We start from the raw sequence: 112912 nt of genomic DNA, 5'->3' as shown, positions 1-112912 counted from the left end.
CGCGACGTCGAGTCCATCCCCGAAGGTCCGGCAACAGACCAGAAAGATACGAACGGCGTACCGCAAGAATAATCGACCCGTCCTATTCACCGCCGATAGCCGTCGACCGCCGCACGGCTCTCGATACTTGTTGAACAGGCCCGATTTCGGGCTCTTTTAATCATCCCCGATCGGGGAACTGTCTGTTGCATCCCCTTCAAATCTTGGGGACGACATGACTTCTTCTCACCAGAAACCGGAGGCGATCCAACGCGGCGCGCGAATGCTCCGCACCGCGCTCGGCCCGGCCATCGCACGCTTTCTGGAAGACCCCGCCGTCGTCGAGGTGATGCTGAACCCTGACGGGCGCATCTGGATCGACCGGCTCTCCGAAGGACTGTCCGACACCGGCGAAATCCTGTCGCCCGCCGACGGTGAGCGCATCGTGCGCCTGGTCGCCCATCATGTCGGCGCGGAGGTTCACGCCCGAAGCCCGCGCGTCTCGGCCGAGCTGCCCGAAACCGGCGAGCGGTTCGAGGGCCTGCTTCCTCCCGTCGTCGCGTCACCAGCCTTCGCCATCCGCAAACCCGCCGTCGCCGTCTTCACGCTCGACGACTATGTGGCCGCCGGAATCATGCGCGCCGATCAGGCCGTGACGCTGCGCGAAGCCGTCGCAGCGCGCGCCAACATCCTCGTCGCGGGCGGCACCTCCACCGGCAAGACCACGCTGACCAACGCGCTGCTCGCCGAAGTGGCGAAGACCGCCGATCGCGTCGTCATCATCGAGGATACGCGCGAGCTGCAATGCCGCGCGGAAAACCTCGTCTCGCTGCGAACGAAAGATGGCGTGGCGACGCTCTCCGATCTCGTCCGCTCGTCGCTGCGCCTGCGCCCTGATCGCATCCCGATCGGCGAGGTGCGCGGCGCCGAAGCGCTCGACCTCCTCAAAGCCTGGGGCACCGGCCATCCCGGCGGCGTCGGCACCATCCATGCCGGAACCGGCATCGGGGCGCTGCGCCGGCTCGAACAGCTCATCCAGGAAGCCGTCGTCACGGTCTCGCGCGCGCTGATCGCGGAGACCATCGACCTTGTTGCCGTCCTCTCCGGCCGCGGGTCCGCGCGACGGCTCGTCGAACTCGCCCGTGTCGAAGGGCTCGGCCCGGACGGCGACTACCGCATCACGCACCCCAGCCCTTTGGCCACCCTCACCAGCACAGGAGAACCCTCATGATCCGCGCCACCACGCGCGTGCGTCGCACGATCGCGACCGCCGCCACCTTCGCCTACGTCAATCTCATCCTCGTTCCGGCTGCCCATGCCTCCGGCTCATCCATGCCGTGGGAAGCGCCGCTTCAGAAAATCCTTCAGTCGATCGAGGGACCTGTCGCCAAGATCGTCGCGGTCATCATCATCATCGCGACGGGCCTGGCGCTCGCCTTCGGTGACACGTCGGGCGGCTTCCGCAAGCTGATCCAGATCGTGTTCGGCCTGTCGATCGCCTTCGCGGCGTCGAGCTTCTTCCTGTCGTTCTTCTCGTTCGGCGGCGGGGCGCTCGTCTGATGGCGGTCGCGTTCGAGCAACTGGACGTGCCGGGCTTCACCGTCCCGGTTCACCGCGCGCTGACCGAGCACATCCTGCTCGGCGGCGCGCCGCGCTCCATCGCGATCCTCAACGGGACGCTGGCCGGGGCCGTGGGCCTCGGCCTGCGCCTCTGGTTGGTCGGCCTGCTCATCTGGGCCGTCGGCCATTTCGCGGCGGTCTGGGCGGCCAAGCGCGATCCGCTCTTCGTGGAGGTCGGGCGCCGGCATCTGCGCATTCCCGGTCATCTCGCGGTCTGAAGGAGGCGCAAGCAATGATGAACCTCGCCGAATATCGCCGCACCGCCAGCCGCCTTGCCGACTATCTGCCCTGGGTCGCGCTCGCAGCCGAAGGCGTCGTGCTCAACAAGGACGGCAGCTTCCAGCGCACGGCGCGCTTTCGCGGTCCCGATCTCGACAGCGCCGTCGCCGCCGAGTTGGTCGCCGTCGCCGGCCGCATCAACAACGCCTTCCGCCGTCTCGGCTCCGGCTGGTCGATCTTCGTCGAGGCGCAGCGCCATGAGGCCGCGACCTATCCCGACAGCATCCTTCCCGACCCGGCGTCCGGCCTGGTCGACGCCGAGCGCAAGGCCGATTTCGAGGAAGCCGGCGCGCATTTCGTGTCGGGCTACTATCTGACCTTCCTCTATCTGCCCCCGGCAGAGGAAGCCGCCCGCGCCGAGACCTGGCTTTACGAGGGCCGCGAGCGCACCGGCGTCGATCCGCAAGAGATCCTGCGCAGCTTCGCCGATCGGACCGATCGCGTGCTGGCGCTGCTCGATGGCTTCATGCCGGAATGCGCCTGGCTCGATGACAGCGAAACACTGACCTATCTGCATTCGACTGTCTCGACCAACCGGCATCGCGTCCGCGTTCCCGAAACGCCGATCTATCTCGATGCGCTGCTCGCCGATCAGCCGCTCACCGGCGGGCTCGAACCGCGCCTTGGCAGCGAACATCTGCGCATCCTCACCATCGTCGGTTTTCCGACCGCGACGACGCCCGGCCTGCTCGACGATTTGAATCGGCTCGCGTTCCCGTATCGCTGGAGCACCCGCGCGATCCTGCTCGACAAGACCGACGCGACCAAGCTCCTCACCAAAATCCGCCGCCAGTGGTTCGCCAAGCGCAAGTCGATCGCCGCGATCCTCAAGGAAGTCATGACCAACGAGGCGTCGGCGCTTGTCGATACCGACGCTGCCAACAAGGCGCTCGACGCCGACATGGCCTTGCAGGAACTCGGGGCCGACATGGCGGGCATGGCCTACGTGACGGCCACGATCACCGTCTGGGACGCCGATCCGCGTCTTGCCGACGAGAAGCTACGCCTTGTCGAGAAGGTTATCCAGGGCCGGGACTTCACGGCTATGGTCGAGACCGTCAACGCGGTGGACGCCTGGCTCGGCAGCTTGCCCGGCCATGCCTACGCCAACGTCCGCCAGCCACCCATCAGCACTTTGAATCTCGCCCACATGATCCCGCTTTCGGCGATGTGGGCGGGGCCGGAACGGGACGAGCATTTCGGTGCGCCCCCCTTGCTCTACGGCAAGACCGAAGGCTCGACCCCGTTCCGGTTATCTCTTCATGTCGGCGATGTCGGCCATACGCTGGTCGTCGGCCCGACCGGCGCGGGCAAGTCCGTGCTGCTCGCCCTCATGGCCTTGCAGTTCCGGCGCTACGAACGCTCCCAGGTCTTCGCCTTCGACTTTGGCGGTTCGATCCGCGCCGCCGCGCTCGCCATGGGCGGCGACTGGCACGATCTCGGTGGCGGCCTCACAGAAGGCGCCGACGTTTCCGTTTCGCTTCAGCCGCTCGCGCGCATCCACGATTCTTACGAACGCGCCTGGGCGGCCGACTGGATCGTCGCGATCCTGATGCGCGAGGGCATTGCGATCACGCCCGAGGTGAAGGAGCACATCTGGACGGCACTGACCTCGCTCGCGTCCGCCCCGGTCGAAGAGCGCACCATCACCGGCTTCGCCGTCCTGCTCCAGTCCAACGACATCAAGCAGGCGCTCCGGCCCTATTGCGTCGGCGGGGCCTATGGCCGGCTGCTCGATGCCGAGGCCGAACATCTGGGCAGCGCCGACGTGCAGGCGTTCGAGATTGAAGGGCTGGTCGGCACCGGGGCCGCGCCCGCCGTGCTCGCCTATCTCTTCCATCGCATCGGCGACCGGCTCGACGGCCGCCCGACGCTGCTCATCATCGACGAAGGGTGGCTGGCGCTGGACGATGACGGCTTCGCCGGCCAGCTACGCGAATGGCTGAAGACGCTGCGCAAGAAGAATGCATCCGTCATCTTCGCCACGCAGTCGCTCAGCGACATCGACAATTCGAGCATCGCCCCGGCCATCATCGAAAGCTGCCCGACGCGGCTCTTGCTGCCGAACGAACGCGCGATCGAGCCGCAGATCACGGCGATCTATCGCCGCTTCGGGCTCAACGATCGCCAGATCGAAATCCTGGCGCGGGCGACGCCCAAGCGGGACTATTACTGCCAGTCGCGGCGCGGCAACCGCCTGTTCGAGCTGGGCCTAGCGCAAGTCGGCCTCGCGCTCTGCGCCGCCTCCTCCAAATCCGATCAGACGCTGATCGCCAACCTCGTCGTCGAACACGGCCGCGACGGCTTTCTCGCCGCGTGGCTGCGCGCCCGCGACGCCGCCTGGGCGGCCGACCTCATCCCAACTTTCCCGATCCCCGAAGCAGCAAAGGAGTCCTGACCATGATTATCCGTCGTTTCCGCTCGCGCGCCATGGCACTCGCCGCCACCATGCTCGCGGCCGCGCCGCTCGCGCTGTCGCCAATGGTGGCGACGCCGGCCCACGCCATCATCGTCTTCGATCCCAGCAATTACGCGCAAAACGTCCTGACCGCCGCGCGCACGCTGGAGCAGATCACCCACCAGATCACCTCGCTTCAGAACGAAGCGCAGATGCTCATCAATCAAGCGAAGAACCTCACCAGCCTGCCGTTCTCGGCGCTCCAGCAGCTTCAGCAGAACGTCCAGCGCACCCAGCAGCTTCTCCAGCAGGCGCAGGGCATCGCCTTCAACGTCCAGCAGATCGACCAGATGTTCTCCCAGAAATACGGGAACGTCTCGATGTCCACGAGCGATCAGCAGCTCGTGGCCAATGCCCGTTCGCGCTGGCAGAACACCGTCGGTGGCTTGCAGGACGCGATGCGCGTGCAGGCCGGCGTCGTCGGCAACATCGACTCGAACCGCACGCAGATGTCGGCGCTTGTCAGCCAGAGCCAGGGCGCGACCGGCGCGCTTCAGGCGACGCAGGCGGGCAACCAGCTCCTCGCACTCCAGTCGCAGCAGCTTTCCGATCTCGTCGCGGTCGTCTCGGCCAATGGCCGGGCGAGCGCGCTGGCCGATGCGGAACGCGCCGCCGCTGCCGAACAGGGGCGTGAACAGCGCCGCCGCTTCCTGACGCCGGGCGCCGGCTACCAGCCTGGCAACGCCCAGATGTTCAACAGCGGCAAGTAACCACCAGAAGGAGCATTTTTCTATGGACGGCAAGATGCTGGCCCGCCTCGGCGCTATTGTGTTCGTCGCTGTCGCCGTCACGGCAACGGCGATCGAGATGACCCGCAAGGAGGACGCGCCGGCATCTTCGCCGGCTGCTCTTTACCAACCCGACCGCGATCCGCTGCGCGAAGGCCAGCGCCGATGCCAGAGGCTCGGCCAGAAAGCGGCCGACGATGCCGATTGCCTGCGCGTCTGGTCCGAGACCCGCGACCGCTTCCTTGGCCGTGCGTCCGCACCGGCCGCACCGGAAGGACGATGAGCCATGGGCGGCGCAGGCGTCATCGACAATTTCCTCGGAACCTTCACCCGCTACATCGACTCAGGCTTCGGCCTTCTGTCCGGCGAAGTGGCCTTCATCGCCACGACGCTGATCGTCATCGACGTGACCCTGGCCGCGCTCTTCTGGTCCTGGGCCGCTGATGACGACATCATGGCGCGGCTCGTCAAGAAGACGCTGTTCGTCGGCATCTTCGCCTACCTGATCGGCAACTGGAGCAACCTGGCGAAGATCGTCTTCGACAGCTTCGCCGGCCTCGGCCTCAAGGCCAGCGGCACCGGCTTTTCGGCCGCCGACCTGCTCCGTCCCGGCAAGGTCGCACAGACCGGCCTCGACGCCGCCCGGCCGCTGCTCGAATCCATCTCCGACCTGATGGGCTGGGTCGCCTTCTTCGAGAACTTCATCCAGATCGCGTGCCTGCTTTTCGCCTGGGCGCTGGTGATCCTCGCCTTCTTCATCCTCGCCATCCAGCTCTTCGTCACCCTGATCGAATTCAAACTGGCGACGCTGGCGGGCTTCGTCCTCATCCCGTTCGGCCTGTTCGGCAAGACCTCGTTCATGGCCGAAAAGGTGCTCGGCAACGTCATCTCCAGCGGCATCAAGGTTCTGGTGCTCGCCGTAATCATCGGCATCGGCTCGACGCTGTTCAGCCAGTTCACCCAAGGCTTCGGCGGACAGACTCCGAGCATCGACGACGCCATGGCCGTCGTGCTCGCCGCGCTCTCGCTGGTCGGTCTCGGCATCTTCGGCCCCGGCATCGCCAACGGCCTCGTCTCCGGCGGCCCGCAGCTCGGCGCGGGCGCAGCGGTCGGCACCGGCCTTGCTGTCGGCGGCGCTGCCATGGCCGTCGGCGGCGGTGCGATGCTTGCCGCCAAGGGCGGAGGCGCCATGCTCTCCGGTGGCGCGGCAGCAGCACGTGGCGGCGCGACCGCGGTGGGTGCGGCATCGTCTGCCTATTCGCTCGGATCGCTCGGCAAGTCCGGCGCCTCCGGCGTCGCATCGGGCATCGGCGGTGTGGCCCGCGCAGCCGGCAGCGCCGCGAGCAACGCCGCGTCCTCGCCGCTTCGCCGTGCGGCCTCCAGCCTCAAATCCAGCTTCAGCGACGGCACGAAGGCCGGCTTCGGGGCAACCGGCGGCTCATCGACCATGGGAACGGTCGGCGGCGAAGCTACCGCTGCCGCACCCACGCCATCGGCCACGACGGACGGCACGCCGCCCGATTGGGCCAAGCGCATGAAGCGCGGCCAGACGGTCAGCCACGGCGTCAGCGCTGCCGCTCATGCCGTCCGCTCCGGCGACAGCAACGGCTCCGGTTCTTCCATCAACCTCTCTGAAAGCGACCGCTCATGAACCTCTTCAAACGACCCGCCGCGCATTACGGCAAGACAGTCCAACCCGAAACGCCTTATCAAAAGGCCGCCCAGGTCTGGGACGAGCGCATCGGCTCGGCCCGTGTCCAGGCCAAGAACTGGCGCTATATGGCCTTCGGCGCGCTGATCCTTTCGGCGGGCTTCGCGGGCGCGCTGGTGATCCAGTCCGCGCGTGGGACCGTCGTGCCGTGGGTGGTACAGGTCGACAAGCTCGGCCAGGCGCAAGCGATCGCGCCGGCCACGGCGGATTTCCGCCCGACCGATCCGCAAATCGCATGGCATCTCGCCCGCTTCATCGAGCAGGTCAGGAGCATTCCCGCCGATCCGATCATCGTCCGGCAGAACTGGCTTCGCGCCTATGACTGGACCACCGATCGCGGCGCGGGCGCGCTCAACGACTATGCCCGCACCAATGATCCCTTCGCCAAGGTCGGCAAGCAGCAGATCGCCGTCGACGTCTCCAGCGTCATCCGTGCATCGCCGGATTCGTTCCGCGTCGCCTGGATGGAACGGCGCTTCGAGAACGGCGTGCTCGCCGCGACGGAGCGATGGACGGCGATCTTGACCATCGCCGTCCAGCCGCCCCGAGACACTGAGCGGCTGAAAGCCAATCCGCTCGGCATATACGTCAACGCCATCAATTGGTCGCGGGAGATGGGCCAATGAGGAGCACTTTCCGCACGCCTGCCGCCATCGCCCTTTTGCTGTCCGCCTCGGCACTCGCCGGCTGCGCGACCTTCAAGCCGCCCGAGATCAACTACGACGCCAGTGTGCCGCCGCTGCCCGTCGTGCCCGTCACCGTCACGGACGAGCGCCCCAAGCCGCTCAACACGCCGCCGGCCTGGACCGTCGCGCGCGGTGGCGAGACCGCCGGCACGCCCACGGGCCGCGTCGAGAACGCCAATGCCGCTGCACGCGTGCAGCCGCGCCGCGAGGGTTATTACAACGCCATCCAGGTCTATCCGTGGTCGGAAGGCGCGCTCTATCAGGTCTATGCCGCACCCGGCCAGATCACGAGCATCGCGCTCGAACCGGGCGAGAGCCTGACCGGCTCCGGGCCGATCGCGGCGGGCGACACCGCCCGCTGGATCATCGGCGATACCGAATCCGGCTCCGGCGTCGGCCGCCGCGTCCTCGTGCTGGTGAAGCCCTCGCGCGCCGACATCACCACCAATCTCGTCATCACGACCGACAAGCGCACCTACATGATCGAGCTGCGTTCGGGCGAGAAGCCCTATATGCCCGCCGTCGCCTGGGCCTATCCGCAGCCGGCAGGCGGTGGGAGCCAAGCCCTTCCGGCAACACCGGTCATTCCGGCTGTCGCGTCACGCAACTATCGCTACGGCCTCACCGGCGACAATCCGCCATGGAAGCCGCTCGCCGTCTATGACGATGGCCGCCGCGTCTATGTCGAGTTCCCGCGCGGGATCGTGCAGGGCGAGATGCCGCCGATCTTCGTCCTCGGCCCCAATGGCGAAACCCAGATCGTCAACAGCCGCATCTATCAACACATCCTGATCGTCGATCGTCTGTTCGGCGCGGCCGAGCTGCGCCTTGGCGCTGGCGACCGCCAGCAGACCGTCAGGATCGTCCGCACCAACGGGAGGCCGCAATCATGACCGAAGCCGAAACCAACGCCGAACCCATGCGACTGCGCAGCGAGCCGCCGCGCGTCACCCGCCTGTCGCGCAAGATGCTCGCCAGCGTCGCCGCCGTCGCCCTGGTCGGCATCGGCGGATCGCTGATCTACGCGCTCCAGACCCGTGCGCCCGGAGATGGCGGCGAAGAGCTTTATTCGACCAACAACCGCCAGACCGCCGATGGTCTCGCCGGATTGCCGAAGGACTATACCGGCCCGGTCCTGGGACCGGCGCTGCCCGGCGATCTCGGCCGACCGATCCTCGACGCCCAGAACAACGGCCAGCCCGTCGTGACACCCGCGGTTCCGACGCCCGGCGTCAGCGAGGCCGAACAGCGACGCCGCGCCGAGGAAGAGGCCGCCCGTCTCAGCACCGTCTTCTTCCAGTCGCGGCAGGGCTCGACGGCCGCCACGCCATCCGGCGCGATGCCAGGTCTCGCGGGCCTCGACTTGGCCGGCGCAGCGGGCCAGCCCGCCACCGGACAGGACAAGCAGCTCGCTTTCCTCAACGCGGCGGCCGACCGCCGCACCGTCACGCCCGATCGCGTCACGCCGCCGGCGTCGCCCTTCGTGCTTCAGGCCGGCGCCGTCATCTCGGCGGCGCTCATCACCGGCATCCGTTCCGATCTTCCCGGCCAGATCACTGCGCAGGTCACGGAGAACATCTACGACAGCCCGACCGGGCGTATCCTCCTCGTACCGCAGGGCACGCGCCTGATCGGCCAGTATGACAACAACGTGCAGTTCGGACAGCGCCGCGTGCTGCTTGTCTGGAACCGGCTCATCATGCCGAATGGCCGCTCGATCGTTCTCGAGCGCCAGCCCGGCGCCGACACGCAAGGGTACGCCGGCCTTGAGGATGGCGTCGATTATCACTGGTGGGACCTCGCCAAGGCCACTGCGCTCTCGACCTTGCTCGGCGTCGGCGCGGAACTCGCCACCGACGACAATGACCGCCTGATCCGCGCCATCCGAGACGGCGCACAGGATACGGTCAACCAGGCCGGTCAGCAGATCATCCAACGACAGTTGCAGGTCGCACCCACGCTGACCATCCGGCCCGGTTTCCCGGTCAGGGTCATCGTCACGCGCGACATCGTGTTCGAGCCCTATAGGAGCTGACCATGACCAAACTGAAACTCGGTCCCATCGCTGACGACAAGCCCGTCAGGATCGCGCTGGAGCTACCCGCCGCACTCCACCGCGACCTGATCGAATACGGCCGGCTCCTGGCCGAAGGTGGCGCGCCGATCGAGCCGGCCAAGCTGATCGTGCCGATGCTGGAGCGCTTCATTGCCACCGATCGCGGCTTTGCGAAAGCACGGCGGACGCCAAGCTGATCCGCCGCCGCGGCCCCCGCTTTCTATGCTGGGGTGCCGCTGGCGCGCGAGCGCAAATGCGGCACGCTACCGGCCGCCGATCTCCCTCCATGCTTCGCATAAATCCGGGCCTCCTGACGCTCGGTTTTCAATCGCGAACCACGGAGGATTCAATGTCCGCGCAAGATTCCCGCGCCCGCAGGGGGCGGCCACAACGGCCAGCCCCGCAAGCACTTCCTGACGACCTTTACAATTATGGCGACGATCTCGCGCCGTCGCGCGCGCCACGCCGCCGCAACCCGTGGTCTGGCACTTTCGATGTCGAGAAGCTGCCCGTCATCGACGATTGGCCGGAGCGTGTGCCGGTCACCGAAGCCGAGGTGGACATTTTCGAGCGCTATTTCGGCGATGTTCTCGACCGGCTGTTCGGCCCTCTTGATGCCGAAGGTAGTGAGGGCTTGAATAAGTTAACATCAGATGTTAACAATAAGCCATGAGCGAGGATCGTGACCCGAGCCTCGACACGCTACTGGACCTTGACGGTCAGGTGCTTGTTGTCGATCCCGAGGGCGGTCATTGGGTGAAGTTCGTCGTCACCCGCATTCCGGTCTCACCGGAAAAGCCGCACGGCCTCGATTACTCGCTCACGCTTCACGGGCCTTCGGGCGAACGGCTGGTCGGCTTTGACAACGCCCATCCGGTCGGCCGGGGCAGAAGGGGAGAGCCGATGGACCATCGCCACCGCCTCCAGACCGTGAAGCCATACGCCTGGGAGGACGCGGCCACGCTACTGGCCGACTTCTGGCAGGCGGTGGACGCGATGTTGAAGGAGCGAGGCGTGTTATGACCACCTTGAAAGTCGGGATTGCCGACTACGACGAGATGAAGGCCCGCACCATGCGGATCGCGCGCGGCGAGGAAAAGTCGGCGGCGGACGATCCGAAGGTGTGGTTCACCTCCACTGAATCTTTCGCGCAGGTGCTCTCCAGCGGAAATCGCGAACTGCTGCGAGTCATCGACGAGCAAGCACCCGGTTCGCTGGAGGAGCTGTCGCAGATCACCGGGCGGGCGAAGTCGAGCCTGTCTCGAACCCTCAAGACCATGGCGGGCTACGGTCTCGTCAGTATGGAGCCTGGCAAAGGCCGGAAGATCATGCCGAAGGTATTGCACGATCGGGTGGCCCTGGAACTGCCCTTGCTCGAACGGCGCGAAGCGAAGGGAGGCCGCCCATGAACATTCAAAGTCCGCATATCGTGCAGCGCGCGGCGCTCTATCTGCGCGTCTCGACGACGCGGCAGGCCGAGCATGACGTGTCGATCCCGGATCAGCGCAAGCAGGGTGAAACCTATTGTGCTTCGCGTGGATACCAGCTTGTCGAAACCTTCGTGGAGGCTGGAGCTTCCGCCACCAATGACCGCCGCCCGGAATTCCAGCGCATGATCGAAGCCGGCACATCGAAGCCTGCGCCGTTCGATATCGTCGTGGTTCACAGTTTCTCGCGCTTCTTCCGCGATCACTTCGAGCTGGAATTCTATGTCAGGAAGCTGGCGAAGAATGGCGTCAAGCTCGTCTCCATCACGCAGGAGATGGGCGACGATCCCATGCACGTCATGATGCGGCAGATCATGGCCCTGTTCGACGAATACCAATCGAAGGAGAACGCCAAGCACGTCCTGCGCGCCATGAACGAGAACGCCCGTCAGGGTTTCTGGAACGGCGCGCGACCGCCCATTGGCTATCGCGTCGTCGCGGCCGAGCAGCGTGGATCGAAGATCAAGAAGAAGCTGGAGATCGATCCGCTGCACGCGGAAACGGTCAGGCTCATTTATCGCCTGTTCCTCGAAGGCGGCGGTACGTCTGGCCCGAAGGGCGTCAAGGCCATTGCGACCTATCTCAACGAACGCCGCATGTTCACCCGTGACGGCGGGAAATGGGGCCTAGCGCAAATCCACGCGATCCTGACCCGCACGACCTATATCGGCGAGCACCGATTCAACACACGCTCTTTCAAGAACCGCGAGAGGAAGCCGGAGAACGAGGTCTCGATCATGGCGGTGCCGCCGCTGATAGAGAGGGAGACGTTCGACGCCGTTCAGGCGCGTCTCAAATCGCGCAATCCGATGTTGGTGCCCGCACGAGTTACGAGTGGTCCGACGCTGCTCACCGGCATCTGCTTCTGCGCGAAGTGCGGCGGTGCGATGACGCTGCGCACCGGCAAGGGCAATGGCGGGCAGTACACCTATTACACCTGCTCGACCAAAGCGCGGCAAGGCAAGGTCGGCTGCGAAGGGCGTTCGATCCGAATGGATAAGCTCGATCATCTGGTCGCGCGCCATCTTGAAGAGCGCCTTCTCCAACCGAAGCGGTTGGAGACGATCCTGTCGAGCCTTCTCGATCGCCGGCAGGAACGAGCCGAACGCCGGCGCGAACACCTGGCTGATTTAAATCGGCGAATCACCGAGACGGATCAGCGATTGGGTCGGCTCTACGATGCGATCGAAACGGGTGTGGCCGCGCTGGACGACATAGGACTGAAAGACCGGATCGCCAATCTCAAAGCGATCCGCGATCAGGCGGCGGCGGACGCCGAGCGGATACGGGCGACACTTGACAGCTCCGGGCACCGGGCCGTTACGCCAGACATGATCGACGCGCTTTCGGAAACCGCACGCAGCAGCCTGCGGATCGAAGGAGGCGGCTATCGGCGGGACCACCTGCGCGCCTTTGCCCAGCGCGTTGAGGTCGCCGATGACGAAGTTCGCATCATGGGGAGGAAATCGGACCTGCTTCAAAGCCTCGTCGCCGCTTCGAGCGGGGAAACGGCGGCGTTTGCGGTTCGCAGTTCTGTACTGAAATGGCGCACCCGACAGGATTCGAACCTGTGACCTTTGGAATCGGAATCCAACACTCTATCCAGCTGAGCTACGGGTGCTTGCCCTAGGCGATGACTCGCCTGTCCGATGAGAGGGTTCTTAGCCTAGGTGAGGGCGGGCTTCAATCGGGAAAATGTCGAAAGGCGATCTGTTTCGTGGTGCGGGCCGCCGGCTGTTGCCGGCGGCCCGCCCTCATTTGCTCAGGCGGTCTGCATGGCGCCGGGGCCGGGGATGGCCTTGGGGGGGACCTTGCCGAGGATGATCATGCCGAGGACCTCGTCCTTGGTGACGTCTTCCGTGCGGGCGTGGCCGACGACCTGGCCGTTCTTCATCACCGAGACACGGTCGGCGAGGTCGAAGACATCGTGGATGTCGTGGCTGATCAGGAAGATGCCGATGCCTTCCTTTTTCAGCTGCTTGATCAGTTCGCCGACCTGTGCCGTTTCCTGGGGGCCGAGTGCCGCGGTGGGCTCGTCCATGATCAGGATGCGGGCGTTGAACAGGATCGCGCGGGCGATCGCCACCGACTGGCGCTGGCCGCCGGAGAGCGCCTTCACTGGCTCCTTGAACCGCTGGAAGTTCGGGTTGAGGCGGCCCATCACTTCGCGGGTCTTCGCTTCCATCGCCACGTCGTCGAGCGTGCCCCAGGGGGTGCGCAGTTCCCGGCCGAGATAGAGGTTGGCGGCGGCGTCGACATTGTCGGCGACGGCGAGCGTCTGGTAGATCGTCTCGATGCCGTATTTCTTGGCGTCTCGCGGGTTGTTGATCTCGGCTGGTTCGCCGTTGATCAGGATCTCGCCGCCATCGCGCTTGTAGGCGCCGGAGAGGATCTTGATCAGCGTCGACTTGCCGGCGCCGTTATGGCCGAGCAGCGCCACGACCTCGCCGGGATAGAGGTCGATGGAGGCATTGTCCACGGCGTGGATGCCGCCGAAGGAGATGGAAACGTTCTTCATTTCCACGAGGGGCGTACGGGTGTCCGTCATTGGATGGGCTCCTCTTACTTGGCGCGGGCGCGGTAGACCGTGTCGAGCCAGACGGCGACGACAAGGACCATGCCCACCACGATGCGCTGGAACGGGGTATCGATGCCGACCAGCACCATGCCCGATTGCAGCGATTGCATGACGAGGGCGCCGAGCATGGCGCCTGCGATTGTGCCCATGCCACCGCCAAGCGACGTGCCGCCGATGACGGCTGCGGCGATGGTGTAGAGCTCGTCGAGCTCGCCCTGCGCGTTGGTCGCGGCATTGAGGCGGGCGGTGGAGATGGCAGCGGCGATGGCGCAGAGAATGCCCATCAGCGCGAAGATCTTTACCGTCACCCAGCGGGTCTTGATGCCGGCGAGTTCCGCCGCCTCCTGGTTGCCGCCGATGGCGAAGACATAGCGGCCGAAGCGCAGGCGCGTCGAGATGAAGGTCATCACGATGCCGACGACGATGGCGATGAGCACCGGAATGGCGATGCCGTGCGGGATGAACAGGCCGCCGTCCGGCCAGGCGATGCCGTTGGCGTCGGCATATTTGCGGGCGATGGCGACGGGCCAGGGGTAGCTGTTGACGACGGCGATGGCGCCGAGCACCAGCGCGCAGCCTACGGCGGTGAGGAAATACTCCGCCCACATCGGGCGCTGCGGGAAGCCGAAGCGCTGGCGCTGTTTTCGCGAATTGATGATGGTGGCGACGATGGCGATGCAGGCGAGGATGCCGACGACCCAGCTCGCCGTGGCGCCGATCGAGCCCTCGGTGCCGCCGCCCATCAGGCGGAAGGTCGAATCCATCGGGGCGACCGTGCGGCCGCTGGTCACGAACCAGGTTGCGCCGCGCCAGACCAGCAGGCCGCCGAGCGTGACGATGAAGGAGGGCACGTTGAGGAAGGCGATGATGGAGCCGTGCAGCGCGCCGATGGCGGCGCCCAGCAGGATGCCGGCGAGAAGCGTCACGACCCAGATGGCGGGGTGGTTGAAGCCGAGCAGCTGCGGCAGCAGTTCGGCCTGCAGAACGCCCATGCTCATGCCCACGAAGCCGAGGATGGAACCGACGGACAGGTCGATGTTGCGCGTGACGATGACGAGCACCATGCCGGTCGCCATCACGGCGACGGAGGCGGTCTGGACGGAAAGGTTCCAGAGGTTGCGCGGCGTCAGGAACAGGCCGCCGGACAGGATGTTGAAGCCGATCCAGATGATCAGCATGGCGCCGATCATGCCGAGCAGGCGCGTGTCGATCTCGGTTGCGCGGAAGAAGCGCTTTACCGGGTTCTCGCTTGCCGATCGCGCGCGATTGGCTTGTGCGGTAGTCGTGATGTCGGCCATGGCTTTGCCGTCCCCCCACTTTGTTGACGTGTTCTTCGGGCGTGGTCTGAAGTTCAAGCGGGATGTCACGGAAAACCGGTTCCCACTTTTCCGCATCCCGCTTCGAGGATGTTCGCCGTCTTCATCCTCCGCCCGCTGCCCATCTTGCGCAAGCGCCGCAACGTTTGACGTTGCGGCGCCTGGCGATGGTCAGATCAGTACCGGATGGCGGCTACTCAGTTGCAGGCTGCGACCGAGCCGGCAGCAACGCCCTGGCAAGCCGTTTCCTTCGGGATCCAGCCTGCGTCGATGACGACGTTCAGGTTGTCCTTGGTGATCGGCAGCGGGGCGAGGAAGACCGACTTCATTTCGACGCCCTTCGGGCCGCCGTTGAAGGTGGTCACGCCTTCGATTTCGTCCATGGTCTTGCCGCTGGCGAGCGAGGCTGCGATTTCCGCAGCGCGCTTGCCGAGTTCACGGCTATCCTTCCAGACGGAAACGGTCTGGGTGCCGAGCGCCACGCGGTTCAGCGCGGCGTGGTCGGCGTCCTGGCCGGAGACCGGGACGGAGCCGGCGAGGCCCTGTGCCGTCAGCGCAGCGATTGCGCCGCCGGCCGTGCCGTCGTTCGAGGCGACGACCGCGTCGACCTTGTTGTCGTTCGCCGTCAGGAACTGTTCCATGTTCTTCTGGGCGTTTTCCGGCTTCCAGCCATCGGTATAGGCTTCGCCCACCGTCTTGATCTTGCCGGCGTCGATCGCTTCCTTCAGCACTTCCTGCTGGCCAGCGAAGAGGAAGTCGGCGTTCGGGTCGGACGAGGAGCCCTTGATGAAGACATAGTTGCCTTCCGGCTTCACCTTGAACACTTCGCGGGCCTGCATACGGCCGACTTCCTTGTTGTCGAAGGTGATGTAGAAGGCGGCCGGGTTTTCGATCAGGCGGTCGTAGCCGACGACCGGGATGCCTTCAGCAGCGGCCTTTTCGATGGCCGGGCCGATGGCTTCCGAATCCTGGGCGAGAACGATGATGGCGTTGGCGCCCTGGGCGATCAGCGATTCGACGTCCGTCAGCTGCTTTGCTGCGGAAGACTGAGCGTCAGCCGAGATGTACTTGTCGCCGGAGGCTTCGAGCGCTGCCTTGATGGCGGCTTCGTCGGTTTTCCAGCGCTCTTCCTGGAAGTTCGACCAGGAAACGCCGACCACGAGGTCCTTGGCGTGCGCAACGGAATGCAGGGAAACGATGATGGCAGCCCCTGCCATCAGCTTCAGAACGAACTTCATATTATCCTCCCAAGTGAATACCGGCCGCTTGGACGAACCTCCCGCCCTTTCAACGACCGGCCACGATAATACTGTCTCGATGCCCCTCCCGACGGTGCCGGGACTTTTTTCTCGACAGTCGAGAAAATAAATGTCAGAAGTTTTTCGGGCTGTCAACAAGGCATCGAGACCTTGATCGGCAGCACGACAGATGCTTTGGGAGGGGCATGTGTTGCAGCCTATGAAAACGAGTGGAACCCGGGGATGCTGACCAAGTCGAGCACGGAGCTTGTGCGTCAGCAGAACAGCGCGCTCGTGCTCGCCTCTCTGCGCCGGCATGGTCCGCTCGCGCACACCGATATTTCCCAGCATACCGGGCTCGCCTCGGCGACGGTTTCGGCGATTACCGCAGAGCTTGAAAAGGCCGATGTGCTGGAGCGCCGCGAGCAGCAGGCGTCTGCCTCGCGCGGCCGCCCTCGCGTCATCTTCGGTCAGCGGCGCGGGGCGGGTTATCTCGTCACGGTACGTATCTCGTCCGATATCGTGCAATATTCGCTGGCCGACTATGCCGGCACGCTGATCGACCGGTTCGAGGAGGCGCGCAACCACGCCGACACTTCGACGCGGCCCTTTGCGGAGGCCTTCGTCGCCGCGCTGGAAAAGCTGGTGAGCCGCTCGCGCATTGAGCGAGGGCAGGTGCTCGTCGTCTCCATCAGCAGCAAGGGCCTGGTCGATCCCGCCCTGGCGCGTCTCGTCTGGTCGCCGGTTTTTGGCGCGCAGCAGGTGGATTTTGCGGCACTGCTGGAGCCGCATTGGCGGGCGAAAATCCTGCTCAGCAACGAGACGCTGCTCGTGGCACACGCCATGGCGCTGCGCATGGAAAAAGCGGGCGTGAAAAACCTGCAGGCCGTCGCGGCGCTGTCTCTCGGCCACAGCATCGGGCTTGGAATTGCGCGGTTCGATCGCTCCGGCGAACTCTCCGTCACCGCGCCGAATTTCGGGCACATGCTGAATTCATCGGATGGCAAATTGTGCCGCTGCGGCTCGCAGGGCTGCATCGAGGCGTCCGCCGGTTTCTACGGCATCCTGCGCACCGCCTTCGAAGTGCCGCCGGACACGATCCCCGCAAAATTCGTGCCGCTTGCCGAGATGGACAAGATCGCGCTGCGCGCCCGCCAGGGCCACCGCATGTCCGAATACGCCTTCCGCCAGGCCGGTCTCGCGCTGGGGCAGGGGCTTTCACGCATGGTGAGCCTCTACGAAAACATGCCCATCGCCATCACCGGGCCGGGCACCCGCTATTTCGACCTCATCCAGCGCGGACTGGAGGAGGGGCTGGCACAGTCGCAGCAAGTGCGCCTGCTCGGCGCACCGCCGATTTCGGTCGTGCCGGAGGAGGCGACCTTGGTGCTGGAGGGGCACTTTGCCCGTGCACTGGCGGAGATGGACCACGATATTATTGCTGCCCGGACGGATGGGGATTGAGGGCAGGTGGGGAAAGCCCGTTTAGGCTTTCCCGGTCTCTCAAGCACCTCTCCTCCGTCATGCTCGGGTCGATTACGAGGGCCGCACAAAAAGACCGGGCGACAAAATCGCCCGGCCAGTTGCCTTGGGAGGCTTTGTCCGTCAGCCGACAGAAATCTGGCGCTTTTCCTGTACGGATTTTACCGCGGCATCGGCGAGGGCTAGGGCTGCGAGGCCATCGGCGCCGGACGGCGAGATGGTAGCGCCCTTTTCGATGGCGGCGATAAAGGCCGCGATTTCGTTGGCGTAGGCTTCCGTGTAGCGGGTCATGAAGAAATCGTGCAGCGGCGGGCGGGTGTAGCCTTCGCCGTTGGCGATTTCGATGGAGACCGGGCGCTGGTTTTCGGCGGCGACCATGCCCTTCGAGCCGTGCACCTCGATGCGCTGGTCGTAGCCGTAGGTGGCGCGCCGCGAATTGGAGATGACGGCCTGCTTGCCGGACTTCGTCTGGAGTATGACGGAGACGCTGTCATAGTCGCCGGCCTTGCCGATTTCCGGATCGACCAGCACGGCAGCGGTTGCGGAGACCGAGACGACCTCTTCGCCGAGCAGGAAGCGGGCCATGTCGAAGTCATGGATCGTCATGTCGCGGAAGATGCCGCCGGAGCGCTTGATGTAGTCGACCGGCGGAGCGCCGGGGTCGCGCGACGTGATGGTGACCATCTCGACATCACCGATTTTGCCCTCGTCGATCGCCTTGCGCACGGCCATGAAATGCGGGTCGAAGCGGCGGTTGAAGCCGACCATCAGCTTGCCCTTGGTGTCTTCCACCACCTTCATGCAGGCGCGCACGCGATCGACATCGAGGTCGATCGGCTTTTCGCAGAAGATCGCCTTGCCGGCGCGCGAAAAGCGCTCGATCAGGTCGGCATGGGTGTCGGTCGGCGTGCAGATCACGACGGCGTCGATGTCCTTGGCCGCCTCGATCGCCTCGATGGTGCGCACGTCGCAGCCATACTGCTTGGCGATGGCGTCGGCAGCCGCCGGGAAGGCATCGGCGACGGCCACGAGCACGGCGTCCGGATTGCCGGTCACGGCCTTGGCATGCACCTTGCCGATGCGGCCGGCGCCGAGAAGACCAAATCTTACAGTCATGTTGTCCTCATGTGAGCGATTAGCGAATAGGGAATAGCGAATGGGGAGCGGTTGTCGGCGAACTATTCGCTATTCGCCACTCCCTATTCGCTCATTTAACTACGTCTTGCGCTTCTTCTGGCGGTAGACGTCGACGACGACGGCGGCCACGATGATCACGCCCTTGACGATTTCCTGGTAGAAAGCATCGACGCGCAGGAAGGTAAAGCCCGATGTCATGACGCCGAGGATGACGGTGCCGATGACCGTGCCGGTGATGCGCCCGACGCCGCCGGCAAGCGAGGTGCCGCCGATGACGGTCGCGGCAATCGCGTCGAGTTCGTACATCACGCCCATGCCGGCCTGCGCCGTCTGGGCGCGCGCCGCGGTGACGACGCCGGCGAGACCGGCCAGCGCACCGGCGATGGCGTAGACCTTCACCAGATGCGATTCGACATTGATGCCGGAGACGCGGGCGGCCTGCACATTGGCGCCGATCGCATAGGTGAACTTGCCGTAGCGGGTGTAGCGCAGCGCGATGTGGAAGATGACGGCGACGACGAGGAAGATGACAACGGGCCAGATGCCGGTGCCGATGAAGCTGAACTGGTCGGTGAGGCCCGAGACCGGCTGGCCCTTCGTGTACCACTTGGAGATGCCGCGCGCCGAGACCATCATGCCGAGCGTGGCGATGAAGGGCGGGATTTTCGTCTTGGCGATGAGCTGGCCGTTGATGAAGCCGGCCAAGAGGCCGACGCCGATGCCGAGCGCCACCGGCACGATGACGGGCATGTCGGTCAATGAGGGATAGAGCGCGCGCGGCCAGGTGGAGGATTGCGCGAGGCTCGCAGAGAACATGGCGGTCATGCCGACCACCGAGCCGGAGGACAGATCGATGCCGCCCGTGATGATGACCTGCGTGACGCCGACGGCGATGATGCCGATGACGGAAACCTGCAGGATGATGATCGTCAGGCGCTGCGTGTTCATCAGAAAGCTCTGGCCGACAAAAATCCAGCCGAGGATTTCGTAGACCAGCGCGATGCCGATGAGGACGAGAAAGATGCTGAGTTCCGGCGGGAGCCGGCGGGCAGATTTCTGCGCGGCGACCTGGGCTTGCGCTGCGGAATTCGTGCTCATGATTACCTCCCTTGTGGCCGCGTAGCGGCCCAAAAACTTACTGGGCAGCCAGTTCCATCACCGCGACCTGCGTGGCGTCCGCGCGGTCGATAATGCCGGTGACGCGGCCCTCGTGCATGACCATCACGCGGTCGCTCATGCCGAGCACTTCCGGCATTTCCGACGAGATCATGATGACGGCGACGCCGTCGCGGGCGAGTTCGGTGACAAAGCGGTGGATTTCCGCCTTGGCGCCGACATCGATGCCGCGCGTAGGCTCGTCGAGGATCAGGATGCGCGGATGGGTGAGCAGCCAGCGGCCGATCAGCACCTTCTGCTGGTTGCCGCCCGACAGGTTCTCGATGCGCTCCGACAGGTTCGGCGTCTTGACACGCAGCTTCTTGCTCATCTCTTCGCAGACCTTGGTCAGCGCGCCCTCGGAAACGAAGCCGTTCTTCACGAACTTGTCCTGAAGCACGGCGATCTGCATGTTTTCCAGCACGTCGAGGATGAGCAGACAGCCGGTCTCCTTGCGGTCTTCCGTGAGGAAGGCCATGCGGTTGCGGATCGCGGTGTTCGGGCTGTCGATGGTGACCTTTTTGCCGTTGATCTCGATCGTGCCCGAGGTCGCCGGCGTCACGCCGAAGATCGTCTCGGCGACATTCGAGCGGCCGGAACCGACGAGGCCGGCAAGGCCCAGGATTTCGCCTGCGCGCACATCGAAGGACACGTCGTGGAAGACGCCCTTGAGCGAGAGGTTTTTGACCGACAACACGACGTCGCCGATCGGCACCTCTTCCTTGGGGAACATCTGGGTGATCTCGCGACCGACCATCATGCGGATGATGTCGTCGCGCGTCACGTCGGTGGAGGCGTGCGTGCCGATATATTTGCCGTCGCGGAACACCGAGAATTCGTCGGCGATCTCAAACAGCTCGTTCATCTTGTGCGTAATGTAGACGATGCCGATGCCCTGCGAACGGAGATCCCGGATGATGGTGAAGAGGTGCTCCACCTCGCGCTCGGTCAGCGCCGAGGTCGGCTCGTCCATGATCAGCACGTCGGATTCGTAGGAGACGGCCTTGGCAATCTCGACCATCTGGCGGTTGGCGACCGAAAGATCGCGCACCTGCACTTCCGGGTCCATGATAATGTTGAGGCGCTTGAAGAGCTCGGCCGTCTTGCGGTGCATCTCGCCGTGATCGACGAAGCCGAAGCGGTTCTTCGGCTCGCGGCGGATCCAGATGTTTTCCGCCACCGTCATGAACGGCATCAGGTTCAGTTCCTGATGGATCATGGCGATGCCGTTTTCCAGCGCATCGAGCGGCGAGCCGAGCCGGATCTTCTGGCCCTTCAGCAGCACCTCGCCCTGGTCCGGCGTGTAGATGCCGGCGAGGATCTTCATCAGCGTGGATTTGCCTGCGCCGTTTTCGCCCATCAGGGCATGCACGGTGCCGCGCTTCAGCTTGAACTGGACGTCGTCGAGGGCGACGACGCCGGGGAATTCCTTGCGGACACCTTCCGCGGACAAGAGATATTCGGCATTCGGAATGGCGCCGCTGGCACGAACCGCGGCCATGGTGGTCGGACTGACCATCGTCCCCTCCCTTGCAACCTGAAACGGGTCGGACGCGCGCACGCAGGCGTGCGCGCGTCCATAACAGTCTAGCCGTTCTTGCTTGACCGGCGAGAGCCGATCAGTTCTTCGACTGGAAGTCGGCGATGTTGGCCGGGGTCACGAGCTGGAAGGGGATGTAGACCTTCGTCTCGACCTTTTCGCCCTTGGCAAGCTTCAGCGCGGCATCGACCGAGCCCTTGCCCTGGCCGGCGGCATCCTGGAACACCGTCACGTCGAGGTCGCCCGCAGCCATGGCGGCGAGTGCGTCCTGCGTGGCATCGACACCGGCGACGACGACGCTGTCCATCGAGCGGCCGGCGGCCTTCAGCGCCTGGATGGCGCCGATCGCCATTTCATCGTTGTTGGAGATGACGGCGTCGAATTCCAGGCCGGCGGAGAGCCAGTTGGTCATGAGGTCGGAGCCCTGGGTACGCGACCAGTTGGCGGTCTGCTCCTCGACGATTTCGAGGCCCTTGCACTCGTCGGTCGCAATCACGTCCTTGACGTCCTGCGTGCGCATGCGGGCGGCCTGGTTGGAAAGCTCGCCCATCATGACGACGACCTTGCCCTTGCCGTTGAGGAGCCGGCAGACTTCCTTGGTTTCCAGCGTGCCGGATTCCATTTCATTGGACGCGACGAAGGCCTGCTTTTCCGGCAGTTCGTTGACGTTGACCGGCTCGCGGTTGACATAGACGAGCGCAATGCCGGCATCCGCGGCAGCCTTCGACATGGCGGCGGTGGCGTCGGTATCGACCGGGTTCACGATGATGGCGCTGACGCCGGAAGCGATGAAGTTCTGGATCTGGCTCTGCTGCTTGGCGACGTCGTTCTGTGCGTCCTCGATCTGCAGTTCGACGCCGTCGAGCGTCTTGGCATAGTCGGACATGCCGTTGCGCAGGACGGTCAGGAAGTTGTCGTCGAACTGCGCCATCGTCACGCCGATCGTCTCGGCATGGGCGGCGGTGGACATCATGACGGCGAGTGCCGAGCCAAGAATGAATTTTTTCATGTCGTTCTCCTCCTCAACGTGGTGTCCGGTCGCACCACAGACTGATCCGGATGGCGCGCCCTTGCGGGTGGCCGACCCTTGCTCCTCCCGGGAGGCAGGGGTCAAAACAGAATAAACAAACCGCGAATTCCGTCTTACGGAATGTTTATTCCATTTTCTGCGGAGAACGTCAAGCCTGTTCCATTTTTTCCGATGCGCGATTCATTCCGCTTGGGGAAAAGTGCCGGCGGAGCACCCGCCAGCACCCGGTTTTCAGATGTTTTCACGCAGGAAGGCAACGCTTTCGGCGACCGCTGCCTGCGGGTCTCCAACGTCGTGCACGGCCGGCGAGAAGGGCTCGAAGGAGAGCGGACCGCTATAGCCGGCGGCAAGCAAAGCCTTGATCTGGCTGATATTTCCAAGCCGATCCATCGGGCCGACGAGAACGCGGTGGCCGTCGCGCATGTCGGAAACGGAGACGGCAGGGTCCTCGACGCCAGAAATGTGCACGAGGCCGGTCAGGTCGGCGAAGAGGTCGGGCTCGCCGGCGAGATGATGATGGAACGTGTCGTGCACCAGACGGAATGTCTGTTCCCCGCCGACAGCCTTGATCGCCTCCACGGCCTCGCGCTTGGAGCGCAGCGAGCAGATTTCGAAGCCGAGCGGCTCGACGAGGCCGATGATGCCGGCAGCGTCCAGCAGGGGGTTCAGCGCGGTCAGCGCTTCCCGCAGGTTCGCCTGCCGCTCGCCATCGGCCTGGCCGGTGCCGTCGTTCTTCGGCACGAGCACGAGCGCGCGGGCGCCGCAGGCGCTCGCATAGTCGATGAGCTCCTTGGCCTCGGCGGCGCGGGCCGGGGTCCATTCGTTGAAGCGCTGGAGGGCGTTGATCGAGATGATGGTAAGGCCGTGGCGCGCGGCAAGCGCCTTCACCTCGGCCGGCGTCGTGGCGTCGAGGATGGCGTTGCCGTCAAGGTCGTTGCGGATTTCGACTGACGTCATGCCGAGCGAGACGGCAAGGGCGAAGAAGGCGTCGAGCGTCAGCGCGGGCGCCGTCATGTGGTTGAGGGCGAAAGTCAGGGCGGGCATGGAATGGGTCCTCCGGTCTTCGAGGCGGCGACAGGGCGGCCTCGCATGCACGCATGAGGATCGGGAAGGGTTTTGCGGGCGTCAAAGCCGAAGGTCGCTGATGCGCCCTCATTGCTGAAAGATTAGCGGTGGGCGTGAGGGAAAGCCATCATTTCCGCCTCAAATATTTTCCGGCGTGAAGATGTCGAACGGCAAGAAGGTCTGGCCGGGAACCGCGTTTCCACCCTTTTCGATGGCGGTGATCATCAGCGTGACGAGTTCGCGGCAAAGCGCCGCGAGCGGTGTGTGGATGGCCATGGTGACCACGTCGTCGGCAAGGGCCGCCTTCGATTCCGGAGTCAACTCGTTGACGATCAACTGCACCTTTCCCGCATAACCCTCTTCGCGCACAGCGGAAATCGCCCCCTCCATGCCGCCGCCGGCGACGTAGAGGCCGACCAGATCGGGGTGTTGCGCCAGCAGGTTGGCGGTCGCCTCGTGGGTGATTTCGCTGGTGTCGAGATTGACCAGCGTGTCGAGCACCTCGAAACCTTCACCCTTCTCGCGGAAGAAGGAGCGGAAGCCGATCTCGCGCAGTTCATGGCCGTGGAACCGATGGCTGCCGACGAAGATCGCCACTTTGCCCGGGCGTTTGGCGCCCTTGGCGATCATCCACGCTGCCGTGCGCCCGACTTTCATATTGTTGAGGCCGATATAGCCCTGGCGCACATCCATGGCGAAGTCGGAGAGCAGGCAGAACAGCGGAATGCCGCGGCTTTTCAGGTCTTCCACCATGGTCGTCGTCGCCGGATAGTCCGGTGCAACGACGGCGAGCGCCTGGTTGCGGGTCGAGAGCTGGCGCAGCATTTCGGCCATCGCGGCCGGCGTCTGCGTGGGGATGAAATCGATCTGCGGCACGATGCGCGCCGTGGTGCAGGCATTGCAGGCGATTTCGATCTCGCGGGCAAAGTTCTGGTAAAAAGCCTGGTTGGGGCGCTGGAAGCTGAAGCCCAGCCGATATTGCGGCAGGTCCTCGAAGACGCGTTGCCGGATGAGGCCGAGCGCGTGATAGCCGATTGCATTGGCGGCATCGTAGACGCGGCGCGCCGTTTCCTCGCGCACCTTGTGGCGGCCGTTCAGCACGCGGTCGACGGTCGCGACGCTGACGCCCGCCGCGTTGGCGAGATCCGTAATGGTGGGCCGCGATGCCATGTTCCCCTCCCTGAAAGCTTTCCATCAAAACCAAATGATGGTTAATGATAGGATTTGACGCATTATATCATGGCAGGATTGAGGGACGCAAGCATCGGTATTATCGTTTGCCCATCAGATGGAGGAGACGGGCGATGAAGCCGACGAAGCGGGACTACAGCCTTCTTGGCCGCGATGCCGAGGCCGCCGTGGCAAATGGCCTTGCCGCGGCCGAGTGGTATCACACCGACATCCCGCGCAAGGAGATGAAGGCGCTGATGCAGCGCAGCGACGGCCCGGCGATCCGCGACACCGCAATCTGGCTCGGCACGATGCTGGTCAGTGGCGCTCTCGGCATCTGGCTCTGGGGAAGCTGGTGGGCGGTCCCGTTCTTCCTGGTCTACGGCGTGCTCTACGGTTCGGCGTCCGATTCCCGCTGGCACGAATGCGGCCACGGCACGGCCTTCAAGACGATGTGGATGAACGACGCCGTCTACCAGATCGCCTGTTTCATGATCATGCGCAATCCGGTGACCTGGCGCTGGAGCCATACCCGCCACCACACGGACACGGTCATCGTCGGCCGCGATCCCGAAATCGCCGTCATGCGCCCGCCGGACCTTTTTCGCCTGGTGCTCAATTTCTTCGGCCTGCTCGACGCCTGGCATGCCGTCATCGACATGGTGCGCAATGCCTCCGGGGTGATGAGTGCTGCCGAAAAGACCTTCATCCCCGAATCCGAGCAGCCGAAGGCGATCCGCGTCGCGCGCATCTGGATGGCGATCTATCTCGCGACCATCGCCCTCTGTTTTGCCACCGGCTCGATCCTGCCGGCCATGCTGATCGGCCTGCCGCGGCTTTACGGCGCCTGGCATCACGTCCTGACCGGCCTGCTCCAGCACGGCGGCCTTGCCGACAACGTTATCGACCACCGGCTGAACAGCCGCACGGTCTACATGAACGCCTTCAGCCGCTTCATCTACTGGAACATGAACTACCATGTGGAACACCACATGTTCCCGATGGTGCCTTACCACGCGCTGCCGCGGCTGCACGCCATGATCAAGCACGACCTGCCGGCGCCGAACCCGTCCATGTGGCACGGCTATCGCGAAATGCTGCCGGCCTTCCTGCGGCAGCTGCGCAACGAGGACTACTTTCTGAAGCGCGACCTACCGATGACGGCCCGGCCCTACAAGGAAGAGTTCCACGCCGAACCGGCCGTCGCGGCCGCCGAGTAAAACCCCAGTCTTTGGAGGAGACGACCATGAGCGACACCTGGATCGAGGTCTGCGCAGCGGACGAAATCGACGAGGAGGATGTCATCCGCTTCGACCATGCCGGCCGCACCTTCGCGGTCTATCGCAGCCCGGAGGACACCTATCACGCCACCGACGGGCTCTGCACCCACGAGAAAATCCATCTCGCCGATGGCCTCGTGATGGACCACGTCATCGAATGTCCCAAGCACAACGGCCGCTTCAACTACAAGACCGGCGAGGCCAAGGGCGCGCCCGTCTGCGTCGACCTGAAAACCTATCCGGTCAAGGTCGAAAGCGGCACCGTCTTCATCGGGCTCTGAGGAATCATTCCATGGCAAACTTCGTCATCGTCGGCGCCGGCGAATGCGGCGCGCGCGCAGCCTTCGCACTGCGCGGCAAGGGTTTCGATGGCACGATCACACTGATCGGTAGCGAGATGCATCTGCCCTACGAGCGCCCGCCGCTCTCCAAGGATGCGCTCGTGGCCGGCGCCGGCCCGAAACTCGTCGCCGAACAGGAGCGCTATGCGGCGGCGCGCATCGTCGTGCTCACCCGCCGGACGGTGTCCGAGATCGAACGCGCCGGAAAACGCATCGTGCTTAGTGATGGCACCGCGCTTGCCTATGACAAGCTGTTGCTCGCGACCGGTGCCCGGCCACGCGCCCTGCCGGGGACGCCGTATGCCTGTGGACGCGTCGTCGCGCTGCGCAGCCATGACGATGCCGCGGCCATTCGTGCGCATCTGGTCGATGGCAGCCATATCGCCATCCTTGGCGGTGGCTTTATCGGCCTCGAACTGGCGGCGAGCGCCCGCAAGCTTGGGGCGACGGTGACGCTGGTCGAGGGGCTGCCCCGCGTGCTGACGCGCGGCGTGCCGGCCGAGATCGCCGCGATCGTGGCGGAGCGCCATGCGGCGGAGGGCGTCGAGATTCTCTGCGGCGCCAAGGTGGCGGGTGTCGAGGACTTGCCGGGCGAGGTTCGCATCGCGCTTGAGGACGGACGCGTCGTCTCGGCAAATCTTCTCATCGTCGGCATCGGCGCGGTGCCGAATACGGAACTGGCGGAAGCGGCGGGTCTTGCGACGGAAAACGGCATCGCCGTCGATGGAATGCTGCGCACCTCCGATCCGGATATCTTCGCGGCCGGCGACTGCACGTCCTATCCGCTGCCGCTCTACGGCGAGCGCCGCATCAGGCTCGAATCCTGGCGCAATGCGCAGGAGCAGGGTCAGCTTGCAGCGGCCAACATGCTGGGTGGTGCCGAGGCACATTCCGCCGTGCCATGGTTCTGGTCGGATCAATACGACATGACCTTGCAGATCGCAGGCCTTGCCGACGGCGCTGCGACGATGGTCCGGCGCGACATGGGCGAGGGGGCTTTTATCCTGTTCCACCTCGATGCCGAGGGCCGTCTGATCGCCGCAAGCGGCATCGGGCCGGGCAATGCGGTGGCGCGCGATATCCGCCTTGCGGAAATGCTGATCGCCGCACGAATCCATCCCGATCCAGCCGAGCTTGCCGCGCCGGAGACCAAACTCAAGAAACTGCTTGCCGCCTGAACCCTGGAGATCACCGTGAAGAACAAGAGACCGACCGTCGCCGACCTTCAGGCGATGAAGGGCAAGCGCCAGCTCACCATGCTGCGCGTCGTGACGCTGGAGGAGGCTGCCGCCGCCGAGCAGGCGGGCATCGACCTCGTCTCCGTGCCGCCTGCGCTGCTCGGACCCGCCTTTCGCGAGGCGGCACCCACGGTCTTCGCCTTTCCCGGCCTCGAATATGGTGATTTCATCACCGCGGACGACTATCTGCGCGGCGCCTTCCAGGTGATGAAGGCGGGCGGCGATGCGGTCTATTGCGCGGCCGGCTTTTCCACCGTCCGGCGTCTGCGCGAGGAGGGCATTCCGGTCTGCGGCCATGTCGGGCTTATCCCTTCGAAGGCAACGTGGACGGGCGGCTTCAAGGCGGTCGGCAAGACGGCGGCGAGTGCGCTGGAAATCTGGCGGCAGGTGAAGGCCTTGGAAGAGGCCGGCGCCTTTGCCGCCGAAATCGAGGTCGTGCCGGGCGAGGTTGCGGCTGCGATCAGCGCGAAGACGTCGCTCCTCATGCTCTCGATGGGCGCCGGTGCGGGCTGCGATGCGCAATATCTCTTTGCCGACGACGTGCTCGGCCAGAACCGCGGCCACTATCCGCGTCATGCCAAGGTCTATCGCAATTTCGCGGCCGAATACGACCGGCTCCAGCAGGAGCGCATCGCCGCCTTCCGCGAATATGCGGAGGACGTGCGTTCCGGCGCCTATCCGGAGAAGAGCCATCTCGTCGGCATCGAGCCCTCGGAGCTTGCCGCCTTCCTCGATCGTCTCGATGCCTGAAAAGCCGGTTTCCCCGCGCGGAAAAACCGCCTATAGACGGGCGAAGGCGTGAGGAGACGTTCATGAAAATCATCGATACCGACCATCCGTTCTACCGCCCGCTCTGGCGGCGGCTGCTTCTGGTCGGGGTCTGTGCCGCATGGACAGGGGTGGAGTACTATAACGGCGAGCAGACCTGGGGCACGATCTTCCTCGTCGTCACCGCCTATGCCTTTGCCAACCTCATCCTGTTCTTCAAACCCTCCGATCCGGCCGCAAAGCCCCCGGAAGAGCAGCCCAAGAGCTAGCGCACCAATCCCAGGCTCTTCTCGACATTGATCCGCCGGATCGTCTCGTCGATCAGCATGTTGGCGATTTTCATGCGCAGAGTCGCGTTGTCGCGCAGGTCGGGCGGAACGCCGTCCGGGTGGTTTTCGCGCGCAAAGCTGCGGCGGCGGGCGAGCAGGTCGTCCACGCTTTCCTTGCCGTGCAAGGCGAGGTCTTCCGCCACCTCTGCCGGCGCGATGCGCAGGAGATGCAGCGGCGGCTCGGGCGGCAACGGTTCCGGCTCCGGTGGCATGGGAGCGGGCTCTTCGTAGAGATCGAGATAGGCGGCGGCTGCCTGCGAGCCGGAGACGAAGGTTCCGCCCATTCCCAGACCGGTAAAGCCGGAGGTCAGGCCGCGAATCTCGCCCGAGCCTTCTTCCTCAAGCTCTTCGTCTTCCTCCGCTTGGCGCGCCTCGGCCTTCAGCCTTTCCAGCACGGATTCGAAAACGGTCAGGCCGAACATCAAAAGTCTCCTCAGTCCGGCGAAAGCATCCGGCTGCGTTGCAGGATCAGATCATAGAGCAGTTTGGCGCTCGGCGGCAGCGCCCTGCCTTTGACGGAAATGAGGCTGTACGGCTTGATGTCAATCTCGAAATCGGTGTTGAGGATGCGCACGTCGCCCGCCTGCGCGCCGACATCGGCGATGAAGACCGCCATGTCGCGCGCGACCGGGGCAATCGCATTCGAGCCGCAGACGATGGCTGTGGTGAGCAGGATCGACGAGGTGTTGACCACGGTGGAGGGCAGCGCCACGCCTGCCGCGATGAACAGCTCCTCGATGCGCCGGCGCAAAAGCGTGCCGGCCGGCTGGAACACCCAGTCGTAATGCGGCAGGTCGGCAAGGCCGACGACGGGTTTTTCCAGCAGGGGATGGCCCTTGCGCACGATGAGACAGGCCTTTTCGATGCCGATCTCGGTGACGTTGAAGAGGCGCGGATTGAGATCGTCCGGCACGCGGGCGATGATGAAATCCTGCCTTGCCGCCAGCAACTCCCGGGCGAGCACGTTGCTCGTCTCGACGCGCACATTCACCTCGATGCCGGGATAGGCGGCGCTGACCTGCTGGATCGCCGGCACGGCGAGGCTGATCGCCGGTGCGGTCACCGAACCCAGAAAGACCGAGCCGCCGGTGCCGGATTTCAGCGCCGAAAGCTCGCGGTCCACCTCGCGCAGTTCGAGCAGGATGGTGCGTGCCCGGCGCGCGAAGGCGCGGCCGAAGGCCGTGAGCGCCACGCCGCGCGAGACGCGCTCGCACAACTGGGCCTTGAGGATCGTCTCCATTTCCGTCAGCATGCGCGAGGCCGCGGGTTGCGAAATATTCAGCGCATCGGCTGCGGCGCTCACCTGCTTGTGCTCCTCGATCGCGACGATCATGCGCAGATGGCTGAGCTTCAGGCCGCTGCGCAGCAGGCTGACGCCCTGCAGGTTGTCGGCGCTGTCATCGGAAAAGAGGCGTTCGTCGATATCGTCCTCCAAACGCATGGTTACTCCGATCCATAAAATAGTATATTTGCCCCATAATATATCAGTTCTGATATCGATTTAGAAGCTTATTGCATTTGACAGTTATGGCAATTCGTACGACCTTGCGCCAATGTGCGCTGGGGTCCTTGGGAGTGGGGACCGGCGGGTCTTGCGCCCGGCCAGTCTGGACCGTCGTCTGAATGCGACCCCGTCGCGCACAGAACAATGCCTGGCCGCAATATCGGCCAGTGCGCACAAGGGAGAGACCTTTCAATGAAAATGATCACTTCGCTTCTCGCCGCCGCCGCCATCAGCGTCGCGTCGTTCGTGGCGCCGTCCTTCGCCCAGGACAAGGGCATGGTCGGCATTTCCATGCCCACCAAGACCTCGACCCGCTGGATTTCTGACGGCGAGACGATGGAAAAGCTCTTCAAGGAAGCCGGCTACACGCCGGACCTGCAGTTTGCTGACGACGACATCCCGAACCAGCTCGCCCAGATCGAAAACATGGTCACCAAGGGTGCCAAGGTTCTCGTCATCGGCGCCATCGACGGCACGACGCTCTCCGACATTCTCCAGAAGTCGGCCGATGCCGGCGTGAAGGTCATCGCCTATGACCGCCTGATCCGCGATTCGGGCAATGTCGACTACTACGCCACCTTCGACAACTTCCAGGTCGGCGTTCTCCAGGCCACCAGCCTCGTTGACGGCCTCAAGGCGAAGTTCCCGGACACCAAGCCGTGGAACGTCGAGCTCTTCGGCGGTTCGCCGGACGACAACAACGCCTTCTTCTTCTATGACGGCGCAATGTCGGTCATCCAGCCGCTGATCGACAGCGGCGACATCGTCATCAAGTCCGGCCAGACCGGCATGGAAACCGTCGGCACGCTGCGTTGGGACGGTGCCGTGGCCCAGGCCCGCATGGAAAACCTGCTGTCCTCGACCTACACCGATGGCCGCGTCGATGGCGTTCTGTCGCCCTATGACGGTCTCTCGATCGGTATCCTGTCGGCCCTGAAGGGCGTCGGCTACGGCTCGGGCGACCAGCCGATGGCGATCGTCACCGGCCAGGACGCCGAACTGCCGTCCGTCAAGTCGATCCTCGCCGACGAACAGTATTCGACGGTCTTCAAGGACACGCGCGAACTGGCCAAGGTCACGGTCAGCATGGTCAACGCGATCCTCGAAGGCAAGGAGCCGGAAGTGAACGACACCAAGACCTATGACAATGGCGTCAAGGTCGTTCCGTCCTACCTGCTGAAGCCGGTTGCCGTGGACAAGTCCAATGCCGAGAAGATCCTCGTCACGGACTCGGCCTACTACACGGCCGACCAGCTGAAGAACTGATCGTTCTCCATTCTCCGGGGTTCGCGCCAAGCTGCGCGAACCCTCTTTTCTCCGGATCGCAGAGCGAATAGGCTCGGTTTACCGCCGCATGGTGGAGGACCGGCTGCTGGAAACTGATACATGAGCAAGACCCTTCTCGAAATGCGTGGCATCACGAAGACGTTTCCGGGCGTAAAGGCGCTCGACAACGTCAACCTGAAAGTCCGCGAAGGCGAGATTCACGCCCTTGTCGGCGAAAACGGTGCCGGCAAATCCACCCTCATGAAAGTGTTGAGTGGCGTCTATCCGGCCGGCTCCTATGAGGGCGAAATCCATTTCGACGGCGAAGTCCGCCGTTTCTCCACGATCTCCGACAGTGAGCATCTGGGCATCATCATCATCCACCAGGAGCTGGCGCTGGTGCCGCTTCTGTCGATTGCCGAAAACATTTTTCTCGGCAACGAGGTGGCGACCAACGGCATCATCGACTGGAAGCTCGCCTTCCGCCGCACGCAGGAACTGTTGAACAAGGTGGGCCTCAGGGAGCCGCCGGGCACGCTGATCACCGATATCGGCGTCGGCAAGCAGCAGCTCGTCGAGATCGCCAAGGCGCTCTCCAAGAAGGTGCGCCTGCTCATCCTCGACGAGCCGACCGCCTCGCTCAACGAGAAGGATTCCGACGCGCTGCTGAAGCTGCTGGTGGAGTTCCGCGCGCAGGGCATGACGTCGATCATCATCTCGCACAAGCTGAACGAGATCAAAAAGGTCGCCGACCAGATCACCATCCTGCGTGACGGCGGCACCGTGGAAACCCTCGACTGTCATCACGAGGACATTTCCGAAGACCGCATCATCAAGGGCATGGTCGGCCGCGAGATGGAAGACCGCTATCCGGCGCGCGAGCCGAAGATCGGCGAGACGCTGCTTGAAGTGAAGAACTGGAACGTCTTCCACCAGCATCACCGCGACCGTCAGTTCCTGCACAATATCAGCTTCAACGTGCGCGCCGGCGAAGTGGTCGGCATTGCCGGGCTGATGGGGGCAGGGCGCACCGAGACGGCGATGAGCATCTTCGGCAAGTCCTGGGGCCACAAGATCACCGGCGAGGTCGCGATGCGCGGCAAGCCGGTCGATGTCAGCACGATCCCCAAGGCGATCGATGCGGGCCTTGCCTATGTGACGGAAGACCGCAAGCATCTCGGCCTCGTGCTGATCGACAACATCATGCACAACACGACGCTCGCCAACCTCAAGGGCGTCTCCAAGGCGGCGGTGATCGACAATCACCAGGAGACCAAAGTCGCCTCCGGCTACCGCTCGCGGCTGCGCATCCGGTCCCATTCGATCTATCAGGAAGCGGTCAATCTTTCGGGCGGCAACCAGCAGAAGGTCGTGCTGTCGAAGTGGCTGTTCACCGATCCGCAGGTGCTGATCCTCGACGAGCCGACGCGCGGCATCGATGTCGGCGCGAAGTTCGAAATCTATACAATCATCAACCAGCTTGCCGCCGAGGGCAAGGGCATCCTCATGATCTCATCGGAGATGCCGGAACTGCTCGGGACCTGCGATCGCATCTATGTCATGAACGAAGGACGCATCGTGGCCGAGCTCTCCAAGGCGGAAGCAAGCCAGGAATCCATCATGCGCGCCATCATGCGCTCCGGGGAGAAACACTGATGTCCACCGACACCGCGACAAAGACGACCCAGCCTTCGGTGGGGGAATACCTCAAGAAGAACATCCGCGAATATGGCCTCCTGGTCGCGCTGGTCGTGATCATGATCTTCTTCCAGGTCATCACCAACGGCGTGCTCTTCCGCCCGGTCAACATCACCAACCTGGTGCTGCAGAACTCGTTCATCGTCATCATGGCGCTCGGCATGCTGCTGATCATCGTGGCGGGGCATATCGACCTGTCGGTCGGCTCCATCGTCGCCTTCATCGGGGCGATATCGGCGATCATGCTGGTAAAATGGGGCGTGCCGGCAATCATCGTCGTGCCGGCCTGCATTCTCGTCGGCGCTCTCATGGGCGCGGCACAGGGCTATTGGGTCGCCTACCAGAAGATCCCGTCCTTCATCGTCACGCTCGCCGGCATGCTCGTCTTCCGCGGCATGACCTATGTCGTGCTCGGCGGCCGCCCGGTCGGCCCGTTCCCCAAGGACTTCCAGATTCTCTCCACCGGTTTCGTGCCGGATTTCCTGTCGATCACCGACCCGGCGACGAGCCTCATCAAGAACTATTTCGCGCTCGTCGTGGTCATTCTGCTCGTCGGCTACGCCATCTATGCCGGCCTTCGCGAGCGCAGCCAGAACGCGCTGCATGAGACCGAGAATGAGCCCTTCGCCTTCTTCGCCGGGCAGATGGTGATCATCAGCGCGGTGGCGGTCTTCCTCGGCTTCCAGCTTTCCACCTATCGCGGCCTGCCGAACGTGCTCGTCATCATGGGCCTCTTGATCGTGCTCTACACGTTTGTCACGACCCGCACGACGATCGGCCGGCGCATCTATGCGATGGGCGGCAACGAGAAGGCGGCGAAGCTTTCGGGCATCAATACCGAGCGGCTGACCTTCTACACCTTCGTCAACATGGGCGCGCTTGCGGCCCTTGCCGGCATGATCATCGCCGCCCGCCTCAACTCCGCGACCCCCAAAGCCGGCGTCGGCTTCGAGCTCGACGTCATCGCGGCCTGCTTCATCGGCGGCGCGTCGGCATCCGGCGGCGTCGGCAAGATCACCGGTGCCGTTATCGGCGCCTTCATCATGGGCGTCATGAACAACGGCATGTCGATCATGGGCATCGGCATCGATTACCAGCAGCTCATCAAGGGCCTGGTGCTGCTCGCTGCCGTGTTCTTCGACGTCTACAACAAGAACAAGGGCTGACCGGAAACCGGCCAACCCTCCGAATTGCATGTGTATCTGACGAGCCGCCGAGGCGGCCAGTGTGGTGGCGTCCGTCCACCGCAGGTGCGGAGCCTTGGCCAGAGCCGGCTCCAGGAAGGAAATGGAAATGCTGATTTCGCAGGTCGGAAATCCCGACGGTTCGATCACGGTCGTCGTGCGGGAAGAGGGCGGCCAGGCCCGCGCGGTCAAGGGTGCGGCAAGCGTCTATGCGCTCGCCATGGAAGCGGCCACTAGCGGCCGGTCGCTGAAGGCTGTCATCGATGCCAAGGGACTGGGCGATGAGGTCGATCTGGAAGAGGCCTATGCCGATGGCCGGCTGCTGTCGCCGATCACCCATCCGGACGCCGCCCACCTGCACCTGACCGGCACGGGCCTCACCCATCTCGGCTCCGCCGCGACGCGCGATTCCATGCACAAGAAGACGACGGAAGCGGCCGAAGAGACACTGACGGATTCCATGAAGATGTTCCGCATGGGCCTCGAAAACGGCAAGCCGAAACCCGGCGAGAAGGGAGTGCAGCCGGAATGGTTCTACAAGGGCAACGGCTCGCAGGCTGTCGCGCCCGGTGCCGCGCTGACCTCGCCCTCCTTCGCGCTCGATGGCGGCGAGGAGCCGGAAATGGCCGGCATTTACATCATCGCGGCCGATGGTTCGCCGTTCCGCATCGGCTTTGCCGTCTCGAACGAATTTTCCGATCATGTGACGGAGCGCATCAACTATCTCTATCTCGCCCATTCCAAGCTGCGGCAGGCGAGTTTTGGCCCGGAAATCCGCGTCGGCGCAGCGCCGGACGATATCCGCGGCTTCTCGCGCATCCTGCGCGGCGGCGCGGTCCTGTGGGAAAAGCCCTTCGTCTCCGGCGAGGCGAACATGTCCCACACTTTCGCCAACCTCGAATACCACCACTTCAAATACGGCCTGTTCCGCGCGCCGGGTGATGTGCATGTCCACATGTTCGGTACGGCGACGCTGTCCTTCGGCGACGGCATCCGCACGGAAGAGGGCGACGTGTTCGAGATCGGCGCCGACGGTTTTGGCCTGCCGCTGCGCAATCCACTGGCGATCGCCGGGGAAGACGAGATCGAAATCCGCCAATTGTAATCGATGCGACGGCCGCTCGGCCGCCATGACACACAGGAGGCTCGACAGCCCATGACCATGCACCAGAACCTGATTGCCGGCGAATGGGTCGGCTCTGACGCGATCCGCAACATCAACCCGTCGAACACCGACGACGTGGTGGGCGAATATGCCCGCGCCTCCGTCGAGGACACGAAAGCCGCAATCGCTGCGGCAAAGGCGGCTTTCCCGGCTTGGTCGCGCTCCGGCATCCTTGAGCGCCACGCGATCCTGCGCAAGACCGCCGACGAGATCCTCGCCCGCAAGGACGAACTCGGCCGCCTGCTGTCGCGCGAAGAGGGCAAGACGCTCGCCGAAGGCATCGGCGAGACGGTGCGCGCTAGCCAGATCTTCGATTTCTTCGCAGGCGAAATCCTGCGCCTTGCCGGCGAGGTGCTGCCCTCCGTTCGCCCGAATATCGGCGTCGAGATCACCCGCGAACCGGTCGGCGTCGTCGGCATCATTACGCCCTGGAATTTCCCGATCGCCATCCCCGCCTGGAAGATCGCGCCCGCGCTCTGCTACGGCAATACGGTTGTCTTCAAGCCGGCCGAACTGGTGCCGGGCTGCTCGTGGGCGATCGTCGATATCCTCGTGCGCGCCGGCCTGCCGAAGGGTGTGTTGAACCTCGTCATGGGCAAGGGCTCCGTCGTCGGCCAGACCATGCTCGACAGCCCGGACGTGCACGCCATCACCTTCACCGGCTCGACCGGTACGGGCAAGCGCGTCGCTTCCGCCTCCATCGAACATAACCGCAAATACCAGCTGGAGATGGGCGGCAAGAACCCGTTCGTAGTGCTAGACGATGCGGACCTCACCGTCGCCGTCGAGGCCGCCGTCAACTCGGCCTTCTTCTCGACCGGCCAGCGCTGCACCGCCTCCTCGCGTGTCATCGTGACGGAAGGTATCCACGACCGCTTCGTCGCCGCCGTTGGCGAGCGGCTGAAGAGCATCGTCGTCGACGATGCCCTCAAGGCGGGCACGCATATCGGCCCGGTCGTCGACGAGGGCCAGCTCAAGCAGGACACCGACTATATCGAGATCGGCCAGAAGGAAGGCGCCAGGCTTGCCTTCGGTGGCGAGCGCCTGAAGCGCGATACGCCCGGCTTCTACCTCGCGCCGGCGCTCTTCACCGAAGCGACGAACGACATGCGCATCTCGCGCGAAGAGATTTTCGGCCCGGTCGCCGCGGTCATCCGCGTCAAGGATTACGAGGAAGCGCTGGCCGTCGCCAACGACACGCCGTTCGGTCTCTCTTCCGGCATCGCCACCACGAGCCTCAAGCATGCGACGCATTTCAAGCGCAATGCGGAGGCCGGCATGGTGATGGTGAACCTGCCGACGGCGGGCGTCGATTTCCATGTGCCGTTCGGCGGCCGCAAGGGCTCGTCGCACGGCTCGCGCGAGCAGGGCAAATACGCCAACGAATTCTACACAACCGTCAAGACCGCCTACACCCTGGCGTGAGGCAAAGGCCGCCCGGCTTTTCGGGGCAGGCCCTTCAAGGACTGAGAGACATGAAGAAGAAAGCGGAATGGCCGCGCAGGCTGAGATCGCAGGAATGGTACGGCGGCACCAGCCGTGATGTGATCTACCACCGCGGCTGGATGAAGAACCAGGGCTATCCGCACGACCTGTTCGACGGTCGTCCGGTGATTGGCATCCTCAACACTTGGTCGGATATGACGCCGTGCAACGGCCATCTGCGCGAACTCGCCGAAAAGGTGAAGGCAGGCATCTGGGAAGCCGGCGGTTTCCCGATGGAAGTGCCGGTGTTCTCGGCCTCCGAAAACACCTTCCGCCCGACCGCGATGATGTACCGCAACCTCGCGGCGCTCGCGATCGAGGAAACGATCCGCGGCCAACCGATGGACGGTTGCGTGCTGATGGTCGGCTGCGACAAGACCACGCCGTCGCTGATCATGGCGGCAGCCTCCGTCGATCTGCCGTCGATCGTCGTCACCGGCGGTCCGATGCTCAACGGCTATTTCCGCGGCGAGCGCGTCGGCTCCGGCACGCATCTGTGGAAGTTCTCCGAGATGGTGAAGGCCGGGGAGATGACGCAGGAAGAGTTCCTGGAGGCGGAAGCCTCGATGAGCCGTTCCTCCGGCACCTGCAACACCATGGGCACGGCGTCCACCATGGCCTCCATGGCAGAGGCGCTTGGCATGGCTTTGTCCGGCAATGCCGCCATTCCGGGCGTCGATTCCCGCCGCAAGGTCATGGCGCAGCTTACCGGCCGGCGTATCGTGCAGATGGTGAAGGACGACCTGAAGCCATCGGACATCATGACGAAGCAGGCCTTCGAGAACGCCATCCGCACCAATGCGGCGATCGGCGGATCGACCAATGCCGTCATCCACCTTCTCGCCATGGCGGGCCGCGTCGGTATCGACCTGACGCTGGACGACTGGGATCGCTGTGGCCGCGATGTGCCGACCATCGTCAACCTGATGCCGTCGGGCAAATACCTGATGGAAGAGTTCTTCTATGCCGGCGGCCTGCCGGTCGTTCTCAAGCGCCTCGGCGAGGCCGGCCTCCTGCACAAGGATGCGATCACGGTCTCCGGCGAAACCGTCTGGAACGAGGTCAAGGACGTCGTCAACTGGAACGAGGATGTCATCCTTCCGGCCGAAAAGGCGCTGACGCAATCGGGCGGCATCGTCGTCGTGCGCGGCAATCTTGCGCCCAAGGGCGCGGTGCTGAAGCCTTCAGCTGCCTCGCCGCATCTTCTGACGCACCGGGGCAGGGCGGTCGTGTTCGAGGATATCGACGACTACAAGGCCAAGATCAACGACGACGCTCTCGACATCGACGAGACCTGCGTCATGGTCATGAAGAACTGTGGGCCGAAGGGTTATCCCGGCATGGCCGAGGTCGGCAATATGGGCCTTCCGCCGAAGGTGCTGAAGAAGGGCATCACCGACATGGTGCGTATCTCGGATGCGCGCATGTCGGGCACCGCCTACGGCACCGTCGTGCTGCACACCTCGCCGGAAGCGGCTGTCGGCGGGCCGCTTGCGGTGGTGAAGGACGGCGACATGATCGAGCTGGATGTGCCGAACCGCCGCCTGCATCTCGACATTCCCGAGGAGGAGCTGGCGCGCCGGCTCGCCGCCTGGACGCCGAACCATGACCTGCCTGAGTCGGGCTATGCCTGGCTGCACCAGCAGCATGTGCAGGGGGCTGATACCGGCGCCGATCTCGACTTCCTGAAAGGGTGTCGCGGCAGCGCGGTCGGCAAGGATAGCCACTAAGCTTTTTCGGGCGCGGCTTTCATGGTCGCGCCCGATCTGTGTCGTTCCGGCACGGATTGGCCCGCTCTTCCGGCCGAATGCAACCTTTCCTTTTCCTTTGCAGCCGCCTGCCGTCCTGCGCGAGGAACCGCGGAGGTCGTCTTCCCCTTCCATTTCACGATACCGGTCCACTCCCGGGTCGGTCGCTGAATGGGAGGTTTCCATGTTCAGAGCATCAGACGGTGTATCGATTCCAAAACTCTCTGCGGTCGTGCTGGCCGCGGCGGTTCTTGCCGTGCCGGTTCACGCGGCCGATCGCGGCAATCGGGGCGGCCTCGGCGTGGGTGTCGGCGTGAGCCTCGGCAGCGTCCGGGCCGGCGTCGATGCCCGGGTCGGCGGCAGCAAGGGGCTCGCCGATGCCAATGTCGGCGCGCGGGTCGGCGGCCGGAACGGCCTGAAGGCCGATGCCAAGGCGAATGTCGGTGGTGCCCGTGGACTTGCCGATGCGGATGTGAAGGCCGGGCTCGGCGGGCGCGATGGCGTTAATGCCGGCGTCAGGGCGAATGTCGGCGGATCGCGCGGCCTTGCGGATGCGGACGTGCGGGCGACCGTTGGCGGGCGCGATGGCCTCGCAGCGGATGTCGGTGCCACGATCGGCGGTCGCAGCTTGCTGGATGCCGACGTGGATGTCAGCCTCGGCGACGACGACGTGCTCGGCCGGCCGGACCGCCGCGAGCCGCGCTCGCTCGGCGATGACGACCGGCGCGGCGACCCGGATGACCGCACGGTCGTTCGCGAATTCTCACGGCTTTCCGGCAACGATCGCATGCAGCTCATCAAGCGCTGTCGCGGCGTTGACAGCGGCGGTTATGATGCCGCCCTCGTGAAACTCTGCCGCCTGCTCGAAACGGCGTCGCGTTAAAGCGATTGCACAAGCCCTTAAAGCGGATTCGATTTGAGGGCTTGTGCAGCAGATTCAGGGCGTTACGGCGCCCTTTGGGAATCCTGATTCAACTGCCGTCAGCTCTGGCTTTGCGATTGGCTCTGGCCGGACGTTTCCACCGTGATGGCAACGCTCATCGTTTCCGCCGCCGTGCCCACCACCATGCCGGAAATGGGGGCGGCGTCGGTATAGTCGAGGCCGCTGGACAGGCGGACATAGCGTGCGTCCGGGCAGATCTTGTTGGCGGCATCGAAGCCGACCCAGCCGAGCCCCTGCAGGTGCACCTCCGCCCAGGCGTGGCTCGCTGTCTGCTCGGGCGTTTCCATCAGCAGGTAGCCGGAAATGTAGCGGGCCGGCAAGCCGAGCGAACGCGCGGCGGAGATGAAGATATGCGCGTGGTCCTGGCAGACACCCTGCTTCTTCTCCAGCGCTTCCTCGGCCGTGGTGTCGGAGGCGGTTTCGCCCGGCTTGTAGGCCACGGCCTCGTGGATCGCTTCCATGAGCGCGTGCATGCGCGCCAGTTCGTTTTCGCCGCTGGCGGCCTTGGCCAGTTCGTGGATCAGCGCGCCGGGCTTGGTCAGCGGCGTTTCGCGCAGATACAGCCAGAGCGGCACGAACCCCTGGTGCGGGCCGAAGACGCCGGCGCGGTCCTCCGTCTCCACCTCGCCCTCGGCGACGATGCGGATCGTCACCTGCTCGGCATTGGTGCTGACGAGGTCGACATGGTTGCCGAAGTGATCGGTGTAGCCGGCCTCCAGGCGGGCGCCGTGCACCGTCGTCTTCCAGTCGCGCACGCGCTGGCCGGGCTGGGTCTTGGGCGTCAGCCGCAGCCGTTGCAGCGAATACTGCACCGGGTCGTCATAGTGATATTCCGTCGTGTGGCTGATCTTCAGTCGCATTGGTTGCCCCGTCAGCCTATCGGTAGAAGCGGTAGCCTTCGGAGATTTCCTCTCCGAGGCGGTTGTTGTGCACGATGAACTCCTCGATGAATTCATGGAGACCCTGTTCCATGATGTCGTCGATGTTGCGGCTCCTGAGAAGCATCAGCGTGGCGGAGGCCGTCTCGTGCGCCGCGTGGTTGTCGCCGTAGAGCTTGGCGAGATAACCGAGATTGCTGACGATCTTGTCGTAGCTATAGGCGAGCGAGCGCGGCATGCGGTCGTTGAGGATCAGGAAGTCCGAGATGTTGGTGGCGGAATAGTCGCCGTCATAGACCCAGCTGTAGGAGCGGTGCGCCGAGACCGAGCGCAGGATCGATTCCCACTGCATGTTGTCGAGCGAGGAACCGACCTTGGCGATCGCCGGCAGGAGCACGTAATACTTCACGTCGAGGATGCGCGCGGTGTTGTCCGCCCGCTCGATGAATGTGCCGATGCGCGAGAAATTGTAGATGTCGTCGCGCAGCATGGTGCCGTGGAAGGCACCGCGGATGAGGGCGGTGCAACGCTTGATCGTACCGATCACCTCCGGCATGTCGGCGGGCTTTACGCGTTTGGAGAGCGCCAGCTTCAGCTCGATCCAGCACTCGTTGGTTGCTTCCCAGGTTTCCCGCGTCAGCGCCGTCCGCACCATGCGGGCATTGTTGCGCGCCGATTCGATGCAGGACATCACGCTCGACGGGTTGGCGGGGTCGCGCAGCAGGTAGTCGATGGCGTCGGCGCCCGTGAGCTTGCCGTGCACCTCGTCGAAATCCTCGCGCACGCCGGCACTTTGCAGCACGCCGTCCCAGTCCTCGTCGCTGGAGCCGCTGCGCGTCAGCGCCATGCGCAGGCCCGCATCGATGAGGCGGGCAATGTTTTCGCCCCGCTCGATGTAGCGGAACATCCAGTATAGGCCGTTTGCAGTTCTTCCCAGCATCGGCGTCAGTCCTCCAGTACCCAGGTGTCCTTCGTGCCGCCGCCCTGGCTGGAGTTCACCACCAGCGAGCCTTCTTTCAGCGCCACGCGGGTCAACCCGCCCGGAATGATCTTCACCTTGTCGGAAACGAGCACGTAGGGCCGGAGGTCGACGTGCCGGGGCGCGATGCCCTTGTTGACGAGGATGGGGACTGTGGAGAGCGACAGCGTCGGCTGCGCGATGTAGTTCGACGGCCGGGCCTTCAGCTTTTCGGCAAAGGCTGCGCATTCCTTCTTCGAGGCGGTCGGGCCGACGAGCATGCCGTAGCCGCCCGAGCCGTGCACCTCCTTGACGACGAGCTCTTCGAGATGTTCGAGCACATATTTCAGGCTGTCTTCTTCCGAGCAGCGCCAGGTCGGCACGTTTTCGAGCAGCGCCTTGCGGCCCGTATAGAACTCCACGATCTCCGGCATGTAGGAATAGATGGCCTTGTCGTCGCAAATTCCGGTGCCCGGCGCATTGGCGATCGTGATGTTGCCGGCCTTGTAGACGTCCATGATGCCGGGGATGCCGAGTGCGGAATCCGGCCGGAAGGTGAGGGGGTCGAGGAAATCGTCGTCGACGCGGCGGTAGAGCACGTCGATCGCCTCGTAGCCGCGGGTCGTGCGCATCTTCACCTTGCCGTCGACGACGCGCAGGTCCGAGCCCTCGACCAGCTCCACGCCCATCATGTCGGCGAGGAAGGAATGTTCGTAATAGGCGGAATTGAAGATGCCGGGGGTCAGGACGGCGATGCGCGGCTTGCCGGAACAGCCGGGCGGCGCGAGGGAAGCGAGGCTCTGGCGCAGGGTCTTCGGATAGTCTTCCACCGGGCGCACCTTGTTCAGGTGGAACAGCTCCGGGAACATCTGCATCATGGTTTCCCGGTTTTCCAGCATGTAGCTGACGCCGGAGGGCGTGCGGGCATTGTCTTCCAGCACGTAGAACTGGTCTTCGCCGGTGCGCACGATGTCGGTGCCGACGATGTGGGTATAGACGCCGCCCGGCGGCTTGAAGCCGATCATCTGCGGCAGGAAGGCGACATTGCGCTCGATCAGCTCGCGCGGCACGCGGCCCGCCTTGATGATCTCCTGCTTGTGGTAAATATCGTCGAGGAAGGCGTTGAGGGCGATGACCCGCTGTTCGATGCCCTGGGCGAGCCTGCGCCATTCTCGGCCGGAAATGATGCGGGGGATGATGTCGAAGGGGATGAGTTTTTCAGAACTGTCTTCGTGTCCGTAGACCGCGAAAGTGATGCCGGTTTTTCGAAAGAGGTTTTCGGCGTCCCTCGATTTGGCAATCAGGCGAGCCCGATCCTGCCCCTCGTACCAGTCATGGTAGTTTTCATATGGCTGCCGCGGGTTGGAGTCCGCGCTCATCATTTCGTCAAATGCCAAAGGCGTGTTCCCTATTTTTCGCCATTTGAGTACAACATCAGGGGCAATGCAAGAACCATGCTCAATTAGCGCTGAAGAATTCTCATACCGCTTTGAGCGCGGCTAAACCGGCCGGCAGGACGGTTTTCCGGTGGGAACGAACCGGCCGATGCATTACCCGCGCCGGCGTCCTGTGCGCGATGTGCCGAAAACATGGGCAGATGCCGAAAAGCTGCACCGTCGCGCCTTTCGTTGAACCTAATCATCAAGGAAATTCCTTTGACCATCACGTGGGCGGCGCCTATCGCTCGCCCACCGATTGTCCTTCTGCCGAAAGTCCCATGTCCCTCGATCGCCTGGCTCCGGCCATCTTCGTCCTGCTCTGGTCGACCGGCTGGGTCGTCGCGAAGTTCGGCGCCATCGTCTCTGAGCCGCTGACCTTCCTCAGCATCCGCTATATCGCCGCCGCCATTCTCTTCGGCGGGCTGTGCGTCGTCTCCGGCGTCGCCTGGCCGCGCGACAGGCGCACCATCGTGCATGCCGTGGTCTCCGGCGCCTTCCTGCACGGGCTCTATCTGGGGGCGGTCTGGTGGGCGATCGGGGAGGGCGTGCCGGCGGCGCTCTCCTCCATCATTGCCGCACTCCAGCCGCTGATGACGGCTTTGGCCGCGCCCTATTTCATCGGCGAGCGGCTGAGCGGCACGCAGAAGGCGGGCCTCTGTCTCGGCTTCCTCGGCGTCCTGCTGGCGGTGCTGCCGAAATTCTTCGGCCAGGGGGCGGCGGAAATCCCGGCCTTCGCGCTTGTCATCAACATGCTCGGCATGGCCGCCGTCACCTATGGCACGATCTACCAGAAGCAATATCTGCCGACCGGGGACATCAGGGCGATCGCGACCCTGCAATATGCCGGGGCCTTGATCGTCACCGTGCCGCTTGCGCTGGGCCTCGAAAGCCTGCATGTCGATTTCGGCTGGGCCTTCGTCGCGGCGCTTGCCTGGTCGGTGCTCGGCATTTCGATGGGGGCGGTCCTGCTGCTGCTCTACCTGCTGCGCCGCGGCCAGGTTTCCCGTGCGGCGTCCCTCATCTATCTCGTGCCGCCGATCGCCGCCCTCCAGGCCGCCGCCATCTTCGGCGAGGAACTGACGATCTCGATGATCCTGGGCACGCTGATCGTCGTGGCGGGCGTCTACCTCACCAACCGCAAGGACCCCGCGCCCGCGGAGTGAGCAAACGAAAACGGCGGGCCGAAGCCCGCCGTTTCCTCATTTCAGAAATACATGTTTACGCCTGTTCGCGGCGCTGGCCTTCCGAACGGCGCGGCTTGCCGCTCTGGTTCGGGCGGCCCTGGCCGTTGCCGGCGCCGTGGTTGCGGTTCTGGCGTTCGCCCTGCTTCTGCGGCGGGCGATTGCCATGCGCGCGCTTGCCGGCTGCCGGTGCGCCGCCATCGGCCTGCGCACCTTCGCCGAACGGCTTGCGCGCCGGACGCTGGCCTGCGCGACCCTGGCTGGCACGGTGGCCGCTGCCCGAGCGGGGCTTGCGCGACTTGCCGCCGGGACCGGCGGTGATGACGGCAGGCGCTTCACCGCTTGCGACGGTGATCTGGATGCCCATCAGCTTTTCGATATCGCGCAGCAGGTGCGCTTCGTCCGGCGTGCAGAAGGCGATGGCGATGCCGTCGCGGCCGTTGCGGGCCGTGCGGCCGATCCGGTGGACATAGGCGTCCGGCACTTCCGGCAGATCGTAGTTGTAGACGTGGGTGACGCCGGGAATGTCGATGCCGCGGGCGGCGACGTCGGTGGCGACCAGCACGCGGATTTCGCCGTCACGGAAGGCCTTGAGGGCGCGCTCGCGCTGGCCCTGGCTCTTGTTGCCGTGGATGGAGGCGGCCTTGAAGCCGATATGGTCGAGATGCTTCATCAGCTTCTCGGCGCCATGCTTGGTGCGCGAGAAGACGAGCGACAGGCCATCCGGATTGTCGGTGAGCGTCTTGCGCAGGATCTGCGCCTTCTGGTCCTTGCCCGGAACGTGGTGGACATACTGTTCCACCTTGTCGGCAGCCTTGCCGGGGGGCGTGACTTCGACCTTCTTCGGGTTGACGAGATATTCGCCGGCAAGTTCGCCGATCAGCTTCGGCATGGTGGCCGAGAAGAGCAGCGTCTGGCGGTTCTTCGGCACCATCTTGGAGATCTTGCGCAGATCGTGGATGAAGCCGAGGTCGAGCATCTGGTCGGCTTCGTCGAGCACGAGGTAGCGGGCCTGGGTCAGCGTCACGGCCTTGCGGTTGACGAGGTCGAGCAGGCGGCCGGGCGTGGCGACGAGGATGTCGGTGCCGCGCGAGAGCATCTCCGACTGCTTGTTGATGGAAGCGCCGCCGACGACGGTGACGACGCGCAGCGGGGTCTTCTTCACAAAGTCGCGCAGGTTGTCGGCGATCTGGTTCACCAGTTCGCGGGTCGGCGCGAGGATGAGCGCGCGGATGTTGCGCGGGTCGGGACGGCGGGTGTCGGCGAGGAGCTTTTCGATCATCGGCAGGCCGAAGGCGGCCGTCTTGCCGGTGCCGGTCTGGGCGAGGCCGATCAGGTCCGAGCCTTCCATGACGAGCGGGATGGCCTTTTCCTGGATCGGCGTTGCTTTTTCAAAACCGAGCGTGGTGAGCGTGTCGACGATGGTCTTCGAGAGGCCGAGGTCGTGGAAAGTGGTCAAGTCAAATACCTTTCGGGGCGCCAAACGACTTTTCCATAGGCAGTTCGGGACGCAAACCGCGTCACACTTTTGCTCGAACTGCTTTGGACCGGAATCGCACCATGCGCTTCCGGTTTCGTCTGGCGTCAAGAACCCCGCGTGAATTGGGAACTTGTGGGTTGGTTGGGTAGTCGTCTGCGCAGGCATCCGCAAATGGGAGGCGGATCGTTCTCTTGCGCTAGTCCTTCTCAGCATCCCGATATCGGGACATCTTTGGCTCGCTCACGCGGCGGCCGAAGGGCGACGCTGGGGCTCATGTCGTTGTTTTGCGTCGGAAAGTCAAGCCCTAGTTTTTCGCAGGTGCGAAAAGACCGGCCTCATTCCATGCGGAGATCGAAGTCGGCAGAGGCGCAGATCGCGCCGTTGATCAGGATCTCGATACGGTGCGCGCCGGGGTAGTAGCGCCTGGTGGTGATCGCCCGGATCGCGTGGTCCTTGGCGATCGCCTGGCTGGCGCCGGCCGGCAGGTCGAGCTGTTTCCACTTGAAGACCTTCGGCGCCAGCGTGCCGTTCGCCTTCACATGGTGGATCGCGTAGTCGATCATCAGCCGTTGGGGCGCGGTCTCGGCGTTGGTCACGACGATGGAGAAGCCGAGCTTGTCGCCGAAGTCGACGACCGGTGTGGCGAGCGTCAGCGTGGCCGCTATGCCCTTGGCGGCTGCGAAGCCGAAATTGGCGAGCGCCTTCGCATCGCCCCTCTTGAGCAGGGTGCGCGAGGCGTGGCGCAGCAATTGCCGCCGCTCGGCCGAGGCGCCCGCGATGTGCCGCTCGACGAAATCGGTGACGAGGACCGGGTGATCCTTGGCGATGTCGTTGAGGCTGTTGGCGACTGAGCGGCGCACATAGTCTTCCGGATCGTCCAGCAGGGCGACGAGGATCGGCAGGATCGGCTGCGGGTCCTTGACGAGTGCGGGCAGGCGCATCGCCCAGGGCAGGCGCGGGCGGGTGCCTTCGCTGGCAAGCCGGCGGACATGGTGGTTGGCATCCGTCACCCAGCCGGAGATTTCGGCGAGCGCCCGGTCCTGCTCGGCGTGGATGAAGCGGCGGATGCCGAACTCCGCGGTGAAATGCGGCGTCAGCGCCTTAAGGAGCGCGAGCGACAGCTCGAAATGCTGGAGACCGTGCTGGGAGACGAACTGGTTGACCGGAAGGAGCGCCCAGCCGGTCAGGCCTGGATTGCCATTTTCCGGCAGGGCCTTGCGCAAGATGTCCGCTGCGGCGGCATAGTCGGCAGGCAGCGTTTCAGCGAGCGCATCCTTGATCCGCTCCGCGCGCTGCATCAGCTCCAGCGCCGCCATGCCGTCCGTTGCGAGACGGGTGAAGCGGGCGGCGTCGAAATCCGGTGCGTGGCTGGAAATATGCCCCGCCATGTCCGTCACCAAGCCGGGATGCAGCAGGTTCTTCAGCGGTTCGGCCACGGTCTTCTCCTGTCGTTTCGGGGCACCCTAGCCAGCCTTTGCAGCATGGCGATAGGGGTGCCTTCGCCTTTCCAACAGCTTCGTGTCGCGCGCCACCCGGAACATGCGGCCGACCTCTTGCGTTGGGTCCCTGCGCATCCTGGCCACGATCTCGCTGGATGCTTCTCTAAGCAGATTCGTCTGCCTATCCATGAACCGCGCTACGGGAGTGAAACATGACCGCTACGACTTGGATTCTCGCCGCCGATGGCAACCAGGCCCGCCTGCTCAAGGGGGTGAACCTGTTGAAGGATGGCCAACAGAGCCCGGAGCAGGAAATTTATCGCTCTGAACCGAAGAAGGCGCAGGACATCATGACCGACAAGCCCGGTCGCAGCCATTCCTCCGTCGGCCACGGCCGCTCCGCCATGGAATATTCGAGCGATCCGGTGCGGGAGGAACAGCAGAAATTCACCGCTGAAGTCGCCGGCCGTATCGACGACTACGCCGCCGAGGGCGCCTTCGACCGACTGGTGGTTTGCGCAGCACCGCAGACGCTGGGGGATCTCCGCAACAAGCTCTCGGATAAATCCCGCACGCTGACCATGGCCGAGATCGACAAGAACTTTTCCAACCTACCGACGGAGAAACTGATCTCCTCCGTCCGCTCCATCATGTTCGACGCTTAAAAGTCGGTCGGAACGCCGCCCTCTTCCTTGCGCTTTGCGACGAAGGCATCCAGTTCGTCCTCGATCGCCGGGTCGAGCGGCGGCCGTTCATAGGTGTTGAGCTTTTCCTTGAAGACCCGGTTGGCATGGTCGTAGGTGGTCGGCCGGCCGGCTTCCGTCCAGGTCTCGAAATTGCGCCAGTCCGAAAGGATCGGCGCGTAGAAGGCGGTCTCGTAGCGCGCCAGCGTGTGCGGCGTGCCGAAGAAATGCCCGCCGGGGCCGACATCGCGCACGGCATCGAGGCCGAGTGCATCGTCGCTGACATCGAGCGGCTGGAGATATTCCGCAACCATCTGCAGCATGTCGACATCGAGGATGAATTTTTCGAAGGAGGCCGTCAGGCCGCCCTCACTCCAGCCCGCCGAATGCATGATGAAATTGCCGCCGCCCTGCGTCAGTGCCCAGAGCGAGAAGGCGGATTCATAGGCCGCCTGCGCATCGAGCGTGTTGGAGGCATTGGTGTTCGAGGTGCGGTAGGGGATGTTGTATTTGCGGGCGAGCTGGCCACCGGCCACCACTGCCTTCATATATTCCGGCGTGCCGAAGGCCGGCGCGCCCGTCTTCATGTCGACATTCGAGGTGAAGCCGCCATACATGACCGGCGCCCCGCGGCGCACCATCTGGGTGAAGGCGATGCCGGCCAGCGCTTCCGCATTCTGCTGCACCACCGCGCCCGCGATCGTCACCGGCGCCATGGCGCCAGCAAGCGTGAACGGCGTCACCACCACGACCTGGTTGCGCGAGGACATTTCGATGATGCCCTGCAACATCGGCCCGTCGAGACGCAGCGGCGAGGAAGTGTTGATGATGGTGAACAGCGAGGGTTCCCGCTCCATCTGCTCCATCGAAATGCCGCGGCCGATGCGGGCAATCTCGATGCCGTCGAGGTTGCGCTGCTTGCCCAGCGAATAGACGTGGAAGGCCTTGTCGGTCAGCTTCACCATGTCCGACAGGCAATCGAGATGGCGGATCGAGGCGTGGATGTCGATCGGCTCGACGGGATAGCCGCCCGTCGTGTGGATGATGTCGTAGGATTGCGCGAGCTTCACCAGCTTGCGGAAATCCTCCTGGTTGCCGGCCCGCCTGCCGCCGTCGCGATCGGCGACGAAGGGGGCGGAGGCGATCTGCGCGAAGACCAGGTTGTTGCCGCCGATCTCGACATTGCGGATCGGGTTGCGGGCATGCAGCGTGAAGGCCGGCGGCACACTCGCCATCATGTCGAGGATGAGCCCGCGGTCGAAGCGCACGCGGTCTGTGCCCGAAGTCACGTCTGCGCCCGCCGCCTTCATGCGCTCGCGGGCCTCCGGCAGGATGACGTCCATGCCGATCTCTTCGAGGATGGTCAGCGAGGCCTGGTGCACGGCCTCCAGCGCATCCTCGGACAGCACGGTGGACTTGGCGGTCGTGTTGACGAGATTGAGATATTTCGAGCTGGCCGGTGCGCGCCGGCTGCGCTCGGCACCCCGCCCGCCGCTTCGGCGCCGGCGTTCGACGGGTGTTTCGGCGGCCTCGGCCTCCGGTTGTTCGAGGTGATTTTCGAGTTTGATCACGTCGCCCATGTGCAAGAGAACCCCGGTCTGGTTTGTCTTTTCTCCTTGTCGCATATCCCGCCGCGCGATGCCCCCGTCATTTGCGACAGGGAAATGCTCTCTTGGATAAGAGGGCGCTCGCAGCCGCCATGAGTGATTTCCGGCAACGAACGGTTAACCATCCGTTCAAGGATTGCTGGTACTCCCCAAGGGGTATGAATCTCTCCCTCCGTCCCGCTTCGGGGAGCGCTTGGCGTGGCTGAATCTCAAGACGAATTGCTGGTGGCGGCCTGTGAGCGCGTTCGCGAACACCCGCATCCGGCTTACGTCAAAAGCAGCGAGTTGCGCTACCTGGCGGTGAACGACGCCTATGCCCGCCTGTTCGGCCATACAGCCGCGGAGATGATCGGCCTTCGCAGCGACGAGATCGGCGAAGCGCTCGGCCACGGCGACCGGGACGATCCGGAACGCCGCTGCCTGATTTTCGGCAATCCCGAACGCGCGCGCTACATCCACCCCTTCGGCGGCGGCAGCTTCGAGATCGCGCTGAAACGCGAACGCATCTCTCCCACGCTGTCGATCCTCGTCGGCCTCTTCACGCCCTCGATCGAGGCGCTGGCCACGACGCTGCGCGCCGCCGCCAATGCGAACGCCGATGCCGTGCGGCCGTCGAACGCTTACGACGATGACGGGCAGGACAGCCCATCCGATCATGTCCAGGGCGCGCTCGATGCGCTCGGCGCGGGCGTCGCCGTGTTCGATGCCGACAACCGGCTGAGCTATGCGAACCGCAGCATGCGGGAATTCTATCGGGTGCTGGTCGGCGAGCTTGCGGATGGGCCGGTGAGCCTGACGACGCTCACGGAGGCGCTGCACGATATAGAAGTGGGGCGCACGCCCGCGGCGGAGCGCGAGCGCTGGGTTGCCGCGCGGCTCGCGAGCTACGACCTGCCGGTCTACGAATCCGTTGCGCGTCTTGCGGGCGGCTGGATGCGTCTCGTCACGCAGCGCCGACCGGATGGCGCACTCGTGGCACTGCGGCTGGACGTGACGGCGCTCAAGGAGAGCGAAGGGCGGCTGAAGCAGCATTCGCAGGAGATCAGCCTCTACCGGGCGCTGCTCGACGAGCTGCCGGTCGCAAGCTTCATGCGCGACGAGAGCCAGCGCATGATCTTCGCCAACCGAGCCTATGTCGAGATGACCGGCAAGCAGCCGGAGCAGCTGCTCGGCCTGACGACGCTCGAAATGTACCCCGAACAGGGGCAGGAATTCCACGAGCAGAACCAGTTCGTGCTCGATACCGGCGAACTCGTCGAATCCGAGATCGACTATGTGCGCCCGGACGGCTCCACCCTCCCGACGATCTCCAGGCTCTACCGCGTCACGACGCTTGACGAGAAGAGCTACCTGATCGGCTCGATCACCGACACGACGGTGCTGAAGAAGCGCGAAGACCAGCTCATCGAGGCGCAGCGCGCGGCGGAGGCGGCGCGCTCCGACCTCGAAAGCATCGTCGCCTCGCTTCCCGTCGGCATCGTCGTGGTCGACGAGACCGGCATCATCGAACTGGTGAACGGCGCTTTCGAAGACCTGTGGGATGGCGCGCTGCCGCCGATCAGGGGCGAGGCGCTCGGCGTGCTCCTGCGCTTCCAGCAGGCGCAGGGCGGCACCTGCGAGGACGGCGATTGCGACCAGGGCTACGAACAGTGCCTTTCCGGCATCCGCTCCGGCGAGATGCCGGTGCGCGAGGTCGCCTATGCCAACGGCCGCACTGTGATCGAGGCGGGCTGTGCGATTTCCGGCGGCCGCTGCCTGCTCACCTATATCGACATCACCGAGCGGCGCGAGCGCGAACGCGAGGTGCTGGAAACCCGCAGCGCGCTGGAAGAGGTCGGCAGCCTCGTCAAGGATGCCGTCTCCTCCATGAGCCAGGGCCTGCTGATCATCGAGGACGACCGGGTCGTGCTCTCGAACGAAGCGCTTGCCACGATGATCGCCATGCCGCGCGAACTGTTGCAGCCCGGTGCGCTGGTCAAGGACGTGCTGCAAAGCTGCATCGACCGCAAGATCGCCGGCTTTGTTGGCGAGGAGCCGGTCGATGCGAGCAAGTTCCGAACCATCCTCTTCACCGGCAAGCCGGCCTCGCTGACGGTGTTCAGCGGCTACCAGCGCTGGCTGCGCCTCGATGTCACTCCGACGGGCCGCGGTCGCTCCGTCATGGTGTTCTCCGATATTACCGACCTCAAGAGCCGCGAGGAGGAGCTGCGCCAGCTCGTCACCCGCGCCGAGACCGCCGACAAGGCAAAGTCGGAATTCCTGGCCAATATGAGCCATGAAATCCGCACGCCGATGAACGGCGTGCTCGGCATGGCGGAACTGCTCGCCAAGTCCAATCTCGATACGCGGCAGAAAACCTTCATCGACATCATGGTGAAGTCCGGCAATGCGCTTTTGACCATCATCAACGACATCCTCGATTTTTCGAAGATCGATGCCGGCCAGATGACGCTGCGCGATGTCGCCTTCAACCCGGTCGAGGCGATCGAGGACGTGGCGACGCTGCTTTCGGCCAAGGCCGCGGAGAAGGATATCGAGCTCGTCGTGCGCGGTGCGGCCAACATGCCGGCCGCCGTGATGGGGGATGCCGGTCGCTTCCGCCAGATCGTCACCAATCTCGTCGGCAATGCAGTCAAGTTCACCGATCGCGGCCATGTGCTGATCGACCTCGCGTGCAACACGAAGGCCGACGGCGGCATCGAGATCGTCATCCGCGTCGAGGATACTGGTGCAGGCATCCCGACCGAGAAGATGGAATCGATCTTCGAAAAGTTCTCGCAGGTGGATGCCTCCTCGACACGCCGCCACGAGGGCACCGGCCTCGGGCTTGCCATCACCGACGGCCTGACACGGCTTTTCGGCGGCACGCTGGAGGCGATGAGCGAGGTCGGCAAGGGCTCCGTCTTCACCGCGCGCCTGCCGATGACGCTCGCGGTCGCCTCGCTGCCGGCGCGCATCGTGCCGGCGAAAACGCCGGACGCGCGCATCCTCGTCGTCGATGCGCACGATCTGTCCCGCAAGGCCTCGCACGACATGCTGCTCGACTGGGGTTTCGATGCGACCGCCGTCGCCTCCGAGACCGAGGCGCTCGCGGTGCTTGCGGCTGCGACCGGCATGGGCCTTTCGGTGGATGCGATCCTACTGGATTACCAGCCGGACCACGCGCCCGATTTCATCCGCGCGCTCAGGGAAAGCCCTGCGACGGCCGATGTCTCCGTGATCGTGCTCACCTCCATGAACCTTTCATCGGAGGACAGGCTCCTGTCTTCGCAGGATATCCAGGCCCATCTCATGAAGCCGGCCCGCGCCGACCTGTTGCGCGAGACGGTCTCGGAAGTGCTGCGCGCGACGCGCGGCGTCCGGCCGGCCGCAGCCGCGCCCGAGGGCAAGGTCCTGCCGCTCCGCCCCCTTGTGGCTCCGCCCGCTCCCGTCGCAGCGGAGGGCGAAGTGCTGGACGTGCTCGTCGCCGAGGACAACGAGGTCAACCAGATCCTCTTCACGCAGATGCTGCTCGCCTCGGGCCTGAAGTTCCGGCTTGTCGGCAATGGCGAAGAGGCCGTCGCGGTCTTTCGCGCCGTCCGCCCCCGCATGATCCTGATGGATATTTCCATGCCGGTCATGAACGGGTTGCAGGCGAGCCGGGCGATCCGCGAGATCGAAAGCGGCAGCGGCCATCGCGTGCCGATCGTCGCCGTTACCGCCCATGTGCTCGATGGCGACCGTGAAGAATGCCTTGCCGCCGGCATGGACGACTATCTGGCGAAGCCGATCAGCATCGAGAAGCTCGAAGAAAAGCTCGACCGCTGGCTGAAGCGCGGCAAGACGCAGGCCGCGACCGGCACCCTGCACTGAGGCTTCAGGCCGCCGGCTTCTCCCCGCAGAGCATTTCGCGTTTGCCGGCAAAACCCGGACGGCGCTCCACGGCGAAACCGGCGGCCGCCAGGTTGCGCCGCACGAAACCCGCAGCCGCATAGGTCGCGAAACGCCCGCCCGGCGCGGTCAGGCGAAAAACCTCCGCCATCAGCTCGGCTGACCACATGTCCGGATTGCGCGACGGCGCGAAACCATCGAGATACCAGGCGTCGAAGGGCATCTCCTCCCGGCTGAGGCTTCCGAGGGCCGCGCCGCAGACGAGGGTGAGGTGGACATGGGGTTCCAGATCGATTTCGACGCGGCCGGCCGGTGTTTCCGGCCAGTTTTCGGTGAGGATGGCGCGCTCGCGGTCGATCTCCGGCCAGTGCGAGAGTGCCCGGTCGATATCGGCGCGCGCCATCGGGAAACGCTCGAAGGAGGTGAAGGAGAGGCTCGCGCCGTCCGGTGCCGTGTCCCGCCATTGCCGCCAGGTCTCGCAGAGATTGAGGCCGGTGCCGAAGCCGAGCTCGGCGATGCGGAACGGTTTTTCGCTTTGCCAACGGTGCGGCAGGTCGTTGCCGGCGAGGAAGACGTGGCCGCATTCCAGCCGGCCGTCGCTGCGGCAATAAAAGTGGTCGTCAAAGGCCCGGGAATAGGGCATATCGCCCTCGTGCCAGTCGAGGACCGCTTCGTTTTGCGGGACGTTTTCAGGATCGTGCTCAGCCATGACGGATGCCGATAGTCGCGTGAAGGCCGCCGGTCAACCGGGCGTGGACCTGCTCGTCGTCGGCGGCGGGATCATGGGCCTGTGGACAGCGCTTTTCGCCGCCCGCGACGGGTTTTCCGTGCGCCTCGTCGAACGCCGCATGATCGGTGCGGGTGCCAGCGGTGGCGTGCTCGGCGCGCTGATGCCGCACCTGCCGGACCGCTGGAACGCCAAGAAGGCCTTTCAACTCGCCGCCCTGATCTCGCTCGAAGCGGAGATTGCCGATCTCGAAGCGGAGACGGGTTTTTCCACCGGCTACCGCCGCTCCGGCCGCCTCATTCCGCTTCCGAAGCCGCACAATCGCGACATCGCGCTCGGCCATGCGCGGGATGCGCTTTCGGTCTGGAACACCCCCGACCGCGCTTTCTCTTTCGAGGTTCTGGACGCTGCCCACGTTACCGGCTGGCCCGCCGAGGCGGCGATGGCGCACGGGCTCGTGCACGATCACCTCGCCGCCCGCCTTGCGCCGCGAAGCCTGCTGGCGGCCTTGCGTGCGGCGCTCGAACGCCTGCCGAATGTCACGATTGCCGAGGGCGTCGGCGTTGAAACGATCGAGCCCGCTGCCGGTCTCGCCCGCTTCGATGACGGCACCAGCCTGCGCTTCGGCCATTGCGCTCTGGCGGCCGGCGTCGAGACCTTCGGCTTGCTTGCGCCCCTCAACCCGCCGCTCACCAAGCCGGTCGGTGCCGCGGTCAAAGGGCAGGCGGCGCTGCTGAAGGCCCCGGTCGACCCGGCGCTTCCGGTGATTTTTGCAGACGGTCTCTATATCGTGCCGCATGAAAACGGCCTCGTCGCCATCGGCAGCACCAGCGAAAACAGCTTTACCGATCCGCTGGCAACCGACGGCCTTCTCGATACCCTCATCGACAAGGCGCGGCGCATGGCGCCGGTTCTGGCGGAGGCGCCTGTCGTCGAGCGCTGGGCGGGTCTGCGCCCCAAGGCGATCGGCCGGGAGCCGATGGTCGGCCGGCATCCGGATCATGCGAATGTCAGCCTGATGACCGGCGGCTTCAAGGTGAGTTTCGGCATGGCGCATGCGCTGGCGCGCCAGGTCCTCAACGAAATCAAGGGCGGCACGCTTGACGTACCGCCCTCGTTCACCGTCGCAGCCCATCTGGAGGAGGCCGGACGGGATTAGTCCGCCTTTTTACATCCAGTACGGCGGCACGCCGTAATAGTCGCTGATCACCTTGCCGTTGCGGCGGTTCCAGTCGTATTCCGCGTCGCTTTCATAGTGCGGCGCCTTTTCGACCTGTTCCTTCGTCACATCGACGCGGTAGCCGCCGAGGCCTTCGTCATAGTTGAGCTTGCCCCAGGGTAGCGGATAGTGATCGTGACCGATGCCCAGGAAGCCGCCGAAGCTGAGCACGGCATAGGAGACATGCCCGCTGCGCTTGTCGAGGATCAGGCGTTCCACCGAGCCGATATGCTTGCCGTCGGCGCCGTAGACACTGGTGCCTTCCACCTTGTCGCTGGAAATCAGGTCCTGGGTTTCGCGAATGTTTGCGTCCTGCATGGCCATAGGTGTTTCTCCTTGGTTGTGATGGACAGGAAACGGCGCAAGGCGGTATTGGTTCCTCAATGCCCATTCCCGAGGTGACAGAATGACCGAGAAGACTTACGCGCGCGACCTCATCGGCTACGGCCGCAACCTGCCCAAGGTGCGCTGGCCGGGCGACGCACGCATCGCCGTGCAGTTCGTGGTGAATTACGAAGAGGGCGGCGAAAGCTGCATCCTCGACGATGATCCGGCGTCGGAATCCCTGCTCTCGGAAATCGTCGGCGCGCAGCCCTGGCCGGGCCAGCGCAACCTCAACATGGAATCGATCTACGAATATGGCTCGCGCGCCGGTTTCTGGCGGCTGCAGCGTCTGTTCACCAGCCGCAGCGTGCCCGTCACAGTCTACGGCGTGACGCTCGCCATGGCGCGCAACCCGGACGCGGTCGCGGCCATGAAGGAAGCCGATTGGGAAATCGCCAGCCATGGCTATCGCTGGCTGGAATACAAGGATTTTTCCGAGGAGAAGGAGCGCGAGCACATTCTCGAAGCGGTGCGCCTGCACAAGGAACTGACCGGCTCCCACCCGCTCGGCATGTACCAGGGCAAGCCGTCGTCCAACACGCTGCGCCTCGTCATGGAGGAGGGCGGTTTCGTCTATTCCTCGGATTCCTATGCCGACGATCTGCCTTACTTCGTTCCGGGCCTCGACGGCCAGCCCTTCCTCATCATCCCCTATACGCTCGATACGAACGACATGCGTTTTGCGACGCCGCAGGGTTTCAACGCGGGCGACCAGTTCTTCAACTACCTGAAGGACGCCTTCGACGTGCTCTACCAGGAGGGCAAGGAGGGCAGCCCGAAGATGCTCAATATCGGCCTGCACTGCCGCCTCGTCGGCCGCCCGGGCCGCGTCGCGGCACTCGCCCGCTTCGTCGACTACGTGCTGGAGCACAAGAAGGTGTGGATCCCGCGCCGCATCGATATCGCGCACCACTGGATCGAGAATTATCACCCCACGAAGAGCAAGGGCGCATGATCGACCGCGCCGATTTCCTCGCCCGTTTCGGCGGCGTCTTCGAGCACTCGCCTTTCATCGCCGAGCGGACGCTCGATGCGGGCAGCATTGCGCAACCGCTGACGGCGGAAGGCGTGCATGCCGCGTTGACGGACGCCTTCCGCGAGGCAAGCGCGGCCGAACAGCTCGACGTGCTGAAAGCCCATCCGGACCTCGCCGGCAAGCTGGCGATTGCCGGCGGGCTGACCGAGGACAGCCGGAAGGAGCAGGCCGGCGCCGGTCTCGACCGGTTGAGCCCGGACGAACACGCTCGTTTCACCGCGCTCAACGCCGCCTATGTGGAAAAATTCGGTTTCCCCTTCATCATCGCGGTAAAGGGGCTTACCAAGGACGATATTCTCGCGGCCTTCGAAGCCCGCGTCGGCAACACGGCCGACGAGGAATTCGAAACCGCGAAAACCCAGGTGGAGCGCATCGCGCTCCTCAGATTGAAAGCTGCTCTCCCCGGAGATTGACAATGCCCGATGACCGAATGACCGCCCTTCCTCTCCCCGGGAGGGCAGTCTGATGGCTGAAAAACTCACCATCCAGCCGCTGACACGGGAGGCCTTCGCGCCTTTCGGCACGGTGATCGAGGCCGATCCTGCATCGATGCGCCATATCAACGGCGGCACGACGGAGCGCTATCACGCGCTCGCCGAAGCCGAGGCCGTGGGCGAGGATGCGAAGGTGATCATCAACCTGTTCCGCGGCGCCCCGCGCGCCTTCCCCTATGCCGTCGACATGATGGAGCGCCATCCCTTCGGCAGCCAGAGTTTTTCGCCGATCGACGACCGGCCCTGGCTGGTGATTGCGGCCGAGGATGAGGGCGGCAGGCCGGGCCGGCCGCAGGTCTTTCGCGCCGGCGGGCGGCAGGGCGTCAACTACCGCCGCAATGTCTGGCACCATCCGCTGATGACGCTGGGCGCGCCGAGCGATTTCCTCGTGGTCGATCGCCTCGGCGGCGGCGTCAACCTGGAAGAGTTCTTCTTCGAGACCCCGTTCATCATCGAACAGCCCTGAGAGAAAACCATGAACAAGCCCGGCCGCTTGACGACCCATGTCCTCGACACCGCACTCGGCAAGCCGGCCGCCGGCCTGAAGATCGACCTCTACTGGATCGAGAACGAGGACCACCAGCATATCGTCAGCGCGGTGACGAACGATGACGGCCGGGTCGATGCGCCGCTCGTCGAAGGCGTCGGCTTCATGGCCGGCACCTATGAACTGGTCTTCCACGCCGGTGATTACCTGCGCGCGAGCGGTGCCGCCATCACCGAGCCCGCCTTCCTCGACCGCATCCCGCTGCGTTTCGGCATCGCCGATCCGTCGAGCCACTACCACGTGCCGCTGCTGCTCTCGGCTTACAGCTACTCGACCTATCGCGGCAGTTAGAGCCCTGCCTTCATCGGCCGACCCGCCACATAGGTCTCGCGCACCGCGCGGTCGTCGCCCATCGTCTGGAGCAGGAAGAGTTCGTCGGTGAGCGAGCGCACGACCTCCATCTTCAGCGCCATGGCAGGGGTCGCTGCCGCATCCAGCACCACGAAGTCGGCATCCGTACCCACTTCCAGCGTGCCGATGCGGTCGGCGAGCGACAGGGCTTCGGCATTGCCGAGCGTCATGTGGTAGAAGCTGTCGAACGGGTTCAGCCGCTCGCCGAGCAATTGCTGGATCTTGTAGGCCTCGTCCATCGTCTTCACCATGGAATAGCTCGTACCGCCGCCGATATCGGTGGCCACCGCGATCCGCACCGGCTTCTCCCGCCGCGAAAGGTTCTTGAGCGGGAACAGGCCGGAGCCGAGGAAGAGGTTGGAGGTGGGGCAGTGCACCGCCACGGCACCCGCCTCGCTCATGGCATCGGCCTCGCGGTCCGACAGGTGGATGCAGTGGCCGAACAGGCTCTTGTGTCCGAGCAGGCCGTATTTCGCGTAGACATCCGTATAGTCGATCGCATCCGGATAGAGCTCGCTGGTGAAGCGGATCTCGTCGTGGTTTTCGGACAGATGCGTCTGGATGTGCAGGTCGGGGAACTCGCGCGCAAGTGCTGCCGCCATCTCCATCTGCGCCGGCGTCGAGGTGATGGCGAAGCGCGGGGTGATGGCGACGTGGTTGCGGCCCTTGCCGTGCCATTCCGCGATGACGGCACGGGTCTCGTCATAACCCATCTGCGGCGTGTCGAGCAGGCCCTGCGGGGCGTTGCGGTCCATCATCACCTTGCCGCCGACCATGCACATGCCGCGCGCCAGCGCTTCGGCGAAATAGGCATCGGCGGAGGCCTTGTGCACCGAGCAATAGGCGACCGCCGTCGTCGTGCCGTGGCGGATCATCTCGTCGTAGAAATGCCGGGCGATGCGGGCGGCATGCGCGCTTTCGACGAAGCGGCATTCCTCCGGAAACGTATAGGTGTTCAGCCATTCCAGCAGGTTGGCGGCATAGGAGCCGATCACCTGCATCTGCGGGAAATGCAGGTGCGTGTCGATGAGGCCGGGCAGGATGAGGTGCGGGCGGTGGTCGATCTCCTCTGCATCCTCGGGTGCCGCTGCACGCACTTGCGCATAGGGACCGACGGCTGCGATCCGGCCATCCTCGACCAGCAGGCCGCCGTCTTCCTCATAGCGATAGCTCGCCGCATCGTCGATCGCGTCCGGCCGGCGGAGGAAGGAGAGCAGGCGCCCGCGGATGAAGGTTTTCGTCATGGGCGGTCAGCTTCCTTCTGCGGCGGTTTCGAACCAGGCGGTGATGAGCGCGCGCTCCTCCTTCGTCATGCCGGTGACATTGCCCGGCGGCATGGCGTGGCTGCGGCCCGCCTGCAGATAGATCTCGCGGGCATGGAGGGCAATCTGGGATTCGCTTTCGAAGATCACGTCCTTTGGTGCCGCGCGCAGCCCCTCCCAGACGGGTTCCGCCGCATGGCACATCGAACAGCGCGTCGAGACGAGATCGCGCACGGCCGGGAAATGGTCGTTCGAGGCGAAGCGTTGCGCAGACGGCGCGAGGCCCGCACTTTCGCCGGTCAGCACTTTCGGCACGGTGGAAAGCCACATGATGAGCACGAAGAGGAGGGCGGTGACGAGCCAGGTCCAGGTCGGCTTGCCCTTGCGCGCATGCGTCGTGTTGAACCAGTGCCGGATCGTCACGCCCATCAGGAAGACCAGCGCCGCGATGATCCAGTTGAAGGCCGTGGCGAAGGCGAGCGGATAGTGGTTCGACAGCATGAAGAAGATGACGGGCAGCGTCAGGTAGTTGTTGTGCGTCGAGCGCTGCTTGGCGATGACGCCGTATTTCGGGTCCGGAATGCGCCCGGCGATCAGATCCGCCACTACGACCCGCTGGTTCGGCATGATGATGAAGAAGACGTTGGCCGACATGATCGTCGCCGTGAAGGCGCCGAGATGCAGGAAGGCGGCGCGGCCGGTGAAGACCTGCGTATAACCCCAGGCCATCGCGACGAGGATGAAGTAGAGGACGATCATCAGCCCCCAGGTGTTTTTCCCCAGCGGCGACTTGCAGAGCAGGTCGTAAAGGACCCAGCCGAGGCCGAGCGAAGCGAGCGAAATGAGGATCGCCACGGGCGTCGAGACGTCCAGCACGTTGCGATCGATCAGGAAGAGGTCCGCGCCGCCGTAATAGACCAGACAGAGCAGCGCGAAGCCGGAAAGCCACGTCACGTAGCTTTCCCATTTGAACCAGGTCAGGTGTTCCGGCATCGCGGCCGGCGCCACGAGATATTTCTGGATATGGTAGAAGCCGCCCCCGTGCACCTGCCATTCCTCGCCATAAGCCCCCGGCGGCAGATGCGGCCGCCGCACCAGGCCGAGGTCGAGCGCGATGAAATAGAAGGACGATCCGATCCAGGCGATGGCGGTGATGACATGCAGCCAGCGGACCGCGAAAGTCAGCCATTCCCAGGCGATGGCATATTCATACATGCGTGCGCGTTCCCTTCCGTCCTGTCTCCCAGTGTGCACATTGCGCAATATTCGCGGGCGAGGGAAGGGACCCTATAGGGACGGGCCTCAGGATATGGCAGTGATCTCCAGTTCCTGCGCGCCGACGCTCACCACCTCGCCGACCGCCTTGCCCATGAGGAGGCGCGCCACCGGCGACACATAGGAAATCGAGCCGGCCTTGGGGTCCGCCTCGTCCTCGCCGACAATGCGGTAGGTCTGGGTGCGGCCGTCGTCGCGGCTGAAGGTGACGGTGCTGCCGAAGGCCACGGTCTCGCTCGAAGCCGGGTCGGGCATCACCTGCGCCGTGTGAACGCGCTCGGCGAAATAGCGCAGGTCGCGCAGCGGACCCGCCGTCTGCCGGCGCCGCTCATTGATGTCCTCGACGGTGTTCGCGGCCTCGCAGGCCGCGCGCGCTTCGGCAAGCTGCGTTTCGAGCGCCTTCAGGCCGGCCGGCGTCACCAGGTTCGGATGCGGCGAGATCGGCCGGTCGGGCAGCTGGGTTTCCGATGCGGCTTCGGCACTCTCTTCCTTCATGAAGGCAACGCTCAAGATAAAACTCCACTTCCAGGCTCTTGGTGCGAGCCACCTTACGCCTCTGTCGGCAGGGTCGCCAGAATCCACTCGCGAAACGCGCGGATCTTCAAAATGTTGCGGCGGTTTTCCGGGTAGGCCAGCCAGTAGTCGCGGCCGTCGTTGCAGGTGAGGGTGAACGGCTGGTAGAGCAGGCCGGCGGCGACCTCCGCCCGGAAATGGCCGGGATTGAGGATCGCCACCCCCTGGCCGGCCATCGCCACCTGCGCGTCGATCGTCTGTACGCCGAGTTCGTTGCGGGGATAGCGTTCCAGGCCCGGATTGTCGATGCCGGCGGCCGAAAACCAGAGGGGCCACCAGATATCCGGTGCGCTGATGATCGGCAGTTTCAGGAGATCGGCCGGCTCATGCACGCCGCCGATCGTCTCTGCCAGCGCCGGGCTCAGCATGGGCCCGAAATCCATGCGCATGACGCGGTGGCATTCGAGGCCCGGCCAGTCGCCCTTGCCCCAGCGGATCGAGACATCCGCCTCCTCCCTGGAAAAGTCGATCACCTCCTGCGAGGTGGAAAGCCTGACGGCGATGTTGGGGTGCTTGAGCTGGAAATCGCCGAGCGTGCGGCTCAGCCATTGCGTGGCGAAGGTGGGCGTCGAATGGATGTGCAGCTTCTGCTCCGCCGCCCCGCGCAGGTCCGCCACCGCCTCCGCGAGCTTGGCGAGCCCTTCGGCGACCTTCGGCGCGAGCCGTTCGCCGGCCTCGCTCAGCATCACCTGCCGCGGCTGGCGCAGGAACAGCGTCTCGCCCAGCGTCTCCTCCAGGAGCTTGACCTGATAGCTGACGGCGGTCTGCGTCATGCCGAGCTCGTCGCCGGCGCGGGTGAAGCTCGCATGCCGGGCGGCGGCCTCGAAGACGCGGAGCGCATTCAGCGGGAAGTTGCGCGACATCTTCATGGCCAAGTTCTCTTCATGCATACAGACAAAGGTTCGATTGGAATTTCATCACCTTTCGGCGCACCCTGCAAGCAATGGACAAGAATTTACGAGGATTTCCCAATGACATGCATCACCGAAGACGCGCCGATGGGCACGCTGGAATTCCGTAGGCCAGGCTTTTTGTATAAGCTCTCTCTCGTCTTTCGCAGGAAGAAGAGAGATCGCGTCCCGAGGCTCGATCCGCACGCGTTGTCCGACCATCTGAAGCGGGACCTCGGGTTTCTCGACGGACGCTAAGCCGATTTGTTGCGCCAGGCGGCGAAGGCGAGCAGCACCTCCGAGGCAGTCATCGCGGCGATGACCTCCGGCCGCTTGTCATCGACATCAGTGCCGCCGATCGGCAGGACAAGCCGGTCGGCCTCCGCGCGGTTCACGCCCTGCTCCTCCAGATGATGGACGAAGGCGCCGCGCTTCGATTTCGAGCCGACCATGCCGATATAGGCAAGGTCGGTGCGTTTCAGCGCTTCCTGTCCGATCAGGAAGTCGAGGGCGTGGTCATGCGTGACGATCACCACGGCGGAACCCGCGGGGATATCCGCAATCAGCGATTCCGGCATGGCGACCATGCGGCGGTGAACCTCCGAGGTCAGCTGGTTGAGCTCGGTCTCGCGCGCCTCCACGGCGAAGACCTTGAGCGGCAACAGCGTCAGCGCCTCGGCGAGCGCCCGGCCGACATGGCCGGCGCCGAACACCCAGACCTGCGGCTTGCGCCGTTCCTCGTCCGCCACGCGCTTGTCGAGTGCCGCGCGCGCCGCCTCGTCGGCGAAGGTGAAGGTGAGCTCGACGCGCCCGCCGCAGCATTGGCCGATATCGGGGCCGAGGGGGATGTCGAGCGTCGCCTCGCCACCGGCGCTGCCCAGCATCTTTCGCGCATTCTCGATCGCTATATGTTCGAGCTGGCCGCCGCCGACGGTGCCGTGGATTTCGGTTGGCGCCACCAGCATGAACGTGCCTTCGTCGCGCGGTGCGGAGCCCTTGACGGCGGTGACTTCGACGATGACGACACGGTGTTCCCGGGCCAGAAAGCCCTCTAGACTGTCCTGCAGAAAGTTCATTTCATCCTTCTTTGCGGGCTTTCAGGCGCTCTATGGCCATCAGCACGCGTTCCGGCGTGGCCGGCGCATCGAGTTTCGGGCATTGGCAGTAGCCGGCGGTGCTGGCGACGGCCATGGAGAGCGCCTCCAGAACGGAGACCGCCAGCATGAAGGGCGGCTCGCCGACGGCCTTGGAGCGGCCGATGGTCGGCTCGGCCGCCTCCGCCCATTCGGCGAGCTTGACGTTGAAGATTTTCGGGCGGTCGGAGGCGAGCGGGATCTTGTAGGTCGAGGGGGCATGCGTGCGCAGGCGGCCCTTGCCGTCCCACCACAGTTCCTCGGTCGTCAGCCACCCCATGCCCTGCACGAAGGCGCCCTCGACCTGACCCTTGTCGATCGCCGGGTTCAGCGAGCGGCCGACATCGTGCAGGATATCGACGCGGTCGACGAGATATTCGCCGGTCAACGTGTCGATCGAGACTTCCGAGACCGAGGCGCCATAGGCGAAATAATAGAAGGGCGTGCCCATGCCCTTCGCCCGGTCCCAATGGATTTTCGGCGTCTTGTAGAAGCCTGCGGCGGAGAGCTGCACGCGGGCCATATAGGCCTGCTTGACGAAGTCCGCGAAGGGGATGAGCGCATCGCCGACGCGCACATGATGCGGCACGAACGCGACGTCTTCCGGCGCCACGCCCCATTTTTCAACGGCGAAGGCGACGAGGCGCTGCTTGATCTGGCGGGCGGCGTCATAGGCCGCCATGCCGTTCAGGTCCGAGCCGGAGGAGGCGGCGGTGGCCGATGTGTTCGGCACCTTGGCCGTCGTCGTCGCGGTGATCTTGACCCGCGAAATATCGACCTGGAAGGCATCGGCGAGAACCTGCGCGACCTTGGTGAACAGGCCCTGGCCCATCTCCGTGCCACCATGGTTCAGGTGGATCGAGCCGTCCTGGTAGACATGCACCAGCGCACCCGCCTGATTGTACCAGGTCGCTGTAAACGAGATGCCGAACTTGACCGGAGTCAGCGCAATGCCCTTGCGGATGACGCGGCTCGTCTCGTTGAAGGCGAGGATTTCCTGGCGGCGTGCCTGATAGTTGGACGAGGTCTCCAACTCGTCCACGATGCGGTGGATGATGTTGTCCTCGACCGTCTGGTGATAGGGCGTCAGCACGCGGTCCGAGCCGGGCAGGCCATAGAAATTCGCCTTGCGGATCTCCAGCGGGTCCTTTCCCAGCGCATAGGCGATCTCCTCGATGATGCGCTCGCCGCCGACCAGCCCCTGCGGCCCGCCGAAACCGCGGAAGGCCGTGTTGGAGACGGTGTGCGTCTTCAGCGGCTGCGAGGTGAGCAGCACATGCGGGTAGAAATAGGCATTGTCCGCATGGAACAGCGCGCGGTCGGTGACGGGGCCGGAGAGGTCGGAGGAATAGCCGCAACGCGCGGCATAGTTCGCCTTCACTGCCTGGATGCGGCCCTCGTCGTCGTAACCCGCCTCGTAGTCGATGAGGAAGTCGTGCCGCTTGCCGGTCGCCGTCATGTCCTCGTCGCGGTCGGGGCGGAATTTGACGGCGCGGTTCAGCTTTTTTGCCGAGACGGCGGCGAGGGCGGCGAACTGGTTGGACTGCGTTTCCTTGCCGCCGAAACCGCCGCCCATGCGGCGCACCTGCACGGTCACGGCGTTGGAGGGCACGCCGAGCACATGGCCCACCATGTGCTGCACCTCGCTCGGGTGCTGCGTGGAGGACCAGACGGTGACCTCGTCGTCTTCACCGGGAATGGCGAGCGCGATATGGCCTTCGAGATAAAAATGATCCTGCCCGCCGACGCGCATCTGGCCCTTCAGCCGGTGCGGTGCCGTTTCGAGCGCGGCCTCCGCATCGCCGCGTTTCAACGTCAGCGGTTCGGTGACGAGGGCCGCGCCATGGGCGAGCGTATCGGTAACGTCGGTCCAGTGCGGCAGGTCGCGGTAGTCGATCTTCGCCAGCCGCGCGGCGCGGCGGGCACTGTCGCGGGTCTCGGCGATGACGCAGAAGATCGCCTGGCCGTGGAACTCCACCTTGCCCTCCGCGAGCACCGGCTCGTCATGGCAGCCGGAGGGGCTGATGTCGTTGACGCCAGGCATGTCGGCGCCGGTCAGGACGAGGACGACGCCGGGATAGGCCTTCACGGCAGAAAGATCGACGGAAAGGATGTCAGCATGCGCCCGGTCGCTCATGCCGAGCGCCGCATGCAGCGTGCCTTCGGGCTCCGGCATGTCGTCGATGTAGTCGGCGGTGCCGGTGACATGCTTGTGCGCCGAATCGTGGCGCAGCGATGCGTGCATGGGCGCGGAGATCGTCTTGCGGTCTTCGAAGGTGGACTGGTCCATCAGCGGGGTCCTCCTGTACCGGATGCCACGACGAAAGCGGTGGGCGGCGTGCCGTGCGGGTGGATCCTCGGGTCAAGCCCGAGGATGACGGGATAGAGGGTGGTGCGAGGGACAGGAAGAAGCGCCGCCTTATCCGGAAGTCCGCTTCGCAGGCGCCTCCATGTCCTCCCCTCCGTCATCCTCGGGCTTGACCCGAGGATCCACCTTCCGAATGTGCTCGCTCTCATGCCACCTCCTCGAACCGCCGCACCTGCGCGATTTCGCCGGAGGTTTCGAGATAGAACCGCGTCAGCAGGTTCTTGGCCGTCAGCATGCGGTAGTCGGCCGTGGCGCGCCAATCGGTCAGCGGCTTGTAGTCCGCGTCGAAGGCTGTCCGGGCGGCGTCGATGGTGGCTTCCGTCCAGGGTTTGCCGATCAGTGCTGCCTCGACATTACTCGCCCGCTTCGGCGTGCCGGCCATGCCGCCGAAGCAGAGGCGGGCGTCGGTGACGGTCCCGTCCGGCGAAAGTGTTATGCGGAAGGCGCCGCACAGTGCTGAAATGTCCTCGTCGCGGCGCTTCGTGATCTTGTAGACGGCGAAGTGAGTGTTCGCGGGCAGGGCGGGCACGTAGAAGCTTTCGACGAACTCGTGCGCGCGGCGGTCCTGCTTGCCGTAGTCGATGAAGTAGCTTTCGAGCGGCAGGTCGCGCCGGCCGTCTTTGGAACGCAGGGTGAGCGTGGCGCCAAGCGCGATCAGCGGCGGTGGCGTATCGCCGATGGGGGAGCCGTTGGCGATGTTGCCGCCGATCGTGCCCATGTTGCGCACCTGCTCGCCGCCGATGCGGTCGATCAGCGGCCGCAACGGCGAGATCATGCGACAGAGCGCGTCGAAGGCCTGGCTATAGGTGACACCGGCGCCGATGCGCACACCGTCCGCCGTCTCCTCGATCGATTGCAACTCGGTGAGGTGGTTGATGAAGACGACGGGGTTGAGGTCACGGAACTGTTTCGTCACCCAGAGGCCGACATCGGTGGAGCCGGCGACGACGGTCGCCTTCGGTTCTTCAGCGAGGATGCCGGCGAGATCGTCGAGCGAGGCGGGCACGATCACCCGGCCGTCGCCCTCGCTGATGCGAATGGTTTCCGCCGGCGCCATGGCGGTGAGCTTCGCCAGCACCGCCGCCCGCGTGCGCTCGATGGGATCGAACACGGCGCTCGGCCGCGCGGCGGCAATCGCCTCGGCGGCGCGCACGATCGGCTCGTAGCCGGTGCAACGACAGAGATTGCCTTGCAGCGCCTTTTCGATGCGCGCGCGGCCCGGCGCCGGATCGGCAAGCCAGAGGCCGTAGAGCGACATGACGAAGCCGGGCGTACAGAAGCCGCATTGCGAGCCGTGATAGTCTACCATCGCCTGCTGCACGGGATGCAGCACGCCGTCCGCACCCGCCAGATGCTCGACGGTGACGACATGGGTCGCATTCATCGAGCCCAGCAGGCGGATGCAGGCATTGACGCTTTCATAGGCGAGCCGGCCCTCGACCACGCGGCCGACCAGCACGGTGCAGGCACCGCAGTCGCCCTCCGCGCAGCCTTCTTTCGTGCCGGTGAGGCGGCGGCTGAGCCGCAGCCAGTCGAGCAGGGTGCCCGTCGGCGGCACATGGCGGAGCGCGATGTCCTCGCCATTCATGATGAAGCGGATGCTGCCGGTGTCCGTGTGCATCTTTATCCTTATTGGGCGGTCCAGCCGCCATCGACGGATATATGGGTGCCGTTGATCGATTTTGCCGCATCGGACGCGAGGAAAAGCGCGATGGCCGCCACCTCGTCGACGCCGACGAATTCCTTGGTCGGCTGGAATTTCAGCATGACGTCGGACTTCACCTGCGCTTCGCTGATGCCGCGCGCCTTCGCCGTGTCGGGGATTTGCTTTTCGACGAGCGGCGTCAGCACGTAGCCGGGGCAGATCGCGTTCGCGGTGATGCCGTTTTCGGCGATTTCGAGCGCCACGGTCTTCGTGAGGCCCATGATACCATGTTTCGCCGCGACATAGGCCGCCTTGAACGGCGAGGCGACGAGGCCGTGCGCGGAGGCCACGTTGATGATGCGGCCAAAACCCTTGCGCTTCATATGCGGAATGGCGTTGCGGATGGTGTGGAACGAGCTCGACAGGTTGATCGCAATGATCTGGTCCCACTTTTCCGGCGGAAAGTCCTCGATCTTCTCGACATGCTGGATGCCGGCATTGTTGACGAGGATGTCGACGCCGTCGAACTGTTCCACGGCGGTCTGGATAAGGTCGGAGATTTCGTGCGGTTTGGTCATGTCGGCCGGGTGGTAGATGACGCGGCCCTTGCCGAGGCCGTCGAGCTTCGCGCGGGCCGCCTCGATCTCGTCGGCCGCGCCAAAACCGTTGATGACGACATTGGCGTCGCTTTGCGCAAAGGCGGTGGCGATGGCGAGGCCGATGCCGCTGGTGGAGCCGGTTACGACGACACTCTTCATGCTTTTCAACTCCCGATATGCTGCTTCGCGTCAGCCTACGCCTAAAAACAACGCGATGACAATTGCGTTTTCCGCGCTGTAGAGTGGCGTGGGGCGGGTAACGCGATTTGCGTTTTATTTTCCTTTGACATTCGTTTTGATGTCGTATTGAAGATTCCGAAGGGTCTGGGAGCGACCTTCAGCTGGGAGGCAAGCATGGGCGGATATGTTCTCGCGATCGATCAGGGCACGACCTCGAGCCGGGCGATCGTCTTCGACGGCAAACAGAAGGTCGTCGGCTCCGGCCAGAAGGAATTCACGCAGATCTTTCCGCAATCCGGCTGGGTCGAGCACGATCCGGAAGAGATCTGGGACAGCGTCGTCTGGTCGGTCAAGGCTGCGCTGAAGAAGGCCGACGTCAAGGCCGCCGACATTTCCGCCATCGGCATCACCAACCAGCGCGAGACTGTGGTGGTCTGGGAGCGCGAGAGCGGCAAGCCCATCCACAATGCCATCGTCTGGCAGGACCGCCGCACCGCCTCCTATTGCGAGAAGCTGAAGAAGCAGGACCTCGAAAAGACCTTTACCAAGAAGACTGGCCTGCTGCTCGACCCCTATTTTTCCGGCACGAAACTGTCGTGGATGCTCTCCAACGTGAAGGGTGCGCGGGCGCGGGGTGCCAAGGGCGACCTCTGCTTCGGCACGATCGACACCTTCCTGATCTGGCGGCTGACGGGCGGCAAGTCGCATGTGACCGATGCCACCAATGCCAGCCGCACGTTGATGTACAACATCGCGGCAAACGACTGGGACAACGAGCTTCTCGACATCCTGCGCGTGCCCAAAGCCATGCTGCCGGAGGTGCTGGATTGCGCAGCCGATTTCGGCGTGACGGAAAAGGCGCTGTTCGGCGCGGAAATCCCGATCCTCGGTGTCGCCGGCGACCAGCAGGCCGCCACCATCGGCCAGGCCTGCTTCGAGCCGGGCATGATGAAATCCACCTACGGCACCGGCTGCTTCGCGCTGCTCAACACGGGCGCCGACATGGTGCGCTCGAAGAACCGTCTGCTCACCACCATCGCCTACCGCCTCGATGGCGAGACGACCTATGCGCTGGAGGGCTCGATCTTCATCGCGGGTGCCGCCGTGCAATGGCTGCGCGACGGGCTGAAGGTCATCAAGGCAGCACCCCATACCGGCGATCTCGCGGCGCAGGCCGACCCGACGCAGAACGTCTATCTCGTGCCTGCCTTCACCGGGCTTGGTGCGCCGCATTGGGACCCGGAGGCGCGCGCCGCGATCTATGGCATGACGCGCAACACCGGCCCCGCGGAATTCGCCCGCGCAGCACTGGAGGCCGTCTGCTACCAGACGCGCGACCTGCTCGACGCCATGCACAAGGACTGGAAGGCCAACGGCAAGGAGACGGTCCTGCGCGTCGACGGCGGCATGGTCGCCTCCGACTGGACCATGCAACGCCTTGCCGACATCCTGGACGCGCCGGTGGACCGCCCGACCATTCTGGAGACGACGGCGCTCGGTGCGGCCTGGCTTGCGGGGCAGCGTGCCGGTGTCTGGCCGGGCCGCAAGGGTTTTGCCAAGTCCTGGGCGCGCGATACGCGATTCGAGCCGAAGATGGATGAGAAGACGCGGGCCACGAAGATCAAGGGCTGGAAGGATGCGGTTCGGCGGACGCTGAGCGAGGGGTAGGAGCGAACATCAAAAGCTCTCCCTGCCAGTTAGGGACACTTTCACCGAGATGTTCAGCCAATGTTAAGACGAGAGGATTCGAGCACATAATCCACTCGCAATTCGTCATATTTTGCATTCCAGTCGCCGACGCCCTTCAAGGCTTTGAGGGCATTCTCCAAACGAACCGGCGCTACCACGGTTCTGAGCCTCAGCGTCTCGGATTCGGAACGAGATGCAGGACGAGTGATCGAACGATCGCGCGACTCCAGAAAGACCTGCCCATCTTGATTTACCTTGAAAACCGGCTGCGGAATGCGGTCGAGATTGTCGGTAACATTGCCGATTATCCGCCAATCGCCACAGTGGATTTTTGCATCGAGTGACAGTGCCGCCAACAAAAGCTGCTCGGAGGCGACACTGTTGGGATCGACATCTTCGGTGGAATGAACAGCATCATAAATGACGATGTAAAGTTCGCCTATCCAGTCACCGGCAATCTGACCGATTCCGAACCGGGAACCGTCGATGGGGATCAAAAAAACATCACCCACATGGGCTTTCTTATTCATTACGCGCTTACCTCTTTCTCTGTTCCGGCTAGAAGTGGGCTGCACAGGAAGGCGACCTGGAGATCAGCGCCCGCACCCTCTCCTCCGCCCACCCTGATCCAAAAATCAAAAATATTCCGTTCCGCCCTGTCGGCTGAGACGCTACTTCTACGTCTTCCAACCAACGGGAGTTCACCATGCTGTATGCCGTTCTTTGTTATGATAGCGAAAGTGAAGTCAGCGCCTGGAGCAAGGAGCTGGACGACAAGGTCATGGCCGATCTCGGCGCCGTCAACCAGCGCTATGCGGAGGCGGGCAAGCTCGGTCCCGTCGCGCGGCTGATGCCGACGACGGCGGCGGTCACGGTACGCAAGGGTGCGACGGACGATATCGTCATGGACGGGCCTTTTGCCGAAACCAAGGAACAGTTCCTCGGCTTCTTCGTCATCCAGGTGGAAACGCTGGAGGAGGCGATCACTTTTGCGCGCGAGCTTTCCGCCGCCAATCCGGCCAACGGCACCTATGAAATCCGGCCGTTGCAGTTCTTCAATCCGGGAGGTCCCATAAAATGACAGAGCTTGCCTGGATCGATCTGGCGCTGACGTCGGCACGGCCGCAGGCCATGGGGGCGCTTCTGCGCTACTTCCGCAACCTCGACCTTGCGGAGGAGGCTTTTCAGGAGGCCTGCCTTCGCGCGCTGAAAAACTGGCCCGAAAAAGGTCCGCCGCGCGATCCGGCAGCATGGCTGATCTTCGTCGGCCGCAACAGCGGCATCGACCAGGTGCGCAAACGCGCCAAGCACCAGCCGCTTCCGCCCGAAGAGGTTCTGTCCGATCTGGAGGATACCGAAAGCGACCTCGCGGACCGGCTGGACGGCGCGCATTACCGCGACGATATCCTGCGCCTGCTCTTCGTCTGCTGTCATCCGGACCTGCCGGCCACACAGCAGATCGCGCTGGCGCTGCGCATCGTCTCCGGCCTTTCGGTGAAGCAAATCGCGCGGGCCTTCCTCGTCTCGGAAGCGGCGATGGAGCAGCGCATCACTCGGGCGAAGGCGAAGGTGGGGGCGGCCGGCATTCCCTTCGAGACGCCGGATGCGGTGGCGCGCGCTGAGCGGCTCGGCATCGTCGCGGCGATGATCTATCTCGTCTTCAACGAGGGCTATTCGGCCGGCGTGCCGGAGCGGGCGGACGCGCCGTTCTGCGCGGAGGCGATCCGGCTCTGCCGGCTGCTGCTCACGCTTTTTCCCTCCGAGCCGGAGATCATGGGGCTGACGGCGCTGATCCTCATCCAGCATTCGCGGCTCGATGCGCGCTTCGACAGGCAAGGCCAGATCGTGCTGCTCGAAGACCAGGACCGCACGCTCTGGGATCGCGGGCTGATCGACGAGGCGCTGGTGCTGATCGACAAGGCGATCCGGCACCGCATGCCGGGCGCCTTCCAGATCCAGGCGGCAATCGCAGCCCTGCATGCCCGCGCCAAAACGGCGGCGGAGACGGACTGGTTGCAGATCGACCTGCTCTACCAGACGCTCGAACGCCTGCAGCCATCGCCGGTGGTGCGGCTCAACCGGGCGGTCGCCGTTTCGAAGCGGGAAGGGCCGGAGGCGGCGCTAGCGCTGGTCGAGCCGCTGGCGGACAAACTCAACGGCTATTTCTATTTCCACGGCCTGCGCGGCGGCCTTCTGAAGCAGCTCGGCCGCTACCGCGAGGCGCATGAGGCCTTCGACCGCGCCATTGCGCTCGCCACCACGCCGGCCGAGGCGGCCCATATCCGCCAGCATCTCGACAGCGTGCAGCGCGAGATGGCGAATGCGGAAAAATAATGCGGCTTCGATGTCGGTTCTGCCGCCCGCCGGCCGTCCTTGATACGAACCAACCGATCACACCCAAAGAGGAAACGGACCATGACCGAGATCAACGAAATCAAGCCCGCCAACAACCGCGAACTGGTGCTGACCCGCGTGCTGAACGCCACGCCTGCCCAGCTCTTCAAGGCCTGGACGACGCCGGAAATCCTGAAGGAGTGGTTCATGCCGAAGCCCTATGCGCTGGCGCTCGTCGACATGGAGCCGCGCGACGGCGGCAAGTTCCGCACTGTCATGACCGGCCCGGACGGTTTCCACATGGACAGCACCGGCGTGTTCCTGAAGGTGGAGCAGGACAAGCGCATCATCACCACGGATGCCTTCGGCCCGGACTGGAAGCCGACGGAAAAGGCCTTCTTCAGCGCGGAAATCCTGTTCGACGACCTCGGCAACGGCCAGACCCGCTACACGGCCATCGCCCGCCACTGGAATGTCGAGGATGCCGAGGCGCATGAAAAGATGGGCTTCCATGAAGGCTGGGGGCAGGTTGCCACGCAGCTCGAAGAGGTTGCCTCGAAGCTTTGAACGGATGAACGGGGCGGGTAACCGCCCCGTTCCCTATCGGTAAACACACTGTTTCCCGATCCGCCCTTTCAAACCGCCGCCGCGGGACATATCTCCGGTCAAATCCCTCCTGCGCGGAACATCCCATGGAACTTGGCCTCTATACATTCGCCGACGTCGATCCCAATGCCGCCGACAAGGGGCGGGAAGGGGAGCGGCGGCTGAAGAACCTGCTGGAAGAGATCGAGCTTGCCGATCAGGTGGGGCTCGATGTCTTCGGGCTGGGCGAACATCACCGGCCGGATTATGCCGCCTCGGCACCCGCCGTCGTGCTGGCGGCCGCAGCCGCGCGCACGAAAAACATCCGGCTGACGAGCGCCGTGACGGTTCTGTCCTCGGACGATCCGGTGCGCGTCTTCCAGCAATATTCGACCGTCGATCTCATTTCCGGCGGCCGGGCGGAGATCATGGCGGGGCGCGGCTCCTTCATCGAATCCTTCCCGCTCTTCGGCTATGCACTCGATGATTACGACCAGCTCTTCGAGGAGAAGTTGGACCTGCTGCTGGCACTGAACGAGAGCGAAAAGGTCTCGTGGAACGGCACGATGCGGCCGCCGCTACCGGGGCTTGGTGTCTATCCGCGCCCGGCGCATGGCAGGTTGCCGATCTGGATTGCCGTCGGTGGCACGCCGCAATCGGTGGCGCGCGCGGGCGCCTATGGCCTGCCACTGGCGCTCGCCATCATCGGTGGCACGCCGTCGCGTTATGCGCCGCTTTTCGATCTCTACCGCGAGGCCGCGCGCCGCGCCGGGCAGGACGAGGCGAAGCTGAAGACCAGCATCAACGTGCACGGCTTCATCGCCGACACGACGGAGGCTGCGGCCGATGCCTTCTACGGCCCGCAGGCCGAGGTGATGAACCGCATCGGCCGCGAGCGTGGCTGGGGGCCGACCAGCCGGGTGCAGTTCGACCAGTCGACCGGGCCTACAGGGCACCTCTTCCTCGGGGATCCGGAGACGGTGGCGACGAAGATCGCCGCGCATCAGCGGATTTTTAAAAACGACCGATTCCTGCTCCAGATGGCGATCGGCCAGATGCCGCATGACAAGATCATGCGTGGCATCGAGCTTTACGGCACGAAGGTCGCGCCGCTGGTGCGCGAGATGCTGGCGGAGGTGCCGGCGGCCGCTTCGGCCTGACAAGCACCCGCGGGCGTGATAAGACCGCCCGCGAAAGAGAGATGCGATGACCCTGGAAAACGATGAAGACCTCAACGGCCTGAAGGCGATCGGGCGGATTTGCGCCAATGTGCTCCAGCACATGTCGACCTCCATCCAGCCGGGCATGACCACCGCCGAACTGGACCTCATCGGCCGGCGCATGCTGGAGGCGGCGGGGGCAGTTTCTGCACCGGAGAGCTGCTACAAGTTTCCGGGCGCCACCTGCATCAGCATCAATGAAGAGGTGGCGCATGGCATTCCGGGCGACCGGGTGATCAAGCAGGGCGACCTCATCAACATCGACGTCTCCGCCGAGCTCGACGGCTATTTCGCCGATACCGGCGCCTCCTTCACCGTCGGGCGCTCGACGCCGGCCGTGGAGCGCCTTTGCCGCGATGGCAAGCGGGCGCTCTGGGTCGGCCTCAAGGAAGTGAAAGCCGGCAAACCGCTCGCCGAAGTCGGCAAGGCCATCGGCGAATTCGCGCGCAAGAATCGCTATACGCTGATCGCGAACCTCGCGAGCCACGGCGTCGGCCGCTCGCTGCACGAGGAGCCGACGGAAATCGCCACCTGGCCCGATCCGCAGGAAAAGCGCCGCATGACGGATGGCCTCGTCTTCACCGTCGAGCCGTTCCTGTCGCTCGGCGCCAACTGGGCGGAAAGCGGCACGAAGGACGAATGGACGCTCTACAGCGAGCCGAGTGCGCCGACGGTGCAGTTCGAGCATACGGTCGTTGCCACCCGCAGCGGGCCGATCGTCGTGACGCTGCCAGGTTAAGCCTTCACCGGCGCTGATCCGTCGATCAATAATTGTCGTTTGCCGCTCTCATGTTGCAGTGCGAAGGTCGCGGCATGACGATGATACAAAGCACGCCCGTCCTGTCGCGCGAACCCGTCCGGGCGGCCATTGCCGGCGCGCTCGCCATGGCCGTCGCCATGGGGCTCGGCCGCTTCTTCTATACGCCCGTGCTGCCCGGCATGATGGCCGGCCTCGGGCTCAACGCCGCCGATGCCGGCATCATCGCGGCGGCGAATTTCGCGGGTTACCTGCTCGGTGCGGTGCTCGCCGCCTATGGCTGGGCGGCCGGCTTCGAGCGGCGCCTGGCGCTCGGCTCATTGGTCGCTACGGTGCTGCTGCTCCTCGCCATGAGCCTGCTATCCGGGGTGGCCGCGCTCTCCGTCGTACGCTTCCTCGCGGGTCTCGCCAGCGCCTTCGCCCTGATCTTCACAACCGGCATCGTGCTTTCCGTCGGCCTCGCGCATCGGGATCCGCGCGTGCAGATGGCGCATTTTTCCGGCGTCGGCATTGGCATCGCGGTGTCGGCGGTGCTCGTCTACCTGCTGTCGCTCGTCCACGTCTCGACGATTGCGCCTTGGCGCGTCGACTGGCTTGCAGGCGCCGTGCTCGGTGCCATCGGCCTCGCCGTCGTCATGCTGCTGCTGCCGCGCCCGGTGGGTGGTGCAACGGCCGTGCGCGAGCCTGCCATCGTGTGGACCCGGCCCATGGTGGCGCTGACGCTGAGCTATGGATTGTTCGGCATCGGCTATGTCGTGACGGCCACCTTCATCGTCGCCATCGCGCGGGAGGGCGCGCAAAGCCCGCTGCTCGAATGCCTCACCTGGCTCGTTACCGGTGCCTGCGCGGCGATTTCCCTTATGGCCTGGAAGCCGATGGAGCGGCGCTACGGCGTGGCGAGGGCCTATCTCGCGGCGCTCCTCCTGGAGATGGTGGGCGTCGCGGTCACGGTCACGCTGCCCTTTCCCGCCTCGGCGCTGATTGGCGGCGCGCTGCTCGGCCTCACCTTCATCGTCATCACCGCCTATGGCTTGCAGCTCGGCCGGGTACTCGCCAGCGAAAGCCCGCGCCGTGTGCTGGCGCTGATGACGGCGGCGTTCGGCGTGGGGCAGATCCTCGGGCCGCTCGGCGCGGGCTTTCTCGCGGCGCGCACGGGAAGCTACGTGCTGCCGAGCCTCGCCGCCGCCGGCACGCTGCTTCTGGCTGCCGCCATCACCGTCGCCGGTGGGGCGCTTTCCATTAAATCTCGGTAATACAAGTCGCGAACGATTGTTGCGATGCGCAAACTCCTCTAGGTTCTGCGCGAACCGGCGGCGTTGCCGCCCTATGCAAACGAGAGTTTCGCACCTTGTTCCACTCCTTCTTCCCGCAGCCGAAGTTGTTCTTTACCTCCGGCATCCTCTGGGCCGCCGTGTGTATCGCCGTCTGGTATACGGTGGGGCCGCAAATCGGCGCCGCGATCGGCCTGCCGCCGCTCGGCCCGAATGAGAAGGCCGCGATCGGCCTTGCCTATTTCGTTTCGCCGGATAACCTCTGGTTCTACCTCTACTTCACGATCTTCGTGCTGATCTTCGGCCTCGCCTGGAAGGTGATCGCGCGTGACCATCCCTGGACGAACTGGTCGATCTGGGGCTCCGCCTTCATCATCTTCATCGCCTATTTCTCCGTCCAGGTATCGGTGGCGCTGAACAACTGGCGCGGGCCGTTCTTCGACCTGTTCCAGGGGGCGCTGTCGAAACAGGGCAACGTCACGGCCGAGCAGCTCTTCTCGTTGCAGCTGCGCTTTCTGGAAATCGGCATGGTCGGCGTCGCGCTCAACGTGATCACGGCGTTCTTCACCAACCACTATGTCTTCCGCTGGCGCACCGCCATGAACGACTATTACATGTCCATGTGGCCGAAGCTGCGCCACATCGAAGGCGCCTCGCAGCGTGTGCAGGAAGACACGATGCGCTTTGCCAACATTCTCGAAGGGCTGGGCGTCACCTTCATCAACTCGATCATGACGCTGGTCGTGTTCCTGCCGCTGCTCTTCCGCATGTCGGAATTCGTCGGCGACCTGCCGATACTCGGCGCCGTGCCGCATTCGCTGTTCTGGCTGGCGATCGGCTGGTCGCTGTTCGGTACGGTGCTCTTGGCTGTCGCCGGTATCAAGCTGCCAGGCCTGCAGTTCCGCAACCAGCGCGTCGAGGCGGCCTATCGTAAGGAGCTCGTCTATGGTGAGGACCATGCGGACCGTGCAGATCCCGTCAGCGTGCGCGAGCTCTTCTCCAACGTGCGGCGCAACTATTTCCGCATGTACTGGCACTATTGCTACTTCAACGTGGCGCGCTTCGGCTATGGCCAGCTCGACGCGATCTTCCTGAACTTCATCCTGATCCCGACCATCGTGGCCGGCCGCATCACCATGGGCACCTGGCAGCAGATCGCCACCGCCTTCGGCGAGGTGAGCAATTCCTTCCAGTATCTGGTGAACTACTGGTCGACGATCGTCGAACTGCTGTCGATCCACAAACGTCTGAAGGCCTTCGAGGCAGCGATCGACGACAAGCCGCTGCCGGAGATCGACCAGCGTTACCTGGCACGCCAGACGGAAGAAGACGCCGAGCCCGCCTGATCGGCCTCCGCGCGGATAACAGACCTAGAGGGCGGCGCCAGTCGCCCTCTTTTCTTTTGCGAGAATGTCCATCGCCTCGACATAGCTGACGCAGGCGACGTCCTTTTCTCCGCAGGTCTCCGTCAGGAACCGGTCGAGTGCGCGCCAATAGGCGCCGGCATTCATCTCGACGAAGTGGAAGCCGAGCTGGAGGGGGATGCGGTCGCCGTCATATTGTTTGGCGAAGGCGTCGCGATAGGCCTTTAGCGTGCTTTCCTCGAAGGCGGCGCTCTTCTCCGGCTTCTCCTTGCCCTTGGAATGGCGGACGTAGAGATTGTAGTCCATGGCGATGACCGGACGCTGTGCGTCGCCTTCCGGAACGAGGGGGAGCGCGAAGCGGGCGAGCGCGCCGCTTGCCACCGGCATGGCCGGCCCCTTCGAAACGAGGCTGGCGTCGTAGGTGAAGCCATTGGCCTCCAGCGCCTTGACCAGCCCGCTGCCGGCGGAAAAATAGGGCGCGCGAAAGCCCTTGATGTCTTCCTTCACGAAACGCTGCCAGTCCGCGGGCTCGCGCTCGCCGACACCGGCATTCTTCCAGCCGTTCTTCAGCGCCTCGTGGAAGAAGGCGAACTCGGCCTTCCAGTCGTCCGCGCTCCACTTGCCGCCGTCGAAATGGCCGCAGCCGTGGCTGCCGATATCGTGGCCCTCCAGCTTCGCCAGCCAGATTTCGCCGAGCCGCAGGATCGTGTCCTCCCGGTCCGGCGAAAAGCCGACATTGGAGCGGCCGCGCTTTTCATGCGGCGCCTGGTATTTGGCGCGCTCGTCCTTCGGGAAGAGGAAGGTGCAGGAGAGGAAATAGGTGAAATGCGCGCCGGTGCGCTTTGCCATGGCGCGGCTCTTCTCCCAGAGCAGGTTGTCATGCGCGCCGTCGAAGGAGACGATGACGAGCTGCTTGCGCTTGGTCGTCCCGATCGTGTCGTCCTTGGCAAGCGCCGGACCGGCGATGAGGCCGGCGGCGAGAAGGGAAGGGAGGATTCGGGACGATATTGCGAAAGACATGGGCACCTGCGGCAATTTGCAAAGGGTCTGTCATGGTTTCCGAATGCGGCAATCCTTTGATCGGGCTGGAATTGTCCGGCCTTGACGGCTATTCCAGACGGGATCGGCCACGCGCCGCCTTTTTTCCAGGGACATTTCCATGACGTTGCTCATCGCCGGTCTCGTTCTCTTCATCGTCACCCATCTCATCCGCCCCTTCGCGCCCGGCCTGCGCAATGCCGGTATCGACGCACTCGGCAAGCCCGCCTGGATGGCGCTGCACGGCATCGTATCGCTCGCAAGCCTCGTGCTCATCGCCTACGGCTTTGTCGAGGCGCGGGCGAATGGCGGCGCGATGCTCTATTACCCGCCGACCTTCATGTCGCATATCGCGCTGACGCTGATGCTGATCGCCTCGATCTGTCTCGTCGCCGGCTTCCTGCCGGCCGGCCATATCCGCACGAAGCTGAAGTTCCCGATCCTCGTCGCCATCAAGATCTGGGCGCTCGCCCATCTTTTGGCGAATGGCGAGAGCTATTCGGTCCTGCTCTTCGTGACGATCCTCGCCTGGGCGGTCATCCTGCGCATATCGCTGAAGAAGCGCATCGCTGCCGGCGAGACGAAACTGCCGGTCTTCGTCTCGGCGAAAAACGACCTGATTGCCGTCGTCGTCGGCCTCGCGCTTTACGTCGTCATCGTCTTCTGGCTTCACGAGTGGGTGATCGGCGTCGCACCGATGGCGTGATCGGCGCGCTGATCCCGGGCTTTTCGCGCCTGCCCCCTTACTTTGCGGCCAAAATGGAGTAGAAGGCGCAAACTCCAATCGTCAGCAAGAGCCGGGCAGGGAATGGTAAATCAGGACGACAGCTTTATCCGCGAGGTCAACGATGAACTCCGCTCCGACCAGATGCGTCTGGTCTGGAGGCGTTTTGGTCGTATCCTCATCGGCATCGCCGTGCTGGTCGTTCTCGGCACGATCGGCAAGGTGAGCTACGATTACTGGCGCGACAGCGAGGCATCCGCCGCCGGCGACAGCTTCCTCGCCGCCCTCACGCTTGCCCGCGAAGGCAAGAACGAGGAAGCGCTTGCCGCGCTGACCGCGCTGGAAAAGGACGGTTTCGGCTCCTATCCGGTGCTTGCCCGCATGCGCTCCGCCTCGCTTCTGGCGACGACGGATGCCGCAGGCGCCGTCAGCGCCTTCACCGCGATTTCCAAGGACACCTCGGTGCCGCAGGCGCTGCGCGATGCAGCCCGCCTGCGCGCCGCCTACCTGCTCGTCGATACCGGCACCTACGACCAGGTTTCCGCCGAGGCTGAACAGCTCGCCACGCCGCAGAGCGCGCTGCGCCACTCGGCCCGCGAGGTTCTCGGCCTCTCCGCCTATAAACACGAGGACTATGCGCGCGCCAAGGAATGGTTCGACGCGATCCTCGCCGACAGCGAAAGCCCGCGCAATGTCGCCAACCGCGCGCAGATGCTGCTTGACCTGATTGCTGCAAGCGGCAAGCTGTCCTCCTAAACCGGCCTTCGCCGGTTCACCTGAACGGAACACATCATGAGCTTCACGGTCGCCATTGTCGGACGCCCCAATGTCGGCAAGTCCACCCTGTTCAACAGGCTCGTCGGCAAGAAGCTCGCGCTCGTCGACGACACGCCCGGCGTCACCCGTGACCGCCGTCCCGGCGACGCGCGCCTCATCGACCTGAAATTCCGCATCATCGACACGGCCGGCCTGGAAGAGGCAGCACCCGAGACGTTGCAGGGCCGCATGCGCGCCCAGACGGAAGCGGCGATCGACGAGGCCGACCTGTCGCTCTTCGTCGTCGATGCCAAGACGGGCCTCACGCCCGTCGACACGGCGCTCGCCGACATGCTGCGCCGCAAGGGCAAGCCGGTCGTGCTCGTCGCCAACAAGTCGGAAGCCCGCGGCTCCGACGGCGGCTTCTACGACTCCTACACGCTCGGTCTCGGCGAGCCGACACCGATCTCTGCCGAACACGGCCAGGGCATGCTGGACCTGCGCGACGCGATCGTTGCCGCGATCGGCGAGGAGCGCGCCTATCCCGAGGACGACGAGGCCGAAACCGATGTCGACGTGCGCGCGGAAGCCGCTGCCGAAGGCGCGGAGCAGGACGAGGATTTCGAGCCGGAATATGACGAGACGAAGCCGCTGCGCGTCGCCATCGTCGGCCGCCCGAATGCCGGCAAATCGACGCTGATCAACCGCTTCCTCGGCGAGGACCGGCTCCTGACCGGCCCGGAAGCCGGCATCACGCGCGATTCGATTTCCGTCGAATGGGACTGGAAAGGCCGCACGATAAAAATGTTCGACACGGCCGGCATGCGGCGCAAGGCGCGCGTGCAGGAGAAGCTGGAAAAGCTCTCCGTCGCCGATGGGCTGCGCGCGATCCGCTTTGCCGAGACCGTGGTCATCATGTTCGACGCGACGATCCCCTTCGAAAAGCAGGATCTGCAGATCGTCGATTTCGTGCTGCGCGAGGGCCGCGCCGCCGTGCTCGCCTTCAACAAGTGGGACCTGATCGACGACCCGCAGGCCGTCCTCGCGGAACTGCGCGAAAAGACCGACCGGCTGCTGCCGCAGGCACGCGGCATCCGCGCCGTGCCGGTCTCCGGCCAGACCGGCCGCGGCCTCGACAAGCTGATGCAGGCCGTCATCGATACGGACCGCACCTGGAACCGCCGCATCTCCACCGCCAAGCTCAACCGCTGGCTCGATGCGCAACAGATCCAGCATCCGCCACCGGCCGTCTCCGGCCGCCGCCTGAAGCTGAAATATATGACGCAGGTCAAAGCCCGCCCGCCGGGTTTCATGATCTCCTGCACGCGCCCCGATGCGCTGCCGGAATCCTATATCCGCTACCTGACGAACGGCCTGCGCAACGACTTCAACCTGCCCGGCGTGCCGATCCGCATCCACTTCAAGGCGTCGGACAATCCGTTCGCCAGCAAGGCGAAGAAGCGGCGCTGATTTTCGGGTCGGGCCTCATGTGCCCGCGGATCGCGCTCGGCGGGAAGCCGAAGCGGGCGCGGAAGCGCGTGGCAAACCGCGATTGCGATTCGTAGCCGACGGTTTGCGCAATGCTGAGGATGGAAAGCTCCGTCGATTGCAGGAGCTGCATGGCGAGCGACATGCGCACATCGATCAGCAGCGACTGAAAAGACCACCTTTCGGCGGCAAGCTTTCGCCGCAGCGTCGCCTCGCTGACATTCAGCGCCCGGCAGAGATCGGTACTTGTCCAATTCGCGTGCGGTTCTGCGGAGAGGATAGCGCGCACACGGTCGCTGACGCCCGCGGGCTTTGGCACAACGAAACGCCCGCCCGCGAGATCGAGCCAAAGCAGCAGTTCGGAAAGCCGGTGGCGGGCAATTTCGACGGGGATGCTGGCGGGTTCCGTGATTGCCTGCGCACAATCCGCGAAGGCGTCCTGAAAGCCGCGATGCGGGTGGTCGATCGTGAAGGCGCGCTCGAAAGGGCGGCCTTTGCCGGGTGTTGCGGCAAAGGCGGCCACGGTTTCCGGTTCGAAGGCGATCCAGCGCGCGACATAGGCGCTCGCACCATCCGCGGCATTGATCACGTCGAACGTCTCGCCCTGGGCGAGCGCAATGCAGCCGCCGGCCGGAACGCCCCATTCCTCTTCGCCGGCGCGCAGGATCTTGGTGCCGTGTTCGACGAGGATGAGAAGAGGGCGGGTGATCAGGATGTTTGCATAACGCAGCCGGTTATACTGCACGATGCGGGCAGAAGCGCCGATTTCCGGGCGTATGGCGATGTTCATCCGGTTCATCCTGTCGTCCCGCCCGCGCCTATCCCCGTTGGCTGAGCCCGGGCAAGGATTGTTAGCGCTTGCCCTTGGCGGAGATTGTTGCGGTGGCAAGCGTGTTCATGTTGCTGACGAAGCCGACCATGGCGGGCGTGGCGTCGTCCGGCACCGGCAGCCTCTCGATGCCGAGCGCCTTTATCGTGATCGTGTAGTCATGCTCCGGCCCGTCCGGCGGGCAGGCTCCGAGAAAGCCGGGTGTGCCCAGGTCCGTTGGCGTCATGCGCGTGCTGTGCGGCAGCGCCGCCTTGCCGTTGCCGGCACCCGCAGCAAGCGAGTTTGCGTCGGCAGGCAGGTCGATGACAACCCAGTGCCACCAGCCGGAGCCGGTCGGCGCATCCTTGTCGTAGATCGTCACGACGAAGCTTTTGGTCCCTACCGGTGCGTTCGACCAGCGGATATCCGGCGAGATGTTTCCGCCGGTGCAGCCCATGCTGTCGGCAAACTGTTCCTTCTGCACGGCGCCGGAGGCGAAGGCAGCGCTGGTAACGGTGAAATCGGCCGATAAGCCGGCCTGCGGGCAAAGGGAGAGCGCGGCGGCGAAGGCCGCCATGAAGCGTGATGTCGTCATGGTTTCTTTCCGTCTTCGGGGGTAACGGGGAGAAACTAGGACGATTCATGGCAACGGTCGGCGCGAGATCGATCGATTTTGGCACCGATCCGATCAATCAGCAGCCGGGCAGCTTGTCCTTCGCCACCAGCGCGCCGTGGTGCTGGATGACGCTGGCCGCGACATCGGCGGCAAATCGGGCCGCTTCGTCCGGGCGTGCGCCCGTTACCAGGCGGGCGAGGAAGGCGCCGTTGAAGCTGTCGCCGGCGCTCGTCGTGTCGATGATTTTTTCGACTTTTGCGGAGGGCGCGTGGCTGCGCGCGCCGCCGAAGACCAGCGTTGCGCCCTCGGCGCCATCCTTCACGACGATCTCGCCGACGCCGAGCGCGCGGTAGCGGGCGATCGTCTCTTCCAGCCCGGCATCGCCGAAATGGGTGGTTTCGTCGTCGAGGCTCGGCATGACCAGCGTTGCGGCGCGCGCGCCTTCGGTGATCGTCGCGCGCATACGTTCGGCATCGTCCCAGAGGCGCGGGCGGATGTTGGGGTCGAAGACGATGCGCTTGCCGGCGGCCTTGCCGCGGCGAAGCTCGGCGAGCAGGGTTTCGATATCCTCGGCCGGCAGGATCGCCAGCGTGATGCCGGAAAAGACGACCACGTCGGAGGCCTCGATGGCGGCGCGCAGCCGGTCGCCGTCCTGGGCGAGCAGTTTTGCCGCGGAGACGGAGCGCCAGTAGGAGAAGCTGCGCTCGCCGTCCTTCAGGTGGATCATGTAGAGGCCCGGTGAGCGGCCTTCGATGCGTGCGACATGGTCGGTGCCGATGCCGTGGCCGGCCATGAAGGCGAGCATCTCGTCTGAAATCATGTCGGTGCCGACGGCGGAGAAATAGTCGACGCTCCAGTCGGACGGCAGGTATTGGCGGGCATAATAGGCGGTGTTGAAGGTGTCGCCGGCGAAACTCTTGCGCATCAGGCCGCCGTCCGCCTGCATCAGTTCCACCATGCACTCGCCGATCGAGAGCAGCCGTCCCGCCATGTCGAAATCCTCCCGGCTAATTCCGCCGGAAAGAGGAAATACTGTCAAAGAGTTGGCGGGGCAAGACGATGCCGGCGCTTTCCGCCTGCCGTTGCCGCTCCACGCGGCCGATGCCGGGAATATGCACGCCGTATTCGCCCGAAAGCCGCTCCACATGCGCGGCGAGGCGGGCGGAAAATCCATCGGCGAGAAGCTGCGGCGCGAGCGCCAGCACGAAGAGGCCGGCGCCGGGCGAGGTCTCGCCCGCCTGGAAATCCGGCGCATCGACCGACCAGTTCGCCCCGGTGAGGCCGGCGGCGAGCACTTCCACCATCAGCGCGATATTGGCGCCGCGCTCTCCGCCGAAGGCCAGCAGCGCGCCTTGCATGGCCGCGAAAGGATCGATGGTCGGCTCGCCGTCCTGGTCGAGCGCCCAACCCTCGGGAATAGCCTCGCCGCGTGCCGCCGCCTCGCGGATCTTCAAAAAGGCGGTGGCGCTGGAGGCCTGGTCGATCAGCAGGAAGCGCCCGTCGTGGAGGGGAGCGGCGAAGGCGAGCGGATTGGTGCAATAGACCGGCTGGCGGCTGCCGGACCCGGCAAGCAGCGCCGGCCCATTGGTCGCGGCGATGGCCACAAGGCCCTCCTGCGCCAGCCGGGCGACATACCAGCCGAGTTCGCCCGTCGTGTAGCTGTTGTGCGCGGTGAAGATCGCGATGCCGAGCGCCTTCGCCTTCGTCACCAGTTCTTCATGCGCGACGGAAAACCCGTGCTGCGCCACGCCGCCCATCGCATCGCATTTGAGGATCGCCGGCACCGGCGAGGTGAGGAGGGGTTCGGCGCGCGCGACGATCCGCCCATCGACGAGGCTCCTGAGATAGTCCGTCAGGTGGGCGAAGCCGACCGCCCGTTTGCCGGCCATTTCGGCATCCACCGTGGCGCCGGCAAGGGCTGTGGCCCCCGCCTCGACCATGCCGACGCGCATCAGCGCCGTTTTGGCAAGCTCGATGGCTTCCGCGGGGGAAAGGGTGACGTCATCGGTCATGCGGTCAGCCTTCTCTCTGGAAATCGCCGGCATCATCCCGACCGATCCGCCCTTCGTCAACCTTCGAAAAATCGCGGGTTGTGCCGTTTACGCCCTAGGGTGCGCGCGTTACATCTTGTTGAACGCAATTGGAAACCGGAGCGAGAACGCATGGCAAAGCCCCGCAAGAAGGCCGACGACTGGTGGCGCGGCGCGGTCATCTACCAGGTCTATCCCCGCTCGTTCCAGGACACGACCGGCGACGGCATGGGGGATCTTCGGGGCGTCACCAAGCGGCTCGGGCACATCGCCTCGCTCGGTGTCGATGCGATCTGGCTGTCGCCCTTCTTCAAGTCGCCGATGGCCGACATGGGCTATGACGTCTCGGATTATTGCGACGTCGACCCGATGTTCGGCACGCTTGCCGATTTCGACGCGATGCTTTCCGAAGCCCACCGCCTCGGCCTCAAGGTCGTCATCGACCAGGTGATCTCGCACACTTCCGACCAACATCCCTGGTTCGTCGAAAGCCGCTCCAGCCGCACGAATGCCAAGGCCGACTGGTATGTCTGGGCCGATCCGAAACCGGACGGTACGGCGCCCAACAACTGGCTGTCGATCTTCGGCGGGCCGGGCTGGGAATGGGACGGCGTGCGCAAGCAATATTACATGCACAATTTCCTCATGTCGCAGCCGGATCTCAACTTCCACAACCCGGATGTGCAGGAGGCCTTGCTGAAAACCGTGCGCTTCTGGCTCGACCGTGGCGTGGACGGTTTCCGGCTCGACACGGTGAATTTCTACTTCCACGACAAGAAGCTGCGCGACAACCCGCCCCATGAACCCGATCCCGACGGGGTCGGCCTCGACGCGCCGGACGTCAATCCCTATGGCATGCAGACACACCGCTACGACAAGACGCAGCCGGAGAATGTCGAGTTTCTCCGGCGGTTTCGCGCTTTGCTCAATGAATACGAGGGCCGCATGACGGTCGGCGAGGTGGGCGATGGCGCACGTTCGCTGAAAACGGTTGCCGAGTATACGAGCGGCGGCGACAAGCTCAACATGTGCTACACGTTCGACCTGCTGGGGCCGGACTTTACGGCAGAACATGTGCGCAAATGCGTGCAGAGTTTCCAGCGAGCGGTGACGGACGGCTGGGTCTGCTGGGCCTTTTCCAACCACGACGTTAACCGGCATGTCAGCCGTTTCATCAAGACGCCGGAGGAGCGCGAGCGCGTTGCCAAGCTCGCGGTCACCCTGCTTTCGACGTTGCGCGGCTCGATCTGCCTCTACCAGGGCGAAGAGCTCGGGCTCACGGAGGCGGACCTCGCCTTCGAGGACCTGCGCGATCCCTACGGCATCCGCTTCTGGCCGGCCTTCAAGGGCCGCGACGGATGCCGCACGCCGATGCCCTGGCAGCGCAGCGAGGCCCATTCCGGCTTCAGCACGGGAAAACCCTGGCTGCCGGTGCCGGAGGAACATTCGCGCCTCTCCGTCGACGCGCAGGAAAAGGTCTCCGGCTCCGTGCTCAACCACTACCGCGCCACGCTCGCCTTCCGGAAGGAACACGAGACGCTGCACGACGGCGACATGTCCTTCCTCCATTCCAACCAGGATATCCTCGCCTTCACCCGCGAGAAGGGCGGCGAAAAACTGCTCTTCGTCTTCAACCTGACGCGTGAAAAGGCGGAGTTCGTGCCGGCAAAGTCGCTGAAGCTCGGCGAACCGCTGCCGGTGCCCGGGTTTGGCGCGAAGCTGAAGGATGGGACGATCGAGTTGGATGGGCTGGATATGGCTTGCGTGCGGATTTAGCGTTTTCGCCCGACGAGCCGGTCGTATTCGGCATGTGAGCCGATCCAGAACCAGATGAGTGTCTCCGTGTCGCTATCCCTGACGGCAAGCGCACGCCAGGAGATGCCGACGCGCGCGGACCAGAAACGGCCGACGGATTTGAGCTGCAAGGATGGATGAGCCGGGTTGGCCTTGAGGAGAGCAAAATTCCTGTCGGCTTGTTCGCGTATGTGCGATGGCAGTGCCTCGTAACACGTCCAGAACGCGTTCGTGGCGTGATGTTTCAAAGCGGGCGGGTCCGATTGCTGCGGAACTCAGACAAGGCGAGCTCAGCGAACTCGTCCAATGCTCCGTTGGCGGCGTCTTCGGTCAGATCCCGGTCCCAACGTTCAGCCTGAAGCGCCTCAAACCAGGCCGAGAATCGCTCGAACTCGTCTGGGCTAAGCTCTGAGACGCTCTTCTCGATTTGCTCCAGTTTTGTCATGCACACTCCTTATCGTACGTATTGTACGCGAAGGGGGCGCCGGAATGCAAACCTCACCCGATCAGCGCAAACCGGTCCACATCCACCATGCCCTTGTCCGAAATCTTCAAATGCGGGATCACCGGCAGGGGCAGGAAGGCGAGCTGGAGGAAGGGTTCCTGCAGCGTCGCGCCGAGCGCGAAGGCGGCCTGGCGCAGGTGATGCAGGGTGTCGCGGACGGTCTCGTAGGGTTCGAGGCTCATCACGCCGGCGACGGGCAGTGCGATCTCGCCGGTGACCTTGCCGTCCTCGACCACGACGAAGCCGCCCTTGATTTCGCCCAAACGGTTGGCGGCGAGCGCCATGTCGTCCTCGTCGACGCCGACGACGCAGATATTGTGGCTGTCATGGCCGACCGTCGAGGCGATCGCGCCCTTCTTCAGGCCGAAACCCTGGACGAAGCCGTTGGCGTGGTTGCCGTTCTTGCCGTGGCGCTCGATGACGGCGACCTTGATGATATCCTGCGCGAGATCGACGGTCGTCTGGTTGCCTTTCGCGGGCAGCTGGTAGCGCCGGTGCTCGGTGATGATCTTTCCCGGCAGCACGCCGATGACCGGCGTCTCGCCATCCGTGACCGGCACGGCAAAATGCGCGGCATTGACCGGTCGCGCCTTGACGCTGTCGAGGCCGACCGGGGCGACGGATTGGCGCGTTGCAAACAGTGCGTCGTCGACCCTGCGGCCGGCGGAGAACACGATCTCCGCCTTGCAGTTTTCCAGCGTGTCGATGACGACGAGGTCGGCGCGCCAGCCGGGTGCCACGAGGCCGCGGTCGCCGAGCCCGAAGGCCTTGGCGGCGGAGATCGAGGCGGCGCGATACATGGCGAGCGGCGCACGGCCATGGCCGATCGCGGTGCGGATCATATAGTCGAGATGGCCCTGCTCGGCGATGTCGAGCGGGTTGCGGTCATCCGTGCAGAGCGCGATGAAGGGTGACAGCCGCTCGGTGATAATAGGCAGCAGCGCCAGCAGGTCCTTGGAGACCGAGCCCTCGCGCACGAGGATGTGCATGCCCTTGCGGATCTTTTCCAGCGCCTCCTCGGCCGTCGTGCATTCATGCTCGGTGCGGATGCCGGCGGAGAGATAGCCGTTGAGGTCGTTGCCGCGCAAAAGCGGGGCGTGGCCATCGATATGGCCGCCCTGGAAGGCTTCGAGCTTGGCGAGACAGATCGGGTCCTTGTGGACGACGCCGGGGAAATTCATGAATTCGGCAAGGCCGATAACCTTCGGGTGGTCGCGGAAGGGCAGCAGGCGCTCGATCGGCAGGTCGGCGCCGGAGGTCTCCAGATGCGTTGCCGGCACGCAGCTCGAAAGCTGCACGCGGATGTCCATGATGGTTTCCAGCGCGCTGTCGAGGAAGAACTGGATGCCCTCCGTGCCCAGCACGTTGGCGATCTCGTGCGGATCGCAGATCACCGTCGTCACGCCATAGGGCAGCACGCAGCGGTCGAATTCATGCGGCGTGACCAGTGACGATTCGATGTGGAGATGCGTATCGATGAAGCCCGGCACGACGATGCGGCCGGAAATGTCGATCTCGGTGCGGCCGGTGTAATCGCCGCAAGTGCCGACGATGCGCTCGCCGGAAATCGCGATGTCGGAGGCGACGAGCTCGCCCGTCACGAGATCGAAGAACTGCCCGCCCTTCAGCACGATATCGGCCGGTTCGCGTCCGGTCCCCTGGTCGATGAAGCGTTCCAAGTCGGTCATGGCAAAGTCTCCGAATCCTTTTGCAGAGACTCTAGCGGCGCGGCGGCGAGAGGGAAGGGCCGGCGCGCCGAATTGCTAGACCGGGAAGGTGACGGAAAAAGCGAAGCGCTTCGTTTCGCCGCTGGCAAGCACCGTCGTAGAAGGTCGATCTTTCAGCTCGCGCGATCTGCCCAATTCCGCCGCGGTGCCGTGCCACGGCTCGACGCAGAGGAAAGGTGCGCCGGGTTTTGTCCAGAGTGCGAGGTTCGGCAGGTTTTCGAAGCGGAATTTCAGCGCCGGCCCGCCCTCGGCTTCGTAGGTCAGGCCGTCGCCCGCGCCTTCGGGGAAGACCAGCGCGTCGTTCTCGAACAGGCCGTGGGCGAGCAAGAGCCGGCCCTTGTTGAAGGGCGAGGCCTGACGCTCCGGGGAGAGCAGGCCGTTTTCCAGCGGCTGGCGGTCCGGCTCAGCGCCGTTGTCGAGGATGACGCTGTGCGCCCTGCCTTCCGCGCCGGGCAGGGGCCAGGCGAAGGCGGGGTGGAAGCCGAAGCCAAAGGGCATCGGGTCCTGCCCGCGGTTCTCCACCTCGGCAGCGACGGTCAGCGTGGCGCCATCGAGGCTGTGTTCGACGGAAAGCCGGAAATCGAACGGGTAGATGGCGAGGGTGTCCTCGGAGGCATCCAGCGTGAAGCGGCAGGCCGTCGCGCTGGCGCCGGCGGGCGAAAATTCCCGCCGCCGGGCGAGGCCGTGCTGCGCCATGGGGTAGGGCTTGCCGTCGATCAGCAGGGTGTCGTCCGGCGCCTTGCCGACGATCGGGAAGAGCACCGGCGAGCGCCCGGTCCAGAAGGCGGCGTCGCCGTTCCACAGCCAGTTCGCCCCGTCGCGCGATGTTATCGCCTGCATTTCGGCGCCGAGCGAGGAGACATCGATCGAGAGGTGGTCGTTCTCTATGCGGGTGATGGTCGGCATGAGGCTCTCCCCTGGTTTTATCGTGGGCACAATAGCCCCGAAACCGGGCGGGCTTGCAAGTGGTATCAGGGCACGGCTAACCTTCGGCCCCGCATGGAGAACGATATGCAGACGGCACATACCATACGCCCCGCCGAGACCTCGGAGATCCCCGCCCTTGCGCGGCTCTGGCATGCCGGCTGGCAGGATGGCCATGCGGCGTTGCTGCCAGTCGAACTGACCCGCCTGCGCACGCTCAGAAGTTTCGAAGACCGCCTGCCGGCCATGCTGGACGACGTGCGCGTCATCGGCGAGCCCGGCGCGCTGCTCGGTTTCTGCTACATCAAGCATGACGAGTTGGACCAGCTTTTCGTGGCACCGGACGGGCGCGGTGCGGGCATCGCCGCAGCCCTCGTCGCCCATGCCGAAGAGCGGCTTGCCGCCGATGGCGTAACAACCGCCTGGCTTGCCTGCGCGATCGGCAATGACAGGGCCGCGCGCTTTTATGAAAAATGCGGCTGGAAGCTGACAGGCACCGTCACCATCAGGACGGACACGATCGAAGGGCCGTTCGATCTCGACGTCTGGCGCTATGAAAAGACGCTTGTCCCCACCGCATAGTGGTTGATGGCGCGAGGCCGGCACCATATGTTCAGGTCATGAACCGGAACGACGCGGCAGGCCCGATCATCGTCTTCGATGCGGAGTGCATTCTCTGCTCGGCCAATGCGCAATTCGTGCTCCGGCACGATCACGCCCGCCGTTTCCGCCTCGCCTCCATGCAGAACGCGGTGGGTGCGAGCCTCTACCGCCGCTTCGGCATCGATCCGGCCGATCCCGAATCGATGATCGTCGTCGAAGGCGACCGGCTCTTCAAGGATAGCGATGCGGTGCTGGCGATCTATGCCGGCCTCGGCTGGCCATGGAAGGCTTTTGCGGCGCTGCGCTTCGTTCCCCGTTTCCTGCGCGACCCGGCCTATCGCTGGCTTGCGCGCAACCGCTACCGCATTTTCGGGCGGCGCGAAGCCTGCTGGGTGCCATCGCCGGACGATGCGGATCGGGTGCTGTGAAAAGCGTCATCGTGCTCGGCGGCTATGGCGGTTTTGGTGCCCGGCTTTCGAGACGGTTGGCAGCGGATGGCTGGGCGGTGCTGGTCGCCGGCCGCAACGGTCCCGCGGCCGAGCGCCTTGCCGCGGACCTGCCCAATGCCCGCGCGCTGGTGGCGGATCGCAATGCCGACCTTCGCCCACTCCTCGAAGCCCATAGTCCCTTCCTGCTGGTCGATGCGGCCGGGCCGTTCCAGGGCAGCGGCTACCAGGTCGCGGAAGCCTGCATCGCCTGCGGCGTGCACTATCTCGACCTTGCGGATGCACGGGATTTCGTCTGCGGCATCGGGCGGCTGGATGATGCGGCGCGGGCAGCCGGTGTCGCGGTCATCTCCGGTGGTTCCAGCGTGCCAGCGCTTTCCGGCGCCGTCATTGCGGAATTGTCGCGGGACATAGAGGCTGTGTGCTCGGTCGAAACCTCGATCAGCGCCTCCAACCGGGCAACGGCGGGCGCGTCGGTCGCGGCGGCGATCCTGAGTTATGTCGGAAAGCCGGTGCGGCTGTGGCGCGGACGGCGCTCTCGGCAGGAGACCGGCTGGCACCGGCTGCATGTCGCGCGCTATCACATTGCCGGCCGGGCGCCGATCCGTCGGCTGGTGGCGCTCGCGGATGTGCCGGACCACGATATCGTGCCAGCCACCATCCCCGGAAGGCCGGCCACGGTTTTTCGTGCGGGGCCAGAATTCGCCTTCCAGCTCCTGACGCTCTGGCTCCTGAGTTGGCCGGTGAAATGGGGTTGGGTTCGCTCGCTTTCACCCTTCGCCGGATGGCTGCTGCCGCTCCAGAAGCTGAGCGCTCGTTTCGGCACGGATCGTTCCGCCATGGCGGTCGAGCTCAAGGGATTTTCCGGGGGCGAGGCGTCGGTGCGCCGCTGGACGCTGATTGCCGAGAACGGCGACGGGCCGGAGATTCCGACGATTGCCGCGCATGTGCTGGCGAATGCCGTGGCGGTGGGGCGGTTGGTGCCAGGCGCGCGCCATACGGCGGGCGAGGTGGTGCTTGACGATTTCAGCCCGCATTTCAACAAGCTCGCCATCTTCCGGGCAGTCGAAAACCAGACCTATGAGCCACTTTACCGCCGCGTCATCGGCCCGGCCTATGCGACACTGCCGCAACCCGTTCGCGCGATGCACGACCTGATCGGCGATGCCGGCGCCGCCGGGCGGGCGAGGGTGCGGCGTGGAACCTCGCTGCCCGCGGGTATCGTCTGCGCCGTCATGCGCTTTCCCCCGGAAGGCGAACACGACCTGCATGTCTTCTTTGAGGAGCGTGACGGCGCCGAGCGCTGGACGCGCGATTTTGCTGGCCATGCTTTCACGAGCGAACTCAGCCAGAAGGGCGACCGTCTCACCGAACGTTTCGGCCCGATGCGCTTCTCCTTCGACCTGCCTTCGGACGCCACCGGCCTCACGATGGTGATGCGCGGATGGTCCGTCCTTGGCATCCCCATGCCGCTATGGCTCGCGCCGCGCAGCGAGGCGCGGGAATGGGCGGAGGGCGAGGATTTCTGCTTCGACGTGCCGATCGCGCTGCCGGGCATCGGCACCATCGTGCACTATTCCGGCCGCCTGCGACGAATTTAACCCCCAAACGAAAATGGCGGCCGAGGCCGCCATTTCGATCGGTTGCCAAACCTTGCCCCACCCACAACGTCATCCTCGGCCTTGAGCCGAGGATCCACTGGCGTAATCGGGTGAATGGATGGTCGGGTCAAGCCCGACCATGACGGAGGAGGGGCGGTGGCGATCAGATATTGTTCTGCAAGACCTCGCGCAGCTTGCCGAACAGGTCGTCGATATGGTGTTTTTCGATGATCAGCGGCGGGGAGAGCGCGATGATGTCGCCCGTCGTGCGGATGAGCAGGCCCTTTTCATAGGCCTTGAGGAAGGCGTTGAAGGCGCGTTTGGTCGGCTCGCCGGCGATGGGCGCGAGTTCGACGGCGCCGATCAGGCCGACATTTCTGATGTCGATGACGTTGGGGCAATCCTTCAGCGAATGCAGGCCGTCCTCCCAGTAGGAGGCGAGTTCGGCGGCGCGGGTCAGTAGGCCTTCTTCTTTGTAGGTATCGAGCGTGCCGAGGGCTGCGGCGCAGGCCAGCGGATTGCCGGAATAGGTGTAGCCGTGGAAGAACTCGATCATGTGCTCCGGGCCATTCATGAAGGCATCATGGATCTCGGAGGTCACGAAGACGGCGCCCATCGGGATCACGCCGTTGGTGAGGCCCTTGGCGGTGGTGATGATGTCCGGCTTCACGTCGAAATATTGCGCGGCAAACGGCGCGCCGAGGCGGCCGAAACCGGTGATGACTTCGTCGAAGATCAGCAGGATGCCATGCTGCGTGCAGATCTCGCGCAGCTTCTGGAGATAGCCCTTCGGCGGGATGAGCACGCCGGTGGAGCCGGCGACGGGCTCGACGATGACGGCGGCAATCGTCGAGGCGTCGTGCAGGGTAATGATGCGCTGGAGTTCGCTGGCAATGTCGCCGCCATGTTCCGGCTCGCCGCGCGAAAACGCGTTTTTGTCCGGGAAGTGGGTGTGCGGCATGTGGTCGACGCCGGTGAGCAGCGTGCCGAACATCTTGCGGTTCGAGACGATGCCGCCGACGGAGATGCCGCCGAAATTGACGCCGTGGTAGCCGCGCTCGCGGCCAACCAGGCGGAAGCGCGAACCGTCACCCTTGGCGCGGTGATAGGCGAGGGCCACCTTCAGCGCGGTCTCGACCGATTCGGAGCCGGAATTCGTGTAGAGCACGTGGTTCATGCCCTCGGGAGCAATGTCGACCAGGCGGTTGGCAAGCTCGAAGGCCTTGGGGTGGCCGAGCTGGAAGGCGGGGGCATAGTCGAGTTCGCCGGCCTGTTCGCGGATCGCCTCGGTGATCTTCGGGCGGCAGTGGCCGGCGTTGACGCACCAGAGGCCCGCCGTGCCGTCGAGCACCTGCCGGCCGTCATGGGTCGTGTAGTGCATGTCCTTGGCGCCGACGAAGAGGCGCGGTTCCTTCTTGAACTGCCGGTTCGCCGTGAACGGCATCCAGAAGGCGCGCAGATCGTTGGGGGTGTTGAGGCGGTTGGACATGCGGTCTCTCCGGTGCTTCTGAATGCGGGGGCTTTTGAATGCGGGGCCATGCGGATGGCAAATTTTACCCGGCGGTCAAAGTATCAAGGCGCCCCGGGGCGTCAAGCAGCCTTGGGCACGCAGCCATGCAAAACGCCCCGGACGGACATCCGGGGCGGCCTATGCCGGGTGATTTCATTCTGTTCAGGCGATGCGCAGCTTCTTTTCGGCGGCGCCGCTGCCGGAAGCCCGATAGATGCGCTCGAGCGCGTCGAGGATGGTCAGCACGGCATCCGACTTGCTCGAATAATAGATGGTCTGGGCATCGCGGCGCGTGGTCACCAGGTTCTGTGCGCGCAGCTTCGAAAGGTGCTGGGACAGCGCCGACTGGCTGAGGCCGACCTGGTTTGCCAGGGCGCCGACCGCGATCTCGCCTTCGACCAGCACTTTCAGGATGAGCAGGCGTTTGGGGTTCGCCATGGCGGAAAGAAAGTCCGATGCAACTTCGGCCTGCGCGTGTTCTGCGTCTGAAATCTTGTCCATCTGAAACTCCTTTGGGCGTTTCCGCTTCAAATCATATGATTTTATGTGAATCCGCTTGTTAGCATATAAACAAAATACCCCTCATCAAGAGCCAGAAATGGGGGTATGCTGCACGCATAGCGATAGGCGCAGGCCGAAAACCCGGAACACGCCAAAGCGGACGGACGCGGAAACGCCGCTTTTCAGCCAGCCGCCCGTGCTTCGCGAAGCAAACGCGCAAGCTCGCCCCTGAGTTCCGACGCCTGATCAAGTTCGCGTGAAAATTCCAATCGCTTCAATTTATCGCCGCTCGCAAGGTCCACGCCGGCCGCATCGAGGCCGACGATGATCCATTCGCCGTCCTTTGCGCCGCAATAATGGCGGGCATAGATGCCGGCTGCCTCCGCATGATCGCTGTTCATGTGCTCGACGGCGCCGGTTTCCATCTCGGCGAGCGCGCCGCGGGCGGGCGAGCGAATCAGCAGGTCGTTGGCGGTGAGCAGGAAGGCCTTGCCGAAGCCGCCGTTCAGATGGGCGCGCAGCGGCACGAGGCGGAAGAAGGCGAAATCTGGGAAATCGACATAGAGCTTGGCCTTCGGATGGCGGCGGATGAAGCGTTCGCGCAGCGCCGCATGCGAATCGCTTTCGCGCGCCACCTCCTCGGCCTCGCAGATGACGGTGAGGCGCGGATGGGCGAGCGGATCGCCCTTGCCGGGCTCGCCGGCGAGGAGCGAGGCGCGCGGATCGCGCCGCAACGCCTGGGTGTGGACGGACAGCGCCGAGACGAGGATGACCGGCGTACCGTCCGTATCGGTGCCGGTCAGCGTGCGGCTGGCGAAGGGCGCGCCGCTTTCCGGCTCGATGACCGCAAGCGCGCAGCTTCGCGCCGAGCGCAGCAGCGTGCGCGCGAGGCGGCGGGCGTCGTCGTCCGTTTCGCGCAGAACGCTGGGTTTGTCCTTCTCGGCCATGGTGCTTGCTCCCCGTATCGCGAATGCAAAAGGCAGCGCCCTTGCGGAGCGCTGCCTTTTCTAGTCCGATTGAGGGCGGCTGTCAGCCGCGGCGGCGGTGCCGCGTCAAACCGTTGACGACATCCTGCGCGCTGATCGTGCCGATCACCGTGCCGTTGTCGACGACGCCGACATTGCCGGGCGTGCGCGACATGGCGTCGAGGATGTCGATGAGAGGCGTCTGAGGTGTTGCCGTCGCGGTGACGCCGCCATTGTTGGAGGCGCCGTGCTGCATGACGTCCTGTGCCGTCAGCATGTTGATCGGGTTCATGTTCTGCACGAAATCCGCGACATACTGGTTGGCCGGGTTCTTCACGATATCCTGCGGCGTGCCGCACTGGATGATCCGCCCGCCCTCCATGATGGCGATGCGGTTGCCGATGCGGAAGGCTTCGTCGAGATCGTGGCTGACGAAGAGGATGGTCTTCTTCAGCCGGCGCTGGAATTCCAGAAGCTCGTCCTGCAAACGCGTGCGGATCAGCGGATCGAGCGCGGAGAACGGCTCGTCCATCAGCAGGATCGACGCGCCGGTGGCGAACGCCCGGGCGAGGCCCACGCGCTGCTGCATGCCGCCCGACAGCTCGTTCACCTTGCGGCTCGCCCATTTGGTGAGGTTGACGAGTTCGAGCTGTTCGGCGACGCGCGCCTTGCGCTCGTTGTCCGGCACGTTGGCGAGTTCGAGGCCGAAGCCGACATTGTCGGCCACGGTGCGCCAGGGCAGGAGCGCGAACTGCTGGAACACCATGGAGACGGTGTGCATGCGGAAATCGCGCAACGCCTTGGGCGTCGATTTATACGGGTTCACCGAACCGTTGCCGGCCTTCACCTGCACATCGCCGCGCACCACCGGGGCAAGCCCGTTGACGGCGCGCAGCAGCGTCGATTTGCCGGAGCCGGACAGGCCCATCAGCACGAGGATCTCGCCCTCGGTGATCGACAGGGTCGCATCGGCGACACCGAGAACTAGCCCGGTTTCCGCGCCGATCTCGTCGCGGGTCTTGCCCGCATCGACCATGGCGAGCGCCTTTTGCGGGCTGTCGCCGAAGATGATCGAGACGTTCTGGAAGATGACGGTGTCGGTCATTGGGCGTCTCCGTCATCGGAGGAGCGGAAGAGGCGGTCGAGGATGATCGCCAGGATGACGATACAGAGGCCGGCCTCGAAGCCCATGGAGATGTTCACGGTGTTGAGCGCGCGCACCACGGGAACGCCAAGCCCCTTGGCGCCGACGAGTGCTGCGATGACCACCATCGACAGCGACAGCATGATGGTCTGCGTGAGGCCCGCCATGATCTGCGGCGTGGCATAGGGCAGTTCCACCTTGCGCAGCACCTGGCTCGGCGTCGCGCCAAACGCCTGGGCGGCTTCGACCAGCGAAGGCGGCGTGGAGATGATGCCGAGGCGGGTGAGGCGGATCGGCGCGGGAATGGCGAAGATCACGGTGGCGATCAGGCCGGGCACCATGCCGAGGCCGAAGAGGATGAGCGCCGGGATCAGGTAGACGAAGGTCGGGATCGTCTGCATGAGATCGAGGATCGGCCGCAGGATCGAGTAGAACCAGGGCCGGCGCGCGGCGGCGATGCCGAGCGGCACTCCCACGATCATGCTGACGCCGGTCGCGGCCAGCACGAGCGCCAGCGTCTCCGTCGTCTCCTTCCAGTAGCCCTGGTTCACGATGAGCAGCAGGCCGAGGAAGGTGAAGATCGCGACGCCCAGCGAGCGGCGGAAATACCAGCTCAGCCCCGTCACCAGCGCGATGAAGAAGAACGCATAGGCGAGCTTGCCGCCGGCGCTGGTGATGAACGGCCCCTGCAGCAGGAAGAGCACGGCATCGATACCGGCCTGCAGGAAGACCTTCAGGAAATCGAACAGGCCTTTGCCATTCGTCGTCAGCCAGTTGACGGCTTCCTTGGCAATCGGGCCGATCGGAATTTTAGAAACGGTAAGCCAATCCACGGCAGCAAGCCCCGTTCTGGAGGTTGAGGATGAGCAGAAATGCCCGCGCAATTCCGGGTGCAAAACCGTTGCACACTTTTGCTGGAATTGCAGTATCCAGAGGCAAGAAGGGCGGGAAAGTTTCCTTCCCGCCCTATTCTGGCCTGTTAGAGACCGAGTGCCGTTTTTACGGCCGGCAGGGCCTCGCCGCTGCCGTCCTTGGTCGTGACGCCGGCAAGCCACGGCTCGATGGCCGCCGGGTTGGCCTTGATCCACTCGGTCGCAGCCGCTTCCGGGTCCTTGCCGTCGTTCAGGATCTTGCCCATGATCTGGTTTTCCATTTCCAGCGAGAACTTGAGGTTCTGCAGGAACTTGCCGACATTCGGGCATTCGGCGACATAGCCCTGGCGCACGTTGGTGTAGATGGTCGCGCCGCCGAGGTTCGGGCCGAAGACGTCGTCGCCGCCGGTGAGATACGTCAGCTTGAAGTTGGCGTTCATCGGGTGCGGTTCCCAGCCGAGGAAGACGACCGGGGTGCCATCCTGCTCGGCGCGGGCGACTTCCGCCAGCATGCCCTGCTCGGAGGATTCGACCACTTCGAAGCCGGTGAGGCCGAACTTATCGCCCGAGACCATGTCGATGATCAGGCGGTTGCCGTCATTGCCCGGCTCGATGCCGTAGATCTTGGCGCCGAGCGCATCCTTCTGCGCGGCGATGTCCTTGAAATCCTTGATGCCGAGTTCGGCGCCCTTGGCGTTGGTCGCGAGCGTGTACTTCGCGCCCTCGAGGTTCTCGCGCACGGTCTCGACCGAGCCGTCCTCGCGGAACGGCTTGATGTCGGCTTCCATGGTCGGCATCCAGTTGCCGAGGAAGACGTCGATGTCCTTGTTCTTCAGCGAGGTATAGGTGACCGGCACGGAGAGAACGGTGGTTTCCGTCTCGTAGCCGAGGCCCTTCAGGATGGTGGCGGCCGTCGCGGTCGTGGCGGTAATGTCCGTCCAGCCCACATCCGAGAACCGAACCTTGCCACAGCTTTCGGCTTCGGCGGCCGAAACATGGGCGACGCCGAGGGCGAGGACGGATACGGCTGCGGCAAGAATGGTTTTGAATGGTGATGCAGTCTTCATTTTTTGCTCCCCTTATAATTGGTGGTATAGCCAATCATCAAAACGACATGCTTTCAAGCACCTTGGCGTAGCCCGAAGCCACTGAAACGTCCAATAAATTTCGCGCCTGTTCGCAATTGCGCCCATGAATGTCGCAACGGATGGGCCGCGCTGTTTTCTGTGGTTTTCCGCCCTTTGCGGCTGGAAAATCGTGCGTTCCCGCGCCATGACGCGGGGACGGAGAAAATCATGGCCAAGCTCTATTTCAGTTACGCGACGATGAACGCGGGCAAGTCGACGCTGCTCCTGCAGGCGTCCTACAACTACCGTGAACGCGGCATGCGCACGGCGATCTTCATCGCCTCCTTCGACGATCGCGCCGGCCAGGGCCGCATCTCGTCACGCATCGGGCTGACCTCGGATGCCATCGCCTTCGACCATACGGACGATCTCTACCGCCATATCGAACAGCTGAACGGCGATGGCGATGGCGAGGTCGCCTGCGTCTTCGTCGACGAGGCGCAGTTCCTGTCGGAAGAGCAGGTCTGGCAGCTCGCCCGTGCCGCCGACCGCCTGCACATCCCCATCATGGCCTATGGCCTGCGCACCGATTTCCAGGGCAAGCTCTTTCCGGGCTCGCAGGCGCTGCTCGCCATCGCCGACGAGCTGCGCGAAGTGCGCACCATCTGCCATTGCGGCCGCAAGGCGACGATGGTCGTGCGGCTCGGCGCGGACGGCAAGGTGGCACGCGAGGGCGCACAGGTGGAAATCGGCGGCAACGACAAGTACGTTTCCTACTGCCGCCGCCACTGGGACGACATCATGAACGCCGATTGACGGCATCGAGCGGCGAAGGACGGACGATGAAACATCTTCTTGCAGGTGCAGCCGCTTTCCTCTGTCTGACCACCTCCGCGCTGGCGGAGGGTGATCCAATCGCCGGCAAGACGGTGTTCAAGAAATGCATGGCCTGCCACTCGACGGAGCCGGTCAACAAGGTTGGGCCGACCTTGTCCGGCATCATCGGCCGGCCGGTCGCCTCCATCGCGGATTACGGCTATTCCCCGGCCATGACGGCCTTTGCCGAGGGCGGCAAGCAATGGAGCGAGGGGCTGATCGCCGAATATCTGACGGCGCCCAAGGCGATGGTGCCGGGCACGCGCATGACCTTCGCCGGGCTCAAGAAGATCGAGGACATCGCCAATCTCATTGCCTACTTGAAGAGCCCGGCGCAAGAGTAGGCGTGCCCAAGAATTTTTGCCCGCCGGCCTTGCGGGCGTCCCGTACTGTCCCACATCTTGTTCCGGTAACGCCGTCGGGCAGGTTCCTATCCGTCTGAAATCGTATAGTGTTGCCGCAACGGAATAAATCGGGCGGCGAAGACGTCTGCCGTGGAGAGTTTCAAGGGGACAAGGCATGGCCACACTTCAGAATTTCGATGCGGAAATCGAGAAGACCCGCAGCGTCGTCAGCCAGATGCGCAGCAAGATGGAGCAGTCGGGCGTCGTGCTCGACCAGTTCGCCAAGGCCGACACCAAGCTCGGCGACGTCAATTTCGACATAGAGAACGCCCGTATCTCGGATGTCATCAACCAGCAGAAGGTGATGGAGGGCAATATTGCCGATCTCATCATCGGGCTGGAGGATGCGACCAACATCTTCGGCACCGAATTCGAGAGCATGAAGAGCTATACGGGCTATGAAAAGTTCATCGGCATCTTCTCCAAGCAGAAGATGCAGCGCATGCGCACCGACCGCGTGCGCAATATGTCGCTCGCCGGCAACCTTCAGGAATTGCTCTCCAAGTCCGACACGATCGTCGGCATTTTGAAAGAGCAGAAGTCGATCCTCGACCAGCGCTACAAGACCTCGGAAGCGAGCCTCGTGCAGGTGATCGAGCGCCGCAAGGGCACGATGGTTAACCTCGAAGCGACCCAGAAGCGTATCGAGGAGCTGAACCCACTGCTCATGGACCTCGAAAACCGCATCGCCGCCTCGACCGACCAGAAGAGCCGCACGGAACTCGAAGGCGAACGCTCGGCGCTGGCGACCGAATACAACATGATGCAGGCGAAGGAGCAGGAGCTTTTGGCCGAAAGCCAGACGCTGGAACGCTACACCTCGATGTTCCAGACCTTCGTCGATTCGCTCAACAACCAAATCGCCGCGCAGAACACGCTGATCAACAAGCTGACGATCGATACCGAGCAGCGCATCGTGCTCTACAAGGCGCTGGAAGATTCGTTGAAGACGGCCGCCCAGCAGGACGTGGCGCACAAGATCAACACGCTCGGTTCGCAGGTCGATACCGCGGCGGAAGAGACCATGGCCGGCATCGGCTCGGCCGCCCAGCGCCATATCGGCGACCTTCTCGAAATGCACGAGAAGAACATGCTGTCGACGCAGGATATCCAGCGCCGCAAGAAGCTCGCGGACGATGCTTTTGCGCGGCGGTTCCAGGCGGTGATGGACAAGCACAACACTGCGAATTACGTGAAGCAGTGATGGTTCGCATGCCGACGCCGGGTTTGCTATCGGGTGCCGTTTCACCCCCCTCTGCCCTGCCGGGCATCTCCCCCTCAAGGGGGGAGATCGGCAAGGTGCAATGGCACTCCTCATATTTCGGCGTTCGGGATTGGCGAAAACCTGGCCTCTTTCAATCTCCCCCCTTGTGGGGGAGATGCCCGGCAGGGCAGAGGGGGGTATTCTCCTCTGAAGGGGTACACCCCCAATGAACGCCCCCGCCGACAGCGCCGTCGCGCAGTATTTCTCCACCATCCGCTCCGCCCTCGGTGGCCTCGAAATCTTCCTGGCCGACCGCAACTCGCCGCTCTACCGCAACTCCGTGGTCGGCGAGATCGTCGTGCCTTATCTCGCCCGGCTGAAGGCGTCCTTCGCCTGCTGGGAGAACCGCATCGGCTTCATCGACCAGTTCCGCGTCTCGCGCGCCGAAAGCGGCTTTCCGGTGTTCCAGAACGTGCTGGAACTGGAAAACGACCGACAGACGGCAGAAAAGCGGCTCGCCGCCATTCCGAATGCCGACCAGCTGCGCGGCGAGATGGCGGATTTCATCCTGCGCCAGAAGGCTTTCCCGACCGATCTTCAGGGGCGCATGGCCGAGCGGCTCTATCTGGAACAGATCGGCAAGGGCGACATCTTTTCGCCCTTCGTGCTGCCGGAGACGATCCGCGTCGCGGTCAACCCCAAGACCATGCGGCCCTATTACATCGTCTGCTGGGGCGCCTTCGACGGCACTGCGACATTGCCGATGGTCTACATGGCGACCATCGAGGATTCGAGCGAGAACGTCGTGAAGATGCTGGTGGGGCAGGACGGCAAGCTCAACCCGGACGTCGACATCCCGCTGCCCGTCGGCGGCCTGCTCAATCCGGAGCTTGCCAGCCGCTTCGACGATTTCACGCTGAAGAACAGCGCCTATTCGCTGACGCCCGCGACGATCGCCACCAATCTAGACAAGGATTTCCCGACGCTGCACCCCAAGCAACTGCGCCGCATCGTGCTCGGCCCGTTCTATTCGGCCGGCATCACCGAGAACAATGCGCGGGTCAACGAGATCCTCTCCAAGGTGCGCAAGCCGGAAAACGCCTGGCTGCTGACCTGGACGGTGCAGGAGGTGTTTTCCAAGGCCGAGCGCCCCGCGCAGAAGGGTTTCTGGAGCTCCACCCCGGCGCAGGAGGAATTCCACATCGAGACCAATGATCTCGAAGCCGCCCGCATGGGCGTCAGCACATACGAAAAACATGCGCTTGTGCCGCACGATGCCTACCAGGCGCTTTACGCCGCAGGCGAGACCGCCGGCATCTTCGGCGCCTACAAGGTGCATGTTATTTCCGGAAACCAGGTGATCAGCGAGGGGTAGAGCCCTTCCCGCCGAATTTTCAAAAGGACTCCGCCATGAGCCTCAATGCCGGACTGACGACGATCCACGAAGACGACATCGCCAAACATCAGGCGGCGGCGCAGAGCCTCGTCACCAAGCTCGTCATCCTCGAAAGCGAGGACGGCAAGAGCGGCACGACGCTCGCCGGCACGGGCCGGCGTTTCGTCTCCACCGTTTCGACGGCGGGCACGCGGCGCACCCGCGAGGTGGAACTGGCAAAGACCATCCAGTCCGTGCGCGCCGCCGATCCGCTGCTCTCGCCGCAGCAGCATGCCGTGCTGTTCCGCTCGCGGCGCGGCTTGCAAGTGGCGCTCGCCGTCACTGACGCCTTCTCCCGTCAGACAAATCTTGAAGGCCTGCAATCGCGCAATCTTGCCTCGCCCCTGGCGGGCGACGAGGCGAACCAGTTTAAGGCATTGCTCGCCGCCTCCGCCTATATCGCCGCCTTCACCTTCGCCGCCTATCTCGGCGCGACGCTGCCGGGTGAGGGCGAGCCGGTGGAGGATGGCGGCGAGCCGGACTACCTGTTCGACACGCCGCAGGATGCGCTGAAAAGCATGATCGCCGGCCTCGAGCACACGATCGCCGGTGCGCCGGACGATGCAGCACTCGTTAGCCGCGCGCGCGCCTTTTCGCGCGTCGCCATCGAGGGCCTGATTTCCCGCCGCGCGCGCTTCACCGGCCTTGCCGGGTTCGAGAATGCGCATATCCGCATCGAGCAGGACGATTTCACGCTTTCCGGCTTCGACGTCGCGCCCGGCCAGAAGCGCAAGCCGCTGACGATGACTTTCAAGAAGCCCGAGGAGATCATCGGCAACCACATCGCCAAATACCAGGCGATGAAGCTCGCAAAGATGCTGGTCGCCTATGATTTCGAGCGGCAGCTCAATCCCTTCGTCGAACTCGGCGGCTTCCTCTTCACCTTCATCGGCGACGGCATGCCCGGCACCGGCAAGACGATCCTCATCCAGATGCTCGCCGGCCTCGTCAACGATTACTGCCAGACCGCCGGTTACGCCTTCCATTACGAGAATTTCGGCGTCGACCAGATTTCCTCCTATCAGGGCAAATCCGGCCAGAACTGCAAGGAATTCGTCAACAACGTCATCAACCCCAAGGCAATCGGCTTCGGCACGATCGACGACGTCGACCAGGTCGCGGCCAAACGCTCCGACGATCGCGCGTCTGCCGGCCAGCACGAGGTGACGGCGGTGCTGATGGAAAGTTTTGCCGGTGCCTCGACGGTCATTCGCGGCAACTGCACCTTCGGCATGTTCTCCAACTATCCGGAAAACGTTGATGACGCTCTGCGTCAGCGCGCCGGCGCCCGCTGGCTGGTGGACGGCCCGCAAACCGAGGACGACTATATCGACATTTTTGCGATGCTGGTCGGCAAGAACCATTCGATTCCGCTCGGCGAGCACAAGCTCTTCGAAGGCCAGGAGATCAAGCGCGCCGTCTCGACCTCCTACGAGCAGCATGCGAAACCCCAGGAAGACGGCCTGCTTGCCGTCTGGGAGGCGCATGAGAAGGAGCACGGCGCGGTCAAGTCGCTCGCCGATGTCGGCGCCTACCTGCACCGCATCAAGATCGCCGAACCGCGCTTCACCGGCCGCGCCATCAAGAACATCACCGACGCGATCAAGATGCGCGCCATGGACGTGGAACTGCCGGACGACTGGTTCACCACCGCCGACGCCTTCATGCACAAGGGCTACGACGAGAAGAAGGCGATGATCGAGGAACTGCGCGGCCCCATCTCGATGGAAATGGTGCTCCAGGAGATCAACCGTTACGCCGATTCCGAATTCCGCTACACCGACAAATCCGACGATGCCGCCGTCACCGACATCATCCGCCGCGAACGCCAGCGCGAAAAGGCGATCCGCGAGATGGAGGCGATGAAGGCGGAGGGGCGGTGGTAGAGGTGGGGATTAGCTGACAGCGAATTCTATTGCCTGTTCCGATGGCGGGGCTTAGTGTCTATGAAACAGGTTGTTTTCCATGCCCCTGCCTTGCGGACGCTCGCGCGCATACCGCGAAACGAGGCCGACAGGATCAGAGCGAAGATTTATCAGTATGCTGCTGATCCGGAGGCGCTGAAGGCGAATGTGAAGAAGCTCCAGGGACGGACGGGCTTCAGATTGCGGGTTGGAAACTGGCGTGTGATTTTCGACGAGAATGGCGACGTTCTTGACGTACTTGAAGTTGATAGTCGCGGAAGCATTTACTGAAGGGAGCGTGTGATGAACAAGGTAACCAAGTTTACCACGCCGAGCGGTGAGGAGATGGTCGTGCTTGCGCGCGCCGAATATGATGCGCTCGTCGAAATGGCGGAAATGCTTGAGGACGTGGCCGCATACGATGAAGCGAAACGGCGCATCGCAGAGGGCGATGATCTACTGGTTCCTTCCGAATTCGTCGACCGGCTGATCGATGGAGAAAACCCGATCCGTGTCTGGCGCGATTTCCGTGGCATGACGAGCAAGGACCTGGCAAAGGCGATCGGAATAAGTGCGGGCTATCTTTCCGAGATCGAGACCGGCAAGAAGGAAGGCAGCATTTCGGTTTTCAGGAGCATCGCCAAGGCGCTTCGTGTCGATCTCGACGATCTCTTCTGGGGCGAGGACAGCAAACGGCCGGTAAGCGAGTGATCCAAGACGCATGAAACGCCTCCTCGAAGCCGAATTGATCTACGGGCGGCTGTTGCCGGTCGACGAGCCGCATCTGGTCGAGCGCTACAACAAGGCGCTGGACGGGTTCGGCATGCGGCGCACGGCGCTTTCGAGTTTTCGCATCGACATGACGGGGTTTTCGCCGGAGATCGCCGATGAACTCGGCGATCGGGATTATCTCGATCCGAACCGCGTCAACCGTCGCTTCGTCATCATGACGCCGGAGCAGGTGAACCTGCCGGTGGTGCATACGAGCTTTTCGAACACCGCGGCCCTGATGCATGAGTTCTTTTCGGCCAATGCCCGGGCGATCAACGCGATCACCATCCGCGATGCGCTCTATGGCGAGATCGAGGATTCGGTCTCGGTGGTCAACGATATCGACGACCTGCTGTCGATCAACGAGGTGCGCTTCAAGGTGCTGTCGGCCGAGGACATGCTCGGCAAGGCAGGCGAATTGCGCGGGCTGGTCGATCGGCTGAAGACCGTGCCGAATGCCTGGTCGGACGATGCCATGCTCAACCGCATGGTGGAGCTTGCCAAGCAGACCGGAGACATCCGCCAGAATGCGCTGGTGCCCGACCAGCTCGTCTTCCGCCACGAGGCCTATTGGGCGAACCATTTCGGTGGCGTCTATGTCTTCCTCGACGACAAGACGACGACGGTGATCTGTGATCCGGCCGTACCGGGCTTTCGTCGCTCGCGGCCCTGGCAGGTGAGCTACATCGCGCTGAACGACCACAAGCGCATCTTCGAGTTCCTCTCCTCGACCAAACGGCTGGAACTGCCGCGCGCCTCCTGGGTCGAGCAGTCCGGCCTGTTCCAGCATCGCGCGGACATGACGGTCGTCAATCTCGTCAACCAGGGCGATCCGACGAGCGATCTTGAAAAGGCCGACAGGATCTGGCTGCAGACCTGGATGCACCGCAATTCGGAGCTTGTGGCGCGCGACGGCACCTATCCGTTCCTGCAGGAGGCGATCCGCACGGTGGCGGCGACCGGCGAGATCAAGATCAACGAGGTGCCGCCGGAACGGCGTTTCCTCGTGGTGCGCGCAGCCCCCGAACATCCCGACCAGTGGCTGGTCAACCGCCTGATTTCACAGATGGTTCCTTATGATTTTGTGTCACGCTTCGTCTTCGACAAGCAGGGTTTCTACGCGGCCTACGAGCAATATAGCGAAAAGTTCCGCGAGTACGTTGTTGCGACGTTGACGCGGACCTATCTGCAAGACAAGGCTGGCTTCCGCCGAAAGCTGTACGGCATCAGAGAGGACGATACCAATGCTTGACCCGATCGTGGCGTTTTTCCAGCGCATCTTCGCGGCCATCGGCCGGGGCATCGGCCTGGTGATCGCCTGGATCCTCTGGCCGTTCATGGCGGCGGCGAACTGGTATCGGGCGCGCGGCTGGATCATCAAGGGGCCGATCGGCATCGGCCTGCTGGTCCTCTTCGGCCTCTATGCCTATTTCATCTGGCAGGCCCAGGTGTGGAGCGGCTTCAACCCGGATTATGTGAACAATTACAATCTCGCCCAGCGCAAGCAGGATGCCGGCGTCGCCTCGACGGGTGCGGCCGCAACCACGCCGGCAGCAGGCGAGGTGGCGGAGCCGGAGCCGAAGACCTGCGTGCGTTCGGCAATCGTCGACGTCACGGCGGACCTGATCGACTACAATGTCAACCAGAATGCCTGGATCTCCTCGATGCTGCTCTACAAGCTCGGGCTGTTCGGGCTCGACTGGGACAAGACGCCGTGGTTCGACAACAAGGCGTCGTTCCAGCGCGGCATCAACCAGGCGGTGCGCCGCACCTCCGTCGAGCTCGTCGATTCCCTCGGCCGCGTGCGCGGCACGTCGGGCATCAACGCCGATCTCCAGCGCGCCCGCGGCAATATCCAGTTCGATGAGGAGACCTGGTATTTCGGCTCGGATTCGCTTTTGCCGAAGACGCCGACGCCGAACTATTACCGTACGGCGATGGCGGACCTGCGCAAGTTCAACACTTCGCTCGAATCCTGCGAGGCGATCTTTGACGGCCGCTCGGACAACCTGATCGAGTTCCTCGACCGCATCGCCAACGACATCGGCTCGACCTCCGCGATCATTCGCGAGCGCTCGGAATTCCACAATGGCGGCTGGTTCGATACGCGCGCCGACGATCGCTTCTGGTTCGCCTATGGCCAGCTCTATGGCTATTACGGCATCTTGTCTGCGGCCGGCGCGGATTTCGACGCGGTCATCAAGGCGCGCGGCATCGAGCCGATCTGGGCGGAAAGCATCAAGCAGTTGCGCTCCGCGCTCAGCATCCAGCCGGCCATCATCTCGAACGGCCGCGAGGATGGCTGGATCATGCCGACGCATCTGGCGACGATGGGTTTCTATATCCTGCGCGTGCGTTCCAACCTCGTCGAAATGCGCGACGTGCTGGCACGGTGAGCGAATGGCGAATGGCGAATAGCGAATAGGGCTAAATTCTATTCGCCATTCGCTATTCACTTCCGCCGCAAATTTATCGCTCCGTGTCGTTTTTAACCCAGCAAGCGGCAAATTCCGGCGTGGCGCGGCGGGCGGCTTCACGCTGAAATGGCGTGGCAAATAACAAGGGAAAACGCCGCCTTCGGGAGAGGAGACCCGGCTGCGGACGTTTTGCCAAAAGGGAGCGACACTGCATGGCCGACGTGAAATCCGACATCGAAATTGCCCGCGCCGCAAGCAAGAAACCGATCATCGAGATCGGCGGCAAGCTCGGCATTCCGCCCGAGCACCTGCTGCCCTATGGCCATGACAAGGCGAAGATCAGCGCCGAGTTCATCGCCGCGCAGAAGGGCAAGAAGAACGGCAAGCTGATCCTCGTCACCGCCATCAATCCGACGCCGGCGGGCGAGGGCAAGACGACGACGACGGTCGGGCTTGGCGACGGCCTCAACCGCATCGGCAAAAAGGCCATCACCTGCATCCGCGAAGCCTCGCTCGGCCCGTGCTTCGGCGTGAAGGGCGGGGCTGCCGGCGGCGGTTATGCGCAGGTCGTGCCGATGGAGGACATGAACCTCCACTTCACCGGTGATTTCCACGCCATCACCTCGGCGCACAACCTGCTCTCCGCGCTGATCGACAACCATATCTACTGGGGCAACGAGCAGAACATCGACATCCGCCGCATCGCCTGGCGGCGCGTGATGGATATGAACGACCGGGCGCTGCGCCACATCGTCGGCTCGCTCGGCGGCGTGGCCAACGGCTATCCGCGCGAGACGGGTTTCGACATCACGGTGGCCTCCGAAGTCATGGCGATCCTGTGTCTTTCGATGGACCTCAAGGATCTCGAAAAGCGCCTCGGCAACATCATCATCGGCTATCGCCGCGACAAGTCGCCGGTCTTCGCCCGCGATATCAAGGCGGACGGGGCGATGACGGTGCTGCTCAAGGACGCCATGCAGCCGAACCTCGTGCAGACGCTGGAGAACAACCCGGCCTTCGTGCACGGCGGCCCCTTCGCCAATATCGCGCATGGCTGTAACTCGGTGATCGCGACGACCACGGCACTGAAGCTTGCCGACTATGTGGTGACGGAAGCCGGTTTCGGCGCCGATCTCGGGGCAGAAAAATTCTTCGACATCAAGTGCCGCAAGGCCGGGCTGAAGCCGGATGCGGCGGTCATCGTCGCCACCGTGCGCGCCATGAAGATGAATGGCGGCATCAAGAAGGATGAACTCGGCAAGGAGAATATCGAAGCGGTCCGCAAGGGCTGCGCGAACCTTGGCCGCCATGTGCAGAACGTCAAGAAGTTCGGCGTGCCCGTCGTCGTCGCCATCAACCACTTCATCTCGGATACGGATGCGGAAATCCAGGCGGTGAAGGATTATGTGGCGACGCTCGGTGCCGAGGCGATCCTTTGCAAACACTGGGCGCAGGGCTCCGCTGGCATCGAGGCGCTGGCGCACCGGATCGTCGAGCTTGCGGAATCCGGCCTGTCGCAGTTCTCGCCGCTCTATCCGGATGAGATGCCGCTGTTCCAGAAGATCGAGACGATCGCCAAGGACATCTACCATGCCGGCGAGGTCATCGCCGACAAGTCGGTGCGCGACCAGTTGCGTGTCTGGGAGGACCAGGGTTACGGCCACCTGCCGGTGTGCATGGCGAAGACACAATATTCCTTCTCGACCGACCCGAACCTGCGCGGCGCGCCCTCCGGCCATACGGTGCCGGTGCGCGAGGTGCGGCTATCGGCCGGCGCCGGCTTCGTCGTCGTCATCACGGGCGAGATCATGACCATGCCGGGCCTGCCCAAGGTGCCGTCCTCAGAGAAGATCTTTTTGAACGAAGAAGGTTTTATCGAGGGCCTGTTCTGACGAAAAGAGGGGCGCTTCGGCGCCCCTCTCGCTTTCGGCTTACGTGCGGCCGAGGAAGTCGAGTTTGCCGACGGGCACGCCGTTGTGGCGCAGGATCGCGTAGGCGGTCGTGAGGTGGAAGTAAAAATTCGGCAGCGCGAAGGTCAGCAGATAGTCCTTGCCGGTGTAGGTCACATCCTGGCCGCGCGACTTTATGACGACCGTGCGTTCCGCGGCACCCTCGAAGCCCGATTCCGGCACGGTGGCGAGATAGGAGACGGTCTTTGCGATGCGGGTGCGCAGGTCGGCCAGCGTCGTCTCGTCATCGGGGAAGCTCGGAGCGTCCGTGCCGGTGAGGCGGGAGGCGGCGCCCTTTGCCGTGTCGCTCAGGCGCTGGATCTGGCCGGCGAGCGAGAGCATGTCGGGCGAGAGGCGGGCATTCACCAGCACGTCCGTCTTGATCTTCTTTTCTTCCGCAAAGGCCTCGGCCTTGTCCAGCAGTTTCGTCAGCACGGTGAAGCCGCGCTGGAAGGTAGGGATCGAGATTTCGTAGGGGGAGATCGACATGGTGGGGACCTTTGAGGTGGAATGATTGGGCCGGAGCCGGCCGCCCTACAGATAGGTGCCGCCACACCGCCTTTTGAGGAGCGCTAGAACATTTCCGCTTTTCTTCGAATCGCGAAAACGCCCTATCTCTTTGTTTTAACGAAATTCCGGACGCAAAACCGCTGCGCACTTTTGCTGGAATTACTCTAGGAAATAAACGCTGCCTACCAGCAATAGCGGTAGCCGCCGCGCCGTTCCTTCACGTCGAGATGCAGGTGGTTCTGGTGGGCGGCGTCGCTGCCGGGGTCGAGCACGGTCGTGAAATAGAGGCAGGCGGCCTCGGTGATGGCGCGCTGGAAGGCGCCTTCCATGGTGGAATCCTTGTCGGCCGGGCGGATGGTGAGGGTCTTGCCGCTCTTCAGCGTGAAGCCCGCCACATCCACCGCATTGCCGAAAGCGTGTTCGGAAATCCTGCCCTCTTCGGCGCCGTTGCGGTTCTTGCAGACATAGGCGGAGGCCTGGGCGAGGACCGTGATCGTCTCGCCCGGCATGGCGGCTTCGAGCGACGGTTTGACCGATCCTTCCATCCAGCGCGAAAGCTGGAGCGCGGTGTCGCAGCGCACCGTCGCCTCGGGCTCGACCTTGATGCCGCCCGGCAGGCCCTTTAGCAGCACCGGCTTGTCGATGCCGCAGGCCTTGCCATCCTCGACGGCGGGCGCCTCCTCGAAGGTCGCGCCGATGGTTTTGAGCTCCGCCCGACACGCCGCCTGTTCCTGGCCGTCTTCCTGCGGGCGCTCCTTGGCCTTGTCTTCCTCTTCCTTCGCCTTGCGCGCGGCCTCGGCCTTCGCGGCGTCGTCCTTTACGGCCTTGTCGGGCACGGCTTGATCGGGCGTCTCCTTGGCGTCTTCCTTGACCTGCTGTTCCGGCCGGGTAGCGGGCAGCGGGCCTTCCTTCGGCAGGTCGGCAGCGCCGGTGAGCACCAGCGTGGCGGCAAGCAGAACTATGCGATGGAGCGTTGCGATGGGTCCGTCCCCCGGCTGATTATATCAGCCGACAGGCTGATCGTATCAGCGGGGAAACGCCGGGGAATGGATTTGGTTGCCGGATTTTCGTTAGATGCCGGCGCCGTACACGATTTCCATGGAGGGCGGGCAGGAGCCGGCACAGTCGTCGATGATCGTGCGCACGCGTTCGATGAGGTGGATGCTGTCGCCGGCGTCGTTGTTTTCGATGAGCTCGAGGAACAGCCGCACCATGGCGTGCGCCTCGTCGACCGTGCGCGGCTCATGGCGATAGATCGCATCGAAGACGCTGGCGATGCGGCCGTCCAGCGCCTTGAATTCGGGGGACTCGTATTGCTCGATCGTATCCGCCAGCAGGAGCTGCATTTCGCGGAACTGTTCCACCATGACGGAAACCATGGGTATTTACCTTGATATCAATACTCTTCTCTGGCCGCCATTAGCACATGCTCAAGAAAGGAGCAAATGCCGCGGCATGGTGAAAATTCGCCATATTGACAGATTGTTTCGCCGCACTAAGCCGCCACGCATGGTGTGTAACGGCCGGTGGTGCGCCGGCGCAACATCCGGAAAGCCAGCGGTAAACGGCCGCAATCGGTCTTGCGCGCCGCAAAACTTCAGGCTAACACTCGTCGCCATGGAAAAGATGATCATCATTGCTGGTTGGTGGTGGGCTCGCTGAGGCGGCCTTGACCAGTCATGCGTGATTGAGACGACAAGCCGCCCGAAACCTTCGAGGCGGCTTTTGCTTTTTTAAGCCGCCTTCAAGGGAGCGGGCCTGAAACGGAGTTGGGGAATGGCCACGAAAATTCTGGAAGACGGCGCGGAAGCCTACGAGACGAAGGGCGGCGTGACCGTCACGCGTCGTCGTCGCGCCACAGATTACGCGAACTCGATTTCCGCCTATGTCGACAAGCTCGACGAGCGGCGCGGCGCGGTCTTCTCGTCGAACTATGAATATCCCGGCCGCTACACCCGCTGGGACACCGCCGTCGTCGATCCGCCGCTCGGCATCTCCTCCTTCGGCCGCGCCGTCTGGATCGAAGCGTATAATGCGCGCGGCGAGGTGCTGCTTTCCCTGATCGCCGATCGCCTGGCCGCGGTGCCGGAACTCGCTCTCGGCGCCCGCACGGCGACGCGTCTCGATCTCGACGTGAACCTGCCCGACCGGGTCTTCACCGAGGAAGAGCGCTCCAAGATGCCGACGGTGTTCACGGTGCTGCGCGCCGTCACCGACCTCTTCCATTCTGACCAGGATGCCAGCCTCGGCCTCTACGGCGCCTTCGGCTACGACCTCGCCTTCCAGTTCGACGCGATCGACCTGAAGCTGAAGCGCCCGGACGACCAGCGCGACATGGTGCTTTTTCTGCCGGACGAAATCCTCGTCGTCGACCACTATGCCGCCAAGGCCTGGATCGACCGCTATGATTTCGCCAAGGACGGGCTTTCGACGGAAGGCAAGGGCGAGGCGATCGAGCCCGAGCCGTTCCAGACGGTCGATGTCATCCCACCGCATGGCGATCATCGCCCCGGCGAATATGCCGAGCTCGTCGTCAAGGCGAAGGAAAGTTTTCGCCGCGGCGACCTGTTTGAAGTGGTGCCTGGCCAGAAATTCTTCGAGCGCTGCGAGAGCAAGCCGTCGGAAATTTCCAAGCGGCTCAAGGCGATCAATCCGTCGCCCTATTCGTTCTTCATCAATCTCGGCAACCAGGAATATCTCGTCGGCGCCTCGCCGGAAATGTTCGTGCGCGTGTCCGGCCGGCGCATCGAGACCTGCCCGATCTCCGGCACGATCAAGCGCGGCGAAGACCCGATCGCCGATTCGGAACAGATCCTGAAGCTGCTCAATTCGAAGAAGGACGAATCCGAGCTCACCATGTGCTCGGACGTCGATCGCAACGACAAGAGCCGCGTCTGCGAGCCGGGCTCCGTCAAGGTCATCGGCCGCCGGCAGATCGAGATGTATTCGCGCCTCATCCACACCGTCGATCATATTGAAGGCCGCCTGCGCGACGACATGGACGCCTTCGACGGCTTCCTGTCGCATGCCTGGGCCGTCACCGTCACCGGCGCACCAAAGCTGTGGGCGATGCGCTTCATCGAGGCGCATGAGAAGAGCCCGCGCGCATGGTATGGTGGGGCAATCGGCATGGTCGGCTTCAACGGCGACATGAACACGGGGCTGACGCTGCGCACCATCCGCATCAAGGACGGCATTGCGGAAGTGCGGGCCGGCGCGAC

The 112912-nt window shown here is 64.1% G+C and carries 110 protein-coding genes and 1 tRNA gene (2 of these 111 cut by a window edge); 64 read left to right on the top strand and 47 right to left on the bottom strand.

The features are described 5' to 3' along the window. The 16 genes from GB927_RS14205 to GB927_RS14130 all read left to right on the top strand — a co-directional run. Positions 1-72, top strand: partial view of a ribbon-helix-helix domain-containing protein gene (locus GB927_RS14205; protein WP_256117714.1) — the end only. It extends 393 nt beyond the left edge of the window; the window shows 72 of its 465 coding nt (coding positions 394-465); its start codon lies beyond the left edge, outside the window; it ends in the stop codon at positions 70-72. 142 nt (positions 73-214) lie between these two features. Further along, positions 215-1210, top strand: a complete 996-nt coding sequence (gene trbB, locus GB927_RS14200; RefSeq protein WP_256117713.1) for a P-type conjugative transfer ATPase TrbB — start codon at positions 215-217, stop codon at positions 1208-1210. Next, the gene (locus GB927_RS14195) at positions 1207-1539 is read left to right on the top strand and encodes a TrbC/VirB2 family type IV secretion system protein (RefSeq protein ID WP_256117712.1); all 333 of its coding nucleotides are present in this window, start codon (positions 1207-1209) and stop codon (positions 1537-1539) included. The genes trbB and GB927_RS14195 overlap by 4 nt, the downstream gene beginning before the upstream one ends. Further along, the gene (locus GB927_RS14190) at positions 1539-1817 is read left to right on the top strand and encodes a VirB3 family type IV secretion system protein (RefSeq protein WP_013500640.1); all 279 of its coding nucleotides are present in this window, start codon (positions 1539-1541) and stop codon (positions 1815-1817) included. The genes GB927_RS14195 and GB927_RS14190 overlap by 1 nt, the downstream gene beginning before the upstream one ends. A gap of 14 nt (positions 1818-1831) precedes the next feature. Further along, positions 1832-4276 (top strand): conjugal transfer protein TrbE, encoded by a 2445-nt coding sequence (trbE, locus tag GB927_RS14185; RefSeq protein ID WP_256117709.1) that lies wholly within the window; start codon positions 1832-1834, stop codon positions 4274-4276. 2 nt (positions 4277-4278) lie between these two features. After that, positions 4279-5046 carry a P-type conjugative transfer protein TrbJ gene (gene trbJ / locus GB927_RS14180; RefSeq protein WP_256117708.1) on the top strand — a complete coding sequence of 256 codons (768 nt, stop codon included), beginning with the start codon at positions 4279-4281 and terminating at the stop codon, positions 5044-5046. A 22-nt stretch (positions 5047-5068) separates the two neighbouring features. Further along, a complete protein-coding gene (trbK-alt, locus tag GB927_RS14175; RefSeq protein WP_256117707.1) occupies positions 5069-5347 on the top strand; it encodes a putative entry exclusion protein TrbK-alt in 279 nt (92 codons plus the stop codon). Positions 5348-5350: 3 nt separating this feature from the next. Next, positions 5351-6715: a P-type conjugative transfer protein TrbL gene (trbL, locus tag GB927_RS14170; RefSeq protein WP_256117706.1), complete on the top strand. Its 1365-nt coding sequence runs from the start codon at positions 5351-5353 to the stop codon at positions 6713-6715. Next, on the top strand, positions 6712-7401 hold the full coding sequence (gene trbF / locus GB927_RS14165; protein WP_256117704.1) for a conjugal transfer protein TrbF: 690 nt from the start codon (positions 6712-6714) through the stop codon (positions 7399-7401). The genes trbL and trbF overlap by 4 nt, the downstream gene beginning before the upstream one ends. Continuing rightward, positions 7398-8354 carry a P-type conjugative transfer protein TrbG gene (gene trbG / locus GB927_RS14160; RefSeq protein WP_256117703.1) on the top strand — a complete coding sequence of 319 codons (957 nt, stop codon included), beginning with the start codon at positions 7398-7400 and terminating at the stop codon, positions 8352-8354. Before trbF ends, trbG begins: the two co-directional genes overlap by 4 nt. Beyond that, entirely contained in the window at positions 8351-9496 is a 1146-nt protein-coding gene (locus GB927_RS14155) for a TraB/TrbI/VirB10 family type IV secretion system protein (protein ID WP_256117702.1), read from the top strand. Before trbG ends, GB927_RS14155 begins: the two co-directional genes overlap by 4 nt. Before the next feature lie 2 nt (positions 9497-9498). Continuing rightward, positions 9499-9714 carry a DUF2274 domain-containing protein gene (locus GB927_RS14150; RefSeq protein ID WP_092715050.1) on the top strand — a complete coding sequence of 72 codons (216 nt, stop codon included), beginning with the start codon at positions 9499-9501 and terminating at the stop codon, positions 9712-9714. A gap of 152 nt (positions 9715-9866) precedes the next feature. Next, positions 9867-10190, top strand: a complete 324-nt coding sequence (locus tag GB927_RS14145; protein ID WP_256117700.1) for a hypothetical protein — start codon at positions 9867-9869, stop codon at positions 10188-10190. Then, a complete protein-coding gene (locus tag GB927_RS14140) occupies positions 10187-10540 on the top strand; it encodes a toxin-antitoxin system TumE family protein (protein ID WP_256117699.1) in 354 nt (117 codons plus the stop codon). Before GB927_RS14145 ends, GB927_RS14140 begins: the two co-directional genes overlap by 4 nt. Beyond that, entirely contained in the window at positions 10537-10926 is a 390-nt protein-coding gene (locus GB927_RS14135; protein WP_092715048.1) for an HVO_A0114 family putative DNA-binding protein, read from the top strand. The genes GB927_RS14140 and GB927_RS14135 overlap by 4 nt, the downstream gene beginning before the upstream one ends. After that, entirely contained in the window at positions 10923-12578 is a 1656-nt protein-coding gene (locus GB927_RS14130) for a recombinase family protein (RefSeq protein WP_256117695.1), read from the top strand. The genes GB927_RS14135 and GB927_RS14130 overlap by 4 nt, the downstream gene beginning before the upstream one ends. Here the strand turns inward: GB927_RS14130 and GB927_RS14125 are convergent. The 4 genes from GB927_RS14125 to xylF form a co-directional block, all read right to left on the bottom strand. Beyond that, positions 12549-12625, bottom strand: a tRNA-Arg gene (locus GB927_RS14125). The two genes, GB927_RS14130 and GB927_RS14125, sit on opposite strands and share 30 nt — an antisense overlap. Before the next feature lie 141 nt (positions 12626-12766). After that, on the bottom strand, positions 12767-13552 hold the full coding sequence (locus GB927_RS14120) for an ATP-binding cassette domain-containing protein (RefSeq protein ID WP_256117694.1): 786 nt from the start codon (positions 13550-13552) through the stop codon (positions 12767-12769). A 14-nt stretch (positions 13553-13566) separates the two neighbouring features. Beyond that, positions 13567-14880 (bottom strand): sugar ABC transporter permease, encoded by a 1314-nt coding sequence (locus GB927_RS14115; RefSeq protein WP_256117693.1) that lies wholly within the window; start codon positions 14878-14880, stop codon positions 13567-13569. 215 nt (positions 14881-15095) lie between these two features. Beyond that, a complete protein-coding gene (xylF, locus tag GB927_RS14110; protein ID WP_256117692.1) occupies positions 15096-16136 on the bottom strand; it encodes a D-xylose ABC transporter substrate-binding protein in 1041 nt (346 codons plus the stop codon). 243 nt (positions 16137-16379) lie between these two features. On the opposite strand from xylF, the gene GB927_RS14105 reads away from it, so the two are divergent. Beyond that, entirely contained in the window at positions 16380-17600 is a 1221-nt protein-coding gene (locus tag GB927_RS14105) for an ROK family transcriptional regulator (RefSeq protein WP_256117687.1), read from the top strand. 141 nt (positions 17601-17741) lie between these two features. Here the strand turns inward: GB927_RS14105 and iolG are convergent, their stop codons facing one another. The 6 genes from iolG to GB927_RS14075 form a co-directional block, all read right to left on the bottom strand. Continuing rightward, complete coding sequence (iolG, locus tag GB927_RS14100; protein ID WP_256117686.1) at positions 17742-18734, bottom strand: inositol 2-dehydrogenase; 993 nt, start codon at positions 18732-18734, stop codon at positions 17742-17744. 99 nt (positions 18735-18833) lie between these two features. Then, positions 18834-19853 carry an ABC transporter permease gene (locus GB927_RS14095; protein WP_256117685.1) on the bottom strand — a complete coding sequence of 340 codons (1020 nt, stop codon included), beginning with the start codon at positions 19851-19853 and terminating at the stop codon, positions 18834-18836. Positions 19854-19890: 37 nt separating this feature from the next. Then, on the bottom strand, positions 19891-21429 hold the full coding sequence (locus GB927_RS14090; protein WP_256117684.1) for a sugar ABC transporter ATP-binding protein: 1539 nt from the start codon (positions 21427-21429) through the stop codon (positions 19891-19893). Between the two features lie 100 nt (positions 21430-21529). Then, entirely contained in the window at positions 21530-22459 is a 930-nt protein-coding gene (locus GB927_RS14085) for a sugar ABC transporter substrate-binding protein (RefSeq protein WP_256117679.1), read from the bottom strand. A 252-nt stretch (positions 22460-22711) separates the two neighbouring features. Then, positions 22712-23524, bottom strand: a complete 813-nt coding sequence (locus tag GB927_RS14080) for a TIM barrel protein (protein ID WP_256117678.1) — start codon at positions 23522-23524, stop codon at positions 22712-22714. A gap of 159 nt (positions 23525-23683) precedes the next feature. Next, positions 23684-24715, bottom strand: coding sequence for a LacI family DNA-binding transcriptional regulator (locus GB927_RS14075; RefSeq protein WP_256117677.1), 1032 nt, complete (start codon positions 24713-24715; stop codon positions 23684-23686). 134 nt (positions 24716-24849) lie between these two features. On the opposite strand from GB927_RS14075, the gene GB927_RS14070 reads away from it, so the two are divergent. The 5 genes from GB927_RS14070 (at position 24850) to GB927_RS14050 (ending at position 28611) form a co-directional block, all read left to right on the top strand. After that, a complete protein-coding gene (locus GB927_RS14070) occupies positions 24850-25935 on the top strand; it encodes a fatty acid desaturase family protein (RefSeq protein WP_256117676.1) in 1086 nt (361 codons plus the stop codon). 26 nt (positions 25936-25961) lie between these two features. Next, positions 25962-26276, top strand: a complete 315-nt coding sequence (locus GB927_RS14065) for a MocE family 2Fe-2S type ferredoxin (RefSeq protein WP_256117675.1) — start codon at positions 25962-25964, stop codon at positions 26274-26276. 11 nt (positions 26277-26287) lie between these two features. Continuing rightward, the gene (locus tag GB927_RS14060; protein WP_256117674.1) at positions 26288-27514 is read left to right on the top strand and encodes an NAD(P)/FAD-dependent oxidoreductase; all 1227 of its coding nucleotides are present in this window, start codon (positions 26288-26290) and stop codon (positions 27512-27514) included. Positions 27515-27529: 15 nt separating this feature from the next. Then, a complete protein-coding gene (locus GB927_RS14055) occupies positions 27530-28324 on the top strand; it encodes a 3-methyl-2-oxobutanoate hydroxymethyltransferase (RefSeq protein ID WP_256117673.1) in 795 nt (264 codons plus the stop codon). A gap of 62 nt (positions 28325-28386) precedes the next feature. Beyond that, positions 28387-28611, top strand: coding sequence for a hypothetical protein (locus GB927_RS14050; RefSeq protein WP_256117672.1), 225 nt, complete (start codon positions 28387-28389; stop codon positions 28609-28611). Here GB927_RS14050 and GB927_RS14045 read toward each other — a convergent pair. Further along, positions 28608-29093, bottom strand: a complete 486-nt coding sequence (locus GB927_RS14045; protein WP_256117671.1) for a hypothetical protein — start codon at positions 29091-29093, stop codon at positions 28608-28610. The genes GB927_RS14050 and GB927_RS14045 overlap by 4 nt on opposite strands. Before the next feature lie 11 nt (positions 29094-29104). Next, a complete protein-coding gene (locus tag GB927_RS14040) occupies positions 29105-30112 on the bottom strand; it encodes a LysR family transcriptional regulator (RefSeq protein ID WP_256117670.1) in 1008 nt (335 codons plus the stop codon). A 255-nt stretch (positions 30113-30367) separates the two neighbouring features. Between GB927_RS14040 and chvE the strand changes: the two genes are divergently transcribed. From chvE to GB927_RS14005, 7 genes are all read left to right on the top strand, one after another. Beyond that, positions 30368-31441, top strand: a complete 1074-nt coding sequence (gene chvE, locus GB927_RS14035) for a multiple monosaccharide ABC transporter substrate-binding protein (RefSeq protein WP_256117669.1) — start codon at positions 30368-30370, stop codon at positions 31439-31441. A 120-nt stretch (positions 31442-31561) separates the two neighbouring features. Then, complete coding sequence (gene mmsA / locus GB927_RS14030; RefSeq protein WP_256117668.1) at positions 31562-33097, top strand: multiple monosaccharide ABC transporter ATP-binding protein; 1536 nt, start codon at positions 31562-31564, stop codon at positions 33095-33097. Further along, positions 33097-34305, top strand: a complete 1209-nt coding sequence (gene mmsB, locus GB927_RS14025) for a multiple monosaccharide ABC transporter permease (protein ID WP_256117667.1) — start codon at positions 33097-33099, stop codon at positions 34303-34305. The genes mmsA and mmsB overlap by 1 nt, the downstream gene beginning before the upstream one ends. A 127-nt stretch (positions 34306-34432) precedes the next feature. Then, positions 34433-35428, top strand: coding sequence for an AraD1 family protein (gene araD1 / locus GB927_RS14020; RefSeq protein ID WP_256117665.1), 996 nt, complete (start codon positions 34433-34435; stop codon positions 35426-35428). Positions 35429-35479: 51 nt separating this feature from the next. Beyond that, the gene (locus GB927_RS14015; protein WP_256117664.1) at positions 35480-36913 is read left to right on the top strand and encodes an aldehyde dehydrogenase family protein; all 1434 of its coding nucleotides are present in this window, start codon (positions 35480-35482) and stop codon (positions 36911-36913) included. Positions 36914-36963: 50 nt separating this feature from the next. Continuing rightward, entirely contained in the window at positions 36964-38703 is a 1740-nt protein-coding gene (gene araD, locus GB927_RS14010; RefSeq protein WP_256117663.1) for an L-arabinonate dehydratase, read from the top strand. 202 nt (positions 38704-38905) lie between these two features. Continuing rightward, complete coding sequence (locus tag GB927_RS14005) at positions 38906-39604, top strand: hypothetical protein (protein WP_256117661.1); 699 nt, start codon at positions 38906-38908, stop codon at positions 39602-39604. Positions 39605-39702: 98 nt separating this feature from the next. Here GB927_RS14005 and GB927_RS14000 read toward each other — a convergent pair whose 3' ends face one another. From GB927_RS14000 to GB927_RS13990, 3 genes are read right to left on the bottom strand one after another with little or no spacing between them, the layout of a single operon-like run. Further along, positions 39703-40524, bottom strand: coding sequence for a transglutaminase family protein (locus tag GB927_RS14000; RefSeq protein WP_256117660.1), 822 nt, complete (start codon positions 40522-40524; stop codon positions 39703-39705). 16 nt (positions 40525-40540) lie between these two features. Further along, entirely contained in the window at positions 40541-41482 is a 942-nt protein-coding gene (locus tag GB927_RS13995) for an alpha-E domain-containing protein (RefSeq protein ID WP_256117659.1), read from the bottom strand. A gap of 5 nt (positions 41483-41487) precedes the next feature. Continuing rightward, positions 41488-42897, bottom strand: coding sequence for a circularly permuted type 2 ATP-grasp protein (locus tag GB927_RS13990; RefSeq protein ID WP_256117658.1), 1410 nt, complete (start codon positions 42895-42897; stop codon positions 41488-41490). Positions 42898-43217: 320 nt separating this feature from the next. Between GB927_RS13990 and GB927_RS13985 the strand changes: the two genes are divergently transcribed. After that, positions 43218-44102 (top strand): DMT family transporter, encoded by an 885-nt coding sequence (locus GB927_RS13985; RefSeq protein WP_256117657.1) that lies wholly within the window; start codon positions 43218-43220, stop codon positions 44100-44102. Positions 44103-44157: 55 nt separating this feature from the next. Here the strand turns inward: GB927_RS13985 and GB927_RS13980 are convergent, their stop codons facing one another. Together GB927_RS13980 and GB927_RS13975 are read right to left on the bottom strand one after the other, a co-directional pair. Further along, entirely contained in the window at positions 44158-45579 is a 1422-nt protein-coding gene (locus GB927_RS13980) for a DEAD/DEAH box helicase (RefSeq protein WP_256117656.1), read from the bottom strand. A 356-nt stretch (positions 45580-45935) separates the two neighbouring features. Continuing rightward, positions 45936-47036: a DNA alkylation repair protein gene (locus tag GB927_RS13975; RefSeq protein WP_256117655.1), complete on the bottom strand. Its 1101-nt coding sequence runs from the start codon at positions 47034-47036 to the stop codon at positions 45936-45938. 215 nt (positions 47037-47251) lie between these two features. On the opposite strand from GB927_RS13975, the gene GB927_RS13970 reads away from it, so the two are divergent. Next, a complete protein-coding gene (locus GB927_RS13970; protein ID WP_256117652.1) occupies positions 47252-47704 on the top strand; it encodes a host attachment protein in 453 nt (150 codons plus the stop codon). Here the strand turns inward: GB927_RS13970 and GB927_RS13965 are convergent. Further along, entirely contained in the window at positions 47701-49302 is a 1602-nt protein-coding gene (locus tag GB927_RS13965; RefSeq protein ID WP_256117648.1) for a trimethylamine methyltransferase family protein, read from the bottom strand. The genes GB927_RS13970 and GB927_RS13965 overlap by 4 nt on opposite strands. A gap of 225 nt (positions 49303-49527) precedes the next feature. Between GB927_RS13965 and GB927_RS13960 the strand changes: the two genes are divergently transcribed. Continuing rightward, positions 49528-53181, top strand: coding sequence for a PAS-domain containing protein (locus GB927_RS13960; protein ID WP_256117647.1), 3654 nt, complete (start codon positions 49528-49530; stop codon positions 53179-53181). 4 nt (positions 53182-53185) lie between these two features. Here the strand turns inward: GB927_RS13960 and mnmC2 are convergent, their stop codons facing one another. Next, positions 53186-53908, bottom strand: coding sequence for a tRNA (5-methylaminomethyl-2-thiouridine)(34)-methyltransferase MnmC2 (mnmC2, locus tag GB927_RS13955; protein ID WP_256117646.1), 723 nt, complete (start codon positions 53906-53908; stop codon positions 53186-53188). On the opposite strand from mnmC2, the gene GB927_RS13950 reads away from it, so the two are divergent. Further along, positions 53907-55085, top strand: coding sequence for an NAD(P)/FAD-dependent oxidoreductase (locus GB927_RS13950; protein WP_256117644.1), 1179 nt, complete (start codon positions 53907-53909; stop codon positions 55083-55085). The two genes, mnmC2 and GB927_RS13950, sit on opposite strands and share 2 nt — an antisense overlap. A 9-nt stretch (positions 55086-55094) precedes the next feature. On the opposite strand, the gene GB927_RS13945 is transcribed toward GB927_RS13950, so the two are convergent. Beyond that, positions 55095-55469 (bottom strand): PRC-barrel domain-containing protein, encoded by a 375-nt coding sequence (locus tag GB927_RS13945; protein ID WP_256117643.1) that lies wholly within the window; start codon positions 55467-55469, stop codon positions 55095-55097. Between the two features lie 82 nt (positions 55470-55551). Between GB927_RS13945 and puuE the strand changes: the two genes are divergently transcribed. The 4 genes from puuE to uraH are packed head-to-tail and all read left to right on the top strand — an operon-like array spanning position 55552 to position 57897. After that, positions 55552-56484 (top strand): allantoinase PuuE, encoded by a 933-nt coding sequence (gene puuE / locus GB927_RS13940; RefSeq protein WP_256117641.1) that lies wholly within the window; start codon positions 55552-55554, stop codon positions 56482-56484. Beyond that, a complete protein-coding gene (gene uraD / locus GB927_RS13935) occupies positions 56481-56978 on the top strand; it encodes a 2-oxo-4-hydroxy-4-carboxy-5-ureidoimidazoline decarboxylase (RefSeq protein ID WP_256117639.1) in 498 nt (165 codons plus the stop codon). Before puuE ends, uraD begins: the two co-directional genes overlap by 4 nt. Before the next feature lie 52 nt (positions 56979-57030). After that, on the top strand, positions 57031-57525 hold the full coding sequence (locus GB927_RS13930) for an ureidoglycolate lyase (protein WP_256117637.1): 495 nt from the start codon (positions 57031-57033) through the stop codon (positions 57523-57525). Positions 57526-57534: 9 nt separating this feature from the next. Then, on the top strand, positions 57535-57897 hold the full coding sequence (uraH, locus tag GB927_RS13925; protein WP_256117636.1) for a hydroxyisourate hydrolase: 363 nt from the start codon (positions 57535-57537) through the stop codon (positions 57895-57897). Here uraH and guaD read toward each other — a convergent pair. The 8 genes from guaD to GB927_RS13885 all read right to left on the bottom strand — a co-directional run bounded on the left by guaD (position 57894) and on the right by GB927_RS13885 (position 67861). Beyond that, entirely contained in the window at positions 57894-59201 is a 1308-nt protein-coding gene (gene guaD, locus GB927_RS13920; RefSeq protein ID WP_256117635.1) for a guanine deaminase, read from the bottom strand. The two genes, uraH and guaD, sit on opposite strands and share 4 nt — an antisense overlap. Positions 59202-59207: 6 nt before the next feature. Beyond that, on the bottom strand, positions 59208-60434 hold the full coding sequence (puuD, locus tag GB927_RS13915) for a urate hydroxylase PuuD (RefSeq protein WP_256117633.1): 1227 nt from the start codon (positions 60432-60434) through the stop codon (positions 59208-59210). Positions 60435-60521: 87 nt separating this feature from the next. Beyond that, positions 60522-61004, bottom strand: coding sequence for a transcription elongation factor GreA (gene greA / locus GB927_RS13910; protein WP_256117632.1), 483 nt, complete (start codon positions 61002-61004; stop codon positions 60522-60524). 38 nt (positions 61005-61042) lie between these two features. Continuing rightward, entirely contained in the window at positions 61043-61936 is an 894-nt protein-coding gene (locus GB927_RS13905; RefSeq protein ID WP_256117627.1) for a LysR substrate-binding domain-containing protein, read from the bottom strand. 275 nt (positions 61937-62211) lie between these two features. Further along, complete coding sequence (xdhC, locus tag GB927_RS13900; protein ID WP_256117625.1) at positions 62212-63033, bottom strand: xanthine dehydrogenase accessory protein XdhC; 822 nt, start codon at positions 63031-63033, stop codon at positions 62212-62214. Between the two features lies 1 nt (position 63034). After that, positions 63035-65380, bottom strand: a complete 2346-nt coding sequence (gene xdhB, locus GB927_RS13895) for a xanthine dehydrogenase molybdopterin binding subunit (RefSeq protein ID WP_256117623.1) — start codon at positions 65378-65380, stop codon at positions 63035-63037. Positions 65381-65603: 223 nt separating this feature from the next. Further along, a complete protein-coding gene (gene xdhA, locus GB927_RS13890; RefSeq protein ID WP_256117621.1) occupies positions 65604-67079 on the bottom strand; it encodes a xanthine dehydrogenase small subunit in 1476 nt (491 codons plus the stop codon). 8 nt (positions 67080-67087) lie between these two features. After that, positions 67088-67861 carry a 3-hydroxybutyrate dehydrogenase gene (locus GB927_RS13885; RefSeq protein WP_256117620.1) on the bottom strand — a complete coding sequence of 258 codons (774 nt, stop codon included), beginning with the start codon at positions 67859-67861 and terminating at the stop codon, positions 67088-67090. 195 nt (positions 67862-68056) lie between these two features. On the opposite strand from GB927_RS13885, the gene glpK reads away from it, so the two are divergent. Beyond that, positions 68057-69550: a glycerol kinase GlpK gene (glpK, locus tag GB927_RS13880; protein ID WP_256117619.1), complete on the top strand. Its 1494-nt coding sequence runs from the start codon at positions 68057-68059 to the stop codon at positions 69548-69550. Positions 69551-69603: 53 nt separating this feature from the next. Here the strand turns inward: glpK and GB927_RS13875 are convergent, their stop codons facing one another. Beyond that, positions 69604-70101, bottom strand: a complete 498-nt coding sequence (locus tag GB927_RS13875) for an Imm26 family immunity protein (protein ID WP_256117617.1) — start codon at positions 70099-70101, stop codon at positions 69604-69606. Between the two features lie 176 nt (positions 70102-70277). Here GB927_RS13875 and GB927_RS13870 point away from each other — a divergent pair, with 176 nt between their 5' ends. The 7 genes from GB927_RS13870 (at position 70278) to sbmA (ending at position 77084) form a co-directional block, all read left to right on the top strand. After that, a complete protein-coding gene (locus GB927_RS13870; RefSeq protein WP_256117613.1) occupies positions 70278-70652 on the top strand; it encodes a YciI family protein in 375 nt (124 codons plus the stop codon). Continuing rightward, positions 70649-71905 (top strand): RNA polymerase sigma factor, encoded by a 1257-nt coding sequence (locus GB927_RS13865; RefSeq protein ID WP_256117612.1) that lies wholly within the window; start codon positions 70649-70651, stop codon positions 71903-71905. The genes GB927_RS13870 and GB927_RS13865 overlap by 4 nt, the downstream gene beginning before the upstream one ends. An 81-nt stretch (positions 71906-71986) precedes the next feature. Beyond that, entirely contained in the window at positions 71987-72472 is a 486-nt protein-coding gene (locus GB927_RS13860) for an SRPBCC family protein (RefSeq protein WP_256117611.1), read from the top strand. Between the two features lie 125 nt (positions 72473-72597). Further along, positions 72598-73650 (top strand): LLM class flavin-dependent oxidoreductase, encoded by a 1053-nt coding sequence (locus GB927_RS13855; RefSeq protein ID WP_256117609.1) that lies wholly within the window; start codon positions 72598-72600, stop codon positions 73648-73650. 46 nt (positions 73651-73696) lie between these two features. Next, entirely contained in the window at positions 73697-74449 is a 753-nt protein-coding gene (gene map / locus GB927_RS13850; protein ID WP_256117608.1) for a type I methionyl aminopeptidase, read from the top strand. Between the two features lie 74 nt (positions 74450-74523). Next, complete coding sequence (locus GB927_RS13845) at positions 74524-75720, top strand: YbfB/YjiJ family MFS transporter (RefSeq protein WP_256117605.1); 1197 nt, start codon at positions 74524-74526, stop codon at positions 75718-75720. A 95-nt stretch (positions 75721-75815) separates the two neighbouring features. Continuing rightward, positions 75816-77084: a peptide antibiotic transporter SbmA gene (sbmA, locus tag GB927_RS13840; protein WP_256117604.1), complete on the top strand. Its 1269-nt coding sequence runs from the start codon at positions 75816-75818 to the stop codon at positions 77082-77084. 24 nt (positions 77085-77108) lie between these two features. Here sbmA and GB927_RS13835 read toward each other — a convergent pair whose 3' ends face one another. Continuing rightward, a complete protein-coding gene (locus GB927_RS13835; protein ID WP_305111403.1) occupies positions 77109-78122 on the bottom strand; it encodes a polysaccharide deacetylase family protein in 1014 nt (337 codons plus the stop codon). Positions 78123-78261: 139 nt separating this feature from the next. Between GB927_RS13835 and GB927_RS13830 the strand changes: the two genes are divergently transcribed. The 3 genes from GB927_RS13830 (at position 78262) to der (ending at position 81090) form a co-directional block, all read left to right on the top strand. Beyond that, entirely contained in the window at positions 78262-78846 is a 585-nt protein-coding gene (locus GB927_RS13830; protein WP_256117603.1) for an NnrU family protein, read from the top strand. A gap of 102 nt (positions 78847-78948) precedes the next feature. Beyond that, entirely contained in the window at positions 78949-79620 is a 672-nt protein-coding gene (locus GB927_RS13825) for a tetratricopeptide repeat protein (protein WP_256117602.1), read from the top strand. Between the two features lie 36 nt (positions 79621-79656). Next, positions 79657-81090, top strand: a complete 1434-nt coding sequence (gene der, locus GB927_RS13820; protein ID WP_256117600.1) for a ribosome biogenesis GTPase Der — start codon at positions 79657-79659, stop codon at positions 81088-81090. Here the strand turns inward: der and GB927_RS13815 are convergent. The 4 genes from GB927_RS13815 to GB927_RS13800 form a co-directional block, all read right to left on the bottom strand. Then, the gene (locus tag GB927_RS13815; RefSeq protein ID WP_256117599.1) at positions 81041-81898 is read right to left on the bottom strand and encodes an AraC family transcriptional regulator; all 858 of its coding nucleotides are present in this window, start codon (positions 81896-81898) and stop codon (positions 81041-81043) included. The genes der and GB927_RS13815 overlap by 50 nt on opposite strands. Positions 81899-81959: 61 nt before the next feature. Next, complete coding sequence (locus GB927_RS13810) at positions 81960-82511, bottom strand: YbhB/YbcL family Raf kinase inhibitor-like protein (protein ID WP_256117598.1); 552 nt, start codon at positions 82509-82511, stop codon at positions 81960-81962. Between the two features lie 97 nt (positions 82512-82608). Further along, positions 82609-83523, bottom strand: coding sequence for a sugar kinase (locus GB927_RS13805; protein ID WP_256117597.1), 915 nt, complete (start codon positions 83521-83523; stop codon positions 82609-82611). A gap of 16 nt (positions 83524-83539) precedes the next feature. Then, positions 83540-84544, bottom strand: coding sequence for an Ldh family oxidoreductase (locus tag GB927_RS13800; RefSeq protein WP_256117596.1), 1005 nt, complete (start codon positions 84542-84544; stop codon positions 83540-83542). Positions 84545-84694: 150 nt separating this feature from the next. Between GB927_RS13800 and bglA the strand changes: the two genes are divergently transcribed. Beyond that, the gene (gene bglA, locus GB927_RS13795; RefSeq protein WP_256117595.1) at positions 84695-86338 is read left to right on the top strand and encodes a beta-galactosidase BglA; all 1644 of its coding nucleotides are present in this window, start codon (positions 84695-84697) and stop codon (positions 86336-86338) included. On the opposite strand, the gene GB927_RS34400 is transcribed toward bglA, so the two are convergent. The 4 genes from GB927_RS34400 to GB927_RS13775 all read right to left on the bottom strand — a co-directional run bounded on the left by GB927_RS34400 (position 86335) and on the right by GB927_RS13775 (position 89494). After that, positions 86335-86487, bottom strand: a complete 153-nt coding sequence (locus GB927_RS34400) for a hypothetical protein (RefSeq protein WP_369431655.1) — start codon at positions 86485-86487, stop codon at positions 86335-86337. The two genes, bglA and GB927_RS34400, sit on opposite strands and share 4 nt — an antisense overlap. A 113-nt stretch (positions 86488-86600) precedes the next feature. Further along, positions 86601-86801 carry a hypothetical protein gene (locus GB927_RS13785; RefSeq protein WP_256117593.1) on the bottom strand — a complete coding sequence of 67 codons (201 nt, stop codon included), beginning with the start codon at positions 86799-86801 and terminating at the stop codon, positions 86601-86603. 53 nt (positions 86802-86854) lie between these two features. Further along, complete coding sequence (ade, locus tag GB927_RS13780; RefSeq protein ID WP_256117592.1) at positions 86855-88549, bottom strand: adenine deaminase; 1695 nt, start codon at positions 88547-88549, stop codon at positions 86855-86857. A gap of 75 nt (positions 88550-88624) precedes the next feature. Next, positions 88625-89494 carry an aldose 1-epimerase family protein gene (locus tag GB927_RS13775; RefSeq protein ID WP_256117591.1) on the bottom strand — a complete coding sequence of 290 codons (870 nt, stop codon included), beginning with the start codon at positions 89492-89494 and terminating at the stop codon, positions 88625-88627. A gap of 105 nt (positions 89495-89599) precedes the next feature. Here GB927_RS13775 and GB927_RS13770 point away from each other — a divergent pair, with 105 nt between their 5' ends. Genes GB927_RS13770 through GB927_RS13760 form a run of 3 tightly spaced genes read left to right on the top strand, consistent with a single transcriptional unit; the run spans position 89600 to position 92162 of the window. Beyond that, positions 89600-90094, top strand: a complete 495-nt coding sequence (locus GB927_RS13770; protein WP_256117589.1) for a GNAT family N-acetyltransferase — start codon at positions 89600-89602, stop codon at positions 90092-90094. A gap of 38 nt (positions 90095-90132) precedes the next feature. After that, the gene (locus GB927_RS13765; protein WP_256117588.1) at positions 90133-90543 is read left to right on the top strand and encodes a thiol-disulfide oxidoreductase DCC family protein; all 411 of its coding nucleotides are present in this window, start codon (positions 90133-90135) and stop codon (positions 90541-90543) included. Continuing rightward, a complete protein-coding gene (locus GB927_RS13760) occupies positions 90540-92162 on the top strand; it encodes a saccharopine dehydrogenase family protein (RefSeq protein ID WP_256117587.1) in 1623 nt (540 codons plus the stop codon). Before GB927_RS13765 ends, GB927_RS13760 begins: the two co-directional genes overlap by 4 nt. A gap of 163 nt (positions 92163-92325) precedes the next feature. On the opposite strand, the gene aptA is transcribed toward GB927_RS13760, so the two are convergent. The 6 genes from aptA to GB927_RS13730 all read right to left on the bottom strand — a co-directional run bounded on the left by aptA (position 92326) and on the right by GB927_RS13730 (position 98221). After that, the gene (gene aptA, locus GB927_RS13755) at positions 92326-93651 is read right to left on the bottom strand and encodes an omega-aminotransferase AptA (RefSeq protein ID WP_256117586.1); all 1326 of its coding nucleotides are present in this window, start codon (positions 93649-93651) and stop codon (positions 92326-92328) included. 183 nt (positions 93652-93834) lie between these two features. Next, positions 93835-94173, bottom strand: coding sequence for an ArsR/SmtB family transcription factor (locus GB927_RS13750; RefSeq protein ID WP_256117585.1), 339 nt, complete (start codon positions 94171-94173; stop codon positions 93835-93837). Between the two features lie 182 nt (positions 94174-94355). Further along, positions 94356-95120, bottom strand: a complete 765-nt coding sequence (locus GB927_RS13745) for a HugZ family pyridoxamine 5'-phosphate oxidase (protein ID WP_256117583.1) — start codon at positions 95118-95120, stop codon at positions 94356-94358. Between the two features lie 82 nt (positions 95121-95202). Continuing rightward, the gene (gene choV / locus GB927_RS13740) at positions 95203-96243 is read right to left on the bottom strand and encodes a choline ABC transporter ATP-binding protein (RefSeq protein ID WP_256117582.1); all 1041 of its coding nucleotides are present in this window, start codon (positions 96241-96243) and stop codon (positions 95203-95205) included. After that, a complete protein-coding gene (choW, locus tag GB927_RS13735) occupies positions 96240-97115 on the bottom strand; it encodes a choline ABC transporter permease subunit (protein ID WP_256117581.1) in 876 nt (291 codons plus the stop codon). Before choW ends, choV begins: the two co-directional genes overlap by 4 nt. A gap of 146 nt (positions 97116-97261) precedes the next feature. Continuing rightward, the gene (locus GB927_RS13730) at positions 97262-98221 is read right to left on the bottom strand and encodes a choline ABC transporter substrate-binding protein (RefSeq protein ID WP_256117580.1); all 960 of its coding nucleotides are present in this window, start codon (positions 98219-98221) and stop codon (positions 97262-97264) included. A 228-nt stretch (positions 98222-98449) separates the two neighbouring features. Between GB927_RS13730 and GB927_RS13725 the strand changes: the two genes are divergently transcribed. The 10 genes from GB927_RS13725 to GB927_RS13680 all read left to right on the top strand — a co-directional run bounded on the left by GB927_RS13725 (position 98450) and on the right by GB927_RS13680 (position 109124). Continuing rightward, entirely contained in the window at positions 98450-99037 is a 588-nt protein-coding gene (locus GB927_RS13725; protein WP_256117579.1) for a thymidine kinase, read from the top strand. A gap of 26 nt (positions 99038-99063) precedes the next feature. After that, positions 99064-99441 (top strand): c-type cytochrome, encoded by a 378-nt coding sequence (locus tag GB927_RS13720; protein ID WP_256117578.1) that lies wholly within the window; start codon positions 99064-99066, stop codon positions 99439-99441. Between the two features lie 175 nt (positions 99442-99616). Continuing rightward, positions 99617-100705 (top strand): hypothetical protein, encoded by a 1089-nt coding sequence (locus GB927_RS13715; protein WP_256117576.1) that lies wholly within the window; start codon positions 99617-99619, stop codon positions 100703-100705. A 226-nt stretch (positions 100706-100931) separates the two neighbouring features. Further along, positions 100932-102080 (top strand): hypothetical protein, encoded by a 1149-nt coding sequence (locus GB927_RS13710; RefSeq protein ID WP_256117575.1) that lies wholly within the window; start codon positions 100932-100934, stop codon positions 102078-102080. Positions 102081-102115: 35 nt separating this feature from the next. Further along, complete coding sequence (locus tag GB927_RS13705; protein ID WP_256117573.1) at positions 102116-104026, top strand: AAA family ATPase; 1911 nt, start codon at positions 102116-102118, stop codon at positions 104024-104026. A 60-nt stretch (positions 104027-104086) separates the two neighbouring features. Continuing rightward, a complete protein-coding gene (locus tag GB927_RS13700; RefSeq protein WP_256117572.1) occupies positions 104087-104335 on the top strand; it encodes a type II toxin-antitoxin system RelE family toxin in 249 nt (82 codons plus the stop codon). A 12-nt stretch (positions 104336-104347) separates the two neighbouring features. Continuing rightward, a complete protein-coding gene (locus tag GB927_RS13695; protein ID WP_256117571.1) occupies positions 104348-104755 on the top strand; it encodes a helix-turn-helix transcriptional regulator in 408 nt (135 codons plus the stop codon). Between the two features lie 10 nt (positions 104756-104765). Beyond that, on the top strand, positions 104766-106067 hold the full coding sequence (locus GB927_RS13690) for a DUF6638 family protein (protein WP_256117570.1): 1302 nt from the start codon (positions 104766-104768) through the stop codon (positions 106065-106067). Beyond that, the gene (locus GB927_RS13685) at positions 106060-107211 is read left to right on the top strand and encodes a DUF2333 family protein (RefSeq protein WP_256117569.1); all 1152 of its coding nucleotides are present in this window, start codon (positions 106060-106062) and stop codon (positions 107209-107211) included. Before GB927_RS13690 ends, GB927_RS13685 begins: the two co-directional genes overlap by 8 nt. Positions 107212-107444: 233 nt before the next feature. Then, a complete protein-coding gene (locus tag GB927_RS13680; RefSeq protein ID WP_256117567.1) occupies positions 107445-109124 on the top strand; it encodes a formate--tetrahydrofolate ligase in 1680 nt (559 codons plus the stop codon). A 39-nt stretch (positions 109125-109163) separates the two neighbouring features. Here the strand turns inward: GB927_RS13680 and GB927_RS13675 are convergent, their stop codons facing one another. From GB927_RS13675 to GB927_RS13665, 3 genes are all read right to left on the bottom strand, one after another. Beyond that, complete coding sequence (locus tag GB927_RS13675; protein ID WP_256117566.1) at positions 109164-109670, bottom strand: DUF1993 domain-containing protein; 507 nt, start codon at positions 109668-109670, stop codon at positions 109164-109166. A gap of 203 nt (positions 109671-109873) precedes the next feature. Then, complete coding sequence (locus GB927_RS13670) at positions 109874-110629, bottom strand: extensin-like domain-containing protein (RefSeq protein WP_256117564.1); 756 nt, start codon at positions 110627-110629, stop codon at positions 109874-109876. A 132-nt stretch (positions 110630-110761) separates the two neighbouring features. Continuing rightward, positions 110762-111070: a hypothetical protein gene (locus GB927_RS13665; RefSeq protein WP_256117563.1), complete on the bottom strand. Its 309-nt coding sequence runs from the start codon at positions 111068-111070 to the stop codon at positions 110762-110764. Between GB927_RS13665 and GB927_RS13660 the strand changes: the two genes are divergently transcribed. Together GB927_RS13660 and GB927_RS13655 are read left to right on the top strand one after the other, a co-directional pair. After that, positions 111057-111353 carry a hypothetical protein gene (locus tag GB927_RS13660; RefSeq protein ID WP_256117562.1) on the top strand — a complete coding sequence of 99 codons (297 nt, stop codon included), beginning with the start codon at positions 111057-111059 and terminating at the stop codon, positions 111351-111353. The genes GB927_RS13665 and GB927_RS13660 overlap by 14 nt on opposite strands. 114 nt (positions 111354-111467) lie before the next feature. Then, positions 111468-112912: the 5' portion of an anthranilate synthase gene (locus GB927_RS13655; RefSeq protein WP_256117561.1), read on the top strand. Its footprint extends 745 nt past the window's final position; 1445 of the gene's 2190 nt are visible here — the first part of the coding sequence; its start codon is at positions 111468-111470; its stop codon lies beyond the right edge, outside the window.

Origin of the sequence: Shinella lacus (genome assembly GCF_010994755.1) — a bacterium.
Taxonomy (GTDB): domain Bacteria; phylum Pseudomonadota; class Alphaproteobacteria; order Rhizobiales; family Rhizobiaceae; genus Shinella; species Shinella lacus.
The sequence above is the reverse complement of the archived record's forward strand: the minus strand, read 5'-3'. Positions and strand labels throughout refer to the sequence as shown.

Bases quoted from the DNA above. Each gene is read 5' to 3' on its own strand.
- GB927_RS13930 (WP_256117637.1), top strand. From the start codon at position 57,031: ATGGCTGAAAAACTCACCATCCAGCCGCTGACACGGGAGGCCTTCGCG.
- GB927_RS14135 (WP_092715048.1), top strand. From the start codon at position 10,537: ATGACCACCTTGAAAGTCGGGATTGCCGACTACGACGAGATGAAGGCC.
- GB927_RS13965 (WP_256117648.1), bottom strand. From the start codon at position 49,302: ATGGGCGACGTGATCAAACTCGAAAATCACCTCGAACAACCGGAGGCC.
- GB927_RS13970 (WP_256117652.1), top strand. From the start codon at position 47,252: ATGACCGCTACGACTTGGATTCTCGCCGCCGATGGCAACCAGGCCCGC.
- GB927_RS13730 (WP_256117580.1), bottom strand. From the start codon at position 98,221: ATGAAGACTGCATCACCATTCAAAACCATTCTTGCCGCAGCCGTATCC.
- GB927_RS13660 (WP_256117562.1), top strand. From the start codon at position 111,057: ATGACGGAAACCATGGGTATTTACCTTGATATCAATACTCTTCTCTGG.
- GB927_RS13950 (WP_256117644.1), top strand. From the start codon at position 53,907: ATGACGGATGCCGATAGTCGCGTGAAGGCCGCCGGTCAACCGGGCGTG.
- mmsB (WP_256117667.1), top strand. From the start codon at position 33,097: ATGTCCACCGACACCGCGACAAAGACGACCCAGCCTTCGGTGGGGGAA.
- trbK-alt (WP_256117707.1), top strand. From the start codon at position 5,069: ATGGACGGCAAGATGCTGGCCCGCCTCGGCGCTATTGTGTTCGTCGCT.
- GB927_RS13775 (WP_256117591.1), bottom strand. From the start codon at position 89,494: ATGCCGACCATCACCCGCATAGAGAACGACCACCTCTCGATCGATGTC.
- GB927_RS14105 (WP_256117687.1), top strand. From the start codon at position 16,380: ATGCTGACCAAGTCGAGCACGGAGCTTGTGCGTCAGCAGAACAGCGCG.
- GB927_RS13685 (WP_256117569.1), top strand. From the start codon at position 106,060: ATGCTTGACCCGATCGTGGCGTTTTTCCAGCGCATCTTCGCGGCCATC.
- GB927_RS13885 (WP_256117620.1), bottom strand. From the start codon at position 67,861: ATGAAGAGTGTCGTCGTAACCGGCTCCACCAGCGGCATCGGCCTCGCC.
- GB927_RS14000 (WP_256117660.1), bottom strand. From the start codon at position 40,524: ATGCGACTGAAGATCAGCCACACGACGGAATATCACTATGACGACCCG.
- GB927_RS14115 (WP_256117693.1), bottom strand. From the start codon at position 14,880: ATGGCCGACATCACGACTACCGCACAAGCCAATCGCGCGCGATCGGCA.
- puuD (WP_256117633.1), bottom strand. From the start codon at position 60,434: ATGTATGAATATGCCATCGCCTGGGAATGGCTGACTTTCGCGGTCCGC.
- mmsA (WP_256117668.1), top strand. From the start codon at position 31,562: ATGAGCAAGACCCTTCTCGAAATGCGTGGCATCACGAAGACGTTTCCG.
- puuE (WP_256117641.1), top strand. From the start codon at position 55,552: ATGACCGAGAAGACTTACGCGCGCGACCTCATCGGCTACGGCCGCAAC.
- GB927_RS13995 (WP_256117659.1), bottom strand. From the start codon at position 41,482: ATGCTGGGAAGAACTGCAAACGGCCTATACTGGATGTTCCGCTACATC.
- trbG (WP_256117703.1), top strand. From the start codon at position 7,398: ATGAGGAGCACTTTCCGCACGCCTGCCGCCATCGCCCTTTTGCTGTCC.
- GB927_RS13905 (WP_256117627.1), bottom strand. From the start codon at position 61,936: ATGAAGATGTCGCGCAACTTCCCGCTGAATGCGCTCCGCGTCTTCGAG.
- GB927_RS14155 (WP_256117702.1), top strand. From the start codon at position 8,351: ATGACCGAAGCCGAAACCAACGCCGAACCCATGCGACTGCGCAGCGAG.
- GB927_RS13875 (WP_256117617.1), bottom strand. From the start codon at position 70,101: ATGAATAAGAAAGCCCATGTGGGTGATGTTTTTTTGATCCCCATCGAC.
- glpK (WP_256117619.1), top strand. From the start codon at position 68,057: ATGGGCGGATATGTTCTCGCGATCGATCAGGGCACGACCTCGAGCCGG.
- GB927_RS14090 (WP_256117684.1), bottom strand. From the start codon at position 21,429: ATGGTCAGTCCGACCACCATGGCCGCGGTTCGTGCCAGCGGCGCCATT.
- GB927_RS14150 (WP_092715050.1), top strand. From the start codon at position 9,499: ATGACCAAACTGAAACTCGGTCCCATCGCTGACGACAAGCCCGTCAGG.
- GB927_RS13725 (WP_256117579.1), top strand. From the start codon at position 98,450: ATGGCCAAGCTCTATTTCAGTTACGCGACGATGAACGCGGGCAAGTCG.
- GB927_RS13690 (WP_256117570.1), top strand. From the start codon at position 104,766: ATGAAACGCCTCCTCGAAGCCGAATTGATCTACGGGCGGCTGTTGCCG.
- trbB (WP_256117713.1), top strand. From the start codon at position 215: ATGACTTCTTCTCACCAGAAACCGGAGGCGATCCAACGCGGCGCGCGA.
- GB927_RS13845 (WP_256117605.1), top strand. From the start codon at position 74,524: ATGACGATGATACAAAGCACGCCCGTCCTGTCGCGCGAACCCGTCCGG.
- GB927_RS13720 (WP_256117578.1), top strand. From the start codon at position 99,064: ATGAAACATCTTCTTGCAGGTGCAGCCGCTTTCCTCTGTCTGACCACC.
- GB927_RS13700 (WP_256117572.1), top strand. From the start codon at position 104,087: ATGAAACAGGTTGTTTTCCATGCCCCTGCCTTGCGGACGCTCGCGCGC.
- GB927_RS14050 (WP_256117672.1), top strand. From the start codon at position 28,387: ATGAAAATCATCGATACCGACCATCCGTTCTACCGCCCGCTCTGGCGG.
- trbJ (WP_256117708.1), top strand. From the start codon at position 4,279: ATGATTATCCGTCGTTTCCGCTCGCGCGCCATGGCACTCGCCGCCACC.
- chvE (WP_256117669.1), top strand. From the start codon at position 30,368: ATGAAAATGATCACTTCGCTTCTCGCCGCCGCCGCCATCAGCGTCGCG.
- GB927_RS14085 (WP_256117679.1), bottom strand. From the start codon at position 22,459: ATGAAAAAATTCATTCTTGGCTCGGCACTCGCCGTCATGATGTCCACC.
- uraH (WP_256117636.1), top strand. From the start codon at position 57,535: ATGAACAAGCCCGGCCGCTTGACGACCCATGTCCTCGACACCGCACTC.
- GB927_RS14015 (WP_256117664.1), top strand. From the start codon at position 35,480: ATGACCATGCACCAGAACCTGATTGCCGGCGAATGGGTCGGCTCTGAC.
- GB927_RS14195 (WP_256117712.1), top strand. From the start codon at position 1,207: ATGATCCGCGCCACCACGCGCGTGCGTCGCACGATCGCGACCGCCGCC.
- GB927_RS14005 (WP_256117661.1), top strand. From the start codon at position 38,906: ATGTTCAGAGCATCAGACGGTGTATCGATTCCAAAACTCTCTGCGGTC.
- GB927_RS14040 (WP_256117670.1), bottom strand. From the start codon at position 30,112: ATGCGTTTGGAGGACGATATCGACGAACGCCTCTTTTCCGATGACAGC.
- der (WP_256117600.1), top strand. From the start codon at position 79,657: ATGAGCTTCACGGTCGCCATTGTCGGACGCCCCAATGTCGGCAAGTCC.
- ade (WP_256117592.1), bottom strand. From the start codon at position 88,549: ATGACCGACTTGGAACGCTTCATCGACCAGGGGACCGGACGCGAACCG.
- GB927_RS13810 (WP_256117598.1), bottom strand. From the start codon at position 82,511: ATGACGACATCACGCTTCATGGCGGCCTTCGCCGCCGCGCTCTCCCTT.
- GB927_RS13815 (WP_256117599.1), bottom strand. From the start codon at position 81,898: ATGAACATCGCCATACGCCCGGAAATCGGCGCTTCTGCCCGCATCGTG.
- GB927_RS13675 (WP_256117566.1), bottom strand. From the start codon at position 109,670: ATGTCGATCTCCCCCTACGAAATCTCGATCCCTACCTTCCAGCGCGGC.
- GB927_RS13705 (WP_256117573.1), top strand. From the start codon at position 102,116: ATGAGCCTCAATGCCGGACTGACGACGATCCACGAAGACGACATCGCC.
- GB927_RS13765 (WP_256117588.1), top strand. From the start codon at position 90,133: ATGAACCGGAACGACGCGGCAGGCCCGATCATCGTCTTCGATGCGGAG.
- araD (WP_256117663.1), top strand. From the start codon at position 36,964: ATGAAGAAGAAAGCGGAATGGCCGCGCAGGCTGAGATCGCAGGAATGG.
- GB927_RS14045 (WP_256117671.1), bottom strand. From the start codon at position 29,093: ATGTTCGGCCTGACCGTTTTCGAATCCGTGCTGGAAAGGCTGAAGGCC.
- GB927_RS14065 (WP_256117675.1), top strand. From the start codon at position 25,962: ATGAGCGACACCTGGATCGAGGTCTGCGCAGCGGACGAAATCGACGAG.
- GB927_RS13855 (WP_256117609.1), top strand. From the start codon at position 72,598: ATGGAACTTGGCCTCTATACATTCGCCGACGTCGATCCCAATGCCGCC.
- GB927_RS13835 (WP_305111403.1), bottom strand. From the start codon at position 78,122: ATGTCTTTCGCAATATCGTCCCGAATCCTCCCTTCCCTTCTCGCCGCC.
- GB927_RS13665 (WP_256117563.1), bottom strand. From the start codon at position 111,070: ATGGTTTCCGTCATGGTGGAACAGTTCCGCGAAATGCAGCTCCTGCTG.
- GB927_RS13865 (WP_256117612.1), top strand. From the start codon at position 70,649: ATGACAGAGCTTGCCTGGATCGATCTGGCGCTGACGTCGGCACGGCCG.
- bglA (WP_256117595.1), top strand. From the start codon at position 84,695: ATGGCAAAGCCCCGCAAGAAGGCCGACGACTGGTGGCGCGGCGCGGTC.
- GB927_RS14075 (WP_256117677.1), bottom strand. From the start codon at position 24,715: ATGGCATCGCGGCCCACCATTACGGATCTCGCCAACGCGGCGGGCGTC.
- GB927_RS13785 (WP_256117593.1), bottom strand. From the start codon at position 86,801: ATGACAAAACTGGAGCAAATCGAGAAGAGCGTCTCAGAGCTTAGCCCA.
- GB927_RS13870 (WP_256117613.1), top strand. From the start codon at position 70,278: ATGCTGTATGCCGTTCTTTGTTATGATAGCGAAAGTGAAGTCAGCGCC.
- GB927_RS13680 (WP_256117567.1), top strand. From the start codon at position 107,445: ATGGCCGACGTGAAATCCGACATCGAAATTGCCCGCGCCGCAAGCAAG.
- trbL (WP_256117706.1), top strand. From the start codon at position 5,351: ATGGGCGGCGCAGGCGTCATCGACAATTTCCTCGGAACCTTCACCCGC.
- GB927_RS13750 (WP_256117585.1), bottom strand. From the start codon at position 94,173: ATGGACAAGATTTCAGACGCAGAACACGCGCAGGCCGAAGTTGCATCG.
- xylF (WP_256117692.1), bottom strand. From the start codon at position 16,136: ATGAAGTTCGTTCTGAAGCTGATGGCAGGGGCTGCCATCATCGTTTCC.
- GB927_RS14145 (WP_256117700.1), top strand. From the start codon at position 9,867: ATGTCCGCGCAAGATTCCCGCGCCCGCAGGGGGCGGCCACAACGGCCA.
- GB927_RS13710 (WP_256117575.1), top strand. From the start codon at position 100,932: ATGAACGCCCCCGCCGACAGCGCCGTCGCGCAGTATTTCTCCACCATC.
- GB927_RS14080 (WP_256117678.1), bottom strand. From the start codon at position 23,524: ATGCCCGCCCTGACTTTCGCCCTCAACCACATGACGGCGCCCGCGCTG.
- xdhB (WP_256117623.1), bottom strand. From the start codon at position 65,380: ATGGACCAGTCCACCTTCGAAGACCGCAAGACGATCTCCGCGCCCATG.
- GB927_RS14060 (WP_256117674.1), top strand. From the start codon at position 26,288: ATGGCAAACTTCGTCATCGTCGGCGCCGGCGAATGCGGCGCGCGCGCA.
- guaD (WP_256117635.1), bottom strand. From the start codon at position 59,201: ATGACGAAAACCTTCATCCGCGGGCGCCTGCTCTCCTTCCTCCGCCGG.
- GB927_RS13800 (WP_256117596.1), bottom strand. From the start codon at position 84,544: ATGACCGATGACGTCACCCTTTCCCCCGCGGAAGCCATCGAGCTTGCC.
- choV (WP_256117582.1), bottom strand. From the start codon at position 96,243: ATGACCGACACCGTCATCTTCCAGAACGTCTCGATCATCTTCGGCGAC.
- GB927_RS13715 (WP_256117576.1), top strand. From the start codon at position 99,617: ATGGCCACACTTCAGAATTTCGATGCGGAAATCGAGAAGACCCGCAGC.
- trbF (WP_256117704.1), top strand. From the start codon at position 6,712: ATGAACCTCTTCAAACGACCCGCCGCGCATTACGGCAAGACAGTCCAA.
- GB927_RS14070 (WP_256117676.1), top strand. From the start codon at position 24,850: ATGAAGCCGACGAAGCGGGACTACAGCCTTCTTGGCCGCGATGCCGAG.
- GB927_RS14120 (WP_256117694.1), bottom strand. From the start codon at position 13,552: ATGACGGACACCCGTACGCCCCTCGTGGAAATGAAGAACGTTTCCATC.
- xdhC (WP_256117625.1), bottom strand. From the start codon at position 63,033: ATGAACTTTCTGCAGGACAGTCTAGAGGGCTTTCTGGCCCGGGAACAC.
- xdhA (WP_256117621.1), bottom strand. From the start codon at position 67,079: ATGCACACGGACACCGGCAGCATCCGCTTCATCATGAATGGCGAGGAC.
- GB927_RS13745 (WP_256117583.1), bottom strand. From the start codon at position 95,120: ATGGCCGAGAAGGACAAACCCAGCGTTCTGCGCGAAACGGACGACGAC.
- trbE (WP_256117709.1), top strand. From the start codon at position 1,832: ATGATGAACCTCGCCGAATATCGCCGCACCGCCAGCCGCCTTGCCGAC.
- GB927_RS14130 (WP_256117695.1), top strand. From the start codon at position 10,923: ATGAACATTCAAAGTCCGCATATCGTGCAGCGCGCGGCGCTCTATCTG.
- GB927_RS14095 (WP_256117685.1), bottom strand. From the start codon at position 19,853: ATGAGCACGAATTCCGCAGCGCAAGCCCAGGTCGCCGCGCAGAAATCT.
- GB927_RS13695 (WP_256117571.1), top strand. From the start codon at position 104,348: ATGAACAAGGTAACCAAGTTTACCACGCCGAGCGGTGAGGAGATGGTC.
- iolG (WP_256117686.1), bottom strand. From the start codon at position 18,734: ATGACTGTAAGATTTGGTCTTCTCGGCGCCGGCCGCATCGGCAAGGTG.
- GB927_RS14190 (WP_013500640.1), top strand. From the start codon at position 1,539: ATGGCGGTCGCGTTCGAGCAACTGGACGTGCCGGGCTTCACCGTCCCG.
- GB927_RS13825 (WP_256117602.1), top strand. From the start codon at position 78,949: ATGGTAAATCAGGACGACAGCTTTATCCGCGAGGTCAACGATGAACTC.
- mnmC2 (WP_256117646.1), bottom strand. From the start codon at position 53,908: ATGGCTGAGCACGATCCTGAAAACGTCCCGCAAAACGAAGCGGTCCTC.
- uraD (WP_256117639.1), top strand. From the start codon at position 56,481: ATGATCGACCGCGCCGATTTCCTCGCCCGTTTCGGCGGCGTCTTCGAG.
- GB927_RS13770 (WP_256117589.1), top strand. From the start codon at position 89,600: ATGCAGACGGCACATACCATACGCCCCGCCGAGACCTCGGAGATCCCC.
- GB927_RS13830 (WP_256117603.1), top strand. From the start codon at position 78,262: ATGACGTTGCTCATCGCCGGTCTCGTTCTCTTCATCGTCACCCATCTC.
- map (WP_256117608.1), top strand. From the start codon at position 73,697: ATGACCCTGGAAAACGATGAAGACCTCAACGGCCTGAAGGCGATCGGG.
- GB927_RS13985 (WP_256117657.1), top strand. From the start codon at position 43,218: ATGTCCCTCGATCGCCTGGCTCCGGCCATCTTCGTCCTGCTCTGGTCG.
- GB927_RS13805 (WP_256117597.1), bottom strand. From the start codon at position 83,523: ATGGCGGGACGGCTGCTCTCGATCGGCGAGTGCATGGTGGAACTGATG.
- GB927_RS13945 (WP_256117643.1), bottom strand. From the start codon at position 55,469: ATGGCCATGCAGGACGCAAACATTCGCGAAACCCAGGACCTGATTTCC.
- GB927_RS13860 (WP_256117611.1), top strand. From the start codon at position 71,987: ATGACCGAGATCAACGAAATCAAGCCCGCCAACAACCGCGAACTGGTG.
- araD1 (WP_256117665.1), top strand. From the start codon at position 34,433: ATGCTGATTTCGCAGGTCGGAAATCCCGACGGTTCGATCACGGTCGTC.
- GB927_RS14140 (WP_256117699.1), top strand. From the start codon at position 10,187: ATGAGCGAGGATCGTGACCCGAGCCTCGACACGCTACTGGACCTTGAC.
- aptA (WP_256117586.1), bottom strand. From the start codon at position 93,651: ATGTCCAACCGCCTCAACACCCCCAACGATCTGCGCGCCTTCTGGATG.